Below are 115,343 nucleotides of genomic sequence, written 5' to 3'. Positions count from 1 at the left end.
GTCCTCGCTGCGCGAGGGCACCGTCCTGACCGGTGACGAACTGGCGGGCACGCCGTTCGGCCCGTCCTCCGGAGCGGCCGCCCGGGCGGTCACGGTGAACCCGCTGCGGGCCCGCGGCCGGCTGCTGGGCACCGTGACCTTCGTCTACGAGCGCGAGCCCGCCCGCGTCCCGCCGCCGCTGTTCCTGGCCGACCTCGCGCTGCGGGCCGCGCTGGCGATCGACAACGCGACGCTGTACGAGGAGCGGCGGCAGAACGTGGCGTCGCTGCAGCAGCACCTGCTGCCGGCCGTCCTGCCCACCGTGCCCGGCGTGGAACTGGCCGCCGCCTACGAGGTCGGCGACGCGGCCCTGGAGGTCGGCGGCGACTTCTACGACGCCGTCCCCGGCCGGCGCTCGCTGTCCCTCCTGGTGGGCGACGTGTGCGGCCGCGGGGCCGAGGCGGCCGCGCTCACCGGCCTGGCCCGGCACACCCTGCGCACGCTGCTGGAGGACGACCTCGCGCCCGCCGCGGCGCTGACCCGGCTCAACTGCGCGCTGCGGACCGCGAACTCGCGGAAGTTCGTCACCGGCGTGGTGCTGTCCCTGACCCCGGCCGCGGACGGCGCCTTCGAGGCCCGGATCGCCAACGCCGGCCACCCGCAGGCGCTGGTGCTGCGCGCGGACGGGACGGTCGCGCCGCTGGGCGGCACCGGCGGGCTGCTGCTCGGCGTGCTCGACGACTACCAGCTGGCCGAGTCCACCGACGTGCTGCGCCCCGGGGACACCGCGGTGCTGCTGACCGACGGGATCACCGAGTCCCGCTCGCCCGACGGCGCGTTCTTCGAGGACCGGCTCGCCGCCGCCCTCGGCGGCCTGGCCGGGCTCCCGCCGGAGGGCGTGGTCACCGGGCTGGCGCGGGCGGCGATCGGCTTCGGCCGGGGCTCGGCGGACGACATGGCGGTGCTGGCGATGCGGGTGGCGCCCGGAGTGCGACCGGGCGGCGACGGAGAAGGGAACGTGGCGTGACGGTGATGGCCGAAGGGCTCGTGCTCGTGGTCGAGGACTCCGAGGAGGACGTGGAGGCGATGTCGCGGGCCCTGGGCCGCTCGCACCCGCTGGTGCGCCTGGAGTTCGCCGAGCGGGCGGAGACCGTCCAGGAGCGGCTGCTCGACCCGGCGGCCGAGCGGCCGCGGCTGGTCCTGCTCGACCTCAACCTGCCCGGCTACGGCGGCCACGACCTGCTCGCGGCGCTGCGGGCCCGTCCGGAGCTGGCCGGGCTGCCGGTGGTGGTCTTCACCTCCTCCACCGCTCCCGCCGAGGTGGACGCCTGCTACGCGGCGGGGGCGGACAGCTACATCTTCAAGCCGCTGAACTTCGAGCTGTTCCGCACCGTCCTGGGGAACACCGTCGACTTCTGGCTAGGCGAGGTCCGGGCCGACTGACCCCGGCCGGGGCGCGGTGCCGGGGCCGGACAGCCGGGCGGCGTCGATCTCGATCCAGACCGCTTTGCCCGCCCCGCGCGGGACGGTGCCCCAGCGGTCGGCGACCTCCGCGACGATCCGCAGGCCGTGGCCGCCCGGGAGGTCCGGCCGGTGCGGGCGCTCGACCGGGGCCAGCAGCGCCGTGCGGTCGGCGACCTCGATCCGCAGCCGGTCGGTCCCCGGTTCGAGGACGATCTCCACCGGGCCGCCGCCGTGGCGCACGGCGTTCGCGACCAGCTCGCAGACCAGCAGGGCCACTTCGTCCGCCGGACCGACCCCGCCGGGGGCGGCCCCGTGCCGGCGGGCCCCGTAGTGCTCGGCGAGCACCTCGCCGACCAGCGCCCGGGACAGGGCCGCGGGCCGCGGCTCGTCCTCCAGCAGCAGCACGCACCGCGGCCGGGCCGGCCGTCCCCCCGCGTGCCCGGTGCGGACGTCCGGGGCGTCGCCACCGTCCGCCCGCTGTGCCTTCCGCCGCATCGTCTCTCCCCCCGCTCCCCCACGACTCTAAGGGAGCACCCGCCGCAGTGGCAGCGGCGGGAGGCGCGGCGTGGCGCGTTCTTCCGGTTCCCGCCGGGCCGCCCGGGGGGAACCGGAAGGGGGGCGGCCGGGCCTAGGGCGCGTATTTGGTTGTGATCATTCTGGGAAGTTGTCTTCGCGGTGCGGTCTGATCCGGTAGACCGTGTTCCGTGACGCGAGTGCAACTATCAGATGCAGAGTGGGAGTTCATCGAGCCGTACCTGCCGATCGGCGAGTACGGCCCGTACCCCGAACAACTGCGCCGGCAGTTCGAGGGCGTGGTCTGGCACTTCAAGACCGGCAGCCAGTGGCGTGAGACGCCGAGGGAGTTCGGCGCCTGGTCGACCGTCCACAACCGGTTCCGGCAATGGCGGGACGCCGGCGTCTTCGAGGCCCTGCTGGAAGGCGCGATCGCGGAGGCCGCCAAGCGGGGTGAGGTGGACCTGTCGCTGGTCAGCGTTGACTCCACCACCGTCCGGGCCCACCATGACGCCGCTGGGATACACCTGGACCCCGACACGCTCGCCGATCTGGAGAAGGCCGCCGAGGAAGCGGAGAAGGCCCGCCAAAAGGGGGCAGCTCGGAGGGACAAGACGGGCAGGGCGCCACAGACGACCCGGAGCAGGACGAGCGGCGGCGTGTCCGGCGCAGGCGAAAGCTCCGGCTGAAGGCTGCCCTGCTCGGGCGGTCCAGGGGCGGTCAGACCAGCAAGGTCCACGTCGTCGGCGAGCGTAAGTGCCGCCCGCTGGTGCTCGTTCTGACCGAGGGGCAAGCCGCCGACAGCCCGCAGTTCATCCCCGTGCTGAAGAAGATGCGGGTTCGCGGGCCGGCCGGCCGCCCCCGCACCCGACCCGACGCGGTCGCCGGAGACATGGCCTACTCGTCCCGCGGCAATCGCTCCTACCTGCGCAAACGCCACATCAAAGCGGTCATCCCGGAGAAGAGGGACCAGGCCGCCAACCGGAAGAAGAAGGGCAGCGGAGGCGGTCGTCCCGTCAGCCATGACGCCGAGCTCTACAGAGAGCGGAACACCGTCGAGCGCCTGATCAACAAGCTGAAGGCCTGGCGGGGCATCGCCACCCGGTTCGACAAGAAGCCCGAGAGTTACCTCGCCGGCCTCCAGCTTCGCGGCGCCATGATCTGGATCAAGGACCTCACCAGAGCCACCGCTTGATCACGACCAAATACGCGCCCTAGGCCGCCCCCGCGCCCGTCAGGGCCCGTACCTCCAGCTCCGCGAAGCCGTCCTCGTCCGCGCGCTCCCGGTCGGTGACGGTGCCCAGCCAGCCGGCCAGGAAGCCGAGCGGGATGGAGACCAGGCCCGGGTTCTCCAGCGGGAACCAGTGGAAGTCGACGCCGGTCAGCATGGAGGCCTTCGTGCCGGAGACCACCGGCGAGAACAGCACCAGCAGCACCGCCGGGACGAGGCCGCCGTACACCGACCAGACCGCGCCGCGGGTGGTGAACCGCTTCCAGAACAGCGAGTACAGCAGCGTCGGCAGGTTCGCCGAGGCGGCCACTGCGAAGGCCAGGCCGACCAGGAAGGCGACGTTCAGCTTCTGCGCGAACAGGCTGAGCACGATCGCCAGGCCGCCGATCACCACGGCGGAGATCCGGGCCGCGATCACCTCCTCGCGCTCGGAGACCTGCCGCTCCTCGGGGCGCCGCCAGGCCCGCGCGTACAGGTCGTGGGCGAAGGCCGCGGAGGAGGCCAGGGTGAGGCCGGCCACCACGGCGAGGATGGTGGCGAAGGCGATCGCGGAGATCACCGCGAACAGCAGCAGGCCCCAGGTGGAGTCCGGGCCGCCGCCGAGGTCCAGGGCGAGCAGCGGGACGGCCGTGTTGCCGGCCGGGTTCGCGGCCCTGACCGCCTTGGCGCCGACCACCGCGCCGGCCCCGAGGCCGAGCACGATCGCCATCAGGTAGAAGCAGCCGATCAGGCCGATCGCCCACATCGTGGAGCGCCGGGCGGCCCGCGCCGTGGGCACGGTGTAGAAGCGGCTGAGGATGTGCGGCAGGCCCGCGGTGCCGAGCACCAGCGCCAGGCCGAGGCTGAAGAAGTCGAGCCGACTGGTCGGGCTGGCACCGTACTTGAGGCCGGGCTGCAGGTACTTGTCGCCGACGCCGCTGTGCTGCGCGGCGGAGTGCATCAGCGCCCCGAGGTCGCCGTGGAAGCGGGCCAGCACCAGCACCGTGAGCAGCACCGAACCGGCCACCAGCAGGAAGGCCTTGACGATCTGGATCCAGGTGGTGGCGCGCATCCCGCCGACCGTCACGTAGACGATCATCAGGCCGCCGACGCCGACGATCGTCCAGGTCTTGGCGGCGCCGCTGTCGGTGCCGAGCAGCAGGGCGACCAGGCTGCCCGCGCCGACCATCTGCGCGATCAGGTACATCAGCGTGACGACCATCGAGGCCAGGCCGGCCGCGGCGCGCACCGGCCGCTGGCGCATCCGCAGCGCCAGCACGTCGGCCAGGGTGTAGCGGCCGGCGTTGCGGACGAGTTCGGAGACCAGCATCAGCACGACCAGCCAGGCGACCAGGAAGCCGATGCTGTAGAGCACGCCGTCGTAGCCGTAGAGCGCGATCAGGCCGGTGACGCCGAGGAAGGAGGCGGCCGACAGGTAGTCGCCGGAGAGGGCGAAGCCGTTCTGCAGCGGCGAGAAGTCGCGGCCGCCGGCGTAGAAGTCCTCCGCGGCGTGGCCGCGGCGGCCGACCCAGACGGTGATGGTCAGGGTGACGGCGACGACGACGGCGAACAGCGCCACCGCGAGGCCGTGGCTGGGGTGTGGGGTCATCGCAGTTGGTCCTGGGTGTCCCAGCGCAGTTCGAGTGCGGCTCGGTCGCGCTTGGTGCGGGCGTTGCGGGCGTAGAGCCAGGTGAGCAGGAAGGTGGAGGCGAACTGGCCGAGGCCGAGCAGCCAGGCCAGGTTGAGCGGCCCGGCGACCTGACGGCTCATCAGGCCCGGCGCGAACGCCTGGGCCGCGACGAACAGCAGGTACCAGGCCAGGAACCCGGCGCTGGCCGGGAACACGAACGAGCGGTAGCCGTGCCGGATCTCCCGGAAGGCCTCGCTGTCCTGGACGCTGCGGTAGACCTCCCGCCCGGCCCGCTCCTCCGGCGGCGCCGGCTCCGCGGTCCGCCGCCGCGCCACCGCCCGGGGCCGGGAGGCGGCCGCGGCCCACCAGTCGATTCTCTCCTGCTGTGCCACAGCCGACACCTCACCATTTCGGTCACTACGACCGAACCATGATGGAGCGTCACAAACCACACCACGAAACCCGTGCAGATACGTTCACCCGAACCAGCTACCAGGGGGTGGGCCTACGAACCGTCGGAAATTCCATGCTTGAAGGCGTACGCCACGGCCTGCGCGCGATCCCGCACCGCCGTCTTGGCGAAAAGGTTGTTGATATGCGTTTTCACCGTTGCGGGGCTGACGAACAACCTTTCCGCGATCTCCGCGTTGGACAGCCCGGCGGCGATCAGCGCCAGCACCTCGGCCTCCCGCTGGGTCAACCCGTCCGGCAGCGGCGGCCGTTGGGCCGGTCCGGGCCGAGGTCGGGGCGGGGGTGCGGCCGGTGCCGCGGGCTGCGGTGCCGACTGCGCCGCGGCGGCGACCGGCGCCCCGGGGTGCGGTGCGCCCGACAGCCGCTCCAGCAGCCGCAGTTGGACCTGCGGGGAGAGCCCGGCCGCGCCCGAGCGGACGTCGGAGACGGCGCGGGCGATCTCCTCCGCGCCGGCGTCCTTGGTGAGGAAGCCGCGCGCGCCGGCCTGCAGCGCGGAGAACAGCGAGTCGTCGTCGGCGTAGGTGGTGAGCACCACCACCTCGGTGCCGGGGTGCTCGGCGCGGATCCGGCGGGTGGCCTCCACCCCGTCGCAGCGCGGCATCCGCAGGTCCATCAGCACCACGTCGGGGGCGTGCTCGGCGACCAGCCGCAGCGCCTCCTCGCCGTCCGGCGCGGAGCCGACCACGGTGATGCCCGGCAGCAGGCCGAGCAGCATCACGATCCCCTCCCGCACCACGGTCTGGTCGTCGGCGACCACCACCCGGATCGGTCCGTCCGTCACGCCGGCACCCGCAGCAGCACGCGCCACCCTCCGTCCTCGGGGCCCGCCAGCAGTTCGCCGCCGAGCAGTTCCGCGCGTTCGCGCATCCCGAGCAGACCGTACCCGCTCCCGCTGTCGCCGAGCACCGGGTGCGCCCCGCGCGGGGCGGCGGAGTTGCGCACCCGCAGCTCCACCTCCCCCTCCCGGTAGGCGAGCCGGACCTCCACCCGGCCGCCGGGCGCGTGCTTGCGGGCGTTGGTCAGCGCCTCCTGGGCGACCCGGCGCACGGCCAGCCCGGCCTCGGCGGGCAGCGGCCGGGGCACCCCGTCCACGGTCAGCTCGGCCCCGGCCCCGGCGGCCAGCTCGGCCAGGAACTCGGCGACGGGGGCGAACTCGCCGCGCAGCGCGGACAGCGCCTGCCGGGTCCCGGCCAGGCCGTCCTGGGCCATCCGCCGGGCGGCGACCACCCGTTCGCGGACCTCGGAGCGCTCCGCCCCGGCGTCCAGCATCAGCCGGGCCGCCTCCAGGTGCACCAGCTGCGCGGAGAGGCTGTGCGCCAGCACGTCGTGGATCTCCCGGGCGATCCTGGCCCGTTCGGCGAGCGCCGCGCTCTCGGCCCGCGCGGCCTGCGCGGCCCGCTCCTGGGCGAGCAGGGCGCGCTGCGCGGAGCGGGCCTGGCTGTCCAGCCGCAGCAGGTAGCCGAGCAGGCCCATGCCGCCCGCGACGGTCAGCATCACCAGCAGCGAGTCGCCCGACCCCAGGCCGTAACCGACCAGCGCCGCACCGGCGGTGGGCAGCCCGGCGACCAGCGGCAGCCGGATCACCGCGAGCACCGCCAGCCCGCACCAGATCATCGAGGCCAGGGTGTCGGCCCCGCCCTCGTGGGCCAGTCCGGCGGTGGCCAGCAGCCCGGCGGCGCAGCCGAGCACCGGCCACAGCCGCCGGGCCCGGCAGGTGTAGTGCCAGCCGGTGAACAGGGCGGCCGCGGCGACGATCCAGCCGATCGGCGGCAGCACCCGCCAGCCGGTGTAGCGGTGCTCGGCGAAGGTGCCGAACAGCACGGCGGCCAGCATCGCGGTCCGGCCGAACAGGGAGAGCGTGGTCCGGGCCCACGAGCTGCGCTCCCGGATCGGGACGTCGCCGGCGGGCCACCGGGTCCAGCGTTCCAGTGTGCTCACCGGGAGATCCTCTCAGCAGCGGTGCCGCCGGACTCGGTCGGAGTCCGGCGGCGGGTGCGTGACGCGTCGTCAGGCGGCCAGGGCGTGCGCGCCGTCCAGCTGCCGGGCCCGCCACTGGACGGCCGCCGAGCGGACCAGCAGCAGCAGGCCGAGCGAGAGCAGCAGCACGCTGCCGGACTGGTGGACGTGCAGCGCGGCACCGACGCCGTACCAGGCGGCCCGGACCAGCAGCGCGCCGACCCAGGCGAACGCGGTGGCGCGGGTGCCCCGGCTCCACAGCGAGCCGTCCGCCTCGCGCCAGATCCGCACCGTCCAGCCCCAGACGCAGCCCATCCCGGCGGTGGTGAGCATCGAGCCCGCCACCAGCACGGCGGCCGCGGTCCGGTGGTCCGGGTCGATCAGCACCGGGTCGCGCAGCGCGACGACGGCGAGCACCAGCGGGATCAGCCAGAAGCGGCGCTCGGTGTCCAGCCGGCGGGCCCGCAGTTGCCGGCCCACCACCAGGACGATCACGGCGACGGCGATCAGGACATCGGACAGGGCGGTCATCTCAGTGCCTCCAGGCGGGGTGTTCTCGACACCACGAACGCTACGGAGGACGGGCCGCCCGGTCCTCGGAGCGCGGGTTGATCCCGCGCCCGGAACACGCGGAGGGGCTCTCCACCCCAGGGTGGAGAGCCCCTCCGGGCCGGTTCGCTCAGGCGTCGATCCGGGAGCGGTCCAGGGTGGCCGCCGAGTCGACGATGAACTCCCGCCGCGGGGCGACGTCGTTGCCCATCAGCAGGTCGAAGGTCTTCTCCGCGGACTCCAGGTCGCCCAGGTTGATCCGGCGCAGGATGCGGAACCGCGGGTCCATGGTGGTCTCGGCCAGCTGGTCGGCGTCCATCTCGCCGAGGCCCTTGTAGCGCTGGATCGGGTCCTTCCAGCGCAGCCCCTTGCCCTGGAACTGCAGCAGGGTGCGCCGCAGTTCGGCGTCGGAGTAGGTGTAGTGGTACTTCTCCTGGCCGCGCTTGGGGTTGGTCAGCTCGATCCGGTGCAGCGGCGGCACCGCGGCGAACACCCGGCCCTGCTCGACCATCGGCCGCATGTAGCGGTGGAACAGCGTCAGCAGCAGGGTGCGGATGTGCGAGCCGTCGACGTCGGCGTCGGCCATGAAGATGACCTTGCCGTAGCGGGCCTGGTCGATGTCGAACGTCCGGCCCGAGCCCGCTCCTATCACCTGGATGATCGAGGCGCACTCGGCGTTCTTGAGCATGTCGCTCACGGACGCCTTCTGGACGTTCAGGATCTTGCCGCGGATCGGCAGCAGCGCCTGGAACTCGGAGTTGCGGGCCAGCTTGGCGGTGCCGAGCGCGGAGTCGCCCTCGACGATGAACAGCTCGCTGCGGTCCACGTCGTCGCTGCGGCAGTCGGCCAGCTTGGCGGGCAGCGAGGAGGTCTCCAGCGCGGTCTTCCGGCGCTGCGCCTCCTTGTGCTGCCGGGCCGCGACCCGGGTGCGGGCGGCCGCGACGACCTTCTCCAGCACCGCCCGGGCCTGGAGCTTCTCGTCCTTCTTGGCCGAGGTCAGGAAGGCCTTGAGCTCCTTGGCGACCACGGCGGCGACGATCCGGTTGGCCGCCGAGGTGCCGAGCACCTCCTTGGTCTGGCCCTCGAACTGCGGCTCGGCCAGCCGGACCGTGATGACCGCGGTCAGGCCCTCCTGCGCGTCGTCCTTGGTGATGTCGTCCTCGGCGACCCGCAGCAGCTTGGCGGCCCGCAGCGCCTCGTTGACGGTCTTGGCGAGCTGCCGCTCGAAGCCGGTGACGTGGGTGCCGCCCTTGGGGGTGGAGATGATGTTGACGAAGGAGCGCTGGGTGGTGTCGTAGCCGGCGCCCCAGCGCAGCGCGATGTCCACCCCGAGCTCGCGGGTGACCTCGGTGGGGGTCATGTGCCCGAGCTCGTCGAGCACCGGGACGGTCTCCTTGAAGGTGCCCTCGCCGCGCAGCCGCAGCACGTCGGAGATCGGCCGGTCCGGCGCCAGGAACTCGCAGAACTCGCTGATCCCGCCGTCGTAGCGGAAGGTCTCCTCGGCGACCTGCTCGCTCTCGGTGAGCCGCTCGTCACGCACCACGATGGTCAGCCCGGGCACCAGGAAGGCGGTCTGCCGGGCCCGGCTGTGCAGCGACTCCAGCGAGAGCCTGGCGTCCTTGAGGAAGATCTGCCGGTCCGCCCAGTAGCGGATCCGGGTGCCGGTGCGGGTCTTGGCGAACTTGCCCTTCTTGGTCATGCCGCTGCCGGGCTCGAACGTCGCGTCCGGGCCCTCCCCGGCGTACGCGCCGGGGGTGCCGCGCCGGAAGCTGATCGCGTGGGTGGCGCCGGAGCGGTCCACCTCCACGTCCAGCCGGGCGGACAGCGCGTTGACCACCGAGGCGCCGACGCCGTGCAGGCCGCCGGAGGCCGCGTACGAGCCGCCGCCGAACTTGCCGCCCGCGTGCAGCTTGGTCATCACCACCTCGACGCCGGACAGCCCGGTCTTGGGCTCGACGTCCACCGGGATGCCGCGGCCGTTGTCGCGGACCTCCACCGAGCCGTCCTGGTGCAGCAGCACCTCGATCCGGTCGCAGAAGCCGCCCAGCGCCTCGTCCACCGAGTTGTCGATGATCTCCCACAGGCAGTGCATCAGGCCGCGGCTGTCGGTCGACCCGATGTACATGCCCGGACGCTTGCGGACCGCCTCGAGCCCCTCCAGGACGAGCAGATGCCGCGCGGTGTAGTCGGACCCGCCCTCACCGGTCACCAGAGAGGACGGGCCGGTCTTTTCTCCACTCACGCTCTGCACTCCTCCATGACGTTGACGGACACCCCCGCATGCTCTCAGCAACTGAGATCCGGGCCGCCGGGGCCCGCGCGCTTTGTACGCGCTGCGCGAACACGGTTCCCGCCCCGGAGGCGGTCCCCAGCCTGCCATCTCCTGCCGACACCACGGGTCCTGGCGGATCCGGGCGGCCCGGGAAGGCTGCGGAGCTGCTGCGATGCGGTCCAACGGGTTCCGGGACGGGGCTTATGCTCCAACCCAGCGGAGGATTATGCTACGCGGACCTCGCACCCCGACCCGATCGGGCGTTCGAGGTGATCGGCCGGTCACGGGAATCGGTACGCATGAACCACCGTTGCCCGGGGCACGTCCTCATCAAGACGACGGCAGAATCCTCCAAGAGAAAAGCCACGAGCGGGAACGAATTCGACCTGGTTGGATGTTGATCCTGGTACACAGCTCGTCGAGCTAGAGAAGAGGCGACGTGACTACTGTTCTGACCCCTGCGAGCCCGCTCACCGCGGCAGACCGCTGCGACCGTTGCGGCGCTCAGGCTTACCTGCGCGTCGTCCTCTCCAGCGGCGGAGAGCTGCTGTTCTGCGCCCACCACGGGCGCAAGTTCGAGCCCGAGCTCAAGAAGATCGCCGTGGAGATACACGACGAGAGCGACCGCCTCTCCGGCACCTCGGCAACGGCCGAGAAGGAGGAGCGCTGACGCTCCCACCGCTCTCCCGAGCTGCCTGAACGGCCGGGTGGCCCACCCCTCCCAGGGGCGGGCCACCCGGCCGTGGCGTTTCCCGGGGCCGCGGCCAGGGCCGGGGCCGGCGCTCGCCGCCCGCTCACAGCACGTTGTGCACGGCCTCCGCGACGGCCGCGATCCGGGTGTACACCCCGGGGTGGTCGGCCTCGGCGCAGCCCGCGCCCCAGGAGACCAGCCCGGCCAGCCGCCCCGCCACCAGCAGCGGCCCGCCGCTGTCGCCCTGGCAGGCGTCCTTGCCGCCCCGCGCCTCGCCCGCGCACACCATGCTGCGGGCGTCGTACGCGCTGTCCGAGCCGCCCGGGTAGGCCCGGCCGCAGACCTCGTCCGAGACGACCGGCACGGTGACCTCGCGCAGCGTGTTCGAGTAGCTGCCGTTGCCCCGGGTGTCGCCCCAGCCGAACACCGTGGCCGGGGTGCCCGGCGCGTACGGCTCGGTCTCGCCCTGGTTCACCGTCTCCAGCACCGGCCGGTCGCCCTGCGACTCGGTCAGGGTGATCACCGCCACGTCCCGGGTGTTCGCGGTGAAGCTGTAGCCGGGGTCGATCCACACCCCGCGCACCGCCACCTCCCGCCCGGCGGTGCCGCGCAGGTCGTCCCGTCCGACGATCACCCGCAGCCCGGGCCGCTCGGTGGGCCGGCCCGTGGTCTCGTCGTAGAAGCAGTGCGCCGCCGTGATCACCTTGGTCGGGCTGATCAGCGCCCCGCCGCAGAACTGCCCGGAGCGGGCCGACCCGAACTGCTGCCGGCTGGCCAGCGCCACCATCCACGGGTGGTCGGCGGTGCTCGTCCCGGTGCCGCCGATGATCCGCCGCTGCGCGACGGCCGGCCCGGCCGCGCCCAGCGCGACCAGCGGGGCGGGCAGGGCGGCCAGGGCGACGAGCGCGACCGCCCGGCGGCGCAGCGGCCGGGGCGCGAACGTGTCCAGGAAGGGCACCGGTTCTCCAGGGTGTTCGGCGGGGTGTGCGCGGGCCCGGCGCACCGAGCGGGCGCACGGGGAGTGCCGCTCCGTACGCGACAACCGGCCCAGCGTAGTCATCCGCTCACCCGACGTGCCCGTACTGCGCCCGCCCGCCACCCCAACGGGCGACCCCCGGACACGCGAACGGGCCCCTCCGCGGTGGCGGAGGGGCCCGTCCAGGTGACTCGGGCCGACCGGGCCGGTCAGTCCAGGTAGTCGCGCAGCACCTGGGAACGCGACGGGTGGCGGAGCTTCGACATGGTCTTCGACTCGATCTGACGGATGCGCTCGCGCGTCACGCCGTAGACCTTGCCGATCTCGTCCAGCGTCTTCGGCTGGCCGTCGGTCAGGCCGAAGCGCATGGAGACCACGCCCGCCTCGCGCTCGGACAGGGTGTCCAGCACGGAGTGCAGCTGCTCCTGGAGCAGGGTGAAGGAGACCGCGTCGGCCGGGACGACCGCCTCGGAGTCCTCGATCAGGTCACCGAACTCGCTGTCGCCGTCCTCGCCGAGCGGGGTGTGCAGCGAGATCGGCTCGCGGCCGTACTTCTGGACCTCGATGACCTTCTCGGGGGTCATGTCGAGTTCCTTGGCCAGCTCCTCCGGGGTGGGCTCGCGGCCCAGGTCCTGGAGCATCTGGCGCTGCACGCGGGCGAGCTTGTTGATGACCTCGACCATGTGCACCGGGATGCGGATGGTGCGGGCCTGGTCGGCCATGGCGCGGGTGATCGCCTGCCGGATCCACCAGGTCGCGTAGGTGGAGAACTTGTAGCCCTTGGTGTAGTCGAACTTCTCGACCGCGCGGATCAGACCGAGGTTGCCCTCCTGGATCAGGTCCAGGAAGAGCATGCCGCGGCCGGTGTAGCGCTTGGCCAGCGAGACCACCAGGCGGAGGTTGGCCTCCAGCAGGTGGTTCTTGGCGCGGCGGCCGTCCTCGGCGATGATCTCCAGCTCGCGCTTGAGCTTCGGGGCGAGCTTGTCGGCCTGGCTCAGCTTGTCCTCGGCGAACAGGCCGGCCTCGATCCGCTTGGCGAGCTCGACCTCCTGCTCGGCGTTGAGCAGCGGGACCTTGCCGATCTGCTTGAGGTAGTCCTTGACCGGGTCGGCGGTGGCACCGGCCACGGCGACCTGCTGGGCCGGGGCGTCGTCCTCGTCGTCGTCCGAGAGCACGAAGCCCTGGTCGGTCTCCTCCTCGGCCTCGCCCTCCTTGCCGTCGCCGGGCAGGGCCACGTCCTCGAGGAGCTCCTCCTCGCCGATGGCCTCCTCGTCGCCCTTGGCGCCGGGCTTGGCCGCGGAGGCGGTCTTCTTGGCCGCGGTCTTCTTGGCGGGGGCGGCGGCCTTCTTGGCCACCGCCTTCTTCGCCGGGGCGGCGGCCTTCTTGACGGCGGCCTTGGCCTCGGAGACGTCGATGGTCTCGACGACGGTGACCTCGGCGCTGGTCACCGAGGCGGTCACGGAGACGGGCGGGGCGATGTTCGCCGCGGGGGCGATCCGCACCGGGGGCTTGGTCTGGGCGACCGGCGTGCGGGTGGTGACCGCCTTGGTCGCGGTGCGCTTGGTGGTGCTCTTGGCCGCGACGCTCTTGCGCTTGGCGCCGGCCGGCTCGGCCGCGCTGACCATCAGCTCCACCCCCTCCTCAATCAGCACCTGGTTGAGGCTGCGCATGACGTTCTTCCACTTGGTGACCGGGATCTGGTCCGCCTCGAACGCGTGGCGCACGTCGTCACCGGCGATCTGCCCCTGGGCCTTGCCCCGCTCGATGAGCGCCAGCAGTGCCGCGGACTCGGCGATCTCGGGGGGAAGCGAACGGGATGTGCTGGCCGACACGAACAACCTCTCGGACGATGAGTGGACACGAACCCGCACCGACCGGCCCGACTGCTCGGGCGGGTGGACGGTGACCGGGGTCTGCAGGACGGCAGCAGCGCCGCGGACCACCACAGCCGATCGGCTGGTGGTGATATTCCGGAGCTGCTTCCGCTCCGTACACATCGCTGCCGCCCCTCAAGTGTTACGCATGCCCGTCGTGGCGCCCGTCACACCACCCGACGGCCGGTACGGGCTGCCCCGAGCGGCCTATCCGCGGGGGGCTGCGAGAGCCTGCGGGGGGCTCCGGGGGCTCCGGGCGGTGGGGGGCTCTCCGTCGAACGGGCGGGGCCGGTGGGACGGGCGAGGTCGGCGGAGCGGGTGCGACGGGTGCGGCGGGCGGAGCGGGCGGGCCCCGGTGTGCCGATGGCCCCTCGGCTGCACGGGTGCGGCAGCGGAAGGGCCATCCGGTCCGAGGGTCGGTCGGGGGGTGGACCGCTCAGTGCTCGCGCGGCGCGGGGACGGAGTGCTCGATGTCCGGGTGGACGGTGAGCAGCGCGCGGACGGCGGCCTCGGCGGCGGTGCCGTCACCGGTGCCGAGCGCGTCCACCAGCCGGGCGTGCAGGCTGACCGCCGACTCGGACGGCCGCTCGCAGGTGGTGCCGGAGCCGCCGGAGACCTGGAGCGCACCGGCCACGATCCCGGACAGGTGCTCCAGCATCCGGTTCCCGGCCATCTGCAGCACCAGCCCGTGCAGCTCGGCGTCGGCCCGGGAGTAGCTGACCAGGTCGCCCTGGCTGCCGGCCTGGCCCATGATCTCGGTCAGCTCGACCAGCCGGTGCTGGACGTCCTCCCGGCCGTGCCCGGCGGCCAGCCGCGCGGCCAGCGGCTCGATCGCCCAGCGCAGCTCGAACAGCTCGCGGCGCTGCTCGTCGCGCTGCGGGCCGAAGGCGCGCCACTCGATGATGTCGGGGTCGAGCAGGTTCCAGTCGCTCACCGGGCGGACCCGGGTGCCGACGTTCGGCCGGGCCGAGACCAGGCCCTTGGCCTCCAGCACCCGGAGCGACTCGCGCACCACGGTGCGGGAGACCTCGAAGCGCTGGCCGATCTCCTCCGGCACCAGCGGGCGGTCGGCGCCCAGGTCGCCGGAGACGATCATCTGGCCGAGCTGCTGGACCAGCTGGCCGTGCAGGCCGCGGCCGCGGCTGCTGGTGGTCTTCCGACCGACCCGGGCGAGGTCGCTCTCCGCCCCCTCCCAGCGGGGGGCGGGCGGGGTCGGGCGGTCGGCGTACGGGAAACGGTCCAACTCGGAGGCGGAGATCGACTCGGCCTGACGGGCGGCGGTCACGGTGGGGTGCGCAAGGGTACTCACGCCATCCTTTGTCGGCGATCGGCGGAGCCGCCTTGAGCATTCTCCTGAAAAGCACACGAAAGGGTGATCGACCGTGTCTGGATAATTGACTTCTTATCAGTCGTAAATGCGCATACCGGTCATCCGATGCCGTTTTCCCCGCCCGTTCCACCCGCCCCGGCTGTCACGCCGTCAGGGCCCTTCCGAGCAACGCTTCCCGACCTTCCGGCCTTCCTGGCCTTCCCGCCTTCCCGCCTTTCCGTCGGCCCGGGTCCGTCGGGTCTGTCGGGGCCGCCGGGGCCGCCGGGGCCGCCGGGGTCACAGGCTCCGGCGGCGCAGTTGGGCCAGGACCGCGGCGAGTACCAGCAGGGCGGCCGGGGCGAGCAGCGCGGCGACCACCACGCCGTCCAACGCGCCCGCGGTCCGGTCGGCGGCGCTGCGGACCAGGTCCAGCCCGTACTGGAAGGGCATCAACTCCCGCACCCAGACCGGCCAGTTGCGACCGGTGCGGTGCAGCAGCAGGCCGGAGGTGGGCTCCAGCAGGGCGGGCAGCGCGCAGGTCAGCAGGATGCCGACGACGGCGCTGCGCACCAGCGAGGTGATCAGCAGGCCGGCCCAGCCACCCGCCACCGCCAGGACCAGGAACGCCGCCAGCGGACGGCCGATCCCGCCCGTCGCGAACGGGGCCGCGGGCAGACCGGCCGGGTCGAGCAGCGTCGAGGCGTCCACCGCGGCGGGCAGCGCGAGCCGCGCCACGAGGGCGTTCAGGCCGAGGGTGACCACGGCCAGCAGGACCGCCGCCGCGCCCACCACCAGCGACTTCGCCAGCAGCGCGGACAGTCGGCGCCCCAGGGTCACCCGCGAGGCGGGCAGGCCGGGCCATCGGGTCTCGTTGCCGTAGGCGAGCGCGCCGAGCACCGCCGCCGCGAGCGCGGTCAGCGGCAGCGGCAGGACGGGCACCACCGCCGCGACCGAGCGCACCGCGTCCGCCGTCGCCAACTCCCCGGCCGGCAGCCGGATCGCGGTGAACGCCGCCACCGCCGCGTTCAGCACCACCGCGGCCGCAACCACCACCCAGGTGGCGCGCACCCCGCGCAGCCGACGCACCTCACTCGCCACCAACCGCACGGTCACTCACTCCCGTTCTCGTCGTCGGCGCCACCGGGCGCCGTCCCTCGCGCATCCGCCGCACCCGGCTCCCGCGACCGCCCCGCCGGCTCGGCCGGACGCAGCCCCGTGGACCCCGCCGACCAGGGGCGCCCCGGCATCGGACGGACGGGGGTCGGGGCCTGTGGGCGGCCGACTCCCCTGATCCGGGCGGGAGTCAGCAGCTCCGCGTCGGTCGGGTTGGCGGACAGGTGCTCAGCCTCGGCCACGTCCGGCCGCGCCACCCGGTCCCCGTCCCGGTTGCCGCCCCGCACCTCGGACACCGCCTCGACGGACCGCGTCTCCGTCACCCGTGTCTCCGTCGCCCGCGTCTCCGTCACCCGCTGCCCCACCGGGGCCGGCTCCGCGGGAGACGCCGCCGGACGGCCGAGCGCGGAGGCCCCGCGGGGCGTCCGCCTGGTCAGGTCGACGGTGGGCTCCGGCGCTGGTACCGGTGTTGACGCTGGTGCCGGTACGGCTTGGGCGGGAGGTGCGGGTGCGGGCACGGATGCGGTCCCGGTCGAAACCTGCGCCTGTACCTGCACCTTCGCCTGTTCCTGAACCTGAACCTGGGTCTGGGTCTGGGGCTGGGGCTGGACGGACGGGTCGGGCACGAGCGCGGCGGCGGCCCAGCGGCCGGCCTGGAGGTTGCGGTGGTCGATCAGGCGCTCCGGCTCCGGCCCGGCCGGGCGCCCGACGGTCGCGGGGCGGGGCGCACCGGAATCGGCGGTCGGCTGCCCGGCGGCGTCCCGAACGTCCGCCTCCCGCTCCGCGCCTTCCCGGCTGTTCTCCTCCCGGCTGTTCTCCTCCCGGCTGTTCTCCTCCGGGCGGGCCGTGCCCTGGCGGACCGTCCGGACCGACACCCGGCCCGAACGTCCCGAACCGGTGGGCAGGGCCGACGGGTAAGCGACGGGACGCCGCACCACCCGGTCGGCCAGTTCGTGCAGCAGGATGCCGTTGCGGTAGGCGAGTTCGCCGATCTCGGTGCGGTCGATGCCGCTCACGGCCAGGCCGGCACCGCCGTCCCGCCGGACTTGGCCGCCCTGGGCGACCAACAGGTCGGCGAGCCGGGCCATCTGCGGGCCCCGGACCAGGACTTCGGGATACAGCCGGGTGCGGCGGAACTCCGCCACCGGCTGGTCGGCGGCCAGCCGGCCGGTATCCAGGGTGATCACCCGGTCGGCAAGGGCGGCGGCCTCCTCGGGAGCGCGGGTGGTCGTCAGCACGGTGCCGCCGGAGAGGGCGAAGGAGCGCAGGAAGGCCCCGAACCACTCCTCGTTGCTGGGCGACAGTCCCTCGGTGGGGGCGTCCAGCAGCAGCGTCGAGGGGTTCCCGAGCAGGGCGGCGGCCAGCGCGAGGCGGCGGTGCATGCCGGGCGAGAAGGTGCCGATCCGGTGGTCGGCGACGGCGGCGAGCCGGGTCTGCTCCAGCAGGTCGTCGGCCCGGCGGGCCGGGACGCCGACCGCACCGGCCAGCATCCGCAGGTGGGCCCGGGCCCGCTGGCCCGGGTGCCCGGCCTCCGGCCGACCGGCGGGCAGCAGGACGCCGATCTCCCGCTCCGGACGCCGGATCCGCCGGTACGTCCGGCCGTCGAACAGAGTGAGGCCGTGGCCCCGTTCGAGTTCCACCATCAGCCGCAGCGCGGTCGACTTGCCCGCCCCCTCGTCCCCGAGCAGCACGGTGACCATCCCCGGACGGGCGTCGAACGTCAGGTCCAGCAGCGCGGGAGGACGCCCCCGCCGGTACGCCTTGGTCAGTCCGGTGATCTGGATCATCGCTGCCCGCTCCCTCGCCCGCCGACAGGCCGGGGTGTCCGTCTGGCCTGAGCCTGCACAGTAGGACGGGGAAGCGGTGAAACCAGGCATTACGGATGGGTCGTGGACGTTGTCGGCACCGACCTCACCCGTACAGGGGACAGCCCCGCCGCCGCGCTGACGGCTTTCTCACGGACCGTCACCACCCGTTGGCGGCAACGGTATCGGCCGCGTCTGCGGAACCGGACCGGGCCGGGTGCCGACCGGCCACCGGCCGGGACCGGATCAGGACTCGGGGCGCAGCATCGGCGGGTTGAGGACGGTGGCACCGCCGGCGGTGAACAGCTGGGCGGGGCGGCCGCCCTGACGGGTCGTGGTACCGCCGGAGGGGAGCAGGAAGCCGGGGGTGCCGGTCACCTTGCGGTGGAAGTTGCGCGGGTCGAGGACCACGCCCCACACCGCCTCGTAGACCCGGCGCAGCTCACCGACGGTGAACTCGGGCGGGCAGAAGGCCGTCGCCAGCGAGGAGTACTCGATCTTCGACCTGGCGCGCTCCACCCCGTCGGCCAGGATCTGGCCGTGGTCGAACGCGAGCAGCACCCCGTCGTTGCGCTCCGCGCCGAGCAGTTCGCTCACCGGGGCCCACCTGGCGCTGCTGGCGTCGCCGCCCGCGCGGGGCGACGGCAGGTCCGGGGCGAGGGCCAGGTACGCGACGCTCACCACCCGCATCCGCGGGTCCCGCTGCGGGTGGCCGTAGGTGGCGAGCTGCTCCAGGTGCGCACCGGCGGGGGTCTGCCCGGCCTGGAGGCTGCCCGGCAGCGACTGGGCGCGCAGCCCGGTCTCCTCCGCCAGCTCCCGGGACGCCGCCTCGGCCAGGCCCTCGTCCAGCCGCACGAAGCCGCCCGGCAGTGCCCAGTACCCCTGGAACGGGGCCTCGCCGCGCTTCACCAGCAGGGCGCACAGCTCATGGTCGCGCACCGTCAGCACCACGAGGTCAACCGTGACTGCGAACGGGGGGAAGGCCGACGGGTCATAACGCGACATGCGGCCGATCTTAGTCGTCTCTCTGACGATAATCACAGACGACAGCCGCTTTTCCCCGGGGGCAGGGCGTGCGGTGAGGTGCCCCGACGGGCGGAACGCTCAGCGAACGGGGCACTCGACCGACGGGGTGCTCGGCGAACGGGGTGCTCGGCGAACGGGGCACTCGACGGACGGGGTGCCCAACGGACGGGGTGCTCAACTGGCGGCGAGTTGCAGGAACGACGGTGCCTCCTCCACGACCGCGACGCCGATCCGGCTGACCCGGACCGAGAACGGCTCGCCGGCCACCCGCAGGCCGGTCAGTTCCAGAGCGCCCAGGGGGGCCGTGCTCGCCGGGCGGGTGGCCACCCGCCCGGACGGGACGTCGGGGCGGACGCCCGCCAGCGAGAGCACCAGGTGGACGGCCGCCGCTGCGGAGACCGCGGCCGGCCGGCAGGCCGCCGGGTGCGGGACGGGCGGGCAGTCGGCGACCTTCTGCTCTCCGGCGTACATCTCCGGCAGCCGGCCGTCGAAGTGCACGGACGCCTCCAGCAGGCCCTCCAGCAGCATTTCGGCCTCCCGCTCGAACCCCGCGTCCACCAGGCCGCTGACCGCGAGCGCGGTCTCCTGGACCCGGACCGCGCCGCTGCGGTGGCCGAGCGGGTTGAAGCGCGGGGACTTCGCGCTCAGGGTGCGCAGGCCCCAGCCGCAGTCGAGTTCCGGGGCCACCAGGCGCTGGGCCAGCAGCCTGGTCTGCTCGCGGTCGAGCAGGCCCTCGTGCAGTTCGCCCTCGGCGGCCAGGCCGAGGTCGAAGAGGTGCACCAGGGTGGAGGCGACGGCCGGTACCGGCCGGTCCGGGGCCAGCAGGGCGGCGGCCGGGCGGCCGCCGGACAGGTCGTCGATCCAGAACTGCTCGCGGAACCGCTCTCTCAACTCGGCCGCCCAGGAACGCCACTGGGCGGCGCCGGGCCGGTCGAAGGCGTCGAGCAGGTCGGCCCCCTGGAGCGCCGCACGGTGGGCCTGGGCCTGGACCTCGCACCTGGCCGGGCCGGGGCGCGCGGCGCGCTCCTCCGCCGGGCGACCGAAGTCGGCGACGAACCCGACCGGGCCGTCCGGGCCGTCCACCACCGCCGCCCGCAGCGCGCCGAGCGCCCGCTCGGCGGCCGGGAGCAGTTCGGCGACCTCGGCCCGGGGCATGCCCCAGCGCCAGGCCTCCGCCAGCACCGTGACGAACAGCAGGGTCGCCTCCGTCGCCGTGCAACTGGCGGGCAGTTCGGGGCCGCCGTGCCGCAGTGGGCCGGGGATCACGCCGTCCATGGTCTGCGCCGCCGTACCGGTCTCACCGCCGGACGGGTTCGCCCCGCCGGCCGGGCCGGGGGCGTGCCCGGGCATCGGCCCGGCGCCCTCCAGAGCCGACGTGCCGTCACCCGGGGCCGACTCGGCCAGCCGGGGCGCGGCGGCGGGGTGCGGGGCGGCCTGGTTCGGGGCGGCCTGGTGCTGGCGGCGGGCGACCGCCCGCAGGGTGCCGGCGGCGAGCCGGGTGCCGAGCGGCAGGGTCATCCTGGCCGCCCAGAGCGCGTCGGCGGCGGTGAGGCCGAAACGCCAGGGCGCGCCCGAGGCGGTGTAGAGGTCGGTCGGCCGGTCCGCGTCGGCGAGCAGCAAACCGCCCAGCGAGTCCAGGGCGCGGGCGACCAGGCGGGCGGCCCGGCGGTCGTCGGCCCGGACCTCGGGCTCGGACCAGGGCAGCGGCACGCCCGGGCCGCGCCCGGTCGGCGGCCGCGCCGTCGACGAAGTCTCCAGTTCGGCGCGGAGGTCGACCGACCAGCGGGCACCGGGCTGGACCTCCAAGTCCCAGCGCAGCACGCCCGCACCGGCCAGCACCGCGTGCGGCGAGGGCCGCGCGCTGACGGTGGCCGCCCGGCCCTGGCCGACCCAGCGCAGGCCGGAGGACTGGACCTGGCCCGGCAGGTCGGCAGAACGGCGGCCCGCGGCGATGTCGGTGAGCAGGCCGAGGTCGGTGCCGAGCGCGATCTCCAGCGGCAGCCGGGCCGGGCGGGCGCCCGTGTTGCGGACCGTCACCGTCTCCGCGCCGTCGGCGTGCCGCAGCCGTTCGACCGTCAGCGCCGGATCCGGGTCGAGGTCTCCGGGGACCCGCACCGAACCGACGAACCTGGCCGCCGCCGTGGACGTCAGGATGCCCTGGAGCGGGAGCGGCTCCATGCCGCCCAGCCGCAGTTCCATCCGGGCCAGGGTGCGCACGCCGTGCCGGAAGAAGCCGTGCAGGCCCTGGCCGCGCAGTTGGCCGTCCGGCCCGGAGGCCGCCATGCCGGGGGCGTTGACGCACAGGACGTCGTGCGCGGCGGAGGGCTGCGGTCGCGGCGGCGCAGCCTGGCCGGCGGGCCGGACCGGGCCGGCCGCGGGCGCGCCCGCCACCTGCTCCGACCTGGGCCCGGGCGCACCGCCCGGGCCGCCGGGTGGCCGGGGGCGGGGCGCGTCACGGTGCCGTACGGCGGGGTGCCACCGGGCCGGTGGGGCGGCACACCTCCGGCGGGAGTGCCGTACGGGGGCGTGGCCGCCGGGGGCATGTACGGGTGGGCGGCACCCGACGGCGTGCCGTAGGGCGGGGTGGTGCCCGGCGCGTAAGGGCCGGGCAGGGGCGTGCCGTAGGGCGGGGTGCCGGGAACCACCGGGCCGGGCCCGGCCGTTGCGGGGGCGGGGCCTGCGGGCGTGCCGTACGGGGGTGTGGTCTGGCGGGGTGGCGGAGGGCCAACCGGGCGGGCGGGTGGCGCGGAGGCGTGACCCGGGGCCGTCGGGCCGGTGGGCGGCAGCGGTTGGGGCGCTGCGTGGGGTGGCCTTGAGTCGGTCACCGGGCTCTCCTCCCCCCGACCGGCCGAGGGCTGCGGGCTCGGTCGGCCGCGAGCGTGCTCGATCGCGGACTGTGCTGCTCTGCCGCCGGAACACGCGGCTCTGACTCGGGTCGGACCGGAGCGCCGGTGCCCCGCCCCGGCCGGGGCGGTGCTCCGGCCCGGGTGCCGGGCCGTCCGGAGACCGGCCGCGCCAGGTCGAACAGCGCGTGGCCGGTGCCCCACACGGTCGGCCCGGGGGTGCCGGTTCGGATGGCGGCGTTCCGCAGAATGAACGCACCACACCTGCCCCAGGTCACGCCCGTCCGGCGGACGTCCGGTCGGAGGCGGCCGCGTACCGACGGTTCTTCGGTGCTCCGCGACCGGCACCCGGGGCGCCCGCTGTGTCGTGGCGCCGTCCGGGGTCCTCCGCACGCGGCGGACGCCCCCCGGCGGCTCCTGTCCGACGTCAGGATACGGTGCGAGGACGACGGCGGACGCACCGGTGACCCCGGTGATCGGCGCCGCAACCAGCCTGTGACCAGCTCGCACCTAGGAGTTGCATGTCCTCCCTCAGCCGCATCCCCGGAATCGTCACCATCGATCACGTCTTCCGGGTGCCGCTGGACCACAGTGCGCCCGGGGGCGAGGAGATCGAGGTCTACGCCCGCGAGGTGGTGGCCGCCGGACGCGAGCACGACGAACTGCCGTGGCTGGTGTACCTGCAGGGCGGCCCCGGTGGGAAGGCCAACCGGCCGATGGGCCGGGACGGCTGGCTGGACCGGGCGCTGGACGACTACCGGGTGCTGCTGCTGGACCAGCGCGGCACCGGGCGCTCCACCCCCGCCAACCGCCGGACCCTGGTCCGGCGCGGCGACGCCCGGCAGCAGGCCGACTACCTGGCGCACTTCCGCGCCGACTCGATCGTCCAAGACGCCGAGCTGATCCGCCGCCAGCTGCTCGGCGCCGACGGCACGTGGAGCCTGCTGGGGCAGAGCTTCGGCGGCTTCTGCACCCTGACCTACCTCTCGCTGGCCCCGGAGCACCTGCGCGAGGCCTTCGTCACCGGCGGCCTGGCCGGCCTGCGCCGCTCGGCGGACGAGGTCTACCGCGCGGCCTACCCGCGCGTCGCCCGGAAGAACGCCGGGCACTACGCGCGCTTCCCCCAGGACGTGGCGGCGGTACGGCGAATCGCGGCGCACCTGGTCGAGCGGCCCGCGACCCTCCCCGACGGCGGGACGCTGACCGTGCGGGCGTTCCAGGCGCTGGGCATCCTGCTGGGCGGCGGCTCCGGCTCCTACGTCCTGCACTACCTGCTGGAGGAAGCCTGGGTGGAGGGGCCGGACGGGCCGGAGCTCTCCGACACCTTCCTGGCCGGGGCGCAGTCGCACCTGTCCTTCGCGCAGAACCCCCTGTACGCCGTCCTGCACGAGTCGATCTACGGGCAGCGCTCGGTCGACGCCGGGGCCACCGCGTGGTCGGCGGAGCGGGTGCGCGAGGAGTTCCCCGAGTTCGACGCCGAGGCGGCGCTGGCCGGGGACGGGCCGGTGCTGTTCAGCGGCGAGATGATCCACCCCTGGATGTTCGAGACCGATCCGGCGCTGCGGCCGCTGCGCGAGACGGCGCAGCTGCTGGCGGAGCGCACCGACTGGCCCGACCTGTACGACCTGCCGCGCCTGGCGTCGAACCAGGTACCGGTGTACGCGGCGGTGTACCACGACGACATGTACGTGGACACGGCGCACTCGCTGGAGACCGCGGACGCGGTGGCCGGCACCCGGGTCTGGGTCACCAACGAGTGGGAGCACGACGGGGTGCGGACCAGCGGCCGGACGGTGCTGGACCGGCTGATCCGGATGGCGCGCGGCGAGGTCTAGCCCGGCGCCCCGGGGCCGCCGCGGGTCGAGGATTCGCATGTCAGTCTCCGATCGTGTGTCGGCTTGGGCGAGCTCGGACCTGCCGGACGCGGGTGACCGCCGGAGCGGCCCGCTGGGGGCGCGGACGGTGCCCCCGGACGGCTGCGGCTGACGGCCCGTCGGCCGGAGTCGGCCCTGTCGGCCCCGGCCCGGACCCCGGCTCGTCCGGGGACAGCTCCGGCTCCGGTGCGGGCCCGGTCCCCTGTCGGCCCGGCCCGGAACCAGCGGGAACGGAACCGGCAGGAACGGTGCTGGCGGAGGCGGGAACGGCGCCGCCGCCCGTGGCCGCTCCCCCGCCGCCGTCCGCCGGAGCTACGGGGCCCGCCGGGTCGGCGGGGGCCACCGGGGCTTCCGTCGGCGGGAGTTCGGGCGGGGGCGGGGACTGCCCGTCCCGCAGTCTGGCGGTGCGCTCGCGCCGGACCACCCGGAGCAGGGCGTCCGGGGAGACGCCGCAGTTCAGTGATTCGTAGAGGAGTTGGGCCAGGGTGTAGCCCGGTTCCAGTTCGAGCGCCCTGGCCAGCACGACCCGGGCCGTGGCGGAGTCGTCGGCCAGCCAGGACGTCCAGGCCAGCAGGGTCAGCGGCGGGGCCGCGAGGTGTTCGAACGGGTCGACGCAGCGCTGGATCAGGAACCGCCACAGCCGCTGGGCGGCGGCGAGTTCGTCCGGTTCGGCGTACTCGGCGGCGCGGTCGCGGCCGAGCTTGTCCTGCATGCCGATCAGCAGCCTGGCGGTGCGGGCGGCGTCCAGCTCGCGGGCTCCGGCCCGGAACTCGGCCATCGCCTCGGCGAGCAGCCCGGCGGTGCGCTCGACGGCGGCCGCCCGGCCGCCGGGGCCGGCCAACTCGCGGATGAAGGGCGGCCCGGCGTCCTCCAGGGCCCGGCGCTGCGTCTCGGAGCCCGGTGGACCGATCGCGGCCAGCCCGGCCACGATCGCCTTGCGGCTGCCCCGCGGAGCGAGCCCGGCGAAGGCGGCCGCCGCGGCGAGCGGGCTCGGCTGGTGGGCCGCCCGGACCGGGGTGCCCTCCGGCGGGCAGCAGTCGACCCCGGTGCACAGGAAGGACCACCAGCGGCCGGCCGAGACGCACAGCGACTCCTTGACGGCCACCTGCTCGGCCTGGAAGGCCCGGGCGAGCGCGGCGGCCAGCGGGCGGAGCCCGGTCAGTACGGCGTGCCCGTCCTCCGGTGCGGCGGCGCTCCCGGCGGGATCCCGGCACAGGTACAGCAGGACTTGGACGGGGCGGCGGTCGCGCTGCTCGGACAGCTCGACCAGCAGCCGGGCGGATTCCTCCGCGGTCCGTTCCCAGTCGGCGGGGTCCTCCGGGATGTCGATCCGGATCACACCGCCCTGGTCGAGCGCGGAGCCCTGCAGGCCCACCGCGACGATGCTGTCGTCGGGGAAGAAGCCCAGCAGGTACGGGAGCATCTCCGCCATGTCGGCGGGGCCGCGCAGCCGGACCGGGAGGTGGCCGGGATGCGGGGCGGGGGTGGTGGCACGGTCGTCTGCGGTCATGGCGGAAGCTTGGACCGGATCGCGCCGGGCCGCGGAGAATTCGTCCGACCCTGTGGATAAATCGGGGGGTTCAGCATCTCCTCCCCCGAATGGCCTACGTTTCACGGTTCTCACGGCGATTTGAGGGCCTATCAACGGATGAACGCCACTCTGTCCACAGGCCGCCATTCGCGGTCCGTCCGTGCCGCACGGTATCCATGACCCCATGCAGACGCGCGAACTCCACCCGACCACTCCCGCCGACCGCGACGCCGTCCGGGCCGCCGCGGAAGCCGTGCTGCGCGACCTGGCCGGCCCCGGCGCCGCCCTGCGCGAGGACCAGTGGCGGGCCATCGAGGCACTGGTGGTGGACAGCCGCCGGGCCCTGGTGGTCCAGCGCACCGGCTGGGGCAAGTCCGCCGTCTACTTCATCGCCACGGCGCTGCTGCGCGCCCGCGGCGCCGGCCCGACGGTGATCGTCTCCCCGCTGCTCGCCCTGATGCGCAACCAGGTCGACTCGGCCGCCCGGGCGGGCATCCGTGCCCGGACGATCAACTCGGCCAACCCCGAGGAGTGGTCGGAGATCCAGCAGGAGGTCGCCGACGGCCTGGTCGACGTCCTCCTGGTCAGCCCGGAGCGGCTGAACAACCCCGACTTCCGCGACCACGTGCTGCCCAAGCTCGCCGCCTCCACCGGTCTGCTGGTGGTGGACGAGGCGCACTGCATCTCCGACTGGGGGCACGACTTCCGACCCGACTACCGGCGGCTGCGTACCATGCTCGCCGAGCTCTCCCCCGGCGTCCCGGTGCTGGCGACCACGGCGACCGCGAACGCCCGGGTCACCGCGGACGTCGCGGAGCAGCTCGGCACCGGCGCGGGCGACGCACAGGCCCTGGTGCTGCGCGGACCGCTGGACCGGGAGAGCCTCAGCCTGGCCGTGCTGCCGCTGTCCGACCCGGCGCACCGGCTGGCCTGGCTCGCCGACCACCTGCCCGACCTGCCCGGCTCCGGCATCGTGTACACCCTCACGGTGGCCGCCGCCGAGGAGGTCACCGAGTTCCTGCGCGGACGCGGCTACCAGGTCGCCTCCTACTCCGGGCGGACCGAGGACGCGGAGCGCCGGGAGGCGGAGGCGGCGCTGCTGGAGAACCGGGTCAAGGCGCTGGTCGCCACCTCCGCGCTGGGCATGGGCTTCGACAAGCCGGACCTCGGCTTCGTGGTGCACCTCGGCTCGCCCAGCTCCCCGATCGCCTACTACCAGCAGGTCGGCCGGGCCGGCCGCGGCGTCGACCGGGCCGAGGTCCTGCTGCTGCCGGGCCGGGAGGACGAGGCGATCTGGCGGTACTTCGCCTCGATCGGCTTCCCCGCCGAGGAGCAGGTCCGCCGCACGCTGGACGCGCTGTCCGGGGCGGGCCGCCCGCTCTCCACCGCCGCCCTGGAGACCTCGGTCGACCTCCGCCGCACCCGGCTGGAGACGATGCTCAAGGTGCTCGACGTGGACGGCGCGGTGCGCCGGGTGCGCGGCGGCTGGGAGTCCACCGGGGAGCCCTGGCAGTACGACGCCGCGCGGTACGCCAAGGTCGCCCGGGCCCGCGAGGCCGAGCAGCAGGCGATGCGGGAGTACGTGGCCACCGAGGGCTGCCGGATGGAGTTCCTGCGCCGCCAGCTCGACGACCCCGAGGCGGCACCGTGCGGCCGGTGCGACCGCTGTTCCCCGCCCCGGCACTCCGCCGAGGTCTCCGCCGAATCGCTGGACGCCGCCCGGGCCGCGCTCGGCCGCCCCGGCGTCTCCTTCGAGACCAGGCGGATGTGGCCCACCGGCATGGAGTCCCTGGGCGTCCCGCTCAAGGGCCGGATCGCCCCGGCCCAGCAGGCCGAGCCGGGGCGCGCCCTGGGCCGGCTGTCCGACATCGGTTGGGGCGGCCGCCTGCGCTCGCTGCTGGACGAGCGCTCCCCGGACGGGCCGCTGCCGCGCGAGGTGCTGGACGCGATGGTCGGGGTGGTCGCGGACTGGGCCAAGGGCCCCGGCGGCTGGGCCGGGCCGGCCGGCCCGGAGGGCGAGCGGCTCGCCCGTCCGGTCGGGGTGGTCGCGCTCGATTCCTCCACCCGCTCCCACCTGGTGTCCGACCTGGCCGGCGGGCTGGCCTCGATCGGCCGGATGCCCCTGCTCGGCCGGGTCGAGTACGCCACCGGGGAGCCGCCGCACGGCCCGCGCAGCAACAGCGCCCAGCGGCTGCGCTCGGTCGCCGGGGCGCTCACCCTCTCGCCCGGCCTGGCCGAGACGCTGGCCGCCGCGCCGGGTCCGGTCCTGCTGGTCGACGACCTGGTGGATTCGGGCTGGACACTGACGGTCGCCGCCCGCCTGCTCCGCCAGGCCGGAGCCACCGCCGTGCTCCCGCTCGTCCTCGCCGTCCGGGGCTGAGGCCAGCCCGGGCAACCAGAACCCAGAAGCCGGAAGGCAGGAAGCCGGAAGGCAGGAAGCCGGAAGGCAGGAAGCCGGAAGGCAGGAAGCCGGAAGGCAGGAAGCCGGAAGGCAGGAAGCCGGAAGGCAGGAAGCCGGAAGGCAGGAAGCCGGAACGGGCCCCGGGAGCAGGGCACAGGGCTCGGAGGGCGGCAAGCCGAGAAGGGCGGGCGGAGGAGCGCGGGCGGGGCGTGGCGGGCGGTGAGTGGCCGGAAGTCTCGGGCGTCGGCCGCCCGGCCGGGCGGCGTGGGCGGGCACACGCCCGGGTGCGGAAGGGGCGTACACCGGAACGTTTCAGGCCGTACACCCTCCGCTCACCGTCAGGTCAGCCGAATGGCCCTGTCGGGGGCGTGGAACATATCAGGCAGAAGCAGGGATTTCGGGCCGCGTTCGTCATTTCATCATTGCCGCTCGGAGTGCTCTCCACCGAGAATTGGAAGGTATCCAGTGCCCGGTCCGTCGGACCTCGGCCTTCGGCGTACGCTCGCGCGCCCCAGGGGGCGCGGGCTCGGGAAGGAGGATCGTGATCAACGGCATCGACCGAGGTCCTTCCCGCTGTGACGGCCACCGGACCGTCACCCTGCCGGAGTGGAAGGGCTACGACGTGCCCCTCCTTCGGGCACCCCGCGAGTTCGTCACCGAACTGCACCAGCGGCACCTCCCGCAGCCGGGCACCACGGTGGTCGCGGTGTTGAACGCCGAGCACCGAGTGGTGGCGTCCGCCTCGTTCGGCGTCCGGCCGCAGTTCAGCGACGGGTGGGACCACCGCAACGCGCTGCTCGGCCATCTGCGGCGGATCACTCCGCACGACCTGAAGCGCCACAGCCCCAGCCGCACCGCCGTCCTGCTGCGCTGCCGCGAGGGCGGCCCGGACTGGATCGAGCAGGACGGTGCCTGGATGTGGGCGCTGCGTGCCGCCGCCGAACTGCACGGGCTGCGCTGCGGCTCGTACCTGACGCTCACCCCGGCCGGCTGGCAGTCCCTCGGCGACGGCCGGCGCGGGCGCAACCCGCACTCCGGGTCGTGGACGCTCGGTCCGATCCACACCGTCACCGAACTGCCGCCGCGCATCCCGCACGACGCCTCCGCCGCACCGGTCGAGGTGCCGCGGTCCGAGGCACCGCCGCCCGGAGCACAACGGCCCGAGGCGCCACCGGCCCAGCAGCCGCCGATCGCCCCGGTCACCTCGCTGAGCGCGGTCCGCGCGCTGGAGGGCACCCACGACGACCGACCCGTCCGCCGCACCGCCGCCCGCTGACCGGACAGCCCGGCCGCGCAGGACGGCACAACGCACAGCGCACGAAGGCGGGAAACAGCGGGAGGGAGACAGCGGGCCGGAAGCGCGAAGCCCGGAACGGACGCACGGACACAGCGGGTGGCCACGGAACGCGGCCGACGGCCCGCACCGCTCCCCGGCGTCAGACGCCGGACGCCGGGCGTCAGGCCGGTCCGCGGTGCCGGGCGGCACCGCGGACGGCCCGCCGGTCAGGCGAACAGCGGGGCGACGGTGTCCGTCTCGCCGCAGACCACCAGGAGCTTCGCGGCCCGCTCCAGCGCCTTGCGCGCCGCGGCGGCCACCTGCTCCGAGCGGCCCTCGTTGACCACCAGGACCACCACGTCCCGGCGGAGCTGGCGCGCCGTGTCGGCGTCGGCGTAGAACACGTCCCCGCCGTCGGCGAGCTGCGACCAGTAGCGGTCCTCGCCGAAGCTGAGCTCGTGCTGCTGCCAGGGGTGCGCCGCACCGACCGTCAGGACCAGCACGTCGCCGGGGCGGCGGCCGGACTCCAGCAGTGCGTCGACCGCCTCGTCGGCACGGTCGATCGCCTCGGCTGCGGCGGCGGGCAGGAGTTGGACTTCCGGCCGACCGGGGCGCGGCGCGGGGCCGGGCTTGGGACGGGCCGGGGGCCGCGGGCCGGGGACCGGACGGTCGGCACGGGGCGGAGCGGGTCGCGGCGGGCCGGGGCGGGGGCCCGGGACCTGAGCGGCGACGGCGGTGGAGGAAGGCATACGGGGGGCAGGTGCGTCCGACTTGTGGGGAAGGGGAACGCCGGGGCCCGGGATCGTCTCGTGAATCTCCGGCTCCTCGGGGAAGACAGGCATACCCGGATTCCTATCAAATGCCGGTCGGATGCGCACGGGCACCCCACCACTTGGAAGTCTGGCGCACTGTGCGCACGGTGGCGAGGACGCCCGGGTGACGAGTGGACAAACTCTGACGAACCGTCAGGAAACGGTGCCGTCGGGGGTCGGGAACGGCCCGTGGGGCGGGTTCGGCGCGGTCGGGAAATCCTCAGAAACCCAGGGAGAGTTGCTCGCCGGAGTCGGCCGGGGTGCGCTGCCGCTTGAGGTGGCTCCAGCGCGGCAGGGCGTCCAGGTAGGACCAGGACAGCCGGTGGTGCTCGGTGGGGCCGAGCTCCTCCAGTGCGGCGCGGTGCGTCGGCGAGGGGTAGCCGGCGTTCTCCCCGAAGGCGAACGCCGGGTGGTCGGCGCCGAGTTCGGCCATCAACGCGTCCCGGCGGACCTTGGCCAGCACCGAGGCGGCGGACACGCAGACGCAGGACTGGTCGCCCTTGATCACCGTGCGGACCTTCCAGGGGCCGCCCAGGTAGTCGTGCTTGCCGTCCAGGATCACCGCGTCGGGCCGCACCGGCAGCTCCTCCAGCGCGCGCAGGGCGGCCAGCCGGAGCGCGGCGGTCATCCCGAGGTCGTCGCACTCGCGGGCCGAGGCGGAGCCGATCGCGTACGCCGTCACCCACCCCTCCAGGACCGGGGCGAGCGCGTTGCGGCGCCGCTCGGTGAGCAGCTTGGAGTCGGTCAGCCCCTCCGGCGGGCGGCGCAGGCCGGTGACGGCGGCGCCGACCATGACCGGCCCGGCCCAGGCGCCCCGGCCGACCTCGTCCAGCCCGGCCACCACGCGGGCGCCGGACTGGCGCAGGGAGCGCTCCACACTGTGGGTCGGCGGGTCGTACGGCATCGGGAGGGTTCCGTTCACTGGAGCGGGCGGACACGCGGGGAGACGGGCGGGCAGCGGCGGACCGGAACGGGACACCACACCGGGCGCACCGGGCCTCCCCGCCCCCATCAGCGTACGCCGCCGCGCCGACGCCCCCGCCGCCGTTACGGCCGGACCATCGGCAGCAGGACCAGCTCCAGCAGGTCGACGCCGAACGCCTCGTCGACCACCCCGCCGCAGAGCTTGGCGCGGTAGAGCAGCATGGCCGGGAGCACGTCGGCGACCGCTGGCACCGCCGCGCCCGGGCGGACGTCGCCGCGGGCCTCGCCGCGGCGGAGGATGCCGAGGACCACCTCGGTGGTCGGTGCGATCACCCGGTCCTGCAGGAAGCCCTTGAAGGAGTCGGCGCGCTCCTGGTCGAGCTCGCCCATCAGGGCGTGGACGGCGGCACCGATCGGCGAGTCCACCACCCGGACGTAGGCCTCGATGACGTGCCACAGCTCGGCCCGGACGGAGCCGAGGTCGGGGACGTCGGTGACGGGCGGCAGCGCGGCCGCCAGCGCGTCCACCACCAGGTCGCCCTTGGAGTTCCAGCGTCGGTAGAGCGCGGCCTTGCCGGTCTGGGCCGCCCCGGCCACGCCCTCCATGGTCATCCGGGCGAAGCCGCCGGAGGTCAGCTGGTCGAGCGCCGCCTCGAAGATCGCCGCCTCCAGGGCCTTCCCGCGCCGGCGCTGCGGGACCGCCGCCCCGGCCGCGCCGCCCGCCGCTCCCGGGCCGCCCGCCATCCCCTCGGGGGCGTCGGCCGGCCGGTGCCGCAGCGGACGGTCCGGGCGATCCGGCTGATCCGGCTGATCCATCGTCATCCACCCTAAAAGACGGTTGCGTTCACTATCGGTGCGGGCCTATGGTCTACACAGTGAACGCGGGCGTTCACTGTTCGCATCGGCGAGCACACTTTATCGAAGAGCGGCAACGGCCAGCAGGGGGCACATCAGTGGCTATCTCCGACATGCTCAGCGCATCCGCTCCACCCGGCTCCGGGCGGGGCCGGAGCCGGAACATCACCCTCACCGTCATCGCGGCCACCCAGCTCATGGTGGTGCTGGACGCGACCATCGTGAACATCGCGCTCCCCCACATCCAGGACGCGCTGAAGTTCTCGACCACCGACCTGTCCTGGGTGATCAACGCCTACACGCTGACCTTCGGCGGCCTGCTGCTGCTCGGCGGGCGGGCAGGTGACATCCTCGGCCGCCGCCGGGTGTTCGTCGTCGGCGTGCTGCTGTTCGGGCTGGCCTCGCTGCTCGGCGGCTTCGCGCAGAACGGCGGCATGCTGCTCGCGGCCCGCGCGCTGCAGGGCATCGGCGGGGCGATCTGTTCACCGACGGCCTTCGCCCTGATCGCGACCAACTTCGAGGAGGGGCCGGAGCGGAACCGCGCGTTCGGCGTCTTCTCGGCGGTGGCCGGCTCCGGCGCGGCGATCGGCCTGCTGGCCGGCGGCGTGCTCACCGAGTACCTGAACTGGCGCTGGGTGTTCTTCGTGAACGTGCCGATCGCCGCGTTGATCGCCCTCGCGGCGCCGAAGTACATCGACGAGTCCGAGCGCCGGGCCGGCACCTTCGACCTGCCGGGCGCGCTCACCTCGACGCTCGGCCTGGTCGGCCTGGTCTACGGGTTCATCCACGCGGCCGACCCGGCGGCGGGCTGGGGCGACGGCGTGACCATCGCCTCCTTCGCGGTCGGCGCCGCGCTGCTGCTCGCCTTCGTGCTGATCGAGCGGCGCACCGCCCAACCCATCACCCCGCTGGGCCTGTTGCGGAACCGGAACCGCACCGGCGGCCTGATCATGATGCTCTGCCTGGCCGCCGCCATGTTCGGCATCTTCTTCTACGTCACGCTCTTCGTGCAGCGGGTCCTCGGGTACAGCGCGTTGAAGGCCGGGGTGGCCTTCCTGCCGATCAGCGTGGCGATCATCGTCGCGGCCCAGATCGCCTCCGCCTTCCAAGCCCGGCTGGGCCCCAAGCCCTTCATGGTCACCGGCTCGGTCCTGGTCACCGCCGGCCTGGGCTGGCTGACGCGGACGGACGTGCACAGCAGCTACGCGGCGGCCGTGCTCGGCCCCACGGTCACCTTCGGCTTCGGCATGGGCCTGATCTTCGTCCCGGTGATGCTGATGGCGGTGTCCGGGGTGGCGGCGCACGAGACCGGGGCCGCTTCAGGGCTGCTCAACTCGGTGCAGCAGATCGGCGGCTCGGTCGGCCTGTCGATCCTCACCACGGTGTTCGCCAAGGCGGCGACCAGCGAGGGCACCCGCCAGCAGGCGGACTTCGCGGCCCACGCCTCCCCGGCCGACCTGCAGTACGCCCGGGAACACCAGTCCTTCCCGCCCGGCAGCTCCTGGGCCGACCAGGTGCTGGCGTACGCGGTGTCGCACGCCTTCGTGGTCGGCGTGGCCTTCGCCGCGGTGGCCCTGCTCTCCGCGCTGTTCGTGGTCAAGGCCCGGGCGGGCGACCTGCCCTCCGAAGCACCTGCGGGGGTGGCGCTCTGACGGTCCACCGGCCCCAGCGGCCCCAGCAGCCCGGGACGACGGGCCACCCGAACCAGTCGCCCGAACGAGCCGTCGGAGCAGGCCGCCGGAACGAGCCGCCGGGGCGGTCCGGACCACGATCGCGTGGTCCGGACCGCCCCGGCGGGGGACTCGGTGTACTCGGCTCAGGGCACTCAGTAGGTGCCGTACAGCGAGTACACCAGGTTGTCCTTCACCGCGGTGCCGAAGCTCGCGGGGAAGGTCCCGAACGGGACGGACGCGCTGCTGTAGGCGCCCGAGCCGGCCGGGCCCGAGCTGTAGTGCATGTTGTTGACGGTGGAGCTGGTGCCGTTCGAGTTGTAGATCACCCAGTACGTGGTGTTGGCCGCCAGCGTGTAGGTGATCGGCGCGCTGTTCCAGGCGTTGGCGCTCAGCGTGCCGACCGAGCTGGTGGCCAGCAGGGCGTCCGGCGAGCCGGCGTTGTCACTGTAGATCGCGATCTGGAACTGGTTGTTGGGCGCCGCGCTGATCTGCCCGGTGTGCACGTTGAGCGAGGTCAGGGCGATGGCGGAGGCCCCGGTGGTGATCTTGGAGCCGTTGAGGTGGTTGGAGTCGGTGTCGTCGAGCTGGTTGCCGACGGCGTTGTTGCCGATGGTCTGCGGCGGTGCGCCGGCGGTGGTGAAGGCCGCGGTGTAGGCCGCGGCCTGGGTGTTGCCCGCCAGGTCCTTCACGTTGGCGACGCTCAGCGTGTAGCCGGTGCTGAGCGAGAGCGCGGCGCTCGGGGTGAAGGTGACGGTGTTGGTGGCCGCGTCCAGGGAGACGGTGCCGGGCACCGCGGTGGAGCCGGCGGTGGTCTTCAGGGTGACGTTGGTGCCGTTGACGGTGCTCGCCTGGACGGGCTCGCTGAAGGAGGCCTTGACCGGGGCGGTGGCGGAGACGCCGGTGGCGCCGTTGGCCGGCACCGAACCGGTGACGGTCGGCGCGGTGGTGTCGGTGCCGTACGTCGCGGTGTAGGAGCCGACGTTGCCGTCGAAGAAGGCGTACGCGATGCCGTGGATGGTCTCGATGCGGTAGTTGACGGTGGTGGTGCCCTGCTTGATGCCGGTGAGCGTGCCGGACGCCGAGTTGACCGGGACCATCGCGCGCAGGCCGTTGGCGCCGCCGGTGATGCTGAAGCTGAGCGTGTTGCTGCTCCAGGCCATGCCGGAGAACGCGGAGCCGTTGCGGGCGTCCAGCCAGGTCAGCAGCTGGCGGCCGGAGACGATCGGGGCGCCGTGCGCCTTGGCCGAGGCGATGACCTGGTCGGAGGCGGTGGAGGCGGCGTAGTCGGTGTGGATGTTGGCGGTCAGGACGGTGTAGTAGCCCTTGGAGTTGTAGGCGTTGTCCAGCAGCGTGTTGACGGTGGAGGGCATGGACTGCCCGGACTCGTCGGTGAGCTGGGTGGTGGCCTGGTACTCGTTGATGGTGCTGCCGTCGCTGTCCGCGTACTTCATCGGCAGGCCGGTGCCGTTGAAGTAGCCGGGCCGGTCCTGCACGAAGCTGGCCGGGTAGTAGTAGTAGTCGGTGTCCAGCCGGATGCCGTTGGCGAGCTTGGTCTTGGCCTGGGTCGCCCAGTCGTCCCACTCGACGCAGTGGGTGCGGGTGCTGTCCGGGTTGGGCAGCGAGGGGTACTTGGCCTTCCAGGCGCCGATCTGGGTGGTGTAGATGTTCTGCAGGTCGGCCGGGGTGCCCCACGGAGTGCAGTTGGTGGTGACGTGCACGCCGATCTCGAAGCCCTGGTCGGAGTAGGCCTTGGCCTGGGCGTCGGTGATCGGGTCGTCGGTGTAGATGTACGACGAGGCGCGCACGCACTCCCAGTTGGCCACGTTGCAACCGACCGGGCTCTGCGCGACGTAGCCGTCGAAGCGCCCGCTGGTGCCGCCGATGCCGTGGTCGTCACCGGTCATCACCACGACGGCCTTGACGTCCCGCGGGAAGTACCAGAACTTCGGCAGCGGCTTCTTGCTCGCGTCCATGGTGGTGATCAGGTTGGCGAGCAGGCGCTGCTGCTCGTCGGCGATCGGGATCTGCGCCTTGTCGAGGTTATTCCAGTTGAGCTGTCCGCCGGTGCCGAAGAACATCTCGCTGGCCTGGATGCCGTCGACGTTGTCGCGCTGCTGACCGCCCCAGGCGGCGTTGCCCTGGCGGGTCTGCACGACGGACTTGGCGAGGTCGAAGGTGAACGCGGCGGCCTGGCCGGTGCCGACGGTGCGCAGCGTGACGGCCGGGTTGGTGGTGGCCACCGCGGTGTCGCTGTACAGGGTGGCGACGGCGGTGGCGCCGTTGAGGGCGTACTTGTCCGCGGTGCCGTGGAAGCCGATGGTGTCGGAGGTCAGTCCGGCGCCGGGCGCCGCGGTGGTGTTGATCTTCAGGTAGCTGTCGGCCAGCGTGTCGGTGGTCGTGGTGAGGCCGAGCAGCCCGGCGAGCTGCTTGTCGGGCCGCATCGCGACGAGCCGTCCGCCGCCGTTCACCCAGGTGCTGAACATGGTGGTCTGGGCGGCGGTCAGCTGGTTCTCCGCCAGCAGCACCACGTCGTACGAGTTGAGCATGGTCGCGGTGACGGTGCTCAGGTCGGCGGTCTTGTAGTAGTTCAGGCCCTCGGACTTGAGGATCTCGCCGTAGTAGGTGGTGTACGGGTTGGCCGAGTTGGTGACCAGCAGGATCGGGCCCTCGTTGCCGGGCCCGCTGCCGGGCGTGCCGCCACCGCCGCCGGACGGGGTGTAGGTGGCGTAGATCGAGTAGTTGAGGTTGCCGGTGGAGACGGCGCCGAAGCTGCTGGGCCAGGTCCCGAAGGCGGTGCCGCCGGTGGAGTAGCCGCTCTGGCCGCCGGTGGCGTAGTTCAGGTTGTTGACCGCCGCGGAGACGCCGTTGGAGTTGTACGCCAGCCAGTAGGGCGTGTTCGGCGCGAGCGTGGCGGCGACCGGCAGGGTGTTCCAGGTGTGCGCGGTGAGCGTGCCGGAGGCGGAGGAGCCGAGCAGCGGGCCGGGCTTGCCGGCCACGTCGCCGTACACCGCGACCTGGTACTGGTCGTTGGGCGTGGCACCGACGGCGCCGACGTACACGCTGACGCTGTTGACGGTGCCGCCGTTGGAGCCCGTCACGAAGCGGGACGTGTTGATGTAGTTCGAGTCACCGGAGTCGGTGGCGGTACCGGTGGTGTTGTTGCCGAGGACGGCGGTGGTGTCCGCGTGCGCCGCGGGTGCCACCATCAGTCCGCTCGCCGCGAGCAGGCCCACCAGCAGCCCGGCGATTCGTTTTCTGAGCCTCACGCCAACCCCCCAAGGTCGGATGACCGGATGAACGACAGAAGTGCCGCCCTCCGTCCTACCGGCTCCGACCCCGGCGCGTCCGCAGAACCCTCACATCACAACCACGACTTCCAGCCATGTAGGAGTCGAACGCTCCGCATCCGATCAGTCTGTCTGCACACGTTCAAGGGCAGCCCGCAGCCCGAACGGCCAACGGGCCGAACGGGCGGACGGGCGAGGCGGACAGGCGGACAGGCGGATGGCCGAACGGTCGGACGGTCGGACGGTCGGACGGCCGGACGGCCGGGTCAGCCCTTCACCGACCCGGCCAGCAGCCCGCGGACGAAGTACCGCTGCAGGGCGAAGAACACCGCCAGCGGGACGATCATCGACAGGAAGGCCCCCGCGCTGAGCAGTTCCCAGTGGCTGCTGTCCGAACCGGACAGCTGGGCCAGCCGGGAGGTGATCGGCGCGACGGTCGGGTTGCCGCCCGCGAAGGTCAGCGCCACCAGCAGGTCGTTCCACACCCACAGGAACTGGAAGATGGCGAACGAGGCCAGCGCCGGAGCGCTCAGCGGCAGCACGATCGACCGGAAGATCTTGAAGTGCGAGGCCCCGTCCACCACCGCCGCCTCCATCAGGTCGCGCGGCAGCTGGGCGATGAAGTTGTGCAGCAGGAAGATCGCCAGCGGCAGCGCGAACATGGTGTGCGTCAGCCAGACCGGCAGGTAGGTGTCCTTCAGGTTGAGCGCCGGGATCACCGTCACCGACCCGAGGTGCGCGCCGCCGGAGAACAGCCGCAGCAGCGGCACCAGCGACATCTGCAGCGGCACCACCTGCAGCGCGAAGATCACGAAGAAGAGCGTGTCGCTGCCCTTGAACCGCACCCAGGCCAGCGCGTAGGCCGCCATCGCGGCCAGCACCAGCGGGAAGACCGTGGCCGGGACGGCGATGGCGATCGAGTTGACCAGGTACGGCATCAGGCCGCCGGAGGTGCCGAACGAGTTCTCGAACAGCACCGAGCGGTAGTTCTCCAGCCCGAAGTCGGGGTGGACGAACGCCTCCCACCAGCCGGAGGAGACCACGTCCTGCTTGGGCCGCAGCGAGGTGACCAGCAGGCCGACGGTCGGGATGGTCCACAGCACGGTGACGGCGATCACCAGGGCACTGGCCAGCGGGGAGCTGAACGCCCGGCGGACGGCCTTGGCCGGCGGCAGGTCCGGACGGGACGCCCCGCCCCGCCCCGGCGCCTTTCCGGAACCGGCCCCGGAGCCGGAAGCGGACCCCGCCCCGGAGGCGGACCCCGCCCCGGAAGCGGACTCCGAACCGGAGGCGGACCCCGAACCGGAGCCGGAAGCCTTGTCGAGGGTGGGCTCGGCGCTCATCGGGTCGCACGCTCCTTGCGCAGCAGGGCGATGTTGTAGACCACCAGGGGTGCCACCGCGAGGAAGAGGATCACCGCGAGGGCGCTGCCGCGGCCGGTGTTGTACTGCTCGAAGCTCTGCGAGTACATCTCGTTGGCCAGCACCTGGGTGCCGAAGTTGCCGCCCGTCATGGTGCGGACGATGTCGAAGGCCTTCAGTGTGATGATCATGATGGTGGTGAGCACCACCACCAGCGTGGTGCGGATCATCGGCACGGTGACGTGCACGAACAGCCGCACCCCCGAGGCGCCGTCGAGCCGGGCGGCCTCGGTGATCTCGTCCGGGATGGCCTTGATCGCGGCGGACAGCACCACCATGGCGAAGCCGGTCTGCACCCAGACCATGACGCCCATCAGCAGGAAGTTGTTCAGCGGCTGGGACAGGATCCAGTTGGGCGGGTCGTCCCAGCCGACCGCGACCGCGAGCTGGCTGAGCAGGCCGACCTGGTTCTGGCCGGCTCCGCGCGACTCGTACACCAGCTTGAAGATGATCGAGGCGGCCACCAGCGAGACCGCCATCGGCATGAAGATCAGCGACTTGTAGACCGACTGCCCGCGCAGCCGGTCGACCAGCAGGGCCAGCAGCAGGCCGAGCCCGGTGGCCGCGATCGGGGCGATCACCAGCCACAGCAGGGTGTTCAGCAGCACGTCGTGGATCTGCGAACTGGTCGCCGCCCAGCCGTAGTTCTTCCCGCCGACGAACTTCGCCGCGTCGGCGTCGTAGAAGCTCAGGTAGACGGTGCGCAGCAGCGGCACCACCAGGCCGATGAGCAGCAGGACGGCCGCGGGGCCGAGCATCAGCGCGACCGCCAGCGGCCGGGAGAAGCGTCCGGTGGCGCGGCCCGCCGCGAAGAACACCGCGAGCAGCAGACCGAGGAAGCCCAGTACGGCGCCCGCGGTGTTGCCGAACTTGATCGCCGCGTCCTGCCACAGCGAATCGGCGAGGTGGAGCGCCGGCCCGGCGAGCCGGGTGTCGGTGGGCATGCGGAGGGTCCTTCCTCGGGGCACGGGAAGGGCAGCGCGGGCGGGCCCGCGCTGCCCGGTGGCGTCCGGTTACTGCGGCCAGGCCGCGTCGATGTCGCCCGCGGTCTTCTGGATCGACTGGCCCTCGGCGAACCAGGCGGTCAGCGCCTTCCACTCGGCGCCGGAGCCGACGGCGGCGGGCATCAGGTCGGAGGCGTCGAACCGGAAGGTGGCCGCGGGGTCGGTCAGCGACTCGGCGGAGAGCTTGTCGATCGGGTCGGTGTACAGGCTCTTGTCCACGCCCTGGTTGGCGGAGACCCAGCCCGGGGAGGTCTTGACCCGGCTGCTGGCCCACTCCGAGGTGGACAGGTAGTTCTGCACGGCCTGCACCTCGGGCCGGTCGGAGAACGCGGCCAGGAACTCGCCGCCGCCCTCGACCGGGCTCTTGACGTCCGGGTTCACCGCGGGCATGTGGAAGGCGAAGACGTCGCCGTCCGGCCCGATGTTGGTGCCCTGCGGCCACTGCGCGCGGTAGAAGGACGCCTGCTGGAGCATCGCGCACTTGTTGCTGAGGATCGGGGTGCCGGCGTCCTGGAAGGTGGTGGTGGCGATCGTCTTGACGTCGCCGAAGCCGGCGTTGACCCAGGCCGGGTTCTGCATCCAGTCGGCGACGGTCTTCATCGCGGTGGTGATCTTCTCGTCGGAGAACTTCACCTTGTGGCTGATCCACTGGTCGTAGACGTCGCCGCCGTAGGAGCCGAGGACGACCTCCTCCAGCCAGTCGGTGGCCGGCCAGCCGGTCGCGGTGCCGGAGCCGATGCCGCCGCACCAGGGCTTCGTCTGGCCGCCGGCCCGGGCGATCTTGTCGCTGAGCGCGATCAGTTCGGCCCAGGTCTTCGGGACCTCGTAGCCGGCGGCCTTGAACGCCTTGGGCGAGTACCAGACCAGCGACTTCATGTTGGCGCTCATCGGCGCCGCGTAGAAGGTGCCGTTGACCGAGCCGTACTCCTTCCAGACCGGCGACCACTTGTTCTCGTTCTCGACGGTCTGCTGCGGCGGCTTGACCACCTTGCCGGACTTGACCATCTGGGCCAGCAGGCCGGGCTGCGGGATGATCGCCAGGTCGGGGGCGTTGCCGCCGGCCACCCGGACCGGGAGCTGCGACTCGAAGTCGTTGGAGCCCTCGTAGACGATCTTGATGCCCGTACAGGTGGTGAACTCGGCCCAGGACTTCTCCAGCGAGTCCGACTCCGGGGAGAGGATCGAGGCGTACATCGACACCTTGGTGCCGGAGTGGCCCGCGTACGCCTGGTACTTGGCGCAGTCACCCGTCAAGGCGGCGGCCGAGCCGCCCCCGCCGCCACCTCCGTCGGAGGAGCTGTTGGAGCAGGCGGCTGTCAACGCCAGTGCCAGAACGGCCGGTACGGCGAGCAGCCGACGGCGTCCAGTGGTCACGGGGGTGGTCAATGCGGTCCTCCTTGCCAGGGCATGGACATGCCAGCCGTGAGACAGAACAACACTGCGCTGTACCGGAGATGTGGATCTGTACCCAGCGATCGCTGGCTCAAAGACGTTAACTCACCGGTACCCCCAGGCCAAGGAGCGCGTTCGACCTTCATCGGGCAGCGCCCCAGTTGTGACCACTCCGTGCTATGAGGCCGCCCGCAGGCCGCCCACCAGCGAAGCTTCCGTCGCGCGCTCCAGTTCGGCCAGGTCGACGCCCTGGTCGCGCAGCACCCGGACCGCCGTTCCGCCGCCCTCGCGGAGCAGGCCGAGCAGCAGGTGGCCGGTCTCGATCCGGCGGGCCCGCTGCCCGGTGGCCGCGCGCAGGGTCAGCACCATCACCCGGCGGCCGCGGTCGGTGAACCGGGGGCCGCCCCGGCGGGGGCGGCGGGCGGGCGGCGGGCCGTCCAGCGCGCCCGGCCCGAACTCGGACTCGACGGCCGCGCGGACCGCCGCCAGGTCGATGCCGATCGCGGCCAGCGCGGCGGCGTCGCGCTCCGGCTCGTGACCGCCCAGGGCGCGGAGCACCGCGTGCCGCCCGCCCGCCAGGTCGAGGCCCCACCGGCCGAGCAACCGGGCGGCCGGGTCCTGCGGCTGGGCGAGCAGGCCGAGCAGCAGGTGCTCGGCGCCCAGGTGGTCGTGGCGCATCCGGCGCGCCTCCCCGCCGGCCAGCGCGACCGCCCGGCGGGCCTCCGTCGCGAAGCGTTCGAACACCTTCAGTCCCCTCCCTGTCCGGCCGCCCGTCGGGCGTGCTTCTTGTGCACGGCCTGCCGGGTGACCCCCAGGCAGACCGCGATCTCGTGCCAGGACCAGCCCTTGCGGCGGGCGTTGCCGACCTGGAGGTCCTCCAGCCGGTCGGCCAGGTCGCGCAGGGCCCGGACGGCCCGCAGGCCGGTGGCCGGGTCGCCGCTGCTCGCGTCGGCCGCGAGCCGTGTCGTCTCGCTCATGCCGTCAACATAGGTTGACACCACGGACGGTGTCAACCATGGTTGACGCACGGGCGGGGGCGGATCAGGCCGGGTACCGCTCCGCCAGGAACTGGGCGAAGGTGGTCCGCCCCGCCGGGTGCGCCGACAACGGGTGCGCCGACAACGGGTGCGCCGACACCAGGGTGCCGCCCGCCCGCAGCGCCCGCCCCGTCCCGCCCGGCAGCGGTGCCCGCAGCACCGGGCGCCGTCGGCCCCGGGCCCGCAGGAAGTCCGCCGCCAGCGCCTCCACCGGACGCACCTGGGGCCCGCCGAAGTCGTCCGCCCGCCCGGCCGGGCCCGCCTCGACCAGCTCCGCCACCCGCTCCGCGACGTCCCGCACGTCCACCGGCTGGAACGACACCCCGCGCGGCACCAGCAGCACCGGCGCCCTCGACAGGCCGTCCAGCACCCGCGCCACCAGGTCGTGGAACTGGGTGGCCCGCAGCACCGTCCACCCCAGGCCGGACTCCACCACCAGCCGCTCGCACTCCGCCTTCGTCCGGTAGAGGCCCAGCGGCACCCGGTCCACCCCGACGATCGACACGTACAGCAGGTGCGGGGCCCCGGCGGCCCGGGCCGCCTCCACCAGGCGGCGGGTGGCCGCGACGTCCCGCCGGCCGTTGGTGGTCGCGCAGTGCACCACCGTCCCGGCGCCGGACAGCGCCGCCTCCACCCCGCGGCCGGTCACCAGGTCGCCCACCGCCCAGCCGTGCTCCCCCGGCGTGTGCGCCTGCCGGCTCAGCACCCGCACCGGGCAGCCGCGCGACAGCAGCCGGCGCACCACCACGCGCCCCAGGGTCCCGGTACCGCCCGTCACGAGTATCGGCCGCATCGCGCTCACCCCTCAGCTGTGCCAGTACCCCCAGCCTGCCCGCCACCGGCCGCCCCGGCAGCCCGGCCCACGCACCCGGGGGAACGCCGCCCGCCGCGGGGCCGGATCAGAGGTCCTCCGGCCACGGGTAGCCGAGCAGCTCCGCGCTCCGGGCGCTGCCGCCGCAGATCCGGGCCCAGGTCCGCGGGTCGGTCGCGGCGATCCGCTCCAGCAGCTCGGCGGCCAGCACCTCCGGGCCTCCGGCCGGGACGGTCAGTTCGGCCATGAACTGCAGTTGGGGCAGGTCGTAGCGGCCGTCGGGCACGGGCGGGTGGTGGAAGAGCAGGTCGATCCGGTCGGGCGCCCGGCGCTCCGTCCACACCGCCTGGAACTCGCACTCCCAGGCGGCCAGCAGCTCCGGGCGGCGGACCAGCTCCGCCTCCAGCAGACGGCCGACGCTGCGGGCGGGAGAGGCCGCGACCCCGGCGCCCGCCCGCTCGACCTCGGCCAGGTACTGCCCGGCGTCGAACCGGTACCCGGGCAGGTCCAGGCCCGCGAAGCCCGGGTTGCGCCAGCCCTCCCAGCACACCGCGCCGCCCTCCCGGCGCACCGTCACGTACAGCGCGCCGCAGCAGGTCTCCTCACCGCAGCCGCCCCGGCGCAGCCGGACTTCCCGGGGCTCCGGGCCCGGCAGCAGCGGACTGTGCGCCCCGAGCAGCGCGTCCGGCTCCGGGCCGGTCGTCCGGTAGTCGAAGCCGACCGCCAGCAGGTCGACCCCGTCGACCAGCAGCCGCAGTTCGGCCGGGTCGCGGCCCGGCACCTCGTCGATCCGCAGTTCCAGCCGGTTGTCCGTGGTCGGTTCCATCCGGACATGGTGTCGCACACGGCGCGGGGCGCCCACCGAATCGCGGTGGGCGCCCCGGACGTCGGGCGTGCGGCGGTGCGTCAGCTGCAGCCGCTGGTGGAGCCGCAGCCCTCGCAGAGGTAGCAGCTGCCCGCGCGGCGCATCTTGGTGCCGCAGGAGAAGCAGAGCGGGGCGTCGGCGTTCAGGCCGAGGCGGATCTCGGCGAGTTCGGTCGAGTTGTGGGCGGCCGGGGCGGCCTTGGGCTGCTCGACCGGCGGGAGGGCCACGTGCGGCTTCTCCGGGGTGAGCGGCGCGGACTGGGCCAGCGACTCGATGTCGACGTCGTCCTCGGTCGGCTCGTAGGAGCCGGTCTCCAGGTGCCGGGTGCGCTCCTCGACGGAGTGGATGCCCAGCGCGGAGCGGGTCTCGAAGGGCAGGAAGTCCAGCGCCAGGCGGCGGAAGATGTAGTCCACGATGGACTGCGCCATCCGCACGTCCGGGTCGTCGGTCAGGCCGGCCGGCTCGAAGCGCATGTTGGTGAACTTGGCGACGTACGTCTCCAGCGGGACGCCGTACTGCAGGCCGACCGAGACGGCGATGGAGAAGGCGTCCATCATGCCCGCGAGGGTCGAGCCCTGCTTGGACATCTTCAGGAAGACCTCGCCGAGGCCGTCGTCCGGGTAGGAGTTGGCGGTCATGTAGCCCTCGGCGCCGCCGACCGTGAAGGAGGTGGTGATGCCGGGGCGGCCCTTGGGCAGGCGCTTGCGGGTCGGCCGGTACTCGACGACCTTCTCGACGGCCTTCTCGGCGACCGGGGCCGCGACGACGGCCGCGGCCGGGGTCTTGGTCTTGGCCGAGAGCGGCTGGCCGACCTTGCAGTTGTCGCGGTAGATCGCCAGCGCCTTGACGCCGAGCTTCCACGCCTCGAAGTAGATCTCCTCGACCTCCTCGACGGTGGCGTTCTCCGGCATGTTGACCGTCTTGGAGATGGCGCCGGAGATCCACGGCTGGATCGCGGCCATCATCCGGACGTGGCCCATCGGGGAGATCGACCGCTCGCCCATGGCGCAGTCGAACACCTCGTAGTGGGCGGCCTTCAGGCCGGGCGCGTCGATGACGTTCCCGTGCTCGGCGATGTGCGCGACGATCGCCTCGACCTGCTCGTCCTGGTAGCCCAGGCGCTTGAGGGCGCGCGGGACGGTGCCGTTGACGATCTGCATCGAGCCGCCGCCGACCAGCTTCTTGAACTTGACCAGCGCGAGGTCGGGTTCGACGCCGGTGGTGTCGCAGTCCATCATCAGGCCGATGGTGCCGGTCGGGGCGAGCACCGAGGCCTGCGCGTTGCGGAAGCCGTTCCGCCCGCCGAGGCGGACCACGTCGGCCCAGGTCTCGTTGGCGACCGACCACACCGGGGCGTCCAGGTCGTCCAGCGGGGCGACGGCGGCCGAGGCGTCCGCGTGCTGCTGCATGACCCGCCGGTGCGGGGCGGCGTTGCGGGCGTAGCCGTCGTACGGGCCGACCACGGCGGCGAGTTCGGCGGAGCGGCGGTAGGCGGTGCCGGTCATCAGCGAGGTGATGGCGCCGGCCAGCGCGCGGCCGCCCGCCGAGTCGTAGGCGTGGCCGGTGGCCATCAGCAGGGCGCCGAGGTTGGCGTAGCCGATGCCGAGCTGGCGGTAGGCGCGGGTGGTCTCGCCGATCTTCTCGGTCGGGAAGTCGGCGAAGCAGATCGAGATGTCCATCGCGGTGATGACCAGCTCGACCACCTTGGCGAAGTTGGCCGCGTCGAAGCTGTCGTCGTCGCGGAGGAACTTCATCAGGTTCAGCGAGGCCAGGTTGCAGCTGGAGTTGTCCAGGTGCATGTACTCGGAGCACGGGTTGGAGGCGTTGATCCGGCCGGACTCGGGGCAGGTGTGCCAGTGGTTGATCACCGAGTCGTACTGGATGCCCGGGTCGGCGCAGGCCCAGGCGGCCTCGGCCATCTTGCGGAACAGGCCCTTGGCGTCGACGGTCTCGATGACCTCGCCGGTCATCCGGCCGCGCAGGCCGAAGGTGGTGCCGTTCTCCACCGCGGTCATGAACTCGTCGTTCACCCGGACCGAGTTGTTGGCGTTCTGGTACTGGACGGAGGTGATGTCGTCGCCGCCCAGGTCCATGTCGAACCCGGCGTCGCGCAGGGCGCGGATCTTCTCCTCCTCCTTCACCTTGGTCTCGATGAAGGCCTCGACGTCCGGGTGGTCGACGTCCAGGACGACCATCTTGGCGGCCCGGCGGGTCGCGCCGCCGGACTTGATGGTGCCGGCCGAGGCGTCGGCGCCGCGCATGAAGGAGACCGGGCCGGAGGCGTTGCCGCCGGAGGAGAGCAGCTCCTTGGAGGAGCGGATCCGGGACAGGTTCAGGCCCGCGCCGGAACCGCCCTTGAAGATCATGCCCTCCTCCTTGTACCAGTCGAGGATCGACTCCATGGAGTCGTCGACGGACAGGATGAAGCAGGCCGAGACCTGCTGCGGCTGCTGGGTGCCGACGTTGAACCAGACCGGCGAGTTGAAGCTGAACACCTGGTGGAGGAGGGCGTGGGTCAGCTCGTGCTCGAACACCTCGGCGTCGTCCGGCGAGGCGAAGTAGCCGTGCTTCTCGCCCGCGGCGCGGTAGGTGAGCACCACCCGGTCGATGATCTGCTTCAGGCTCCACTCGCGCTGCGGGGTGCCGACCGCGCCGCGGAAGTACTTGCTGGTGACGATGTTGACCGCGTTGACCGACCAGAAGTCGGGGAACTCGACGCCGCGCTGCTCGAAGTTGATCGACCCGTCGCGCCAGTTGGTCATCACCACGTCGCGGCGCTCCCAGGTGACCGCGTCGTACGGGTGGACCCCAGGGGTGGTGTAGATGCGCTCCAGCCGCAGCCCGGCCTTGGGGCCCTTGGCCCCCTTGCCGGCCTTGTCCGACTTCGACCCTCGTGCGGACCCGCTCGTGGTGTCTGTCACTGCTCTTGCTCCTCCTCCTGGGCAAACGCCCGAAGTGCCCGAAAAAGTCCGGGCACGACTGGTTCGTTCCGTCCGCACGCGGGCAGGGGCGAACCCCACCACGGCGCACGGGGTGCTGCGATGACTGCTGGGACTGCGTGAAACGGACTGCGCACAACAAACTGCGTGAAACGGACTGCGTGAAATGAACGGCGAACGGACTGCGGGGGAAACGGGGAGAGCGGGCCGGCGCGGGCGCTAGGGCACGGGCACCGGCTCGGGGACCGCGGGCCGCTCCGAGCGCAGCTCCGCGATCGCGGCCTCGAAGTCCTCGAGGTTGTCGAACGCGCGGTAGACGGAGGCGAACCGCAGGTACGCCACCACGTCCAGTTCCTTCAGGGGGCCGAGTATGGCCAATCCGACGTCGTGCGTCGAGAGTTCGGCGCTGCCGCTGGCCCGGACGCACTCCTCGACCCGCTGGCCGAGCTGGGCCAGCGCGTCCTCGGTGACCGGGCGGCCCTGGCAGGCCTTGCGGACGCCGGAGATCACCTTCTCGCGGGAGAAGGGCTCGGTGACGCCGCTGCGCTTGATCACCATCAGGGTGGCGGTCTCGACGGTGGTGAACCGCCGACCGCAGTCGGGGCACTGCCGGCGGCGGCGGATCGAGCTCCCGTCGTCGCTGGCCCGACTGTCCACGACTCTGCTGTCCGGATGCCGGCAGAAGGGGCAGTGCACCTGGAACTCCCTCCCTGCGACCCGACGGCGAACAACTCGCCACACTCTACCCGAACACAACACCTGTGCCCGATCGAGGAGACTAGCCACTAGATCTAGTGGCTGGCGCGTCGCCACGCCGAGTGAACGGGCGGTTTCGGGGACAGGCCGCGGGGTGACGCCATAGACTGTTCGAGTCGAACAAGCAATCGACTTACACCCGGAGTCTTGATCAAGTCAGCCGACCTCGAATAAATTCACTCGAACGTGTGTTTGGCGCAACCTTTCGATAGAGGGGCCAGTTGAGCTGGGCAGATGGAGCACCAGCCCGACGAGAGGGTCGCCGCGATGTCCACCCACAGCGCCACCGGCGTCATGCACACCGCCGAAGCCAAGACCGCCATCCCGGTGCAGGAGCGTTCCGCGCGCACCACTGACCAGGAGAGCATGGACCAGACCATGAGCCGTAGTCAGCCGATCGAGGAAACCGCGCTCGGCGCGCCCGCCCCCGTCGTCCGCTCCCTCCCCGGCCGGCCGCCCGGCATCCGCACCGACGAGGCGGGTCTGACCGAGCGTCAGCGCCGCGTGATCGAGGTCATCCGGGACTCCGTCCAGCGTCGCGGCTACCCGCCGTCCATGCGCGAGATCGGCCAGGCCGTCGGCCTCTCCTCCACCTCCTCGGTGGCGCACCAGCTGATGGCGCTCGAACGGAAGGGCTTCCTGCGCCGCGACCCGCACCGGCCGCGCGCCTACGAGGTCCGCGGCGTCGAGGTGGCCCGCCCGGCCGCGGCGGAGACCTCCGGCCGGCCGTCCACCTCGTACGTCCCGCTGGTCGGGCGGATCGCGGCCGGCGGCCCGATCCTGGCCGAGCAGACCGTGGAGGACGTCTTCCCGCTGCCGCGCCAGCTGGTCGGCGAGGGCGAGCTGTTCGCGCTCACCGTCAAGGGCGACTCGATGATCGAGGCCGCGATCTGCGACGGCGACTGGGTGACCGTCCGCAAGCAGCCGGTCGCCGAGAACGGGGACATCGTCGCCGCGATGATCGACGGCGAGGCGACGGTGAAGCGGCTGAAGCGCGAGGACGGGAAGATCTGGCTGATGCCGCACAACGCGGCGTACGAGCCGATCCCGGGCGACAACGCGACGATCCTCGGCAAGGTGGTGGCGGTGCTGCGCCGCCTCTGAGCGGACGCGACGGCGGGAGTCCGGCCGCGGACGGGTGCCCGTCCGCGGCCGGACTTCCGGCGTCGCCGCCCGGTGGGCCGGGCTTCCCCTCTGCCGCCCTCCGGTCGAAAAGCCGTGCGCGGGCCCGGAGTTGCGTGATGTGATCGGTGTACGGTCGGCTCGACGAGCCGGGCCGCCCCCACCGGACGCGCCCGGCCCTGCGCCGCGGCCCGCACACCCCGAGGAACCGCGCCATGAGCGACCTGTCGACCCGTCTCGCCCCGGACCAGCTGAGCGGCGTGTACCTGCGGCTGGTCGCGGAGGAGTCGGTCCCCGAGGAGGCCCGGCGGCAGTTCGGGTACCTGCGGCGGCTGGCCACCGACCTGCTGGTGGGGTGCGTGCTGGACGGCCCGGAGAGCGTCCGGCTGCTCGACGACCGGGACGTGGTGGGCCTCGGCTGGGGGGAGCTCTCGGCCGCGGGCCGGGCCAACCTGCTCGCCGAGCCGGTGGACCACCACACCGTCGACCGGCCGGGCGGCGCGGTCCTGCATCTGCTGGGCCACCCGGAGTCGGTGTTCGCGGCCAGCAAGCTGCTGGTGTTCGAGGAGGCGGTCCGGGCCGCGGGCGGGCCCGAGCTGCCGGACGAGGGCGTGCTGCTGGTCGTCCCGAACCGGCACAACCTGGTGTTCCACCCGCTCGCCGACGGGCACGTCGCGGAGGCGGTCAACTCGCTGGCGATGTTCGGGCAGGGCGCGTACGAGGACGGCCCGGGGCGCCTGTCGCCGCGGGTGTTCTGGTGGCGGGCGGGCACCCTCACCTCGATCACGCGGCTCGACCCGGAGACCCGGACGGCCAGCGTCGTCCCGCCGGAGGAACTGATGGAGATCATGCGCCGCCTGGTCGGCGCGGCCGGCTGAACCGGCGGGCCGACCGGCCCGGGCCCGCCTGCGCGGGCCCGGGCCGGTGCCGTCAGCGCGGCTTGACCGGCGGGGCCGAGGCGTCGATCGCGGCGAGCGAGCGGCGGACCTGGTTGCGGTCGGTGGTGTACCAGAAGTCCGGCATGGAGGAGCGGAAGAAGCCGCCGTAGCGGGCGGTGGCCAGCCGCGGGTCGAGGACCGCGACGATGCCCTTGTCGTCGGCGGCCCGGACCAGGCGGCCCGCGCCCTGGGCCATCAGCAGCGCGGCGTGGGTGGCGGCGACCGCCATGAAGCCGTTGCCGCCGTGCGCCTCGACGTCCTTCTGCCGGGCGCTCATCAGCGGGTCGTCGGGGCGCGGGAAGGGGATCCGGTCCATCACGACGAGCTGGCAGGCGGAGCCCGGCACGTCGACGCCCTGCCAGAGCGAGAGGGTGCCGAACAGGCACGTCCCGGCGTCGGCCGCGAAGGCCTTGATGAGTTCGCCGAGGGTGTCCTCGCCCTGGAGCAGGATCGGCACGTCGAGGCGCTCGCGGAGCTTCTCGGCGGCGGTCTGGGCGGCCCGCATCGAGGAGAACAGGCCCAGCGTGCGCCCGCCGGCCGCGCCGATCAGCTCGGTCAGCTCGTCGAGCATCTCGGGCCGGTCCGGCTCCCGGCCGGGCGGCGGGAGGTGCTTGGCGACGTAGAGGATGCCCTGCTTGGGGTAGCTGAACGGGGAGCCGACGTCGAGGCCGCGCCAGTACGGCGGGGCGTCCTCCCCGGTCTCGGCGGCGGGGCCGTCGGGGGTGCGGTGGTCGGGGAGCCTGGTCTCGCCGGGCAGGCCCAGCGAGGCGGCGACGCCGTTGAAGTCGCCGCCGAGCTTGAGCGTGGCGGAGGTCAGCACGACCGAGCGGTCCCGGTACAGGTTCTCCCGCAGCAGGCCGGAGACGGACAGCGGGGCGACCCGCAGCGAGGCGGCGCCCAGGCCGTAGCGGTCGGAGCGCTCGATCCAGATCACGTCGTACTCGGAGCCGGTGAGCAGCCGGTCCGCCGTCTCGTGCAGCGTCTCGGCGGAGGCCATCGCCTGCTTGCGGACGGCGTCCTCGTCGGTGAGGCCCTTGTCGCGGGTCTCGCCGAGCGAGGTGATGACCTGGCGGCAGGCGTCCCGGATGCCGGCCACCGCGTAGCCGAGGTACTCGGGGAGCTCGTCGACCTGCCCGGGCTGGGCGGTCTCCATCAGGCCGTGGAAGTTCTCGGCGGCGGCCTGGAGGGCGTCGACGGCCTTCTCGTTGGCGAGCTTGGCGGCCCGCTTGACGGCCCGGTTGACCGCGTTGACGGTGAGCTCGGCGGTGGCCGCGCCGGTGACCCGGTTCACCAGCTCGTGCGCCTCGTCGATGATCAGCAGGCCGTGCTCGGGCAGCACGGGGGCGCCCTCGATCGCGTCGATCGCGAGCATCGCGTGGTTGGTGACCACCACGTCGGCCAGCTTGGCGCGCTCGCGGGCCTGTTCGGCGAAGCACTCCTCGCCGTAGGCGCAGCGGGAGGCGCCCAGGCACTCCTTGGAGGTGACGGCGAGCTGCGCCCAGGCGCGGTCCGAGACGCCGGGGGTGAGGTCGTCGCGGTCGCCGGTCTCGGTCTCCTCGGCCCACTCGCGCAGCCGCAGCACGTCCTGTCCGAGCTTGCCGGCGGGGCCGCCGAGCGCGTCGACCGGGTCGAACAGGCCCTCGCCCTCGTCGCTCGGGGTGCCCTCGTTGGCCCGGTGCAGGCACAGGTAGTTGGAGCGGCCCTTGAGCATGGCGAACAGCGGGCGGCGGCGCAGCACCGGGTGCAGCGCCTCGACGGTGCGCGGCAGGTCCCGTTCGACGAGCTGGCGCTGCAGGGCGAGCGTCGCGGTGGCGACGACCACCCGGTCGCCGTGGGCGAGCGCGGGCACCAGGTAGGCGAGGGACTTTCCGGTGCCGGTGCCGGCCTGGACGAGCAGGTGCTCGCCCTCGTCGACGGCGGCGGAGACGGCTTCGGCCATCCGGACCTGCCCGGGGCGCTCCACGCCGCCGACGGCGGCGACCGCGGCGTGCAGCAGTTCGGGGAGTCGGGAGGCGGGGACCGGCGCGGGGGGCTCGGCCGTCTCCGGGCCGCCGGGCAGGGGTGCGGTGGTGTCGTTCGTCATGACGCCCCCCAGCCTACGGGGCGGGACTGACAACCCGGGACGCCTGGACGGGCAGCCGGACGGCGGCGTGCAGCGGGTTGTCGACCTGGCCGTGCACGGCGGCGTGCGGGCGGTCCGGCCGGTCCCGGTAGCCGTCCAGCAGCAGCCGGTTGCGGTTCAGGCAGAGCCGGTCGATCCGGGGCGCGAACAGGTCGAACAGCTTGTGGCGGTCGGCGAGTTCGGGGAAGCGCCGCTGGCAGGCCAGGATCTCGGCGCGCAGCAGCTCCCAGAACTCGTCCTCGGGCAGGCCGAGTTGGTCCTCCAGCAGCGGGGCGAGGTAGCGGTAGACGCCGATGAACAGGCCGGAGTGCAGGAACTGGCAGAGGTAGTCCGGGTCCTCCCGGTTGAGCACCCCGGCGATGTCGGCGGGCAGGTCGGCGAGTTCGGCCAGCGGCTGGTCGCTGAGGTTGACGTCGTCGACGAAGTCCTTGACCGCGAGCCGGACGGGGACGTCGTCCCGGTCGAAGAGCACGATGGCGTTCTCGCCGTGCGGGGAGAACACCAGGCCGTAGCGGTACAGGAAGTGCAGCAGCGGCGGCAGCATCGCGGCGAACAGCCGGCCCACCCACGCGCGCGGGGCCAGCCCGGAGCGGGTGACGAGCTCGGCGGCCAGCGCCCGCCCGTCGGAGCCGGTCTGCAGCAGCGCGGCCAGGGTGCGGGCCCGCTCGCCGGGCTCCAGGTAGCGGCCGAGCGGTTCGCGCCAGATCGCGCCGAGCAGCTCCTTGTACTGGTAGGGCGCGTCGGGCAGGTCCCGGTACAGCGGGTGCTCGACGGTGACGGAGGCGATCTCGCCGAGCAGCACGACCCGGCACTCGTCGCGCAGGTACGGGTCGGTGTCGCGCAGCCGGTGGATCCAGGCGGTGACGGCGGGCGCGGCGAGGGCGCGCTCGGTGGGCAGGCCGCGCCAGACCAGGGTGTTGAGGATGGCCAGCGGCAGCTTGACGGTGCAGCGGTCGGGGCGGCTGAGGTTGAAGAAGGAGCGGATCGACTGCTGGGGCAGCCGCAGGTCGCCGTCGCTGGGCAGCGGGATGATCCGGCCGTCGGCGATCCACGGCGCGAACAGGCCGACGACGGTCTCGTCCCACTGCCAGGGGTGCACCGGGAGCAGCCGGAACTCGTGGGCGCGCTCGCCGAGCTGGTCGCGGAAGGCGGGGTCGAGCTCGGTGTCGTAGACGGTCGGGTCGCCGCGGAAGACGGCCAGGCTCTCGTGCACGGCGAGCCAGGGCAGGGTGCGGGGCTGTCGGGCCTCCGGGGTCCAGCCGGCCGCGTCGCTGGCGGAGAAGCCGATCCGGCCCTTGTTGGCGACGATCCACGGGTGGCCGGTCTGCCGGCCCTCCAGGGCGACGTGGTCGAGGTCGGCGAGTTCGGCCGCGGTGAGCGCGGTGGCCCGCAGGTGGGCGTCGGCGAGCAGGGTGGCGGTGAGTTCGCGGACCAGGTGGCCGGTGGTGTCGCCGCCCAGGCCGAGCTCGTGCCGGGCCTGCTGGAGGAAGCGCAGCGGGTCGTCGCCGCCCTCGACGGACGCCGGGTCGACCCGCCAGCCGCCGTACGCGCCGCGGCGGGCGGCGAAGCGGTAGTCGGCGTCGGGCAGCCGCAGCAGGTAGCGGCCGTCCGGCTCGGCGCGCGGGTGCAGCAGTTCCTCGTAGGAGAACTCGCCGAGCAGTTTGGCGAGCATGTCGCGTCCGGCGGCCCGCCAGTGCTCGGCGGTGAGCTGGGGCGGCAGGTGGAGTGCGGGGTCAGCGGCTGGCTGCGGCACGCTCGGTTCCTTCCTGGGGTCGTGGGAGCGGCGCCGGGGCGGACGGCGCGGGGGCCGGGGCGGCGGGCGGGAGGAACGTCGTCCAGGCGGTGCGGTCGGGCAGCGGGTGGAGCGTCTTGCCCGCGACGGCGTTGAGGATCACGGCGGCGCGGTGCGCGCCGAGCCCGAGGTCCGGGGTGCCGACACCGTGAGTGTGCAGCTCGGCGTTCTGGACGTACAGACCGCCGGTGAGTTCCGGCCGGGTGGCGACCCGGTGGTCGAGGTCGACCCGGTAGCGGCCCTGCTCGTCCCAGTCGATCAGGTCGGCGATCGGGTCGAGCGCGGCGGGGCGCACCGCCCGGTAGCCGGTGGCGAGCACCACGGCGTCGGTGCGGACCAGGTGGCGGCGGCCGGAGTCGCCGTGCCGGCAGTGCAGTTCGATCCCGCCGCAGGGGCCCTGGCCGGCCTCGGTGACGGCGGTGCCGGGGAGGATCTCGACGGGTTCGGCGTCGATCGGGCGGCCGATGGTGCGCTCGTACAGGTGGTCGTGGATCTCGGCGATGGTCTCGGCGCTGGCGGCCTTGTGCAGTTGCCACTGGGCGGGGACGAGGGCGTCCCGGACGTCGGCGGGCAGGCCGTGGAAGTAGCGGGTGTAGTCGGGGGTGAACTGCTCCAGGCCGAGCTTGGAGTACTCCATCGGGGCGATCGCCCGGCTGCGGGTGAGCCAGCGCAGCCGGGTGCCGTCGCCGGCCCGGTGGCGCAGCAGGTCGAGGAAGACCTCGGCGCCGGACTGGCCGGATCCGACCACCGTGACGTCCCGCGCGCCGGCCAGCGACCGGCGCCCGGTCAGGTAGTCGGCGGAGTGCAGGACGGCGGGGTGGCGGCGCAGCGGGGCGAAGGCCTCGGGGCGGGCGGGCTCGGTGCCGGTGCCGAGCACCAGGTGGCGGGCGCGGTGCGTCCGGCCGGCGGCGTGCACCAGGTAGAGCCGCTCCTCGGCGTCCCAGTGGACGGCGGTGACGGGGCTGTCGAAGCGGCAGTTGGGGAGCCGGTGGGCGGCCCACCGGCAGTAGTCCTCGTACTCGCGGCGGGGCAGCTGGAAGCGCTCGCTGAAGTAGAACGGGAACAGCCGCTGCCGCTCGCGCAGGTAGTTGAGGAACGACCAGGGGTTGGTGGGGTCGACCAGGGTGACCAGGTCGGCCAGGAACGGGACCTGCATCCGGGCGCCGTCGACGAGCATGCCGGGGTGCCAGCGGAACTCGGGCCGGGCGTCGAGGAACAGCGCGTCGACGCTCTCGGCCCGGTCGGCGAGCGCGGCCAGCGAGAGGTTGAACGGGCCGATGCCGACGCCGATCAGGTCGTGCGGTTCGGGCTGCCGGCCTGCCGTGTCGTCGTGGGGAGTCATGTCGTCCTAGGTAGCGGCGGGGGTGTCGGCGCGCCGGCGGATCATCAGGGCGGCGCGTTTGTCGGGCAGGTCGAGGTCGGCGACGCGGGTGAAGCCGGCCCGGGCGAAGGCCCGGACGGAGGGCGTGTTGCGGACGTCGGGTTCGGCGAGCACCCGGGTGCAGCGGGGTTCGCGCCGCAGCAGCCGGGTGGCGGTCGCGCCGAGCAGCGGGGCGGCCAGGCCCCGGCCGCGGGCGGCGGGGGCCAGCAGCAGGTGCACGCCCAGGTCGTGCGGGCGGGCGGGGTAGTGCGCGGCCAGCGGGTCGAGGTCGGCCCGGTACAGCTCGAAGTAGCCGGTGGGCGCGCCGTCGAGCAGGGCCAGGACGGGGCGGCTGCGGCCGTCGCCGTCGAGTTGCGCGGCGAGGTGGGCGGCGGTGGTGCCGGGCGGGCCGGCCAGGGCCCACCAGCGGTCGGTGTCGGGGTCGTTCATCCAGCCGGTGAGCAGGTCCAGGTCCGCGGTCGGGTCCACGGTGCGCAGGACGAGCTCACCGGCCGCGGTGGGTATCGCCCCGGTCTCCGGGATCACGCCCGGGCCACCGGGTTGTCGATCTCCACGTACACCGACTGGGTCTCCACCGGGCCGACCAGTTCGTCCAGGCCGTGCAGCCGGGTGAGCAGGTTGGCCTTGCAGCGCAGGGTGGGGGCGTCGAGCAGGTGGGCGGGCAGCGCGGAGCCGGTGGCGGTGGCGGCGGGGCCGGCCAGGAAGCGGCGCAGCGCGGCCAGCAGCAGGTGCTCGTCGGCGAGGCCCTGGGAGCCGAGGGCGCCGATCAGGCCGAGCACGTGGTTGATGCCGAGGTAGTAGGCGAAGCGCTCGTCGGCGACCGCGTCGGGCACGAAGGTGTCGCTGTGCGCGCCGAGCGCGGGCAGCAGGGCGTGCAGCCGGTCGGCGTGCGAGGTGCGGAAGTAGTAGCCCTGGTTGTCGCGGTAGCGGCCGCCGACGGGCCAGCCGAGGGCGTCCAGCAGGACCAGGCTGTTCTGCTGGTGCGCCTCCAGGGCGATGCCGGCCCGTCCGTCCAGCCAGAGCACCGGCAGGACGACGGCGTCCAGGTAGCGCAGGAACCACTCGGTGGCGACGGTCGGCCCGGGACGGCCGGTGCGGGCGGCCAGTTCGCCGATGATGTCGGCGAGTTGGGAGCCGGGCCGGCCGAGGCCGACGGGCTGTTCGGCGACCAGTCCGGCCACGCACAGGGCCCGGTCGGCGGGCCCGAACGGCATCTGCCGCAGCACGGTGTCCAGGCCGTTGGGGTCGGCGAGGGCGGGGTGGTCGACGCCGATCCAGGCCGGGTCGCGGACGATGTCGAAGCCGGGGTGGGCGGCCTTCCAGCGGGCGGACAGGCCGGCCTCCAGCAGCCGGTGCACCTCGGCGCCGCGGTGCAGTTCCTTGCGCAGGTTCTCCCGGCGGGAGTTGGTGATCCGCAGGCCGAGCGAGAGCTTGAGCATCCACGGGGTGCCGGGGCGGCAGACGGTGCGCACCGAGCTGGTGGGGTGCCAGGGCTCGCCGTGCTGGCCGAGGTCGGTGAGCAGGCCCTGCTCCAGCAGTTCGGCGACGGCCGGGCGCAGCGCCAGCTCCCGGGCCTGCCAGGGGTGCAGCGGCAGGGCGGCCGTCCCGGCGGGCAGCGGGCCGCCGTACAGGCCGGCGGTGAGCTGCTCGGCGGGGGTGCCGGTGGCGGAGTCGCCGGCCAGCAGCGAGCGGTGCGCGGCCCACCAGTGCAGCCGGAAGCTGCCGCGCAGTTCCGGGGAGTACGCGGCGGACTGGGCGGGGCCGAGGCCGTCGCGGCTCTTCGGGGTGGGGTGCAGCGGGTGGCCGAGCAGCAGCGCCTGCTCGGCGCGCAGGAACGGGTCGGCGGGGGCCGTGGAGATCGCCCGGCGGTGGGCGAGGATCTCGGCGGTGCGGCCCACCGAGTCGGCCACCCGGGCGGTCAGGTCGGCGAGTTGGCCGGGTTCGGGGCGGCCGGTGGCGCCGGCCACCAGGGCGGCGACGGTGACCGCGTCGACCGGGTGCTCGGCGTCGCCGGTGGAGACGGTGGCGGGGCCGAACCGGTGCCAGCCGCAGGCCGACCAGTGCCGCACCGGCGCGGACAGCTGGGCGGCGCCGCCGAGCACCGGGATGCGCAGCAGGCCGCCGTCGGGGCGCTCGGCCGCGGTCTCCCGGGCCCAGCAGCGCAACAGGCTCTCGGTGGCGGCGTGTTCGGCGGCGACGGCCGGGTCGGGGTCGAGCAGCGGGTCCGGGTCGGGGTGCCCGGCCGCGGGCCGGACGGCCGGGGGAACGCCGGTGAGGGTGCTGGCCAAATCCGCTCCTTGAGCCGGGTGACTGCCTTCCGGTAAGGGTTACCTATCCCCCGGGGCCGGGCACAAGATCGGCTCACTCGTTCCGGTGAGTTTCGACCGATCACTCACTCCCAGGTGTGAGCGGACGGCACCCTGGCGGGCCGTCACCATCACGGTTCGGTGACCGGACGTCAACAGGAGGGCACCACCCCGGCACTGCGCCGTACCCGGATGAAAGACTGTTCCCCCGGGGGAGGGTTCGTTCTTCGTTCGGGGGGTCGATGGTGAGGGCACGGAGGTGGGTGGCCGCGCTGTCCGCGGTCACCGTCCTGGTCGGCGGTGCGGGCGCCTGCACCTCGGGCGGCGGGGGCGGCGGGGGTGACGGGAGTCCCCGCGACTTCGCCGAGTTGAAGCGCTGGGGGTTCGCCGAGTGGGACCGCTGGGCGCAGCGGCACGGGTTCCACAACCAGGTGGTGCCCGGCCTGTGGAGCGCCGAGGAGATGGGCCAGGCGCCGCCCCAGCAGCCCGCTCCGGCGCCGGAGGGCACGTCCCCCGCGCCGCCGTCCGGTGACACGTCATCGTCCGGGTCCGCGACGCCGTCCGGTGTCACGTCACCGATCACGCCGTCCGGTGACACGTCACCGTCCGCGCCATCCACACCAGCCGCGCCGTCCGCGTCGTCCGCACCGTCCGCGCAGCCCGCACCGCCGCCGGTGGCCGCGCAGCCGGTGCCGCGGCCGTACACCAGCTACCCGGCGTCCGGGAAGGTGTTCATGACCGCGCCGGGCGGCGGCACCGGCCAGTGCTCGGCCACCGTGGTCGCCGACCCGGAGCACCCGGGCAAGAGCAACCTGGTGTGGACGGCCGCGCACTGCGTGCACGAGGGCAAGGGCGGCGACTGGTACAAGAACCTGGTGTTCGTACCGGCGTACAACAGCTCCGGCGCGGCCGGTGACCACCGGAAGGCGACGCTGGCCGAGGTCGCCCCGCTCGGGCAGTGGTGGGCGGACCGGGTGATCACCTCGCCGCTGTGGACCACCGAGGGCACCAAGGGCGGGGACGCCGCGAACCAGTACGACTTCGCGGTGGTCAAGGTGCGCGGCCCGGCGGGCGAGACCCGTTCGCTGGAGGAGGTCATCGGCACCGCCGTCCCGGTGTGGTTCGACGCCCCGCGCGAGCAGTTGGCGATCCAGGCCTGGGGGTACCCGGCCGTGGCGCCGTTCGACGGACAGGAGCTGGAGCGCTGCGACTCCGGCCGTCCGGGCTCGCGCAGCTTCGACCCGGCCCGGCCGCCGATGCTGGTGATCGGCTGCACCATGACGGCCGGCGCCTCGGGCGGCGGCTGGTTCGCCGACGGCCCGGACGGCCGCCAGCGGCTGGTCAGCAACACCTCGATCGGCACCTCGGCGCACACCGCGCTCAACGGCCCCTACCTGGAGGACGTGGCCCGTCAGGCGCTCGCCTACATCTCCCGGAAGTGACCGCACCTCGGGGGGCGGCCTTCCGCCGCCCCCGTTCCGTTTCGACACACCGACCACGGGGGGAACACCCAATGACCGACCTGCACCGATCGGCGCGCCGGGCCCGGAGCGCGGCCGCGGCCGCCCTGGTGGCGGTGCTCGCCGTCAGCACCGCCGCCTGTGGCAAGAGCCCCGACCCGAGCCCGGTCCCGACCGCCGCGAAGCCCTCGTCGACCTCCTCGAAGGCCTCCATCGACATCGCGGACGTGCAGAAGTTCATCTCCGAGGTACCGAGCTGGGGCGCCGACGACTGGAAGAAGTGGGCGACCCAGAACGGCTTCAAGCCGGAGGACCTCCAGGCGATCAAGCGCTACTGGGACACCAAGAAGCCCACCGACCGGGGCACCGGCGAGTCGGTCAAGCCTGACAAGCAGGCCCCGTCCTACCGGGACATGACGCCCCCGGCCGCCATACCGGCCAAGCCCCAGCAGCACCCGTACAGCGCGGACACCGCGGTGGTCGGCAAGATCTTCTTCCTGAACGAGACGGGCGAGGAGCACCACTGCTCGGGCACCGTGGTCGCCGACCCGTCGCACCCGGGCAAGAGCAACCTGGTGTGGACGGCCGCGCACTGCGTGCACAGCGGCAAGGGCGGCGACTACTTCCAGAAGCTGATGTTCGTCCCGGCGTACAACCGCTCCGGCGCGGTCAGCAACGGCAGGACGGTCGACTCCTGGGACAAGGTCGCCCCGCTGGGCCGCTGGGCGATCGACTCGCCGCTGGTGATGCCGCAGTGGACCCAGGAGGGCACCCACGTGGGCAACCAGGCCAGCCAGTTCGACTTCGCGGTGATCCGGATGACCCCGATCGAGGGCAGCCGCTCGCTGGAGGAGGCGGTCGGCGGCGCCGTGCCGATCTGGTTCAACGCCAAGCAGGACGAGATCACCGCGCCGAAGGCGTACGGCTACCCGGTCGACCCGCCGTTCGACGGCCAGGAGTTGGAGCACTGCGACTCCGCCGTCAAGCTCACCCCGTTCTCCTTCCAGGCCTCCCGCCCGCCGATGCTCGGCATCGGCTGCACGATGACCGGTGGTTCCTCCGGCGGCGGCTGGTTCACCACGCAGAACGGCAAGCGGGTGCTGTTCTCCAACGTCTCGATCGGGGCCGAGGACGCCGGCTGGCAGGCCGGGCCGACCCTCGGGCCCGAGGCCAAGAAGATGTTCGAGGCGTTCATCGCGAAGTGACCGCCCCCGCCGGGTGACCGGCAGCGGCACGGGAACGGGAACAGGAACGGGCGGCGCACCCGGAGGTGCGCCGCCCGCCCGTCGGGGTCGGTGCCGCTCGCCGTCAGGCCGTGACGACCGCGTACTTCTCCAGCTCGCCGGCCAGCACCGCCGCCACCTTGGCGTGCAGCAGGGTGCCGTCCGCCGTGTGCTCGGTGGAGATCAGCTCGCCCTCCGCGTGGACCTTGGAGACCAGGTCGCCGCGGGTGTAGGGGACCAGGACCTTGATCTCCACCGCGGGGCGGGGCAGTTCCTGGTCGATCAGGGCGAGCAGTTCGTCGATGCCCTGGCCGCTGCGGGCCGACACCACGAGGGCGTGCGGCTCGCGGCGCAGCAGGCGCTGGAGGACCAGCGGGTCCGCCGCGTCGGCCTTGTTGATCACCACGATCTCCGGCACGTTCTGCGCGTCGACCGAGACGATCACCTCGCGGACGGCGGCGAGCTGGGTCTCCGGCTCGGGGTGCGAGCCGTCCACCACGTGCAGGATGAGGTCGGCGTCGGCGACCTCCTCCATGGTGGAGCGGAACGCCTCGACCAGGTGGTGCGGCAGGTGCCGGACGAAGCCGACCGTGTCGGCCAGGGTGTAGAGCCGGCCGCTCGGGGTCTGGGCCCGGCGGACCGTCGGGTCCAGGGTGGCGAACAGGGCGTTCTCCACCAGGACGCCGGCTCCGGTGAGCCGGTTGAGCAGCGAGGACTTGCCCGCGTTGGTGTACCCGGCGATGGCCACCGACGGGACGTGGTTGCGCCGCCGCTCCTGCCGCTTGGTGTCGCGGCCCTTCTTCATGTCGGCGATCTCCCGGCGGAGCTTCGCCATCTTCTCGCGGATCCGCCGCCGGTCGGTCTCGATCTTGGTCTCACCGGGACCGCGGGTGGCCATGCCGCCGCCCGAGGTGCCGGAGCCACCGCCACCCATCTGCCGGGACAGCGACTGGCCCCAGCCGCGCAGGCGCGGAAGCATGTACTGCATCTGCGCGAGCGAGACCTGCGCCTTGCCCTCCCGGGACTTGGCGTGCTGGGCGAAGATGTCCAGGATCAGGGCGGTGCGGTCGACCACCTTGACCTTGACCACGTCTTCGAGGTGGATCAGCTGGCCGGGGGTCAGCTCGCCGTCGCAGACCACGGTGTCGGCGCCGCTGGAGGCGACGATGTCGCGCAGCTCCTTGGCCTTGCCGGAGCCGATGTAGGTGGCCGCGTCGGGCTTGTCACGGCGCTGGATCACGCCGTCCAGGACTTCGGAGCCGGCCGTCTCGGCGAGGGCGGCGAGCTCGGCCATCGAGTTCTCCGCCTCCTCCAGCGTGCCGTCCGTCCACACGCCGACGAGCACCACGCGCTCCAGGCGGAGCTGGCGGTACTCGACTTCGGTGACGTCCTGCAGTTCGGTGGAGAGGCCGGCGACGCGGCGGAGCGCGGCGCGCTCGGTGCGGTCGTACTGCTCTCCGTCGTAGTTGCCGAGGCCCTCGTCGATCGCCGCGAGGTCCTCGTCCATCAGGGCTTCCGCCTTGAGGTCGGCGAGCCGGTTGGACTCGCTCGATCGGGTGCGGCTGTCGAACGTGGAGGTCATTTCATCCTTGGGTTGATCGGATCGTGCTCTCGGACAACACGGCGGAGCCGCCGTGAATTCCCCACGATGGTTGCACGCCCGCCGTGCCCGAGTCATCCCTTTTACCAGCCGCCCCGCCGGTGCCGGCAGCGGCCCCCGCCTCGTCGGAAGCGGTCTCCGGGCCGCCCGGCCGGTAGACGTCGTACACGCCGGAGACCCGGAGCACCGCCCGCATCACCGCGGGCAGCGCCGCGGCGTCGGGCAGTTCCAGGGTGTAGCTGTGCCGCACCCGCAGCTGGCGGGGCGGCTCGACCTCGGCGGAGAAGATCGACACGCCCTCGCCGGAGATCGCCGCGGTCAGGTCGGCGAGCAGCCGGGGGCGGTTGAGCGCCTCGGCGTGCAGGGTGGCCCGGTAGCCCCACTGCGGGGCGCCGCCGGGCAGCCAGCGGACCTCGGCCGCGTGGCGGCCGCCGTGCAGCATCCGGGTGCCGGTGGGGCAGCCCGCCCGGTGCACCGCGACGGCCCCGCCGCGCAGCACGATGCCGGTCACCTCGTCGGGCGGGACGGGCGTGCAGCAGCGGGCCAGCCGGACGGCGGCGCCGGGCAGCTCCGGGACTTCGGCGGGGGCGGCGGCGGGCGGCGCGGGCGGCGCGGCGGGGGGGGCGCTGCCGGCGGCGGGCTGCTCGGGCAGGTCGGGGACGGCCGGGCGGACGGCCAGCCGGCGTTCGACGGCGAGCCGGGCGCCGGGGGTGCGGACGTACTCCAGCCACTGCGGGTCGGGGCCGCTGTCCTCGCCGTCGGGGGCGAGCAGCAGGCCGAGCATGTCGCCGTCGCGCAGTTCGGTGGAGAGCGCGGTGAGCCGGCCGTTGACCCGGGCGCCGATACATCGGTGGCCGGTCTCCTCGCCGAGCAGGTACGCGGCGTCCAGGCAGCTGGAGCCGGCCGGCAGGTGCAGGGTGGCGCCGTCCTCGGTGACGGCGGTGATCTCCCGGTCGTCGCGCAGGTCGGCGGTGAGCGCGGACCAGAAGGCGTCCGGGTCGGGGGTGCCCTGCTGCCAGTCCAGCAGCCGGGCCAGCCAGCCGGGGCGGGCCGGGTCGGTGCGGTCCTCGGGGTCGTCGGCGGCGCCCTGCCGGTCGGCGGTGCGCGGGTCGCCGAGGGCGACCACGCCGGTCTCGGCGACCTCGTGCATCCGCCGGGTGCGGACCAGGACCTCGACCACCTCGCCGCCGGGCAGCGCGACCGCGGTGTGCAGCGACTGGTACAGGTTGAACTTGGGGGCGGCGACGAAGTCCTTGAACTCGCCGGGCAGCGGCGTCCAGCAGGTGTGCAGTTCGCCGAGCACGGCGTAGCAGTCGGCGTTCTCCTCGACCACCACCAGCAGCCGCCCGAAGTCGGCGGGCCGCAGCCCGGCGCCGTCCGGCCCGGCCCCGCGCTTGATCATCACCCGGTGCAGCGAGACCAGGTGCCGGGGGCGGACGGTGACGGCGGAGGGGATGCCGGCCTCGGCGAGCTGGCGGCCGAGCTCGGCGGCGAACGGGGCGAGCACGCCGTCCGCCCAGCCGCCGGCCACCGCGCCGGTGTGCTCGTACTCCTCGGGGTGCAGGGTGGCGAAGACGATGTCCTCCAGCTCCGCCTTCACCACCTGGATGCCGAGCCGTTCGGCGAGCGGGATCAGCACGTCCCGGGTGACCTTGGCGATCCGCACCTGGCTGGCCGGCTTCATGTGCCGGATGGTGCGCATGTTGTGCAGCCGGTCGGCGAGCTTGATCACCATCACCCGGACGTCGTCCCCGGTGGCGACCAGCATCTTGCGGAAGGTCTCGGGCTCGGCGGCGGCCCCGAAGTCGACCTTCTCCAGTTTGGTGACGCCGTCGACCAGGTACGCCACCTCGGGCCCGAAGTCCTCGGCGACCTGCTCCAGCGTCACCTCGGTGTCCTCGACGGTGTCGTGCAGCAGCGAGGCGACCAGCGTGGTGGTGTCCGCGCCGAGCTGGGCGATGATCATCGTGACGGCCAGCGGGTGGGTGATGTACGGCTCGCCGCTCTTGCGGGTCTGCCCCCGGTGGCTCTCCTCGGCGAGGCGGTACGCCCTGGTCAGCAGGGGTACGTCGGCCTGCGGGTGGTGCACCCGGTGGGCCTGGACGATCGGCTCGATGGCATCGGGGACGGGCGTCCGCCCGGTGGCGAGCAGCGCTGCCCGGCCGGCCCGGCCGAGCGCCGCACGGCTGAACCGGCTCGCCTGCTGCTTGGACGGCGAACCCGCCAACTCGGAGCGGATGGTCATCTGCACCTCCGGCAGCAACACCGGAGCGACGGCCGACCCGGTGGTCCATGCTACCGAGCAGAGCACGTTGCGCGAGCCCCCGCTTCCCCTCTGTCACCCGGATCACCCGAACGGGCGGATTAACCGGAGAGTGCGGTGGGAAGCGGGAGCTGACGCTCCCTCGCCCTGACCTGCCGTCAGGGAAACGGCCCGCCGTCGGGGAGACGGCCCGCCGTCAGACCAGCACGCCCTCCGCGACGATCACCGCGGGGCCGGTCATCTCGATCCGGCCGTCCGGGAACTCCTCGATCACCAGCCGCCCGCCGGGCAGGTCCACCGTGTAGCGCGCGGCCTCGCCGGTGACCGCCGGGTCGGCGCCGTCGCGCCGGATCGCCGCCACCGCGACGGCGCAGGCGCCGGTGCCGCAGGAGCGGGTCTCGCCGGAGCCGCGCTCGTGCACCCGCATCGCCACGTGCCGCTCGCCGCGGTCCACCACGAACTCCACGTTCACGCCCTGCGGGTAGGCGCCCGCGGGGGCGGTGGCCGGGGCGTCGAGCAGGGTGCCCGCGTGCGCCAGGTCCTCGACGAAGGCGACGGCGTGCGGGTTGCCCATGTTGACGTTCAGCGCGGGCCAGCTGCGCCCGTCCACGGTGACGGTGATGCCGTCCGGGCCGGGGAACACCGCGCGGCCCATGTCCACGGTGATCTCGCCCGGGGTGCCGTCCGGGGCGTCCTCGGCGATCCGCACCTGCTTGACCCCGCCGCGGGTGGCCACCGCCAGCGTGCCCGGCTTCGCGTGCCCGGCGTGCACCAGGTAGCGGGCGAACACCCGCACCCCGTTGCCGCACATCTCGGCGATCGAGCCGTCCGCGTTGCGGTAGTCCATGAACCACTCGGCCTGCCCGGCCATCCCCGCCGCGGCGAGCTCGGCCGCCGCGCGGACCACCCGCAGCACGCCGTCCGCGCCGATCCCGGCCCGCCGGTCGCACAGGGCGGCGACGTCGGCCGCCGACAGCTCGGTCAGACCGTCCGGGTCCGGGACGATCACGAAGTCGTTCTGGGTGCCGTGCCCCTTGAGGAAGGCCGTTCCGCTGGTTCCGCTGCGCTCGCTCACACCGCCGATGGTAACGGGGGACGCCCGGCCCGGAGCGCGGGCGGACGGCTGGTGAGACGGGGCCGGACGGCCGGCGGGACGGCGGCCGGGCGGCCGGTGCGGCAGGCGCCGGGCGGTCTCCCGCGGGCGGCCCTAGCCGCGCAGGTGGACGACCCGCCAGAGGGCGAGCGCGACGGCCGCCGCGGCCAGCAGGGTGTACAGCACGATGGCCTTCCAGCCGGCCCGCTCGGTGCTGCCCCGGCGCGGCACGCCCGGCCACTTGTAGCCGGCCCGGCGGGCGGCCATCGCGCCCCAGCCGACCGAGGCGGCGGTGATCAGCAGGCCGAGCATCCCGATCATCGCGGTCGCGCCCTCGCTGCCGAAGGCCAGCGGGAAGGCGAACATCAGCGAGCCGAACATCAGCGTCGCGGCGATCGGCAGGATCTGCCACCAGCGCAGCCGGCGGCGCGGCCGGATGTCCCGCTCGTGGACCACGCCCGGCGCGGCCGCCAGGTCGTCGATCGCGGGCAGCGCCACCGCGTACGAGGTGGTGGGGACGGCGAGCTCGGGGAGCGTCTCGGACCCGTCGGAGACGTCGCCGAGCAGCTCATCGGTTTCGGGGCCGGTACCCGTTGACACGCGGCCTCCCCTGACGGCTCGACACGAGCTCCGGGGCTCGCGGGCGGTGAGGCCGGCCCGCGTGCCGGGCCTCGGTGCTACCGATGATGGCACGTACCAACACCTCGACAGGGCGTCGCACGGCTTGATCGGGTGATCCGATGCCAGGACGTGATCCCGCCGTGACCGCCGGTACCTCCTGCACCTGCGTCTGCCGGTGCAGACGCCGCGAGCCTGGCCGGAACGGGTCGCCGGGCAGCCGGAATCCGCCGGTCAGCCCGTCCCGCCCGGCCCCTGCGAACGGTGGATCAGTTCCAGTGCCCGGCCCAGCAGCTCGACCGGATCGGCGCCCTCGGGCCGCTCCAGCCAGTGGATCCGGTCGTCCCGGCGGAACCAGGACTCCTGGCGCCGGGCGAACCGGCGGGTCGCCCGGACGGTCTCCGCCCGGGCCTCGTCCTCGGTGCACTCCCCCGCGAAGAACGCCAGCACCTGCTGGTAGCCGAGCGCCCGGCTCGCGGTCAGCCCCTCGCGCAGCCCGGCCTTCTCCAGCTCGCGCACCTCGTCCAGCAGCCCGGCCTCCCACATCCGGTCCACCCGCAGCTCGATCCGCCGGTCCAGTTCGGGGCGCGGCACCAGGACGCCGAGCTGCACCGCCCCGTACACCGCGCGCTGGGTGGGCAGGCTGGCCGTGAACGGGCGCCCGGTGATCTCGATGACCTCCAGCGCCCGGACCACCCGCCGCCCGTTGCTGGGCAGGATCGCCTCCGCCGCCGCCGGGTCCAGCCCGGCCAACCGCCGGTGCAGCGCGCCGGGGCCGACCCGCTCCAGCTCCTCCTCCAGCCGGGCCCGCACCGCCGGGTCGGTGCCGGGGAACTCCATCTCGTCCACCGCCGCCCGCACGTACAGGCCCGACCCGCCGACCAGCACCGGCACCTGCCCCGCCGCCAGCTGCCGGTCCATCTCCGCCCGCGCCAGGCGCTGGTACTCGGCCACCGAGGCGGTCTCGGTCACCTCCCACACGTCCAGCAGGTGGTGCGGGACGCCGCCCCGCTCCGGCACGGTCAGCTTGGCGGTGCCGATGTCCATGCCCCGGTACAGCTGCATCGAGTCGGTGTTCACCACCTCCCCGCCGAGCTCGCGGGCGATCGCCACCGCCAGGTCGGACTTGCCGGCCGCCGTCGGGCCGACCACCGAGACCACCAGGGGCAGGCCGCCGGGGCCCGGGGGGCGCGCAGGAGAGGAGGAAGAAGAGGAACCGCTCACCCCACCAGTCTCGCAAAAGCCGGGCACCTCCCGTGTCACAGCCTCGTTGTCCGGGGAGGATCAGCTATGTCTGGTGCGGGAATGACCCGAAATGCAAGGAGTGCACCCATGGGCCTGATGGACAACCTCAAGGGCAAGGCCGAGGAACTGAAGGAGAAGGCCAGCGAGCTGGCCGGGAAGCACGGCGACAAGATCGACGGCATGGTGGACAAGGCCGGTGAGACGATCGACAAGGCCACCAAGCACAAGTACTCCGACAAGATCGTGAAGGGCACCTCCGCGACCAAGCACGCCCGGGACGACTTCGCGGCCAAGCCCCAGGGCGACCTGCCGCCGACCGCGGGCGGCCCGACCCCGCCGACCGGCCCGACCCCGCCGGTTCCGCCCGCCAACGGCTGAGCCGGCGCGTCAGCGCCAGGAGGCCACCAGGTAGCCGACGCCGTACGGGGCGTCCTCGTAGCGCAGTTCACCGCTGAGCGCGGCGCCCTCCGCGGCGCCCGCCAGCACCTGCCACGGGGCGCGCCCGTCGGCCATCAGCTCCGCCGACAGCTCCGCGTCCAGCCCGGCCAGCGCCGCCGCGTCCGCGGCCGCCAGCGCGCGCGCCACCGCGCGGTCGTGCCCCTCGGCCCGCTCGTCCAGGTACCCGGGCGCCTTCACCGAGCGCCGGGCGCTGCCGTCGCCGAGCACCAACAGGCCCACCCGGTCCGCGAGTTCGGCCAGCCCCCGGCCCAGGCCGAGCAGCCGCTCGGCCCCGGTGTCCGGCCGCACCGCGACGGCGTGCGTCGGCACCCGGACGCCCGCCTCCTCCAGCAGCCACGCCCCCACCGTCAGCGCGGGCGACAGCTCCGGGCCGTCCACCCCGCCCAGCGGCAGCCGCACCGCCTTCGGCACCCCGTAGCGCCGGAACGACCCCGCCCCGCCCTCCGTCCACACCCCGGCCCGCTCGCCCGTCCCGACCACCACCACCAGGTCGGCCCCGGCCAGCTCCCCCACCGCCGCCAGGCACGCCCCCCGCAGCTCCGCCGCCTCACCGGCGGCCCCCGCGGCCACCTCCGGCACGAGCAACGGCGGGCAGGGGCACACGGCGGCGGCAGCAAGCATGTCGATCACTCTACGCGGAGCGCACCGACAGCAGCCGCGAAGCCCGACCCTGCGGAACCGGGGCGCAGGGAACCGCGCGGCCGCCCGGGCACGCACCGCCGGATCGCGAAGCAGGACGGGAGCCTGCACCGTCCCGCGGTCCTGCGGACGTCCACCTCCCGCTTCGCGCGGTTCCGCACGCCCCTGCCGGGGCGCGGGGAACCGCGCCTAGCAGCCGCAGCCGTCGCCGCCGGGCGCCGCCGCGGTCTGCTGGGGCGCGCCGATCGTCGGCAGGCCCAGCATCACGCCCGCGGGCTTCGCGGCCGGCGCCGCCTGCCGCTTCTCCCACGCGTCGCCCGCCCGGGTGCGGCGCACGCCCAGCGCGGGGCCCTCCGCGAGGAGGTGGTGCGGGGCGGCGTAGGTGATCTCGACGGTGACCATGTCGCCGGGGCGGACGCCGCCCTCGGGCCGCGTGCTGTGCACCAGCCGGTTGTCGGGCGCGCGCCCGGAGAGCCGGTCGGTGCGGTCGTCCTTCTTGCCCTCGCCCTCGGCGACCAGGATCTCCAGCGTGCGGCCGACCTGCTTCTTGTTCTCCTCCCAGGAGATCTCCTCCTGGAGGGCGATCAGCCGGTCGTAGCGCTCCTGCACCACGGCCTTCGGCACCTGGTCCGCCATCTCGGCGGCGGGCGTGCCGGGCCGCTTGGAGTACTGGAAGGTGAACGCGTTGGCGAACCGGGCCTCGCGGACCACGTGCAGGGTCTGCTCGAAGTCCTCGTCGGTCTCGCCGGGGAAGCCGACGATGATGTCGGTGGAGATCGCGGCGTCGGGCATCGCGGCCCGGACCTTCTCGATGATGCCGAGGAAGCGTTCCTGCCGGTAGGAGCGGCGCATGGCGCGCAGCACGGTGTCCGAGCCGGACTGCAGCGGCATGTGCAGCTGGTGCATCACGTTGGGCGTCTCGGCCATCGCGGCGATCACGTCGTCGGTGAAGTCCTTGGGGTGCGGCGAGGTGAAGCGGACCCGCTCCAGGCCCTCGACCTGGCCGCAGGCGCGCAGCAGCTTGCCGAACGCCTCCCGGTCGCCGAGGTCGGAGCCGTACGCGTTGACGTTCTGCCCGAGCAGGGTGACCTCGACGACGCCCTCGGCGACCAGCGCCTCGACCTCGGCGAGGACGTCGCCGGGGCGGCGGTCCTCCTCCTTGCCGCGCAGGGCGGGGACGATGCAGAAGGTGCAGGTGTTGTTGCAGCCGACCGAGATCGCGACCCAGGCCGCGTACGCGGACTCGCGCCGGGTGGGCAGGGTGGAGGGGAAGGTCTCCAGCGACTCCAGGATCTCGACCTGGGCCTTGCGCTCGACGGCGGCGCGCTCCAGCAGCGCGGGCAGGTGGCCGATGTTGTGGGTGCCGAAGACCACGTCGACCCAGGGGGCCTTGCGGACGATGGTCTCGCGGTCCTTCTGGGCGAGGCAGCCGCCGACGGCGATCTGCATGCCGCGGTTGGCCTGCTTGGCGGGGGCGAGCCGGCCGAGGTTGCCGTACAGCTTGTTGTCGGCGTTCTCGCGGACGGCGCAGGTGTTGAAGACCACCAGGTCGGGGTCGCCGTCGCCGGCGGCCTTGGCGTAACCGGCCTCCTCCAGCAGCCCGGACAGCCGCTCGGAGTCGTGGACGTTCATCTGGCAGCCGTACGTGACGACCTTGTAAGTTCGCAAGCTCTCCTCCATACCCACAGAGCCAAGGGTACGGGCAGCGGGGAGGGCCTCCCGCCGGGCGGTGGGGGCTGGCAGTATCCACGGCATGGCTGCTGCGAACCTCCCCTCCCGTCCGGGTGCCGCGCTGCGCCGGGCGCTGCGCCACCGGCTGCTGCGGGTCTGCGCGGTGCTGCTGCTGGTGGCCGCGGGCGCGGGCGGCTGGTGGGCGTCCTCGGCGTCCTCGGCCTCGGGCCCGCGCGGCCGGGTGGCGTTCGCGACCGGGGTGGTCGGCGGGGTGTACGACCGCTACGGGGTGCTGCTGCAGCAGTACCTGGGCCAGCACATGCCCGGGCTGCGGGTGCAGCTGGACAACTCCGTGGGCTCGCTGGACAACCTGGAGCGGGTGGTGGCGGGCCGGGACGACTTCGCCATCGCCACGGCGGACGCGGTGGCCACGTTCGACGGCCCGGGCAAGCCGCGGCTGCGGGCGATCGCCCGGCTGTACGACGACTACATGCAGCTGGTGGTGCCGGCCGACTCGCCGGTGCACTCGGTGGCCGACCTGCGCGGGCTGCGGGTCGGGGTGGGGCAGGAGAAGTCGGGGGTGAACCTGGTGACCCGGCGGCTGCTGGAGGCGGCGGGCCTGGACCCGGACCGGGACGTGCGGTCGGCGCAGGTGGGCGTCGTCCAGGCCGCGGAGGGGCTGCAGAAGAAGGACCTGGACGCGTTCTTCTGGTCGGGCGGCCTGCCGACGGCCGCGCTGTCCGACCTGTCGGAGCGCACGCCGATCCGGATCGTGCCGATGGGCGACCTGTCCGACCCGCTGCACCAGCTGGCCGGCCCGGGGATGGACGCGTACCGGGCGGCGACCATCCCGGCGGACGCCTACCCGGACGTGCAGCCGGAGCGGGTGGCGGTGCCCACGGTGGCGGTGCCCAACCTGCTGGTGACCCGGGCGGACGTGGACCCGGCGCTGGTGGAGGCGCTGACCCGGGCGGTGATCGACAGCCGGGACGACATCGGCCGGCAGGTGCACGCCGCGCAGCTGGTGGACCTGCGCACCGCGGTGTACACCGATCCGCTGCCGCTGCACGTCGGCGCCGAGCGCTACTACCTGTCGATCAAACCCTGAGCCGACCGGGCCCCGAGCCGGTCACAGACCCCGGGCCGACCGGCCCCGCCCTCAGCCGCGGCGCCGGGGCACCACCAGCCGGACGGTGAGCCCGTTCGGCTCGGCGGGCGCGAACTCCAGTGCGCCGCCGCCGGCCAGCAGCAGGGTGCGGGCGATGGACAGGCCCAGGCCCGAGCCGTCGATGTTCTGGTGCCGGGAGGAGCGCCAGAACCGGTCGCCGACCCGGGCCAGCTCCTCCTCGGTGAGGCCGGGGCCGGCGTCGGTGACGGTGGCGGTGACCTCGGCCTTGCCGATCAGCAGGCCGACCCGGACGGTGCTGCCGGCCGGGGTGAACTTCAGCGCGTTGTCCAGCACGGCGTCCAGCGCGCTGCCGAAGCCGATCGGATCGGCCCAGGCGTGCGCCATCGGCGGCCCCTCCCAGTGCAGCAGGACGCCGCCCCGCTCGGCCATCGGCTGCCAGGCGTCGACCCGGGTGCGGACGAGTTCGGCCAGGTCGACCGGTTCGGGCTCGGGCCGGGAGCCCTCGGCGGTGGCCAGGCCGAGCAGGTCGTCCAGCACCCGGGCCAGCCGGGCGCCCTCCTCGCGGACGGCGGCGATCTCCTCCTCGTGGCCCTCGGGCAGCTCCAGGCCGATCAGCTCGACCCGCAGCAGCAGCGCGGCGAGCGGGTTGCGCAGCTGGTGGGAGGCGTCGGCGACGAACGCCCGCTGCTGGTCGATGGCGAGCACCACGTGGTCCGCCATGTCGTTGAACGAGCGGGCCAGCCGCCGCAGTTCGGGCGGTCCGCCGCTGGGGGCGACCCGGGCGCCGAGCCGTCCGGTGGCGATGTCGTGGGTGGCCCGGTCCAGGGTGCGGACCGGGCGCAGCACCCAGCCGGTGAGCCGGACGGCGAGCAGGATGGCGACGATCATGGCGAGCGCCTCGCCGCCGGCCAGCACCATCCAGCGGTGCAGGATGCGCGAGCGCAGGCCGCCGGTGGGCGACTCGGTGAGCACCACGGCGACCACGTCGCCGTCGCGGACCACCGGCAGGGCGACGGCGAGGGTGCGGTCGGGCGTCCACGGCCAGACCTGCGGCGGGTTGTGGCTGCGGCGACCGGCCAGGGCCTCCTGGTAGGCCTGCCGGCCGGGGCCGGCGGCGGGCGGCCGCCAGCCCTCGGGGGCGGCGGCGACCGCGCTGCCGTCGCGCTGGAAGACGCCGATCCGGACGCCGTACAGCTCGTGGTAGCGCTCGGCCTCGCTGGTGAGGGCGTGCAGCCGGCCGTTGTCGCCGGGGCCGGGCTGCGGGTCGCCCTTGACCGCGCTGGCGCTGGGGCGGCCCTGGGTGGGCAGGTCCTGGGCGAAGCGGGCGGCGTCGTCGATCCGGTCGACGACCACCTTGGACTGCTCGGAGGCGGCGATCAGGTAGGCCAGGGGCACCCCGAGGGCGGCCAGCACGCAGGCCATCAGGGCGATCAGGATGCCGAGCAGGCGGTTGCGCACGGACGGTCAGCGCTCCGCCGGGCCGCTGCCGGGGGCGGTGCCGTCGCCGCTCTCCGGCTGGTCGGGGGTCAGCCGGTAGCCGACGCCGCGGACGGCCTCGACCAGGCCGGGCAGGCCGAGCTTGGTGCGCAGCGAGCCGATGTGCACCTCCAGGGTGCGGCCGTTGCCCTCCCAGCCGGAGCGCCAGACCTCACTGAAGATCTGCTCGCGCCGGTAGACCACGCCGGGGCTCTGGGCGAGCAGCGCCAGCAGGTCGAACTCCTTGCGGGTGAGCGGGACGTCGCGGCCCTCGACGCTGACCCGGCGGCGCTCGCGGTCGATCTCGATGCCGCGGGAGGCGAGCGGTCCGGCCGGTTCGGGGCCGTGCTCCTCGGTGGGCCTGGGGGTGCCGCGGCGGGCCACCGCGTGGATCCGGGCCAGCAGCTCGCCCATGTCGTAGGGCTTGACCACGTAGTCGTCGGCGCCGAGGTTGAGGCCGTGGATGCGGGAGCGGATGTCGGCCCGCGCGGTCACCATGATCACCGGTACGCCGCTGCCGGCCCGGATGCGGCTGCACACCTCGAAGCCGTCCCGGTCGGGCAGCCCGAGGTCGAGCAGCACCACCCGGTACGGGTCGCTGCCGTCCGGGACGAGCGCGTCCAGGGCCTCGTGGCCGCTGCGGGCGTGCCGGACCTGGAAGCCGTGCCGGCTCAGCACCGCGACCAGGGCGGCGGCCACGCGGTCGTCGTCCTCGACCAGGAGCAGGCGCATCGGGTCCCCTTTCCGGCGGCGTTCGTTCGGGCTGGCTCCGCGGCGCGGTCCCCGGGACCGGGCCATCCTGGCATCCATGCCCATTCGGCGTCACCCGGTCAACCGGGTCGCCCGGTCCGTTACCCAGCCGGTATCCGCTACCCCTCGACTACCCGGCGTAGCCGAACCGTGATCCTCAAGTTCAGCTCAGATCGGCTGACGAGGGGTCGTGTACCTGTCTAAAGTCGCCCCAGTCCGGGGGCCGAGGGCTCCGCCGGCTCCGGCCTCCGGACATCAGACGGACCATCACCGGCTGCGCGGCCCCCGCGAGTTGGCCCGGGTCCGGAGGACGAGGGAGCGAGCCGCGATGACCGAGAACAGCGCCGACCCGCAGCAGGCGGAGGGCGGCCGGACCACCCCGCTGGTGTCCATGCGCGGGGTGAACAAGCACTTCGGCGCGCTGCACGTGCTGCAGGACATCGACCTGGAGATCGCGCAGGGCGAGGTCGTGGTGCTGATCGGCCCGTCCGGCTCCGGCAAGTCCACGCTGTGCCGCACCATCAACCGGCTGGAGACCATCGACTCCGGCACGATCGAGGTGGACGGCCGCCCGCTGCCCGCCGAGGGCCGCGAGCTGGCCCGGCTGCGCGCCCAGGTCGGCATGGTGTTCCAGTCCTTCAACCTGTTCGCGCACAAGACGGTGCTGCAGAACGTGGTGCTGGCCCAGGTGAAGGTCGGCCGGGTGCCGAAGGACGAGGCCGAGCGGACCGCCCGCGAGCTGCTGGACCGGGTCGGCGTCGGCGCGCAGGCCGACAAGTTCCCCGCCCAGCTGTCCGGCGGCCAGCAGCAGCGGGTGGCGATCGCCCGCGCGCTGGCGATGGACCCCAAGGTGATGCTGTTCGACGAACCCACCTCGGCCCTCGACCCGGAGATGGTCAACGAGGTGCTGGAGGTGATGCGTTCGCTCGCCGCCAGGGGGATGACCATGGTCGTGGTGACCCACGAGATGGGCTTCGCCCGCTCGGCCGCCAACCGCGTCCTGTTCATGGCGGACGGCCGGATCGTCGAGCAGAACACCCCCGAGGCGTTCTTCACCGCGCCGCGCAGCGACCGCGCGAAGGACTTCCTCTCGAAGATCCTGCACCACTGAGCCACACCGTGATCTAGCGTCAGTTCGCATTTGCCCGGAGCCAGCGATGGCCCCTACCGAGGAGAGAACGACCGCATGAAGGCCCGTCGTACCGTAGCCGCCGCCCTGTCCGTGCTCGCCCTGACGGCGGTCGCCGCCTGCGGCAAGGACGGATCGCCCAGCTCGGACAGCGCCAAGAGCGGCTCGGCCGCCCCGCAGCTGCCGACCTACCAGGTGAACGCCGACGCCAAGCTGGACGGCTCGCCGGTGTGGACCGAAGCCAAGAAGAACGGCAAGCTGCGCATCGGCGCCAAGTCCGACCAGCCGTTCCTCGGCTTCGAGGACGTGCAGACCGGCAAGCGCAACGGCTTCGACATCGAGATCGCCAAGATGGTCGCCGCCGACCTCGGCTTCTCGGCCGACCAGATCGAGTTCACCACGATCAACTCCAGCGCCCGCGAGACCTCGCTGTCCGGCGGCCAGGTCGACTACTACGTCGGCACCTACTCGATCAACGACAAGCGCAAGGCCCAGATCGACTTCGCCGGCCCGTACTACATCGCCGGCCAGTCGCTGCTGGTGACCAAGGACAACACCGACATCACCGACAAGACCACCATCAAGGGCAAGTCGGTCTGCACCGTCACCGGTTCCACCTCGGTCGACAACATCAAGAGCTTCGAGCCCAAGATCACCACCTTCGACAGCTACTCGCTCTGCGTGGAGAAGCTGCTCACCAAGGAGGTCGACGCGGTCACCACCGACGACGCGATCCTCAAGGGCTACGCCGCGAAGAACCAGGGCAAGCTCAAGGTCGTCGGCGAGCCGTTCTCCAAGGAGCGCTACGGCATCGGCCTGAAGAAGGGCGACGCGGTGCTGCAGAAGGCGATCAACGACGCCCTCAAGAAGCACGAGGAGAACGGCGACTGGAAGAAGGCGTACGACGCCACCCTGGGCCTGTCCGGCTCCGACGCGCCGGCGATCCCCGACCTGGACCCGACCACCGCCGCCTGACGCCCGCCCCACCGATACCGAGAAAGGAGGGCCGCCGGCATGGGCATACCGTTCGAGGACGGCAACTTCTCGCTGTTCGCCCGCGGGTTCCTGGGGACGCTCGAACTGAGCGCGCTCAGCGCCCTGTTCGCCCTGCTGCTGGGCTTCGTGCTGGCGGCCTTCCGCGTCTCGCCGGTCCCGGTGCTGCGGGCCTTCGGCACCGCCTGGGTGACGATCTTCCGCAACACCCCGCTGACCCTGATGTTCTTCGCGGTGACCTTCGTGCTGCCGCGGCTGGACGTGCACATCAGCAGCTTCACCGCGGCGGTGGCCGCGCTCAGCATCTACACCGGCAGCTTCGTCTGCGAGGTGCTGCGCGCGGGCATCAACACCGTGCCGCTGGGCCAGGCCGAGGCCGCCCGCTCGCTGGGCATGGGCTTCGGCCAGACGCTGGGCCTGGTGGTGCTGCCGCAGGCCGCCCGGTCGGTGCTCGCGCCGATGGGCTCGGTGTTCATCGCGCTGCCCCGCAACTCGGCCGTCGCCGGCGCGTTCAACGTGTTCGAGCTGTTCGGCGTCCAGAAGACCCTGACCGAGAAGGGCTACGCCATCTTCGCCATCTTCTTCTGGGTCGCCCTGGCCTACCTGGTGATCAGCTTCTCGGTCGGCGCGGTCTTCTCCGCCCTGGAGCGGCGCACGGCGGTGGCCCGATGAGCGCCCGCACCGCCTCCGTCCTGTACGACGTCCCGGGCCCGCGGGCCCGGCGGCGGTACCTGCTGGCCGGCGTGCTCGGCGCGCTGGGCATCGCCGGGCTGCTCTGGTGGGTCGTGGCCACGCTGGCCGACCAGGGCCAGTTCGACGGCGCGCTGTGGGAGTCCTTCGAGTACAACACCGTCCAGCAGCGCATCCTCGACGGCGTGCTGGCCACCCTGAAGGCCTTCGGCCTGGCCGCGGTCGGCTCGTTGGTGCTCGGCGTCCTGCTCGCCGCCGGCCGGCTCTCCGACCACCGGCCGGTGCGCGCGGTGTCCACCGCGGTGGTCCAGTTCTTCCGGGCCATGCCGCTGGTGATCATGATCTTCGCGCTGTACCAGGCGGTGTTCACCTCCGAACCGATGTGGGGCCTGGTCCTCGGCCTGGTGCTGTACAACGGCGCCGTGCAGGCCGAGATCATCCGCTCCGGCATCAACGCCGTCCCGCGCGGCCAGGGCGAGGCCGCGTACGCGCTGGGCCTGCGCAAGACCCAGGTGATGAGCCTGGTGCTCGTCCCGCAGTCGGTCCGGGCGATGCTGCCCGCGATCATCGGCCAGTTGGTCGTCACGCTCAAGGACACCTCGCTCGGCTACATCATCACGTACCCGGAGCTGCTGTTCGTCGGCAAGTGGATCGCCTCCAACTCCGACGGCTACCCGTACATCCCGGTCGTCCTGGTGATCACCCCGATCTACATCGCGATGTGCCTCGCGCTCAGCGGCCTGGCCCGCTGGATCGAGTCCCGCGGCCGCCGCGGCGCGAACCGGCGCGGCACATCCGCTGCTTGACGGACACCCAGGTGATCTGTTGCATTGCTCTTCGTGACACCACCTGGGACCTCCCACCCGGCATATGACGCACCGGCGGCCGAAGCCGCCCGCCCGAAGGCCCCGGCATGGACGCGGTGATCATCGTCGGGGCCGGGCCGGTCGGCCTCGCCCTGGCGCTCGCCCTGGCCCGCAACGAAGTCCCCAGCACCGTCCTGGACGAGGGCACCGGCGTCAGCGCCGAGAGCCCCCGCACCGTCGTGCTCGGCGGCGACACCGCCGCCTTCCTGGCCCGGATCGGCTACACCAGGGTCGTCTCCGACGCGGCCCGCTGGGACGCCTTCACCATCTGGCGCCGCCGCGCCGAGGTGCTGCGCCTGCCGCTGGACGGCGAGCCCGTCCTGCACCTCGCCCAGCACCGCCTGCAGCGCGGCCTGCGCGACGCCGTCGCCGCCACCCCGCTGATCCGGCTGCTGCCGCGCCACCAGGTGGTCGAACTCGCCCAGGACCGCGACGGGGTGACGGTGCGCACCACCTCCGCCGGCCAGGACGCCTGGTGGCGCGGCAGCCACCTGGTCGGCTGCGACGGCGCCCGCTCCACCGTCCGCAAGCTGCTCAAGGTCCGCTTCCCCGGCCGTCCCGCCGTCGACCGGCACGCCGTCGCCACCGTCCGGGTCGACCTGCCCTTCCCCGGCGAGGCCCGGCTGCACCGCGAACCCCCGTGGCGCGGCGACCGCGAGGCCTCCGCCCGCCCGCTGCCCGACGGCCTGTGGCGGCTCGACTGGCGGCTGCCCCCCGGCCGCCCCCAGCCCACCGAGCCGGTCGACCCGCACGCCACCTGGCCCGGCATCGTCACCGGCGACACCCTGCTCACCCGGGTCACCTCGGCGCTCACCGGCTGGTGCGGCGAACTCCCGCCCCACCAACTGCTCGCCGCCGCCGACCACACCTACCAGCAGCGGCTGGCCGCCCGCTTCCGCACCGGCCGCGGCTTCCTGGCCGGCGACGCCGCCCACCTGCACGGCGCGCTCGGCATGCAGAACCTCGCCGACGGCCTGCGCGACGCCGACAACCTGGCCTGGCGGCTCGCCCTCGCCTGGCACCTGCCGCCCGGCGGCGACCGCGCCGACCGCGCCCTGCTCGACGGCTACGAGGCCGAGCGCCGCGGCGCGGTCGGCGCCCGGCTGCGCGCCGTCGACCAGAGCATGCCGCTGCTGCGACCGCTGCGCGGCTGGGCCGAGACCCGGCGCTCGCTGCTGTCCGGCTCCTTCCGCAAGCACGCCCCGCTGCTCGCCGACGGCCAGCTCGGCACCGGCCGCTTCGGCGGCGCCCCCGCCTACCCGGCCGCGCCCTCCGGCGTCGTCCACCGCGTCCCCGAGCAGCGCGGCTCCGGCCGCGGCACCTCGCTCACCGAGCAGCTCCCGGCGACCGCCCCCGGCGTCCTGGTCCCCGACCTCCCGGTGGTCACCGCCGACGGCACCGCGGACACCCTCCGGGCCCGGCTCGGCGGCCCCTTCCTGCTGCTCCTGGTGGCGCCCGGCACCACCGTCTGGTCCGCCGAGCACTGGCTCGGCGCCGGTCTGATGCCCCGCCTCGCCGAACTCGCCGCCGCCCTCCCCGTCCCCGCCGAGGTCCTGGTCACCGACGGCTACCCGGGCGCCGCCCCGCACACCGTGCTGCTGGTCCGCCCCGACGGCCACCTGCTCGGCACCACCCCCGGCCTCCACCCCGAGACCCTGCACGCCCTCACCGCCCCGCTCACCCCCAAGCCGGGCCTGGAACAGCAGGACGCCAAGGGCTGACCGCGCCCGGGGCAGGACCGCGCCCCCGGCGGCCGACCGCCCGCCGGGGGCGCCCCGCCCGCTCCGCTACCGGGCGACCTCGGTCGCCCGCGACTCCCGCACCACCGTGATCCGGATCTGCCCCGGGTAGGTCAGTTCCTCCCGCACCTGCCGGGCGACCTCCCGGGCGATCTCCTGGGCCCGCAGGTCGTCGACGGCCTCGGGCTGCACCATGACCCGGACCTCCCGCCCGGCCTGCATCGCGTACACCTTGGTGACCCCCTCGTGCGCCCGGGCGATCTCCTCCAGCCGCTCCAGCCGGCGCACGTACGCCTCCACCGACTCCTTGCGCGCGCCCGGCCGCCCGGCCGAGCAGGCGTCGGCAGCCTGGGTGAGCACGGCCTCCACCGTCTTCGCCTCGATCTCGCCGTGGTGGGCCGCTATCGCGTGCACCACCTCCTCGGCCTCGCCGTGCCGGCGGGCCAACTCCGCGCCGATCGCGGCGTGGCTGCCCGGCACCCGGTGGCTGAGCGCCTTGCCGATGTCGTGCAGCAGCGCGGCCCGCCGCACCGGCTCGGGGTCGACCCCGAGCTCGGCGGCCATCATCCCGGCCAGGTGCGCCGACTCCACCAGGTGCCCGAGCACGTTCTGCCCGTACGAGGTGCGGTAGCGCAACGTGCCCAGCGTGCGGACCAGTTCGGGCGACATCTCGCCGCCCGCGCCGATCCCGACGGTCAGCAGCGCGTCCTCCCCGGCCCGCACGCACAGCCGCTCGACCTCGGCCCGGCTGCGCTCGTGCGCCTCCTCGATCCGCGCGGGGTGGATCCGCCCGTCGACCAGCAGCGCCTCCAGGGTGAGCCGGGCGCTCTCCCGCCGGACGGGGTCGAAGCAGGAGAGCTGCACCAGCCCGGGGGTGTCGTCGACGATCAGGTTGACGCCGGTGACGGCCTCGAAGGCGCGGATGTTGCGGCCCTCCCGGCCGATCACCCGGCCCTTCATGTCCTCGCTGGGCAGCCGCAGGGTGGTGACCACGGTGTCCGCGGTGTGCTCGGCGGCCAGGCGCTGGATGGACGCGGCGATGATCTCCCGGGCCCGGCCCTCGCCCTCGGTGACCGCCCGCCGTTCGATCTCCCGGACGGTCAGCGCGGCCTCCCGGCGGGCCTCCGACTCGGCGGCCCGGACGATCTCCTCACGGGCCTGCGCGGCGGTCAGCCCGGCGGTGCGCTCCAGCAGCACGCGGTTCTCCACGGCCTGGTCGGCGAGTTCGCCGCGCACCCGCTCGGAGTCGGCGGCGCGGGCGGCGAGTTCGTCCTCGTGCAGGTGCAGGCGGTGCAGCTCGGAGGTCAACCGCTCCTCGCGGCGGTCGAGTTCGGCCCGGCGCTGGCGGAGCATCAGGAAGCCGCCGGCCAGCACCAGCACCAGGGCGCCGATCAGCACTCCGGCCGCCAGCAGCAGGGAGGAACCCGTTTCGGTGCCCTGAGCGATGCCCATCCGGCCACTCCCCGTCCTGCTCACGCTGCCGCTGAGGCGACCTCCGCGATCGTCCTGCCACTGAGTGTGAGGCTAGGCCGAGGTTACGAAACGGTCAAGATGCGATCGAGAATTGGCTCCGACGATCTGATCACCGGTCATCCCATCGCACCATCCTCAAGCCCCGGCCGGGCGGGGCCCGCGCTCAGTCCTCCCCCTCCTCCGGCCAGTCCTCCGCCGTCTCGCCCTCGGCGTCCAGCGCCTCGCGCACCACCCGGAACGCCAGGCCCTCGGCGTAGCCGCGCCGGGCCAGCACCCCGACCAGCCGCCTGGTCCGCACGCCCCGCTCCAGCCCGGCGGTGGAGCGCAGCTTGCGCGCCACCAGCGCCCGGGCGGCCTCGGTCTCGTCGTCGGCGTCCACCTGCAGCAGGGCCCGCTCGGCGGTCTCCCCGGTGACGCCCTTGGTGCGCAACTCCTGGGCCAGTGCCCGCCGGGACAGCCCGCGCACCGCGTGCCGGGACTCCACCCAGGCTTCGGCGAAGGCGGCGTCGTCGATCAGGCCGACCTCCTCCAGCCGGTCCAGCACCTGCGCGGCGACCTCGTCCGGGATCTCCTTGCGGCGCAGCGCGTCGGCCAGCTGCTTGCGGGACTTGGCGGCCCCGGTGAGCAGCCGCAGGCAGACGTCCCGGGCGCGCTCCGCCGGATCGCCCTCCGGCACCGCGGCCCGCCCGCGCCGCGGCTGCCGGGCCTCCCGCGGCCCGTCCGCCTCATCGACCCGCTCCGTCCGCTCCGTCCGTTCGGGCCGCTCGGCCTTCGTCCGCCGCCGGGCGCGTGGCCGCTCCGCCGTCGGCGGCGGCGTCTCGGCAGCTCCCCAGCGCGCTGCGCCGTCGGCGGCGGCCGCCGGGCAGCTCGGACGCCCGGACCAGCCCGGGCAGTTCGGCCGCCGCGGGCTCCTCCGCCGCGGCCCGCGCCGGGCGCGCCGCCCGCGCGGTGCCCGCCACCGGCTGCGCGGGCTCCGCCGCCGCCGCGAACCAGTCCGGCGGGCCGACCGGCTCCGGCTCGGGGCCGGGCTCCTCGGCCGCGGCCGCGAACCAGTCCGGCGGGCCGTACTCGTTCTCGTCCTCGTGCCCGGAAACGCCCGCACCGGGCTCGTCCTCGGACGGGCCCGGTGTCGGGTGGTGGGTCTGGTGCGGTGTCAACGGATCAGCTCTTGGCGGCGGCCGCCGTCTTCTTGGCCGCGGCCTTCGCGGGGGCCGCGGCGGCCGGGATCTCCACGGCGGGGGCGACCTCGCCCTCGGCCTCGGGGGGCTTCGGGCCGATGCCCAGCTTGCCCTTGATCTTGGCCTCGATCTCGTCCGCCAGCTGCGGGTTGTCCTTCAGGAAGTTGCGGGCGTTCTCCTTGCCCTGGCCCAGCTGGTCGCCCTCGTAGGTGTACCAGGCGCCGGACTTGCGGATGAAGCCGTGCTCTACGCCCATGTCGATCAGGCCGCCCTCGCGGCTGATGCCGACGCCGTAGAGGATGTCGAACTCGGCCTGCTTGAACGGCGCGGCGACCTTGTTCTTGACGACCTTGACGCGGGTGCGGTTGCCGACCGCCTCGGTGCCGTCCTTCAGGGTCTCGATGCGCCGGATGTCGAGGCGGACCGAGGCGTAGAACTTGAGCGCGCGGCCACCGGTGGTGGTCTCCGGCGAACCGAACATCACGCCGATCTTCTCGCGCAGCTGGTTGATGAAGATCGCGGTGGTGTTCGACTGGTTCAGCGCACCGGCGATCTTCCGCAGCGCCTGGCTCATCAGGCGGGCCTGGAGGCCGACGTGCGAGTCGCCCATCTCGCCCTCGATCTCGGCGCGCGGCACCAGCGCGGCCACCGAGTCGATGATCACCAGGTCGATCGCGCCGGAGCGGATCAGCATGTCGGTGATCTCCAGCGCCTGCTCGCCGGTGTCCGGCTGGCTGATCAGCAGGGCGTCGGTGTCCACGCCGAGCTTCTTGGCGTACTCGGGGTCGAGCGCGTGCTCGGCGTCGACGAAGGCGACCATGCCGCCGGCCTTCTGGGCGTTGGCGGCCAGGTGCAGGGTCAGGGTGGTCTTGCCGGAGGACTCCGGGCCGTAGATCTCGACCACGCGGCCGCGCGGGATGCCGCCCACGCCGAGCGCCACGTCGAGGGCGGTGGACCCGGTGGAGATCACCTCGACCGGTTCGTTCGCCTTCTCGCCGAGGCGCATCACCGAGCCTTTGCCGAACTGCCGCTCGATCTGGGCGAGTGCGACCTCCAGGGCCTTCTTGCGATCCGTTCCTGCCATGGCTTCCACCCTCGGGTTCTGTCCTGTGCGCTTCATCGTCACCGACGCTAGCGCGTCCCACCGACAATCGGCCCCGGACGGGCTCGGCCTGTGGAAAACTCCGCGCCGAAGAGTACAAAGAACATACGTTCGATTCCAGTCTCGCACCTCAGCCGCCCCGTCTCCCGCACCGCCGCGCCGCACCGGCTCAGCGGGCGCTGCCCATGCCCCGGTCGGCCTCGGCCCCGTCCAGCAGCAGGGTGGTCTCCTCGATCCGGCGGAACCGGCCGTCCGCCGCCAGCTCGGCGAACACGTAGACCTCCATGCGCACGGTGGAGCCGTCGGCCTTGACCAGGTGCGCGGTGTGCCGGTCCGCGTAGCGGTCGCCGTCGCGCAACTCCTCGTGGACCTCGAACCGGCCCCCGGCGACGACGCCGCGCAGGTGGGCGATGTGGTCGACGAACTGCGCGCGGTCGGCCCACTCGCCGTCGGTGCGCTGGCGGTAGTCGGGGGCGAAGTGGCGGTCGGCGGCCTCGGCGACGGTGAGGTCGCGGTCGAGCAGGAGGTCGGTGAGCGCGGCCTCGATGCCGGTGCGGGTCATGGCGGGGTCCTTCCGTCAATACGGATCAAAATGCGTGCGCGGCGCACGCTTCTTCCGGAACTCTAGCCCAGATGCGTGCGCCGCGCACGCATCTGGGCCGAAAAAACGTGCGCCGCGCACGCTAATCTGGCGGGCATGGAGACCGAGACGGGCACCGCCATCGCCGAAGCACTCGGCGTCCTGCTCCGCCGCACCACCCGGGTCCGGCTGCACCGGCAGCTGACCGAGGGCCTCGGGCCGGCCCTGGACGAGCTGACCTACCCGGTCCTCAGCGCGCTGGCCCGCACCGGGCCGCACAGCGCCGCCGACCTGGCGCCCGAGATCGGACTGGACCGCTCCGGCACCACCCGCCGGGCCTCCCGCCTGGAGGAGGCGGGCCTGATCCGCCGCGAGCCGGACCCGGCCGACCGCCGCGCCCACCTGCTGGTACTGACCCCGCAGGGCGAACAGGCCGTCGCGGAACTCCGCCGCCGCCTGACCGACCGCATCACCGAGGGCCTCGCCGACTGGCCGCCGGGCGAGGCCGAGGACTTCGCCCGCCACCTGCGCCGCTTCACCACCGAGGGCCCCTTCGCCTGACCCGCCCGGCACCCCGCCGGGCCGCGGGCCCCGGCCCAACAGCCCGCCCCCGGGCCCCACTTCAGCACCCCCGGGGCCCGGCCACGCCCCGACACCCACCCCGGCCCGGGCCCCCGCGCCGCCACCCTCCGGAGCCCGGCTCCCCACCCCCGCCCCGCCCGGACGAGGCCGCGCCTCAACACCGCCCGCCTCAACACCGCCCGGCTCCACGTCGGCCGGCTCCACGTCCGCCGCGCCGCCGGCCCCGCTCAGCTCCCGCCCGGCCGCAGGTCGCCCCCGGGCCGCAGGTCGACGCCGTGCCGGTGGGCGTCCGCCGCGACGACCCGGGTGGCCAGTCCGGCCAGCAGGCGCCGCTCGTCCCCGGTCAGCGCCGCCGCGAAGGCGTCGATCCGCCCGGCGAACTCCGCCGCGACCCGCTCCGCGAGCTCCCGCCCCGCGGGGGTCGCGGAGACCCGGTAGGAGCGGCGGTCGGTGGCGCTGGCCTCGCGGACCACCAGGCCGCGGCGCTGCGCCCGGTCGACCAGGCCGGTGACCGAGGACTTGTCCAGACCCAGCAGCCGGCCCAGTTCCCGCATGGCGGGCGCGCGGTCGCGGAGCACGCCGAGCAGCCGGACCTGGATCATCGACAGGTCCTGCCGGGCCGCGATCTCGGCCAGGGCGCCGTGGACGAGGAAGGTGAGCTGGGCCAGCCCGTCGACCAGGCCGAGGTCCGCCACAGCGGCAGGGTCAGAAGCAGGAGCGGAGGCAGGCCGGGCGCCCTCGGAGGAAGTCATGGGCCCGATCATAGTTGAAAAGGTTTGCGCCACGTACTACTTTTGGTACGTGGCACAAACCAATCCCTGGAGGAACCCCGTGGAGATCCGCGCCGCCGTCGTCGACTCGTTCGACCGCCCGCCCCGCTACCGCCCCTTCGACCTCCCGGCGCCGACCGACGAGGACCACGCACTGGTCGACGTCCTCGCCGTGGGCCTGCACCCCCGGGTGCGCACCGGCGCGTCCGGGCGGCACTACACCAGCACCGGGCGGCTCCCGATGGTCCCCGGCGTCGACGGCGTCGGCCGCCGCGCGGACGGCACCGCGGTGTACTTCGTCGCCGACGACGACCTGGTCGGCCCGATGGCCACCCGCACCGTCATCGACACCCGCCGCAGCATCCCGCTGCCCGGGGGCACGGACCCGGTGCGGATCGCGGCCGCGATGAACCCCGCGATGTCGTCCTGGGTGGCACTGCGCCGCCGCGTTCCGCTCCGGCCGGGGCAGTCGGTCCTGGTGCTGGGCGCGACCGGCAACGCCGGGCGGATGGCGGTCCAGGTCGCCCGGCGCCTCGGGGCCGGCCGGGTGGTGGGCGCCGGCCGCGATCCGGAGCGGCTGGCGGCCCTGCCCGGCCTGGGGGCGGACGCGGCCGTCGCGCTCACCGCCGACGCCGACGCCACCGCAGCGGCCCTGGCGGAGGCCGCCGCCGAGGTGGACGTGGTGCTCGACTACCTGTGGGGCGAGCCGGCCGCCGCCGCGATGTCGGCCCTGCTGCGGGCCAGGTCGGACCGGAGCCGGACGCTGGACTGGGTGCAGATCGGCTCGGTGGCGGGCCCCTCGCTCGACCTGCCCTCGGTCCTGCTGCGCTCGGCCGACCTGCGCCTCCAGGGCAACGGCCAGGGCGCCGTCTCCACCCGGGCCTACCTGGCCGAACTGCCCTCCCTGATCGAGGAGATCGACCAGGGCCGGCTCACCGTCCCCGCCCGGACCGCGCCGCTCGCCGACGTGGAGACGGTGTGGACCGCCCCCGAGGCCCCGGGCGTGCGCACCGTCCTGCTGCCCTGACCGCCGCCGGGCCCCCGCGGCGGGCGGGGCCCTGCCGTGCCCGAGTCCGTGGTCCGGAGCGCGGAGCCGCTCACTCGCCGGGCGGGTCCTCTCGCCGCCCACGGCCCGCCCCGCCACCGTCCGCCCCGCCACCGTCGGAGCCGCCCGAACGCCGACCGCCGCCGTTCCCGCCACCATTCCCGCCGCGGCCCCCGTCGCCCGTCCCGCCGGAGACCATCCGCCGCAGCCGGCGCACGGTGTGCCGCCGCCGTTCGCGGCGCTCCTCGCCGCGGTCGATCCGCGGGTCGTCCTCGACCTCGTAGCGGCGCACGTACGTCCCGACGAAGCCCTGCAGCGTCGCGGCGACCGGGATGGCGATCAGCGCGCCGACCGCGCCGAGCAGGGCGGCGCCCGCGATCACCGCGCCGAACGCGACGGCGGGGTGCACGTCCACGGTCTTCGCGGTGATCCGCGGGTGCAGCAGGTAGTTCTCGATCTGCTGGTAGACGGTGACGAAGACCAGCACCCACAGCGCGTCCACCGGCCGCACGGTCAGTCCGACCAGCACCGGCAGCGCGCCCGCCAGGTAGGTGCCGATGGTGGGCACGAACTGCGACATGACGCCGACCCAGACGGCCAGCGCCGCCGCGTACGGCAGGTCGATGAAGGCGAAGAACGCCCAGTGCCCGAGGGTGGAGATCAGCGCGAGCAGCGCCCGGGAGTACAGGTAGCCGCCGGTCTTGGCGAGCGCGATCTCCCAGGCCCGCAGCACCTCGCCCTGCTTGGACGGCGGCAGCAGCGAGCAGACGGTGCGCCGCACCCGGGGGCCCTCGGCGGTGAAGTAGAAGGTGAACAGGCCGACGGTGAAGGCCTGGAACAGCCCGCCGATGACGGTGCCGGTGACGCCCCAGACGTTGTCGGCGGCCTGCTGGGCGTACTTCTCGATGGTGCCGGAGTCCTGGAGCACCTGGTGCTGGAGCTGGTCGAGCGACAGCTCGGTGTGGAAGGTGTGGTTGATCCAGTTGATCAGGTCCTGGAGCAGCTGCGGCAGCTTCCCGGCGATCTGGGTGATCTGGTCGACCAGCAGGGTGCCGAGCGAGGCCAGGAAGCCGGCCACCGCGAGGGCCAGGCCGATGAAGACCAGGAAGGTGCCGAGGCCGCGGCGCACCCCGCGGGCGGCCATCCGGTCGACGGCGGGCTCCATCGCCAGCGAGAGGAAGAACGCCACCAGCAGCATCACGAACAGGTCGATCAGCTGGTGGAAGGCCCAGTCGGCGAGCTGGAACAGCCCGAGGCCGACCAGCGCCAGCAGTATCGCCCTGGGCAGCCAGCGGGGCATCGCGCCGCCGCCGAGCTCGGCCCGGCGCAGCAGTCGGGCGGCCGCCGTCTCCGCGCCCCCGGCGTCCGGGCCCCCGGCGTCCGGGCCCCCGGCGTCCGCGGCCGCCACCGCGTCGGCGGCCCGGGCCGTGGTGCCGGGCGCGGTGTCGGGGGTCGGGTCGGGGGTCTCTGCGCTGCTCGCCACCGGGACAGTCTCACCCACACCGGGGCGGATAACCTCACCTCAGTTGCGGCGACACCCCCTGCGTGACGCAGACCACCCGCCAGACGTCCTTGGCCTCCCAGCCCGCGTCCAGCGCCTGCCGGACGGTGCGGCCGCCGAGTTCGCCCATCACGTGGTCCTGGGCGAAGGACTCCGCGTACCCCTCGCCGAAGTGCTCGTACATCCGTCGCCAGAACTCGGTCAGCCTCATGCGCCCCAGTATCGGCCACCGGGGGGCGCCGCCCGGACGTCAGCCGGCGGGCAGGGTGAGGATCCCGGCGCCGTAGTAGTCGCGGCTCTGGCAGCCGAACGGGAGGGTGCGCACGCAGGTGTCGGCGGCGGCCCTGGAGAGGGCGTCGGTGATCTGCCCGGGCCCCCAGTCGGGGTGCCGGGCGGCGACGACGGCGACGGCGCCGGTGACGTGCGCGGCGGACATCGAGGTGCCGGCCAGCGCGGCGTACCGGCCGCCGGGCCAGTCGGAGACGACCGCGCCCTGGGTGCCGCCGTCGGGGTCGCCGCCGGGGGCGGCGATGGAGACCTTGCCGCGCCCGTAGTTGCTGTACGCGGAGGGCAGGCCGTCGCGGTCGACGGCGGTGACGGTGACCACGCCGGGCAGTTCGCCGGGCAGCCGGATGCACTCGGTGCCCAGCTGCCGGTCCTCCGGCGGGCCGGTGGTGCGGTCGTTGGGGCTGCGCTGGTCGGTGCGCCCGGCGTTGAGGTCCTGGCCGTCGTTGCCGGCCGAGGCGACCACCACGGCGCCCTTGTGCTGGGCGTAGGCGACGGCCCGGCCGACGGCGGCGGCCAGCGCGGCCTGGTCGGCGTCCTCGGGGCAGTTGTACTTCCACGGGTCGGCGAAGTAGCTGTCGTTGATCGCGCGGGCGCCGTGGTCGGCGGCCCAGAGCATGCCGCAGACGATGTTCTCGGCGTAGTACTGGCCGAGCGGCCCGAGCAGCCGGACGGCGGCGATCCGCACGCCGGGGGCGACGCCGGTGACGCCGTGGCCGTCGCGGGCGGCGCCGACGATGCCGGCCACGTGGGTGCCGTGGCCGCTCTCGTTGATCGCGTCGTCGGGGCGCCAGGCGCCGCTGCGGGAGTCGGGGCGGCCGTCGGCGCAGGACGCGGAGGCGGCCGGGTCGACGGCGGCCCGCAGGTCGGGGTGGGTGTCGTCGACGCCGGAGTCCAGCACCGCGACGGTGACCTTGGACAGCTGCTGGGCGGTGGGCAGGACGGCGGCCCCGTCGGTGGACGGCACGCCCTGGTGCTCGGCGACCGGCGGGCGCAGCAGGGCGGCGGTGCTCCCCGCGGGGCGGTCGAGCGCGCCGATCATGGCGAGGTTCCAGTCGGAGCGCTCGCCGGGGTCGGGCACGGTGGCGGTGGAGTCGTCGGCGCCCTCGGCGGTGTCGTCGGCGGGCGCCGCGGCGGCGCCCCGGCCGCCCGCCCAGGTGCCGCTGCCGCGGCCGGTGTCGAGTTCGGCGCCGGCCAGCGGCCGGGGCGGCGAGGGCACCGGGACGGTGCGGGTGGCTCCGACGGCGGCTATCCCGGGGCGCCCGCGCAGCTTCTCGGCGAACTGCGGCCCGGCGTAGGCGAGCACCGCGCCGATCTGCGGGTAGTCCTGGACGACCTTGCCGCCCAGCGCCCGGGCCTGGTCGGCGGCGTGCTCGGCCCCCCGGGCGTCGGTGCGCTCGTCCAGCACCAGGTAGCTGAGGTAGGTGCCGCCGTTCCCGGTCACGTACGGGACGGCGCCGCCGAGCAGCAGTCCGGTGAGCAGCGTCGCGCCGAGCACCCGGACGCTGCGGCGCCGGCGGGTGGCGGGGGTGCTGCCGGGGGCCTGGCTCACCTGCTCCATCGCACGCTCTCCGCTCGTCAGGCAGGGCAGGACTCCGGGAATCGAGTCCGGTTCCTCACGATATGAGCGATTTGTACGATTTGCTGCACGGGATTGGGTCAGACGGTGACCGTTCCGTGACCTGTCAGCGTGTCGGGGCACCATGGGGTCATGGCCACCTCCGACGCTGATCCGCTGCAGGGTTTCGCCCCGGCCACCCGGGCCTGGTTCACCGGGGCGTTCGCCGCGCCCACCGAGGCGCAGTCCCGGGCCTGGTCCGCGATCGGGCTGGGGACGGACGTGCTGGTGGTCGCCCCGACCGGCTCCGGCAAGACGCTGGCGGCCTTCCTCTCGGCGCTGGACCGGCTGGCCGCCGAGCCGCCCCCGGCCGACCCGAAGCGCCGCTGCCGGGTGCTCTACGTCTCCCCGCTGAAGGCCCTCGCGGTCGACGTCGAGCGCAACCTGCGCGCCCCGCTGGCCGGCCTGCGGCAGGCGTCCGTCCGGCTGGGCCTGTCGGAGCCCGAGGTGCGGGTCGGCGTCCGCTCGGGCGACACCCCGGCCGCCGACCGCCGGAAGTTCGCCACCCACCCGCCGGACATCCTGATCACCACCCCCGAGTCGCTGTTCCTGCTGCTCACCTCCGCCGCCCGGGACGCCCTGCGCGGCGTCGACACGGTGATCCTGGACGAGGTGCACGCGGTGGCCGGCACCAAGCGCGGCGCGCACCTGGCGCTCAGCCTGGAGCGGCTGGACGAACTGCTGGAGCGCCCGGCCCGCCGGATCGGCCTGTCGGCGACCGTCCGCCCGGTCGAGGAGGTGGCGCGCTACCTCAGCCCGCAGCGCGGCGCGGCGATCGTCCGGCCCGGCGGCGACAAGCGCTTCGACCTGTCCGTGGTGGTCCCCGTCCCGGACCTGGCGGACCTGCCCGCCGCCCCCGCCGAGGAGGACGACCCGCAGCGGCAGGGCTCCATCTGGCCGCACGTCGAGGAGCGGATCGTCGACCTGGTGCAGGCGCACCGCTCGACCATCGTGTTCGCCAACTCCCGCCGGCTGGCCGAGCGGCTGTGCAACCGGCTGAACGAGATCGCCCACGAGCGGGCCACCGGCGCCCCGCTGCCCGCCGCGCACTCCCCCGCCGAGCTGATGGGCGGCTCGGGCGCCGCCGCGGGCGCCCCGCCGCTGCTGGCCAGGGCGCACCACGGCTCGGTCTCCAAGGAGCAGCGGGCGCTGGTGGAGGAGGAGTTGAAGGCCGGCCGGCTGCCCGCCGTGGTGGCCACCTCCAGCCTGGAGCTGGGCATCGACATGGGCTCCGTCGACCTGGTGGTGCAGGTCGAATCCCCGCCCTCGGTCGCCTCCGGCCTGCAGCGGGTCGGCCGGGCCGGCCACCAGGTCGGCGCCGTCTCGCGGGGCGTGTTCTTCCCCAAGTACCGCGGCGACCTGGTGCAGTCCGCCGTGGTCACCGAGCGGATGCGCACCGGCCGGATCGAGGCCCTGCGCGTCCCGCGCAACCCGCTGGACGTGCTGGCCCAGCAGCTGGTCGCGATCACCGCGCTGGACGTCCGGGACGTCGACGAGTTGCTCGCCCTGTGCCGCCGCGCCGCCCCGTTCGCCACCCTCCCGCAGTCCGCGTTCGACGGCGTGCTCGACATGCTGGCCGGCCGCTACCCGTCCGACGCCTTCGCCGAGCTGCGCCCCCGCCTGGTCTGGGACCGCGTCGCCGGCACCGTCACCGGCCGCCCCGGCGCCCAGCGGCTGGCCGTCACCTCCGGCGGCACCATCCCCGACCGCGGCCTGTTCGGCGTCTTCATCGCGGGGGCGGACCCCAAGAAGGGCGGCGGGAGGGTCGGCGAGCTCGACGAGGAGATGGTCTACGAGTCCCGGGTGGGGGACGTCTTCACCCTGGGCACCACCTCCTGGCGGATCCAGGAGATCACCCACGACAAGGTGCTGGTCACCCCCGCCCCCGGCGTCCCGGGCCGGCTCCCGTTCTGGAAGGGCGACACCCTCGGCCGCCCGCTCGAACTCGGCCGCGCCGTGGGCGCGTTCGTCCGCGAGATCGGCGCTCTGGAGCCCGCCGCTGCCACCGCGCGCCTGCACGCCGCCGGGCTGGACGACTGGGCGGCCGCCAACCTGCTCAGCTACCTCGCCGAGCAGCGCGCGGCCTGCGGCCACCTGCCCGACGACCGCACCATCGTGGTCGAGCGCTTCCGCGACGAGCTCGGCGACTGGCGGATCGTCGTGCACTCCCCCTTCGGCGCCCAGGTGCACGCCCCGTGGGCGCTGGCCATCGGCGCCCGGCTGCGCGAGAAGCACGGCCTGGACCCGCAGGTGATGCACGCCGACGACGGCATCGTGCTCCGGCTGCCGGACGCCGACCTGCTGGCCGACTTCCCCGCCGCGCTCCCCTCCGCGATCCCCTCCGCCGCCACCGCCCCGCCCGCCGACGAGGCCCCGGTCGGCGCCGACGCCGCGGTCTTCGACGCCGCCGAGATCGAGCAGCTGGTCACCGACCAGGTCGGCGGCTCGGCCCTGTTCGCCGCCCGCTTCCGCGAGTGCGCCGGCCGCGCCCTGCTGCTGCCCCGGCGCAGCCCGGGCAAGCGCACCCCGCTGTGGCAGCAGCGCCAGCGCGCCTCCCAACTGCTGGAGGTGGCCGCCGAGTACGGCTCCTTCCCGATCGTCCTGGAGGCCGTCCGCGAGTGCCTGCAGGACGTGTTCGACGTGCCGGGCCTGGTCGAGCTGATGGGAGACCTGGAGTCCCGCGCGGTGCGCCTGGTCGAGGTCACCACCCCCGAACCGTCCCCGTTCGCCCGCTCCCTGCTGTTCGGCTACGTCGCCCAGTTCCTGTACGAGGGCGACTCCCCGATCGCCGAGCGCCGGGCCGCCGCCCTCGCGCTGGACTCCCGGCTGCTGTCCGAGCTGCTCGGCCAGGCCGAGCTGCGCGAACTGCTCGACCCGCAGGTCCTCGCCGAGCTGGAGGCCGAACTCCGGCGGCTCACCCCCGAGCGCCGGATCAGGGACGCCGAGGGCGTCGCGGACGCGCTGCGGCTGCTCGGCCCGCTCTCCGAGGCCGAACTGTCCGCGCGCGGCGCCGAACCGCTGTGGGCGCTGGAGCTGGAGTCCGCCCGCCGGGCGATCCAGGTCCGGATCGGCGGCGTGCTGCGCTGGGCCGCGATCGAGGACGCCGGGCGGCTGCGCGACGCCCTGGGCACCCCGCTGCCGGTCGGCGTCCCCGAGGCGTTCACCGAGCCGGTCAAGGACCCGCTGGGCGACCTGCTGGCCCGGCACGCCCGCACCCACGGCCCGTTCACCGCCCAGGACGCCGCCGACCGCTTCGGCCTCGGCAGCGCCGTCGTCACCGGCACCCTGCACCGGCTCACCGCCGCCGGCCGCCTGGTCCAGGGCGCGTTCCGGCCCGACGGCTCCTCCACCGTCCCGGAGTGGTGCGACGCCGAGGTGCTGCGCCGGCTGCGCCGCCGCTCGCTGGCCGCCCTGCGGCAGGAGGTGGAGGCCGTCCCGCCGAAGGCGCTGGCCGCGTTCCTCCCGCAGTGGCAGCACCTGGCCGGGCACCGCCTGCGCGGCGCCGACGGCCTCTACCGGGTGGTCGAGCAGCTCCAGGGCACCGCGCTGCCCGCCTCCGCCCTGGAGAAGCTCGTGCTGCCCGCCCGGCTGTCCGACTACTCCCCCGCCCTGCTGGACGAGCTGATGGCGGCCGGCGAGATCGGCTGGTCCGGCGCGGGCGCGCTGCCCGGCAAGGACGGCTGGATCAGCCTGCACCTGCCGGAGAACGCGCACCTGCTGCGCCCCGAGCCGCTGCCGCTCACCCCGGGCCCGGTGCACACCGCCCTGCTGGAGGCGCTGTCCGGCGGCTACGGCGCGTTCTTCCGCCAGCTCGCCGAGCGCGTCCCGGACACCCCGGACGCCGAGATCGCCGACGCCCTGTGGGACTTGGTCTGGGCCGGGTACGTCACCAACGACACGCTGGCCCCGCTGCGCGGCCTGCTCGGCTCCGGCCGCACCGCCGGCTCCACCGCGCACCGCGCCCCGCGCGCCACCCCGCGCGGTCGCTACGGCGGCGCGGCCCGGGGCCTGGCCCGCCCGTCCTCCCGCACCGGCCCGCCGACCGCGGCCGGCCGCTGGTCGCTGCTGCCCGCGCTCGACGGCGGGCGACGGCGCGGGCCGCGGCCCGGGCGCAGGCCCTGCTGGACCGGCACGGCGTGCTGACCAGGGGCACGGTGGCCGCCGAGCGCGTCCCGGGCGGCTTCGCGGGCGTCTACCGGGTGCTGTCGGCGTTCGAGGAGCGCGGCCGGGCCCGCCGGGGGTACTTCGTCGAGGGCCTCGGCGGCGCCCAGTTCGCCATGGACGGCGCCGCGGACCGGCTGCGCTCGGTCAGCTCCCGGCTGGAGCGGGCGGGCGGCGAGGAGTGGTCCGCCCCGGGGGCCGCGCAGGGCCCGCAGGCCCTGGTGCTGGCCGCCGCCGACCCCGCCAACGCGTACGGCGCGGCCCTGCCCTGGCCCGAGCCGCCGTCCGACACCGCGGCCGCGCACCGCCCCGGCCGCAAGGCCGGTTCACTGGTCGCCCTGGCCGACGGCGAGCTGGTGCTCTACCTGGAGCGCGGCGGCAAGTCCCTGCTCGCCTGGGCCGAGGAGGGCCCGGCGCTGTCCGCGGCGCTGTCCGCGCTGGCCGGTCCGCTCACCATCGAGCGCGTCAACGGCCACCCGGCCCTCACCAGCCCCCTGGGCCCCCTGCTGGAGACGGCCGGTTTCCACCCCACCCCGAAGGGCTACCGGCTGCGGTAGCCGGGCGCCGCTTCACCCGTCCGAGGGAGCCCGCACCGCCCCGGGCGGGCCCGGCGGCTCCGGCACCGCCCGGCGCCGCGCGGCCGGCTCCGGCGGCGCGGTCCGGACGTGCACCGGGACCAGTCCCATCCCCCACCACCCGGCCGCGAGCATGCCGAGAGCGGCACCGCCGTGCATGGCGGTGCCGCTCACCAGCAGCAGTATCAGGCCCAGGCCGACCAGTGCCGTCGCACCGAACAGCAGCGCACTGCGCGCACTCCGCATCGTGGCCCTCCTTCGCCCGGCGTCCCGCGGTGCGGGACGGTCGAGGTCCGGTCAGGCCGCCACCACGTCCATCGCCGCCTTGGGCGCGATGGAACCGGACCGGTCGACACCGGGGGCCGGCAGCGGAACCGGTTCGAGCACCGGCCTCAGCAGATCACCCTCCGAGAGGGTGGCCATCGCCGCAAGTTCGGCGAGCGACAGTTCGTCGCTGACCTCCCGCATGACCTCCGACATCCGCACGTCGAGTGCGTCGCAGATGGCGGAGAGCAGCTCGGAGGACGCCTCCTTCTGACCCCGCTCGACCTCGGAGAGGTACCCGAGCGAAACCCTGGCGGCTGCCGACACCTCGCGGAGTGTGCGGCCCTGGCGCTGGCGCTGCCGACGCAGCACATCGCCAAGCAGGCGACGGAGCAGAATCATCGGTGCCTCCCTCCTCGGACTGCGGATCGAGATGTCACGACCCCACCGTACCGCCTTGCCAGCATCCCGTGCCGGGACCGGGGTCGTGTTCACTCTGGGCTGCAAGGCGCCCCCTCCCTGTATCTTCCCCTCCGGAGCCGTCGAACCACCCGTGACGGGCAGATGTCCGGCTCCGGACGCGCGGTCGACGCCGGGTCGACGTGATTCCCGCCCGGCCGGCTTCCGTCCGGCCGGAGCATCCGGTGTAACACGATCCACCGTCGGGTGCGGCGGGTTCACGGGTTTTCGGGCGCCGGGCCGGGGCTTTGCGCGAGGCTCAGCCCCCGTCGGCCGCCAGCCGCCGGAGCAGCAGCCCCAGCGCGGCCTCCACCGACTCCCGGCGGATCGTGTCACGCCCACCCGACAACCGGAGCGGGAGTGCTTCTGTTCCCGCCGGACCGGCGAGCGCGACGTACACGGTGCCGACCGGCCGCCCGTCCTGCGGGTCGGGTCCGGCCACGCCGGTGGTGGCCAGCGCCCAGTCGGCGCCGAGCAGGCGGCGCACCCCCTCGGCCATCTGCCGGGCCACCACCGGGTGGACCGGGCCGTGCACGTCGAGCAGGCCCTCGTCGACGCCGAGCACGGCGGCCTTGAGCTCGGTGGCGTACGCGGTGACCGAGCCCCGGAAGGCCGCGGAGGCGCCGGGGACGTCCACCAGGGCGGCGGCCAGCAGGCCGCCGGTGAGCGACTCGGCGACGGCCAGGGTGGCGCCGCGGGCCCGCAGCGCCGCCAGCGCCCGGGCGGCGGCGCCCCCGTCCCGGCCCGCCGCGGCCTCACTCACCGCGGCGCTCCCTGGCGATGCCCTCGCGGCGCAGCCGGACGGCCTGCAGCACGTAGTCGAGGCCGGTGGCGAGGGTGAGGAGCACCGCGACGCCCATCACCACGGCCCGGGCGGTGGCCAGCGGCCCGGTGAGCACCAGGACGTACATGCCGACCGCGGTGCCCTGGGCGAGCGTCTTGGCCTTGCCGCCGCGGCTGGCCGGGATGACCGCGTAGCGGATCACCCAGAACCGCATCAGGGTGATGCCCAGCTCGCGGGCCAGGATGACCGCGGTGACCCACCAGGGCAGGTCGCCGAGCAGCGACAGGCCGATCAGGCCGGTGCCCATGATCGCCTTGTCGGCGATCGGGTCGGCGATCCGGCCGAAGTCGGTGACCAGGCCCTTGCGGCGGGCCAGCGCGCCGTCGAACACGTCGGTGATCATCGCGATGGCGAAGGCCGCCCAGGCGAAGGCCCGCCACTCGGGGTCGTGCCCGCCGCCGGCGAACAGCAGCGCGGCGAAGACCGGGACGAGCACCAGCCGGAACATGGTCAGCACGTTGGCGATGTTCCACACGCCGGGCTGCGGCGGGACGGCCGCCGGGGTCGGCCGGGTCGCGGCCGGGGCCCCCGGCCCCTTGGTCATACGTCGGCTCCGGCGAGCTCCGCGGCCGCGACCTCGACCTCGGCGTCGGCGTCGTCAGCGGCCTCGGCGACCAGGTCGACGCCCTCGGTGCCGATCACGACGGCCCGGTAGAACCGGCCGACCACCGCGTCCTCGACGCCGAGCAGGGTGGTCAGGCCGTCGGTCTCCGGGGCCTGGTGGGCGGCGCGGCCCTCCACCACCCCGTCCTCGACCGACTCCACCAGCACGGTGACCTCGCTGCCGATCCGCTGCTCGGCGCGCTGCGCGGTGAGCTCCTCGGCGAGCTTGGAGAGCCGGGCGACCCGGTCGTCGACCACGTCCTGGTCGAGCTTGCCGTCGTAGCCGGCCGCCTCGGTGCCGTCCTCGTCGGAGTACCCGAACACGCCGATGGCGTCGAGCCCGGCGTGGGTGATGAACCGTTCCAGCTCCGCGTAGTCCTCCTCGCTCTCGCCGGGGAAGCCCACGATGAAGTTGGAGCGGGCGCCGGCCTCCGGGGCCTTGGCCCGGATCGACTCCAGCAGGCCGAGGAACTGCTCGGTGGAGCCGAAGCGGCGCATCCGGCGCAGCACGGCGGGCGCGGAGTGCTGGAAGGACAGGTCGAAGTAGGGCACCACCTTGTCGGTGCCGGTCATCACGTCGATCAGGCCGGGGCGCATCTCGGCGGGCTGCAGGTAGCTGACCCGGACCCGCTCGATGCCCTCGACGGCGGCGATCTCGGTGAGCAGGGTCTCCAGCAGGCGGATGTCGCCGAGGTCCTTGCCGTAGGAGGTGTTGTTCTCGGAGACCAGGACGACCTCGCGCACGCCCTGCCCGGCCAGCCAGACCGCCTCGCCGAGGACGTCGGAGGGGCGGCGGGAGATGAACGAGCCGCGGAAGGCCGGGATGGCGCAGAACGAGCAGCGGCGGTCGCAGCCGGAGGCGAGCTTGATCGAGGCGACCGGGTTGTCGTCCAGGCGCTTGCGCAGGGTGCGCGGGCCGGAGGCGGGGGCCAGCCCCTCGGGGAGGTCCTCGGGGGCGCCGTGGCCGGGCAGCGCGACCTCGGCGGCGGCGGCCTGCCGTTCGACCGGGGTGAGCGGGAGCAGCTTGCGGCGGTCGCGGGGGGTGTGGGCCTCGACGTGGCCGCCGGAGAGGATGGTGTTCAGGCGGCTGGAGATGTCGGCGTAGTCGTCGAAGCCGAGCACGCCGTCGGCCTCGGGGAGGGCGTCGGCGAGCTCCTTGCCGTAGCGCTCGGCCATGCAGCCGACCGCGACCACGGCCTGGGTGCGGCCGTGGCCCTTGAGGTCGTTGGCCTCCAGCAGGGCGTCGACGGAGTCCTTCTTGGCGGCCTCGACGAACCCGCAGGTGTTGACGACGGCGACGTCGGCCTCGCTGGCGTCGTCCACCAGTCGCCAGCCGTCGGCCTCCAGTCGCCCGGCGAGTTCCTCGGAGTCGACCTCGTTGCGGGCGCATCCGAGCGTGACCAGGGCGACAGTGCGGGTTTCAGGCATGACGCCAAGATTAACGCGCGCCCCCCGGTGGAGTTCCCCCCGGAGGGCGCGCGCGTTGCCACGGCGGGCGGATCGTCCCGGTTCAGCCCGCCTGCGGGTCGCCGGGGGTGTAGGTGAGGTGCACGACCTGCCCGTCCTGTCCGGCCGGGCCGAGGTCCTTGCCGTTGACGAACAGGTGCACGGCGCCGGCGTTGCCGATCACCAGGGTGATCTTCTTGGCGTCGGTGAAGGTCTGGTCCTGGCCGGCTTCCAGGTTGTTGGAGTACAGCGACTTGCCGTTGCCGTCCTTGGCGGTGACCCAGCTCTTGTCCTGCCCGGCGACCAGCTTGACGGTGACCTTGTCGGCGGGCGCGGCGGCGATCGCGGCGACGCTGCTCTCGGGGGCCGGCGGCTGCGCGGACGGGGAGGTGGTGGCCGGGGCGGAGACGCCGGAGGGCAGCGGGGCGCTGGCCGCGCCGGGCTGGTCGCCGCCGGAGGACGAGGAGCCGACCAGGTTGTAGCCGATCAGCGCGACCACGGCGAGGATCGCGACGACCATCGCGGCGGTCCAGTTCGGCCGGTTGTGGTCGCGGACCTTGATCGGGCCGGGGTCGACCAGCTGGCCGGCCGGCCGGGCGGGGGCCCCGCCGTGCTCGGCGTCGTAGCGGGCGACCAGCGCCTCGCCGTCCAGGCCGACCTCGCGGGCCAGCAGCCGCAGGTGGCCGCGGGCGTAGAAGGCGCCGCCGCAGCGCTCGAAGTCGTCGGACTCGATGGCGTGCACGATCGGCACCCGGATCCTGGTGCGGGTGCTGACCTGGTCGACCGTCAGGCCGGCGTCGATCCGGGCCCTGGAGAGCAGCCGCCCGATGCTCGGCCCGCCGGTGGCACGGCTCGACTCCTCGGCGGCGGCGGGCGCGGAGGAGTCGGGGGCGGAGCTGCGGGGGGACTTGCCGATGGTCACTGGGCACGCCTTTCGAGCGGAGGCCACCTGCTGAGGCACCAGTCTAGGGGTGGAGACGGAACGTTTCTCAACCGGAGGGGGCCCGAACGTGCCACAGTCTCGCAACAGAAGTTGACGGGCGGTCACGGCGGCTTCCGGCCGCGCGACCGCCCACCGCCTACCCCCGGAGGGCCAGCAGCACACCATCCAGTTCGTCCGGCTTGACCAGCACGTCCCGGGCCTTGGACCCCTCGCTGGGGCCGACGATGCCGCGGGACTCCATCAGGTCCATCAGCCGGCCGGCCTTGGCGAAGCCGACCCGCAGCTTGCGCTGGAGCATCGAGGTCGACCCGAACTGGGTGGTGACCACCAGCTCGGCGGCCTGGATCAGCAGGTCGAGGTCGTCGCCGATCTCCTCGTCGATCTCCTTCTTGGGGCCGCCGCCGACCACCACGTCGTCCCGGTAGCTGGCGGTCAGCTGGTCCTTGCAGTGCTGGACGACCTTGGCGATCTCCGACTCGGTGACGAACGCGCCCTGCATCCGGACCGGCTTGGAGGCACCCATCGGCAGGAACAGCGCGTCGCCCTTGCCGATCAGCTTCTCGGCGCCGGGCTGGTCGAGGATGACCCGGGAGTCGGCCATCGCCGAGGTGGCGAAGGCCAGCCGGGACGGCACGTTGGCCTTGATCAGGCCGGTGACCACGTCCACCGAGGGGCGCTGGGTGGCCAGCACCAGGTGGATGCCGGCGGCCCGGGCGAGCTGGGTGATCCGGACCACCGAGTCCTCGACGTCGCGCGGGGCGACCATCATCAGGTCGGCCAGCTCGTCGACGATCACCAGCAGGTACGGGTAGGGGGTCAGCTCGCGCTCGCTGCCCAGCGGGGGCTGCACGGTGCCGGCCCGGACGGCGGCGTTGAAGTCGTCGACGTGCCGGAAGCCGTAGGCCGCCAGGTCGTCGTAGCGCATGTCCATCTCGCGCACCACCCACTGGAGGGCCTCGGCGGCCTTCTTCGGGTTGGTGATGATCGGCGTGATCAGGTGCGGGATGCCCTCGTACGCGGTCAGCTCGACCCGCTTGGGGTCGACCAGCACCATCCGGACCTCGTCGGGGGTGGCGCGCACCAGCACCGAGGTGATCAGGCAGTTGATGCAGGAGGACTTGCCCGCGCCGGTGGCGCCGGCCACCAGGACGTGCGGCATCTTCGCCAGGTTGGCCATCACGGTGTGGCCCTCGACGTCCTTGCCCATGCCGACCACCATCGGGTGGGTGTCCTCGGCGGCGGTGCGCGAGCGCAGCAGGTCGCCGAGGGTGACCATCTCCCGGTCCCGGTTGGGGATCTCCACGCCGACCGCGGACTTGCCGGGGATCGGCGAGATGATCCGCACGTCGGGGGTGGCCACCGCGTAGGCGATGTTCTTGGCCAGCGCGGTGATCCGCTCGACCTTCACGGCGGGGCCGAGCTCGACCTCGTAGCGGGTCACCGTCGGGCCGCGGGTGAAGCCGGTGACCTTCGCGTCGACCTTGAACTCGGTGAACACGCCGCTGAGCTGGGCCACCACGTCGTCGTTGATCTGGGAGCGGGCCTTGGCCGGGGCGCCGCGCTCCAGCAGGTCGAGGGCGGGCAGCGCGTAGGTGACGTCCCCGGAGAGCTGGAGCTGCTCCATCCGGACCGGGGCCTCGCCGTGACCCGCGGGGGCGCCCGGGGCGCGGGCGGCGGGCACCTCGGGCGTCCAGGGCTCCTCCGGCGGCGCGGTGTTGTCCTTGACCTCGCCGAGCATGCTGGCCACCGCGGGCGAGCCGGGCACGCCGTACAGCAGCGCGCCGTCCAGGTCGGCGGCGACGCCGGCCGCCAGGTCGCGGGTCTGGTACGGGTCCTTCTCCAGCGGGAGCGGCTCGGTGGGCTCCGTGCCGTCGGCGGGTTCGTCGGCGCCCTTGCGGCGGCGGCGCCGGCGGCGGGCGGAGAGCTCGTCGCTCTCGACGGTGATCGGCAGCGCGTCCGGGTCGGCGTCCTCGGGCGGGGCGGTGGAGTACTCCCGCTCCCCGGTGACCGGGTCGACGCCGGCCTCGTCCTCCTCACCGGGCAGCGGCTCGACCACGCCCAGCCGCACGCCCAGCTGCCGCAGCCGCTCGGGAATCCGGTTGACCGGGGTGGCGGTGACCACCAGCAGGCCGAAGAACGCCAGCAGCAGCAGCAGCGGGACGGCCAGCGGCGGGCCGGCCGCGGCCATCATCGGGGTGGACGCGGCCCAGCCGATCAGGCCGCCGGCCTGCCGGATCCTGGTCGCGCCGGCGCCCATCGCGGGGCCGCCGCAGCCGATGTGCACCAGGCCCAGCACGCCGACCACCAGGGTGCTCAGGCCGATCGCGATCCGGCCGTTGGCCTCGGGCACCTCGGGGTGGCGCATCAGCCGGACGGCGAGGGCGCCGAACAGGAACGGCACCAGCACGTCGAGCCGGCCGAACAGGCCGGAGACCACGCTGGTGGCGGCCCCGCCGAGCCAGCCCTGCGGGCTGAACCACGTCCCCGCGGCGGTCACCAGGGCCAGCGCCAGCAGCAGCAGCGCCACGCCGTCCTTGCGGTGCTCGGGGTGCAGGTTGCGGGCGCCGTGGCCGAAGCCGCGGAACACCGCGCCCACCGAGTGCGCCAGGCCCAGCCAGAGGGCCCGGACGGCCCGGAAGAGTATCGGCCGCTTCGGCGGGGGCGCCGCCGGGGGCGGCGGCGCCTTGGGCGCGGCTTTCCTGGCCGGGACGGCCTTCTTCGCCGGGGCCTTCTTGGCGGGCGGCTTGGGCGCGGCCCCCTTCGCGGGCGCCTTCTTGGCCGGCGCGCTCCTGGCCGGCCCGGGCTTGCCGGTGCGGGCGGCGGCGCTTCCGGGCGTTCGTGTGGCCATGGGGGGCAGCCTACCGGCGCGCCCCGGCCCCGGACATGTGCGGTCGCCCTTCGGCGGGTTGTGTCGCAGACGCGCCGTCAGCCGCCCGGGAATCACCCGGACGGATGACGCCGACGGTCCGTCAGCCGGAGCCCGGGCGCAGCGCGTCGAGCGCCCCGCGCAGGCCGGCGATCTTCCGCTCCAGGTGGGCGGCGGTCGCCGCGGCGGGGCCGTCGGAGCCCGCCTCCAGTTGCTTGGTGAGCGCCTCGGCCTGCTCCTCGACGGCGGCCAGCCGGGCCGACAGCTCGCCCAGCAGCGCCCCGCCGATGGCCGGCTCCGCCCCCGCCTCCAGCTGCAGGCGCAGCAGCGCGGCCTGCTCCTTGAGCTGGGTGTTCTTCTGGTACAGGTCGACGAAGACGGAGACCTTGGCCCGCAGCACCCACGGGTCGAAGGGCTTGGAGATGTAGTCGACCGCACCGGCCGCGTAGCCGCGGAAGGTGTGGTGCGGACCGTGGTTGATCGCGGTCAGGAAGATGATCGGGATGTCCCTGGTCCGCTCCCGGCGCTTGATGTGCGCCGCGGTCTCGAACCCGTCCATGCCGGGCATCTGGACGTCCAGCAGGATCACCGCGAAGTCGTCGGTGAGCAGAGCTTTGAGCGCCTCCTCGCCGGAGGCGGCGCGCACCAGGGTCTGGTCGAGCGCGGAGAGGATCGCCTCCAGGGCGAGCAGGTTCTCCGGACGGTCGTCGACCAGGAGGATCTTCGCCTTCTGCACCAGGACCCGCCCTCCTGCCGGTTGTTTCCCGAGGGCCGGCACCTTCGTACCGCCCATCACTGCCCCGGTCATGCTAGCCGTACCCCCTTGCCCGCCACAGGCCCGGTGCCGGGCGTCACCGTCCGGTCACTGTTGGCAACGAGCGGTGACCCTACCGGGTTCCCGCCCGCGGGGGCCAGCCGGGAGGGGCCCCCGCGGGTGGCGGTCACCTGACGGGCAGGTGCTGGCGCATCACCGCCAGCAGGTGGTCGGTCTCCACCGGCTTGGTGATGTGGTCGGTGGCGCCCGCCTGGAGGCTCTTCTCGCGGTCGCCCTTCATCGCCTTGGCGGTCAGCGCGATGATCGGCAGGCCGGAGAACCGGGGCATCCGGCGGATCTGCTCGGTGGTCGCGTAGCCGTCCAGCTCGGGCATCATGATGTCCATCAGCACCAGGGCGACGTCCTCGTGCTGTTCGAGCATCTCGATGCCCTCGCGGCCGTTCTCGGCGTACAGCACGGTCAGGCCGTACTGCTCCAGCACGCTGGTGAGGGCGAAGACGTTGCGGATGTCGTCGTCGACGATCAGGACGCGCTCGCCGTCGAAGCGGGGCGGGGTGCCGGCCGCGGCGCGGACGGGCTCGCCCTGGCGCGGGACGGTCTCCTCGGCGGGCGCGCCGCGCGGGGTGTCGGCGGGGCGGCGGCGCTCCGCGGTGGAGCGGCGGCGCTCCTCGACCAGGCCGCGGGCCTCCTGGGTCCACTGCTCGGCGGGCGTGCGGGGGGCTTCGAGGGCGCGCGGGGCGCCCCCGCGCTCCAGGGTGACCGGTTCGGGTCCCTCGCTGCGCAGCGGCAGGTAGAGGGTGAAGACCGAGCCCCGGCGGATCTCGCTCTCGACGTGGATCTCGCCGCCGAGCAGCCGGGCGATCTCCCGGCTGATCGACAGGCCCAGGCCGGTGCCGCCGTACTTGCGGCTGGTGCCGCCGTCGGCCTGCTTGAACGCCTCGAAGATCTCCCGGAGCTTGTCACCGGGGATACCGATGCCGGTGTCGGAGACCGAGAAGGCGATCAGCGGCTCGTCCGGGTCGGTCATGGTGCCGGACTCCAGCAGCTGCTCGCGCACGTGCTGCGGGATCTCCTGGCCGGCCACCGGGCGGATCATCAGCTCGACCGCGCCGGCGTCGGTGAACTTCACGGCGTTGGACAGCAGGTTGCGCAGCACCTGCTGGAGGCGCTGCTCGTCGGTGTGCAGGGTGACCGGCAGGGCCGGGGAGACCCGGACCGCGAAGTCCAGGTTCTTGTCGGCGGCCAGCGGCCGGAACGCGGCCTCCACGTAGTCGACCAGCTGGACGAGCGCGATCCGGGCCGGGCGGACGTCCATCTTGCCGGCCTCGACCTTGGACAGGTCGAGGATGTCGTTGATCAGCTGGAGCAGGTCGCTGCCCGCGCCGTGGATGGTCTCGGCGAACTCGACCTGCTTGGCGGAGAGGTTGCCCTCGTTGTTGTCGGAGAGCAGCTTGGCCAGGATCAGCAGCGAGTTGAGCGGGGTGCGCAGCTCGTGCGACATGTTGGCGAGGAACTCGCTCTTGTAGCGGGAGGCCTGCGAGAGCTGCTCGGCGCGCTCCTCCAGGATCTGCCGGGCCTCCTCGATCTCGATGTTCTTGATCTCGATGTCGCGGTTCTGCTGGGCGAGCTGCTCGGCCTTCTCCTGGAGCTCCTCGTTGGTGCGCTCCAGCTCCTCCTGGCGGGCCTCCAGCTCGGCGGAGCGCATCGAGAGCTCGGCGGTCAGCCGCTGGGACTCCAGCAGCAGGCCCTCGGTCTTGGTGTTGACCGAGATGGTGTTGACGGTGACGCCGATCTGGTCGGCGATCTGGTTGAGGAAGTCCAGCGCGACGGTGGTGAAGCTGGAGAAGGTGGCGAGTTCGATCACGCCGAGCAGCCGGCCCTCGAACAGCACCGGCATCACCACCACGTGCGCCGGGGAGGACTCGCCGAGGCCGGAGGAGATCTTCAGGTAGCCGGGCGGGGTCTCCTTGAGCACGATCGGCCGCTTCTCCACGGCGGCCTGCCCGATCAGGCCCTCGCCGAGCCGGAAGGTGGTGGGCATGGTGCGCCGGTGGTAGCCGTAGGAGCCGATCAGGCGCAGCACCACGTCGTTCTCGTCGTCGTCCTCGGTGACGAGTTCGGCGGCCCGGCCGGCGGGCTGGGCGAGGAAGAAGGCGCCGTGCTGGGCGGAGACCACCGGGGTGAGCTCGCTCATGATCAGCGAGGCGACGGCGGACAGGTCGCGGCGGCCCTGCAGCAGGCCGGACATCCGGGCCAGGTTGGACTTGAGCCAGTCCTGCTCCTTGTTGGTCCGGGTGGTCTCGCGCAGGTTGGCGATCATCTGGTTGATGTTGTCCTTGAGCTCGTCGAGCTCGCCGGACGCGTCCACGTTGATCCGGGGCGACAGGTCGCCGCGGGTGACGGCGGTGGCGACCTGGGCGATCGCGCGCACCTGCCGGGTCAGGTTGTTGGCGAGCTCGTTCACCGACTCGGTGAGGTCCTGCCAGGTACCGGCCACGCCGGGGACGCGGGCCTGGCCGCCGAGCCGCCCGTCGGTGCCCACCTCGCGGGCGACCCGGGTGACCTCGTCGGCGAACGCGGAGAGCTGGTCGACCATAGTGTTGATGCTGGTCTTGAGCTCCAGGATCTCGCCCCGGGCGTCGACGTCGATCTTCTGCGAGAGGTCGCCGCGGGCGACGGCGGTGATGACGAGCGCGATGTTGCGGACCTGGCCGGTGAGGTTGTTGGCCATCAGGTTGACGTTCTCGGTCAGGTCCTTCCAGATCCCGGCGACGCCGGGCACGCTGGCCTGGCCGCCCAGGATGCCGTCGGTGCCCACCTCGCGCGCGACGCGGGTGACTTCGACGGCGAAGGCCGACAGCTGGTCGACCATGGTGTTGAGGGTGTCGGCGAGCGCGGCGACCTCGCCGGCCGCGTCGATGGCGATCTTCTTGGACAGGTCGCCGCGGGCCACCGCGGAGGCGACCTCGGCGATGTTGCGGACCTGGCTGGTCAGGTTGGACGCCATCAGGTTGACGTTGTCGGTCAGGTCGCGCCAGATGCCGGAGACGCCGGAGACCCGGGCCTGACCGCCCAGGATGCCGTCGGTGCCGACCTCGCGGGCCACCCGGGTCACCTCGTCGGCGAACGCGGACAGCTGCTCGACCATGGTGTTGACGGTGGTGACGAGTTCGCGGATCTCGCCCTTCGCGTCGACGGTGATCTTCTTGGAGACGTCGCCGCGTGCCACCGCGGTGGTCACCTCGGCGATCGAACGCACCTGGCTGGTCAGGTTGTTGGCCATCAGGTTCACCGAGTTGGTGAGGTCCTTCCAGGTGCCGGAGACCCCGGGCACGCTGGCCTGGCCGCCGAGGATGCCCTCGGTGCCGACGTCCCGGGCGACCCGGGTGACCTCGTCCGCGAACGCCGAGAGCTGGTCGACCATGGTGTTGATGGTGTTCTTCAGCTCCAGGATCTCGCCCCGGGCATCGACCTGGATCTTCTGCGACAGGTCGCCCTTGGCGACCGCGGTGGTGACCTGGGCGATGCCGCGGACCTGGCTGGTCAGGTTGTTCGCCATCGAGTTGACGTTCTCGGTGAGGTCCTTCCAGACCCCGGCCACGCCCGGCACCTGGGCCTGCCCGCCGAGGATGCCGTCGGTGCCCACCTCGCGGGAGACCCGGGTGACCTGCTCGGCGAACCCGGACAGCTGGTCGACCATGGTGTTGATGGTGTTCTTCAGCTCCAGGATCTCGCCCCGGGCGTCGACCTCGATCTTGCGCGAGAGGTCGCCCTTGGCGACCGCGGTGGTCACCTCGGCGATGTTGCGCACCTGCGCGGTCAGGTTGGCCGCCATGAAGTTCACCGAGTCGGTGAGGTCGCGCCACACGCCGGCCACGCCCGACACCTGCGCCTGGCCGCCGAGGCGGCCCTCGGTGCCCACGTCCCGGGCCACCGTGGTGACCTGCGCGGCGAACGAGTTGAGCTGGTCCACCATGGTGTTGACGGTGTTCTTCAGCTCCAGCATCTCGCCGTCGACGTCCACGGTGACCTTGCGCGACAGGTCGCCGCGGGCCACCGCGGTGGTCACCTCGGCGATGTTGCGCACCTGCGCGGTCAGCCGCCCGGCCATGGTGTTGACCGAGTCCGACAGGTCCTTCCAGGAGCCGGAGACGCTGCGCACCCGGGCCTGGCCGCCGAGCTTGCCCTCGGTGCCGACCTCGATCGCCACCCGGGTCACCTCGTCGGTGAACTCGGAGAGCTGGTCGACCAGGCCGTTGACGGTCCGGCCGACCTTCAGGAACTCGCCGCGCAGCGGGTAGCTCGCCCCGGTGGTGTGCAGCGAGCGCAGCTCCATGCTCTGCGTCAGGTCGCCCTCGGCGATCGAGGACAGCACCCGGCCGACCTCGGCCATCGGCCGGGCCAGGTCGTCGATCAGCGCGTTGCAGTTGTCGACGGCCGCCATCCAGGCGCCCTCGCCGATGCCGCTCTCCAGCCGCTCGGACAGCCGGCCCTCGCGGCCCACCGCCCGCCGCACCCGGGCCAGCTCGCCGGTCAGGTGCTGGTTGCGCTCGGCGACCTCGTTGAACACCGCGGCGATCTCCGCCAGCAGGCCGTCACCGGGGAAGGTCAGCCGGCGGCGGAAGTTGCCGTCGCGCATCGCGGTCAGCGCGGTCAGCAGCTTGCGCAGCTCCGCGGGCTCCGCGCCGCGCCCCTGCCCCGGGCGCCGCCCGCCGCCGGCCCGCGACGGCGGCACCGGGCGGGCGCCGCGCGCAGCGGCGGTCGTCGTACCGGACACGTCCTTGGTCGCCGAACTCAACGGGGCCCTCCCAGGTCCTGACTCGGTTCACCGCCGCGGGAGGAGAGGCGTCCGGCCGTCGCTCCCGCGCCGTCCCGTTCGACCGTACTGCGGCGGTGACGGCACGCGGACCCCCCAGTGTGACAGCACTGGCATCCAGTGTCGGACCGGTTGCGGAGGGTTTTCCCGGCGACCAGGGAAAGTGGTGAACGAAATCACTCCCAGGGACCTGTTTCGGCGCCCGGGGCCCACGGGGTACCAACCGGAAAGTAGGGTGGAGGGCCGCACCGGGCCCGGGCGGCGCCGTCCGGCGTCCGTCGCACCGCCCGGGCACCGTCCGAACCGCCCGAAACCGTCCGCCCCAGCCGTCCGTCGGACCAGCAGCAGCAGAGGAGACGTGGCCGTGGTCACCGCGCGCGCAGCCGCCACCTTCGAACCGGTCGACCGGTCGGCCGCCGCGGCCCGCGGCTTCGTCCGGGACGCCCTGCTCGGGTGGGGCGTGCCGGAGGTGGTGGACGACGCCGTGGTGCTGGTCAGCGAGCTGGTCACCAACGCGGTGGTGCACGCCGGGACGGCCGCCGAGGTGGCCTGCCTGCGCGAGGAGGACACCGTCCGGATCGAGGTCAGCGACCGGCACCCCGAGCGCGGCCTGCCCTCCTTCGCCAACGTGACGATGAACTCCGAGCGGTACGCCGACCCGGACGGCGAGGGCGGCCGCGGCCTGCTGATGTGCTCGGCGCTGTCCAGCAGTTGGGGCGTGGAGTACGCGGCCGGCCGCAAGACCGTGTGGTTCCGCCTGGCGCTGCCCGAGCAGCACCCCGGCACCCGGTACGCGCTGCCCAGCCTGCCCGGCGGCGAACTCCCGACCGCGGACGGGCCGGTGCGGGTCGCCGTGGTCCAGCTCGACGACCACGGCCGGGTGCGGCACTGGAACGCCGACGCCGAGTCGCTCTTCCACCGGCCCCCGGACGCCGTGTTCGGCCGCCCCTGGGCCGAACTGGCCGTCTGGCCGCAGACCCCCGGCCTCGGCCTCGGCGACACCCTGCGCCTGGCCCGCTGGGAGGGCTCGTACGCGGTGCGCGGCGGCGACGGCGCGGTGCAGGAGGTCTACGGCACGCACGTGCGGCTGCGCGACAGCGCGGGCACCCCGACCGTGCTGTGCCTGCTGGTGCGGGAGGCCGACCGCGCGGTGCTGCGCACCCCCGGCACCCCGGGCGCCGCCGTGGAGGGCGCCACCACCGCCGTCGAACCGCTGGACCTGCTGGTCGGCCCGGTCTCCCCCGACGACCTGTCCAGCCTGCTGCAGCGGATCGTCGAGCGCGCCCGCGACCTGCTCGACGCCGACGCCTCCTACCTGCTGCTCACCAGCGAGGACGAGACCGAGTTCGAGCTGCGCGCCGCGACCGGCCTGGCCGGCCCGTCCCGCCGCTTCTCCCGGCTGCCGGTCGACGGCGGCGCGGGCCGCTTCGACTCGGCCCGGCTGCCCGCCGTCCACGAGGACCTGTCGGTCCGCCCGACCGGCGCCGCCCCGCTGCTGGACGGCACCGAGCTGCGCTCGCTGATCACCGTCCCGCTCAAGGTCGAGGGCCGGCTGACCGGCTCGCTCGGGGTGGCCGCGGCCGCCCCCGGCCGCTACGACAACGAGGACGCGCTGCGCCTGCAGTTCGCCGCCGACCGGATCGCGCTGGCCCTGGAGAGCGCCCGCCTCGGCGAGCTGGAGCGGCTGCGCCGCGGCTCGCTGTCCTTCCTGGTGGAGGCCTCCGACCTGCTCGCGGGCACCCTGGAGCACGAGCAGACGCTCGCCCTGATGGCGCAGATGGCCGTCCCCACGCTCTCCTCCTGGTGCGCCGTCTACACCACGCCGGACCAGGCGACGGACGCCGAACTCGCCTTCGTGCTGCACGAGGACGAGGACCGGATCGACGCGCTGCGCGCCCTGCTCGACAAGTCGCCCGTCCCGGCGGCGGAGCCCAGCCCGGGCGCCCGCCCGTGGAGCGCGCCCGCCGAGACCGCCCGGGCGATCGGGCACCCGGTGGGCGCGGAGCTCGGCGAGACGGTGGTGCTGCCGCTGTCCGCCCGCAACCGGGTGATCGGCCTGCTGGTGCTCGGCACCCGGCGCGGCGTCCGGTTCCGCCAGGAGATCCTGGAGCTCGGCGAGGACCTCTCCCGCCGGGCCGCCCTGGCGCTGGACAACTCGCGCCTGTACTCCGAGCGCACCGCCACCAGCCAGGCCTTCCAGCGCGCCCTGCTGCCGCCCGAGCTGCCGAAGATCCCGGGCGTCGAGGTGGAGGTCTTCTACCAGGCCGCGGGCGAGGGCAACGAGGTCGGCGGCGACTTCTACGACCTGTTCCCGATCCGCGAGGGCACCTACGGCTTCGCGATCGGCGACGTCTGCGGCACCGGCCCGGAGGCCGCCTCGGTCACCGGCCTGGCCCGCCACTCGCTGCGCCTGCTGGCCCGCGAGGGCCTGAGCGCCCCGCAGGTGCTCACCCGGCTGAACGCGGCGATCCTCGACGAGGGCAGCCGGGCCCGCTTCCTGACCCTGCTGTACGGCGAACTGACGCCCCGCGAGGACGGTTCGACCGTGCTGTCGCTGGTCTGCGCCGGCCACCCGCTGCCGCTGCGGCTGCGCACCGACGGGCAGGTCGACCAGGCCGCCTCGCCGCAGCCGCTGCTCGGCGTGATGGACGAACTGGAGCTGACCGCCGAGGAGTTGGTGCTCGCCCCGGGCGAGGTGCTGCTGTGCGTGACGGACGGCGTGACCGAGCGCCGGGAGGGCCGCCGGATGCTCGGCGACGACGGCCTGGCCGAGGTGCTGACCGGCTGCGCGGGCCTGACCGCGGGCGCGGTCGCGGCCCGGGTGCAGCGGGCGGTGGAGCGCTTCGCACCCGAGCCGCCGTCCGACGACATGGCGATCCTGACCCTGCGGATCCCGACCCAGCGCCAGGGCTGACCGGGCGCGGGGCCGGCCCGCTGTCACGACCGGACCGGCCCCGCACCCGAACTAGTCACGGTTTGCTCACACTTGCTCATCCTGCGTGATTCACAAGCGTACAAAACGCGGGAGCCGGGTACATCGTAAGCACCGGGGGCTTCCACCCCGGAGGGCACGACCGGCGGCTCGGCCGCCGGTTCTCTCACTCGCCGCAGCCGCCGCACCCTCTCTTCGGTGCGCCCACGACCCGGCACCCGGCACCACCTTCACCCACCCACTTTTCACCGTGATCCCGCCATGCCCTGGCGCGGAGTGAAAGGAGCCTCCGGTGAGCAACGAAGCCCCCGGGGCGAACGCCCGATCCGCTGACGCGGGTCCGCTCGGTTACCTGGCCCTCGGTCTGACTCTGCTGGCGTACGGCCTGCTCGGCACGGGTGTCCTCAGCGGCACCTCGGCCGGCGGCGCCTCCTCGCTGGCCCACCTGGTCGGCGGTGTGACGCTGTTCGTCGCCGGCCTCTGGCAGTTCCGCGGCGGCGACCGCTTCAGCGGCACCGCGTTCACCGCCCTGGGCGCCTTCTGGGCGACCTGGGCCGCCGCCGGCCCGGCCGGCAAGAACACCGCGGGCCTGTTCCTGCTGCTGTGGGCGCTGCTGGCGCTCACCCTGACGGCCGCCTCCTGGGGCGCCGGCCTGCTCACCCGCGCGGTGTACGGCCTGCTGACCGTCTCCCTGGTGCTCAGCGCCATCGGGGCGTTCGGCGACGCCTCCGGCTGGGGCAAGGTCGGCGGCTGGGTCGCCGCCGCGGCCGGCCTGGCCGCCTGGTACTCGGCCACCGCCGAGCTGACCGGCGGCCGCTGGGGCCGGGTGGCCTTCCCGGTCCGGTAACCACCCGCCACCGCAGCGCAGTTCACGCACCACCGCTCGTCCCGGAGCCCGGACGCCACCCCCACGGCGCCCGGGCTCCGGCATGTCCGCAGGTCAACTCCGGATTGCGATCATTGACTTGACAGGAATGACGGCCCTTCAGTTCTATAGTGCTAGGAACCTAGATAAATGAGGTTGCGGTGATCGAGTTCCACATCGAGCCCCGGTCCGGCGTCGCCCCCTACCTGCAACTGGTCCACCAGGTGCGGCAGGCACTGCGGCTGGGCCTGCTGTCCGAGGGGGACCGGCTGCCCAAGGTCAAGGAGGTCGCGGCCAAGGTCGCGATCAACCCCAACACCGTGCTCAAGGCGTACCGCCAGCTGGAGAACGAGGGGCTCGTCTCCCCCAAGCCCGGCGTCGGCACCTTCGTCAGCGGCACCCTCGGCGCCCCCGCGGTATCCGAACACGAGCCGCTGCGGCGGGAGTTGAGCCGCTGGCTGGCCGCCGCCCGGGCCGCCGGGCTGGACGAGGAGTCCATCGAGGCGCTGTTCCGCCAGACCGTCCGAAGTCCCCCCGAAGAGGAGCGATGACCGCGATCGTCGAAGCCCGGGCGCTGCACAAGCGCTACGGCCGCCGCCCGGCCCTCACCGACTGCACGCTGAGCGTCCCGGCCGGGAGCGTCGTCGGCCTGGTCGGCCCGAACGGCGCCGGGAAGTCCACCCTGCTCCAGCTCGCCTGCGGCCTGCTCACCCCCACCGCGGGCACCATCGAGGTGTTCGGCGCCCCGCCCGGCCAGCTCGCCCGGGTCGGCTTCGTCGCCCAGGACACCCCGCTCTACCCGGCGCTCACCGTCGCCGACCACCTGCGGCTGGGCGCCCGGCTCAACCCCCGCTGGGACGCCGCCCTCGCCGAGCGCCGCGTCCGGCAGGCCGGGCTCGACCCCGCCCAGAAGGCCGGCCGCCTCTCCGGCGGCCAGCGCGCCCGGCTCGCCCTCGCCCTGGCCGTCGCCAAACGGCCCGAACTCCTGCTGCTGGACGAGCCGGTGGCCGCCCTCGACCCGCTGGCCCGGCGCGCGTTCCTGCAGGGCCTGATGGAGTTCGTCGCCGAGGCCGAACCGCAGGCCACCGTGGTGCTCTCCTCCCACCTGCTCTCCGACCTGGAACGGGTCTGCGACCACCTGATCGTGCTCGCCGACTCCCGGGTCCGCGCCCAGGGCGGCATCGACGACCTGCTCGCCACCCACTTCCGGCTCACCACCGCCCGCCGCGCCGCCGACACCCTGCCCGCCGCCCTGCACGTCCTGCGCGCCGAGCACACCGAACGGCAGAGCACCTTCACCGTCCGCGCCGAGGCCCCCGTCGACGACCCGTCCTGGGTGATGGAACCGCTCGGCCTGGAGGACCTCGTCCTGCACCACATGTCCGCCGCCGCGGCCCCCGAGGACGCCGCCGACCCCCGCCCCACCCCGGAGCCGCAACGATGACCTGGCTGACCTGGCGCCAGCAGCGCGCCCAGTTCCTCACCGCCGCCGCCGCACTCGTCCTCGCCGCCGCCTACCTGCTGGTGGACGGCGTCCGGCTGCGGCACGGGATGCACGGCCTACCCGCCGACTGCGGCCCGAACCGGTGCTTCGACCTGGAACGGCTGATCAGCAGCAGGCGCAACACCTGGCTCGCCGCCGACGCGCTCGTGCTGCTCGCACCCGCGCTGATCGGCGCCTTCTGGGGCGCCCCGCTGATCGCCCGCGAACTGGAGACCGGCACCCACCGGATGGTCTGGAGCCAGAGCGTCCCCCGCGGCCGCTGGCTGGCCGCCAAGCTGCTGCTCACCACCGCCGCCGCGGTCCTGGTCACCGGACTGCTCAGCCTGCTGACGACCTGGTACGCCGCCCCGTTCGACCGCTTCGACCACAACCGCTTCCAGCCGCTGCTGTTCGACCTCCGCGGCCTCGTCCCGCTCGGCTACGCCGCCTTCGCGGTCGCGCTCGGCGCCTGCGTCGGCCTGTTCCTGCGCCGCACCCTCGCCGCGGCGGCCGTCACCCTGGCCCTCTTCGCCGCCGTCCAGGTCCTGGTGCCGCTGGCCGTCCGCCCGCACCTGCAGCAGCCCGTCCACGAACTGGCCGCCCTGAACAAGGGCCCGGCGGCCTCCCGGAGCTCCCTCGTCGGCTTCGAGACCCCGGACGGCCGCCTCGGCCCCGACTCCCGGATACTCGCCGGCTTCGACGTCCCCGACGGCTGGGTGCTCTCCGGACGCACCCCGCTGCCCGTCCGCGACGCCACCGGCCGTACCCTCACCCTCGGCACCCAGCCCTGCCCGAGCTCCGACCGGCTCCCCCCGGACAGCGCCTGCCTGGCCGGAGCCGACCTGTACGTCGCCGTCGACTACCAGCCGGCCGACCGCTACTGGACCTTCCAGCTCGCCGAGACCGGCCTCTACCTCGCCCTCGCCGCGGCCCTCGCCGCCCTCACCTCCTGGGGCCTGCGCCGCCGCCTCGGCTGACCGGCCGGGTGGACGGGAGGGGCGGTCGGAGCCGGACCGCTCCGACCGCCCCTCCCGTCCACCCGGCACCTCCCGCATTCCCCTGCCCCGTTCACCTCCGGTTGCTACTGTCTGCGTGCGGAGGGGGGCGCATGGGTCAGTGGCTGGTGGGCACGGAGTGCCTCGCGAGGTGCCGTTTCGCGCTCTCGCCCCTGGTCGAGACGGTCGCCGCGGTCGGCGTCCTCGCCGAGATCCGCCCCGAACCGTGGCGCCGCGGCTGGCTCGCCGCCCACCAACCCGCCTTCCGGGCCCACCTCGCGACCACCCCGGACCCCGCCCGCTGGCTCACCGCTCGCCACCCCGCCGACTGGCCCGCCGAACTGCGCCTGCCCGTGCCCGACCCGGACGCCGACCCCCGCCTGCTCGACCTCACCGCCGCCGACCTGCCCCCCGCCCTCGCGGAACTCCTCGACTGGACGTGGCAGCACGTCGTCCGCCCCGAGTGGCCCGCCCGCCTGCGCGCCCTCCGCACCGACCTCACCACCCGCCGGGAACGCGCCGAACGGCACGGCTGGCCCGCCGCCCTCCCCCAGCTAGGCCCGCAGCACCGCTGGCTCCCCGACGGCCGCCTCCGCCTCACCGCCCCCGAGCTCCCCCCGTCCCCGCACCCCGCCCCCGAGCTGCTGTTCGTCCCGACCAGCGCCCGCCACGGCTGGCTCTGCCCGGACGAGTCGCGCGCCCGCATCGCCGTCGTCTACCCGACCTCCGCCGCCCCCGTCCCCGGCCTCGGCCGGCGCACCCCGCCCGCCAGCCTGGGCCGACTGCTCGGCAGCGCCCGCGCCGCGCTCCTGACCGGCCTCGACCACCCCCGCGACACCACCCAGCTCGCCGCCCTCACCGGCCTCGGCCCGGCCGCCGTCGACGACCACCTCGCCGTCCTGCTGGACGCCCGTCTGGTCGCCGGCACCACCACCCCCGGCCGCTACTACCGCACCGCGCTCGCCGAGGCCCTGCTCTCCGCCCAGCCCGGCTGACCGGCCGCCCCGGCCCGGCCGCTGAACTTCCCCTCAGCCCTGCCGCACCGCGCTGCGCTCCCGCTCCCCCGACTCCTCCGCCACGGCCGGCGCCCCGCCGTCCTTCTGCCGCCACCCCGACACCGCCGCCTGCACCAGGTACACGGTCAGCAGGATCGCCACCGCGACCAGCCCGTCCGCCCAGAAGTGGTTCGCCGTCACCACCACCACCCACACCGTCACCACCGGGTGCAGCACCACCAGCCAGCGCCACGGCCCGCGCGCCACCGATACCACCGCCACCGCCACGATCACGCACCACGCCACGTGCACCGAGGGCATCGCCGACAACTGGTCCGCCACCACCCCCGCCACCGCGCTGCCGTACACCGACTGCCCGTACTGCTCCGCCAGGTCGACGAACCCGTTCCCCGGCAGCATCCGCGGCGGCGCCACCGGAACGAACTGCACCAGCAGGCACACCGCGGTGGTCGCCACCACCGTCGTCCGCACCCGCGCGTACTGCGCCCGGTGCCGCAGGAACAACCACAGCAGCACCACCAGCATCACGCCGAAGTGCATGGTCGCGTAGTAGTAGTTCGCCCCCTGCACCAGCCACGGGTGCCCCACCACCGCCCGCTGCCAGGACACCTCGTCCGGCAGCCCGAGCTCCCCCTCCGTCCGGTGGATCCACTCCGCCCGCTCCAGCGCGTGGTCCGTGCCCAGCAGCGACAGGTGCCCCACCACCTGCCACAGCGCGAACAACGCCAGTAGCGTCCCCGCCTCCCGCAGCACGTCCGCCGCCGCCCGCCGCCGCCCCTCCCCGCCGGCCCGCCGAGCCGCTCCCCGCCTGACGGTGAACGCCGCAGCGTACAGCGCCGCGGAGGCGCCGGCCGAGGTTTGCCACGTCAACGTCAGGTTCTGCATTGGCGCAGGCTACCCGTCCGCCCCCGGAAACGCGAGAAAGCCCCCTGACTTCCCGTCAGGGGGCTTTCTCCCAATGATTGTTCGGCGGCGTCCTACTCTCCCACAGGGTCCCCCCTGCAGTACCATCGGCGCTGTGAGGCTTAGCTTCCGGGTTCGGAATGTAACCGGGCGTTTCCCTCACGCTATGACCACCGAAACACGGTGAAACCGTGCACCGCCCACCCCGTACGGGGGTGGGGGTCGTTGTTTCAGAACAACACAGTGGACGCGAGCAACTGAGGACAAGCCCTCGGCCTATTAGTACCGGTCAACTCCACCCCTCACAGGGCTTCCATATCCGGCCTATCAACCCAGTCGTCTACTGGGAGCCTTACCCTCTCAAGGAGGTGGGAGTGCTCATCTCGAAGCAGGCTTCCCGCTTAGATGCTTTCAGCGGTTATCCCTCCCGAACGTAGCCAACCAGCCATGCCCTTGGCAGGACAACTGGCACACCAGAGGTTCGTCCGTCCCGGTCCTCTCGTACTAGGGACAGCCCTTCTCAACACTCCTACGCGCACAGCGGATAGGGACCGAACTGTCTCACGACGTTCTAAACCCAGCTCGCGTACCGCTTTAATGGGCGAACAGCCCAACCCTTGGGACCTACTCCAGCCCCAGGATGCGACGAGCCGACATCGAGGTGCCAAACCATCCCGTCGATATGGACTCTTGGGGAAGATCAGCCTGTTATCCCCGGGGTACCTTTTATCCGTTGAGCGACGGCGCTTCCACAAGCCACCGCCGGATCACTAGTCCCTACTTTCGTACCTGCTCGACCCGTCAGTCTCACAGTCAAGCTCCCTTGTGCACTTACACTCAACACCTGATTGCCAACCAGGCTGAGGGAACCTTTGGGCGCCTCCGTTACCCTTTAGGAGGCAACCGCCCCAGTTAAACTACCCACCAGACACTGTCCCTGATCCGGATCACGGACCCAGGTTAGACATCCAGCACGACCAGAGTGGTATTTCAACGTCGACTCCACCCGAACTGGCGTCCGGGTCTCACAGTCTCCCACCTATCCTACACAAGCCGAACCGAACACCAATATCAAGCTATAGTAAAGGTCCCGGGGTCTTTCCGTCCTGCTGCGCGAAACGAGCATCTTTACTCGTAATGCAATTTCACCGGGCCTGTGGTTGAGACAGTCGAGAAGTCGTTACGCCATTCGTGCAGGTCGGAACTTACCCGACAAGGAATTTCGCTACCTTAGGATGGTTATAGTTACCACCGCCGTTTACTGGCGCTTAAGTTCTCAGCTTCGCCCGACCGAAGTCGGACTAACCGGTCCCCTTAACGTTCCAGCACCGGGCAGGCGTCAGTCCGTATACATCGCCTTACGGCTTCGCACGGACCTGTGTTTTTAGTAAACAGTCGCTTCTCGCTGGTCTCTGCGGCCACCACCAGCTCGGGGAGAAAATCCCGTCACCAGCAATGGCCCCCCTTCTCCCGAAGTTACGGGGGCATTTTGCCGAGTTCCTTAACCACAGTTCACCCGAACGCCTCGGTATTCTCTACCTGACCACCTGAGTCGGTTTGGGGTACGGGCCGCCATGAAACTCGCTAGAGGCTTTTCTCGACAGCATAGGATCATCCACTTCACCACAATCGGCTCGGCATCAGGTCTCAGACTATGTGCTGCGCGGATTTGCCTACGCAACGTCCTACACCCTTACCCCGGGACTACCACCGCCCGGGCTGGACTACCTTCCTGCGTCACCCCATCGCTCACCTACTACAGGCTCGGACCGGCGGCTCCACCACGTCCCATCGTCCGAAGACTCCGGGCCGGCTTCACGGCCTTAGCATCACCTGGTTCGACGTTGGCGCTTCAAAGCGGGTACGGGAATATCAACCCGTTGTCCATCGACTACGCCTGTCGGCCTCGCCTTAGGTCCCGACTTACCCTGGGCAGATCAGCTTGACCCAGGAACCCTTGGTCAATCGGCGCAAGAGTTTCCCACTCTTGTATCGCTACTCATGCCTGCATTCTCACTCG

General features: G+C 73.7%; 87 protein-coding genes, 2 rRNA genes and 2 pseudogenes (2 of these 91 cut by a window edge). 28 read left to right on the top strand and 63 right to left on the bottom strand.

Annotation, left to right across the window (positions count from 1 at the left end):
- Window positions 1-1,006: the 3' portion of a PP2C family protein-serine/threonine phosphatase gene (locus tag HUT16_RS25140; protein WP_176190326.1), read on the top strand. Its footprint begins 845 nt before the window's first position; the window shows 1,006 of its 1,851 coding nt (coding positions 846-1,851); the start codon falls outside the window, past its left edge; the stop codon is at window positions 1,004-1,006.
- Between the two features lie 5 nt (window positions 1,007-1,011).
- The gene (locus HUT16_RS25135; RefSeq protein ID WP_176190325.1) at window positions 1,012-1,422 is read left to right on the top strand and encodes a response regulator; all 411 of its coding nucleotides are present in this window, start codon (window positions 1,012-1,014) and stop codon (window positions 1,420-1,422) included.
- Here the strand turns inward: HUT16_RS25135 and HUT16_RS25130 are convergent.
- Window positions 1,399-1,938 carry an ATP-binding protein gene (locus tag HUT16_RS25130; RefSeq protein WP_176190324.1) on the bottom strand — a complete coding sequence of 180 codons (540 nt, stop codon included), beginning with the start codon at window positions 1,936-1,938 and terminating at the stop codon, window positions 1,399-1,401. The genes HUT16_RS25135 and HUT16_RS25130 overlap by 24 nt on opposite strands.
- Window positions 1,939-2,147: 209 nt before the next feature.
- Here HUT16_RS25130 and HUT16_RS25125 point away from each other — a divergent pair.
- Window positions 2,148-3,151: pseudogene (locus tag HUT16_RS25125) on the top strand (IS5 family transposase).
- Between the two features lie 19 nt (window positions 3,152-3,170).
- Here HUT16_RS25125 and HUT16_RS25120 read toward each other — a convergent pair.
- From HUT16_RS25120 to HUT16_RS25095, 6 genes are all read right to left on the bottom strand, one after another.
- Window positions 3,171-4,775, bottom strand: a complete 1,605-nt coding sequence (locus tag HUT16_RS25120; RefSeq protein ID WP_176190323.1) for a cation acetate symporter — start codon at window positions 4,773-4,775, stop codon at window positions 3,171-3,173.
- Window positions 4,772-5,188, bottom strand: coding sequence for a DUF485 domain-containing protein (locus HUT16_RS25115; protein ID WP_176190322.1), 417 nt, complete (start codon window positions 5,186-5,188; stop codon window positions 4,772-4,774). Before HUT16_RS25115 ends, HUT16_RS25120 begins: the two co-directional genes overlap by 4 nt.
- Before the next feature lie 113 nt (window positions 5,189-5,301).
- Window positions 5,302-6,048: a response regulator transcription factor gene (locus HUT16_RS25110; RefSeq protein WP_176190321.1), complete on the bottom strand. Its 747-nt coding sequence runs from the start codon at window positions 6,046-6,048 to the stop codon at window positions 5,302-5,304.
- Window positions 6,045-7,205 carry a sensor histidine kinase gene (locus HUT16_RS25105; RefSeq protein ID WP_254897980.1) on the bottom strand — a complete coding sequence of 387 codons (1,161 nt, stop codon included), beginning with the start codon at window positions 7,203-7,205 and terminating at the stop codon, window positions 6,045-6,047. Before HUT16_RS25105 ends, HUT16_RS25110 begins: the two co-directional genes overlap by 4 nt.
- Before the next feature lie 69 nt (window positions 7,206-7,274).
- Window positions 7,275-7,754 (bottom strand): CcdC protein domain-containing protein, encoded by a 480-nt coding sequence (locus HUT16_RS25100; RefSeq protein ID WP_176190320.1) that lies wholly within the window; start codon window positions 7,752-7,754, stop codon window positions 7,275-7,277.
- A 148-nt stretch (window positions 7,755-7,902) separates the two neighbouring features.
- Window positions 7,903-10,014 (bottom strand): type IIA DNA topoisomerase subunit B, encoded by a 2,112-nt coding sequence (locus HUT16_RS25095; protein WP_176190319.1) that lies wholly within the window; start codon window positions 10,012-10,014, stop codon window positions 7,903-7,905.
- Window positions 10,015-10,483: 469 nt separating this feature from the next.
- Between HUT16_RS25095 and HUT16_RS25090 the strand changes: the two genes are divergently transcribed.
- Complete coding sequence (locus HUT16_RS25090; RefSeq protein WP_176190318.1) at window positions 10,484-10,714, top strand: hypothetical protein; 231 nt, start codon at window positions 10,484-10,486, stop codon at window positions 10,712-10,714.
- Window positions 10,715-10,838: 124 nt separating this feature from the next.
- Here the strand turns inward: HUT16_RS25090 and HUT16_RS25085 are convergent, their stop codons facing one another.
- The 7 genes from HUT16_RS25085 to HUT16_RS25055 all read right to left on the bottom strand — a co-directional run bounded on the left by HUT16_RS25085 (window position 10,839) and on the right by HUT16_RS25055 (window position 21,229).
- The gene (locus HUT16_RS25085; RefSeq protein WP_176190317.1) at window positions 10,839-11,693 is read right to left on the bottom strand and encodes a trypsin-like serine protease; all 855 of its coding nucleotides are present in this window, start codon (window positions 11,691-11,693) and stop codon (window positions 10,839-10,841) included.
- Window positions 11,694-11,920: 227 nt separating this feature from the next.
- Entirely contained in the window at window positions 11,921-13,549 is a 1,629-nt protein-coding gene (locus HUT16_RS25080) for an RNA polymerase sigma factor (protein ID WP_176190316.1), read from the bottom strand.
- Window positions 13,550-14,021: 472 nt separating this feature from the next.
- Window positions 14,022-14,894, bottom strand: a complete 873-nt coding sequence (locus HUT16_RS25075) for a FadR/GntR family transcriptional regulator (RefSeq protein ID WP_176190315.1) — start codon at window positions 14,892-14,894, stop codon at window positions 14,022-14,024.
- A gap of 297 nt (window positions 14,895-15,191) precedes the next feature.
- The gene (locus HUT16_RS25070) at window positions 15,192-15,992 is read right to left on the bottom strand and encodes a hypothetical protein (protein ID WP_176190314.1); all 801 of its coding nucleotides are present in this window, start codon (window positions 15,990-15,992) and stop codon (window positions 15,192-15,194) included.
- Between the two features lie 11 nt (window positions 15,993-16,003).
- The gene (locus HUT16_RS25065; protein ID WP_176190313.1) at window positions 16,004-17,794 is read right to left on the bottom strand and encodes an ATP-binding cassette domain-containing protein; all 1,791 of its coding nucleotides are present in this window, start codon (window positions 17,792-17,794) and stop codon (window positions 16,004-16,006) included.
- A gap of 264 nt (window positions 17,795-18,058) precedes the next feature.
- Entirely contained in the window at window positions 18,059-18,817 is a 759-nt protein-coding gene (locus HUT16_RS25060; protein WP_176190312.1) for an NUDIX domain-containing protein, read from the bottom strand.
- A gap of 195 nt (window positions 18,818-19,012) precedes the next feature.
- Window positions 19,013-21,229 carry a glycogen debranching N-terminal domain-containing protein gene (locus HUT16_RS25055; protein ID WP_176190311.1) on the bottom strand — a complete coding sequence of 739 codons (2,217 nt, stop codon included), beginning with the start codon at window positions 21,227-21,229 and terminating at the stop codon, window positions 19,013-19,015.
- Between the two features lie 973 nt (window positions 21,230-22,202).
- Between HUT16_RS25055 and HUT16_RS25050 the strand changes: the two genes are divergently transcribed.
- On the top strand, window positions 22,203-23,516 hold the full coding sequence (locus HUT16_RS25050) for an alpha/beta fold hydrolase (protein ID WP_176190310.1): 1,314 nt from the start codon (window positions 22,203-22,205) through the stop codon (window positions 23,514-23,516).
- 40 nt (window positions 23,517-23,556) lie between these two features.
- Here the strand turns inward: HUT16_RS25050 and HUT16_RS25045 are convergent, their stop codons facing one another.
- Window positions 23,557-25,065 carry a DUF4192 domain-containing protein gene (locus HUT16_RS25045; protein WP_176190309.1) on the bottom strand — a complete coding sequence of 503 codons (1,509 nt, stop codon included), beginning with the start codon at window positions 25,063-25,065 and terminating at the stop codon, window positions 23,557-23,559.
- Between the two features lie 205 nt (window positions 25,066-25,270).
- Here HUT16_RS25045 and HUT16_RS25040 point away from each other — a divergent pair, with 205 nt between their 5' ends.
- A complete protein-coding gene (locus tag HUT16_RS25040) occupies window positions 25,271-27,466 on the top strand; it encodes a RecQ family ATP-dependent DNA helicase (RefSeq protein WP_176190308.1) in 2,196 nt (731 codons plus the stop codon).
- Between the two features lie 562 nt (window positions 27,467-28,028).
- Window positions 28,029-28,763 carry a hypothetical protein gene (locus tag HUT16_RS25035; RefSeq protein WP_176190307.1) on the top strand — a complete coding sequence of 245 codons (735 nt, stop codon included), beginning with the start codon at window positions 28,029-28,031 and terminating at the stop codon, window positions 28,761-28,763.
- Window positions 28,764-28,990: 227 nt separating this feature from the next.
- On the opposite strand, the gene HUT16_RS25030 is transcribed toward HUT16_RS25035, so the two are convergent.
- The 3 genes from HUT16_RS25030 to HUT16_RS25020 all read right to left on the bottom strand — a co-directional run bounded on the left by HUT16_RS25030 (window position 28,991) and on the right by HUT16_RS25020 (window position 31,315).
- Window positions 28,991-29,512: a hypothetical protein gene (locus HUT16_RS25030; protein ID WP_368662711.1), complete on the bottom strand. Its 522-nt coding sequence runs from the start codon at window positions 29,510-29,512 to the stop codon at window positions 28,991-28,993.
- A gap of 283 nt (window positions 29,513-29,795) precedes the next feature.
- A complete protein-coding gene (locus HUT16_RS25025) occupies window positions 29,796-30,479 on the bottom strand; it encodes a ribonuclease HII (protein ID WP_176190305.1) in 684 nt (227 codons plus the stop codon).
- Between the two features lie 143 nt (window positions 30,480-30,622).
- Window positions 30,623-31,315 carry a TetR/AcrR family transcriptional regulator gene (locus HUT16_RS25020; protein WP_176190304.1) on the bottom strand — a complete coding sequence of 231 codons (693 nt, stop codon included), beginning with the start codon at window positions 31,313-31,315 and terminating at the stop codon, window positions 30,623-30,625.
- A gap of 152 nt (window positions 31,316-31,467) precedes the next feature.
- Here HUT16_RS25020 and HUT16_RS25015 point away from each other — a divergent pair, with 152 nt between their 5' ends.
- Window positions 31,468-33,006 carry an MFS transporter gene (locus tag HUT16_RS25015; protein ID WP_176192862.1) on the top strand — a complete coding sequence of 513 codons (1,539 nt, stop codon included), beginning with the start codon at window positions 31,468-31,470 and terminating at the stop codon, window positions 33,004-33,006.
- A 173-nt stretch (window positions 33,007-33,179) separates the two neighbouring features.
- Here the strand turns inward: HUT16_RS25015 and HUT16_RS25010 are convergent, their stop codons facing one another.
- The 10 genes from HUT16_RS25010 to nrdR all read right to left on the bottom strand — a co-directional run bounded on the left by HUT16_RS25010 (window position 33,180) and on the right by nrdR (window position 46,479).
- Complete coding sequence (locus HUT16_RS25010) at window positions 33,180-36,293, bottom strand: Ig-like domain-containing protein (RefSeq protein WP_176190303.1); 3,114 nt, start codon at window positions 36,291-36,293, stop codon at window positions 33,180-33,182.
- 287 nt (window positions 36,294-36,580) lie between these two features.
- Window positions 36,581-37,657 carry a carbohydrate ABC transporter permease gene (locus HUT16_RS25005; protein WP_254897979.1) on the bottom strand — a complete coding sequence of 359 codons (1,077 nt, stop codon included), beginning with the start codon at window positions 37,655-37,657 and terminating at the stop codon, window positions 36,581-36,583.
- On the bottom strand, window positions 37,654-38,679 hold the full coding sequence (locus tag HUT16_RS25000) for a carbohydrate ABC transporter permease (RefSeq protein WP_176190302.1): 1,026 nt from the start codon (window positions 38,677-38,679) through the stop codon (window positions 37,654-37,656). Before HUT16_RS25000 ends, HUT16_RS25005 begins: the two co-directional genes overlap by 4 nt.
- A 69-nt stretch (window positions 38,680-38,748) precedes the next feature.
- Window positions 38,749-40,125 (bottom strand): ABC transporter substrate-binding protein, encoded by a 1,377-nt coding sequence (locus HUT16_RS24995; RefSeq protein WP_176190301.1) that lies wholly within the window; start codon window positions 40,123-40,125, stop codon window positions 38,749-38,751.
- Between the two features lie 183 nt (window positions 40,126-40,308).
- On the bottom strand, window positions 40,309-40,875 hold the full coding sequence (locus HUT16_RS24990) for a Clp protease N-terminal domain-containing protein (protein WP_176190300.1): 567 nt from the start codon (window positions 40,873-40,875) through the stop codon (window positions 40,309-40,311).
- A gap of 2 nt (window positions 40,876-40,877) precedes the next feature.
- Entirely contained in the window at window positions 40,878-41,108 is a 231-nt protein-coding gene (locus HUT16_RS24985; protein WP_033253887.1) for a hypothetical protein, read from the bottom strand.
- 64 nt (window positions 41,109-41,172) lie between these two features.
- Complete coding sequence (locus tag HUT16_RS24980; protein ID WP_176190299.1) at window positions 41,173-41,961, bottom strand: SDR family oxidoreductase; 789 nt, start codon at window positions 41,959-41,961, stop codon at window positions 41,173-41,175.
- Between the two features lie 106 nt (window positions 41,962-42,067).
- Entirely contained in the window at window positions 42,068-42,805 is a 738-nt protein-coding gene (locus tag HUT16_RS24975) for a hypothetical protein (protein WP_176190298.1), read from the bottom strand.
- 80 nt (window positions 42,806-42,885) lie between these two features.
- Window positions 42,886-45,765: a vitamin B12-dependent ribonucleotide reductase gene (locus tag HUT16_RS24970; RefSeq protein ID WP_176190297.1), complete on the bottom strand. Its 2,880-nt coding sequence runs from the start codon at window positions 45,763-45,765 to the stop codon at window positions 42,886-42,888.
- Between the two features lie 237 nt (window positions 45,766-46,002).
- A complete protein-coding gene (nrdR, locus tag HUT16_RS24965) occupies window positions 46,003-46,479 on the bottom strand; it encodes a transcriptional regulator NrdR (RefSeq protein WP_176190296.1) in 477 nt (158 codons plus the stop codon).
- 438 nt (window positions 46,480-46,917) lie between these two features.
- On the opposite strand from nrdR, the gene lexA reads away from it, so the two are divergent.
- Both lexA and HUT16_RS24955 read left to right on the top strand, forming a co-directional pair.
- On the top strand, window positions 46,918-47,643 hold the full coding sequence (lexA, locus tag HUT16_RS24960) for a transcriptional repressor LexA (protein WP_217712183.1): 726 nt from the start codon (window positions 46,918-46,920) through the stop codon (window positions 47,641-47,643).
- 233 nt (window positions 47,644-47,876) lie between these two features.
- Entirely contained in the window at window positions 47,877-48,539 is a 663-nt protein-coding gene (locus HUT16_RS24955) for a hypothetical protein (protein WP_176190295.1), read from the top strand.
- Window positions 48,540-48,591: 52 nt separating this feature from the next.
- Here HUT16_RS24955 and HUT16_RS24950 read toward each other — a convergent pair whose 3' ends face one another.
- The 5 genes from HUT16_RS24950 to HUT16_RS24930 form a co-directional block, all read right to left on the bottom strand.
- On the bottom strand, window positions 48,592-50,682 hold the full coding sequence (locus tag HUT16_RS24950; protein WP_254897977.1) for an ATP-dependent DNA helicase: 2,091 nt from the start codon (window positions 50,680-50,682) through the stop codon (window positions 48,592-48,594).
- 13 nt (window positions 50,683-50,695) lie between these two features.
- Window positions 50,696-52,393 carry an IucA/IucC family siderophore biosynthesis protein gene (locus HUT16_RS24945; protein WP_254898360.1) on the bottom strand — a complete coding sequence of 566 codons (1,698 nt, stop codon included), beginning with the start codon at window positions 52,391-52,393 and terminating at the stop codon, window positions 50,696-50,698.
- Window positions 52,394-52,454: 61 nt separating this feature from the next.
- Window positions 52,455-53,855, bottom strand: coding sequence for a lysine N(6)-hydroxylase/L-ornithine N(5)-oxygenase family protein (locus HUT16_RS24940; protein ID WP_176190293.1), 1,401 nt, complete (start codon window positions 53,853-53,855; stop codon window positions 52,455-52,457).
- Window positions 53,856-53,861: 6 nt separating this feature from the next.
- Window positions 53,862-54,524, bottom strand: coding sequence for a GNAT family N-acetyltransferase (locus HUT16_RS24935; RefSeq protein ID WP_254898359.1), 663 nt, complete (start codon window positions 54,522-54,524; stop codon window positions 53,862-53,864).
- Entirely contained in the window at window positions 54,416-56,182 is a 1,767-nt protein-coding gene (locus tag HUT16_RS24930) for an IucA/IucC family siderophore biosynthesis protein (RefSeq protein ID WP_176190291.1), read from the bottom strand. Before HUT16_RS24930 ends, HUT16_RS24935 begins: the two co-directional genes overlap by 109 nt.
- Before the next feature lie 281 nt (window positions 56,183-56,463).
- On the opposite strand from HUT16_RS24930, the gene HUT16_RS24925 reads away from it, so the two are divergent.
- Entirely contained in the window at window positions 56,464-57,642 is a 1,179-nt protein-coding gene (locus HUT16_RS24925; RefSeq protein ID WP_176190290.1) for a serine protease, read from the top strand.
- Window positions 57,643-57,713: 71 nt separating this feature from the next.
- A complete protein-coding gene (locus tag HUT16_RS24920) occupies window positions 57,714-58,865 on the top strand; it encodes a serine protease (RefSeq protein ID WP_176190289.1) in 1,152 nt (383 codons plus the stop codon).
- Between the two features lie 103 nt (window positions 58,866-58,968).
- Here the strand turns inward: HUT16_RS24920 and hflX are convergent, their stop codons facing one another.
- The 5 genes from hflX to miaA form a co-directional block, all read right to left on the bottom strand.
- Window positions 58,969-60,465, bottom strand: a complete 1,497-nt coding sequence (hflX, locus tag HUT16_RS24915) for a GTPase HflX (RefSeq protein ID WP_176190288.1) — start codon at window positions 60,463-60,465, stop codon at window positions 58,969-58,971.
- Window position 60,466: 1 nt separating this feature from the next.
- Window positions 60,467-62,728 carry a bifunctional (p)ppGpp synthetase/guanosine-3',5'-bis(diphosphate) 3'-pyrophosphohydrolase gene (locus HUT16_RS24910; RefSeq protein WP_176190287.1) on the bottom strand — a complete coding sequence of 754 codons (2,262 nt, stop codon included), beginning with the start codon at window positions 62,726-62,728 and terminating at the stop codon, window positions 60,467-60,469.
- Window positions 62,729-62,942: 214 nt separating this feature from the next.
- Entirely contained in the window at window positions 62,943-63,821 is an 879-nt protein-coding gene (gene dapF, locus HUT16_RS24905; RefSeq protein ID WP_176190286.1) for a diaminopimelate epimerase, read from the bottom strand.
- A 132-nt stretch (window positions 63,822-63,953) separates the two neighbouring features.
- Entirely contained in the window at window positions 63,954-64,439 is a 486-nt protein-coding gene (locus HUT16_RS24900) for a hypothetical protein (RefSeq protein ID WP_176190285.1), read from the bottom strand.
- Between the two features lie 252 nt (window positions 64,440-64,691).
- A complete protein-coding gene (gene miaA, locus HUT16_RS24895; RefSeq protein WP_176192858.1) occupies window positions 64,692-65,627 on the bottom strand; it encodes a tRNA (adenosine(37)-N6)-dimethylallyltransferase MiaA in 936 nt (311 codons plus the stop codon).
- Window positions 65,628-65,789: 162 nt separating this feature from the next.
- Between miaA and HUT16_RS24890 the strand changes: the two genes are divergently transcribed.
- The gene (locus tag HUT16_RS24890; protein ID WP_176190284.1) at window positions 65,790-66,080 is read left to right on the top strand and encodes an antitoxin; all 291 of its coding nucleotides are present in this window, start codon (window positions 65,790-65,792) and stop codon (window positions 66,078-66,080) included.
- 9 nt (window positions 66,081-66,089) lie between these two features.
- Here the strand turns inward: HUT16_RS24890 and HUT16_RS24885 are convergent, their stop codons facing one another.
- Together HUT16_RS24885 and miaB are read right to left on the bottom strand one after the other, a co-directional pair.
- Window positions 66,090-66,782 carry a hypothetical protein gene (locus HUT16_RS24885; RefSeq protein ID WP_176190283.1) on the bottom strand — a complete coding sequence of 231 codons (693 nt, stop codon included), beginning with the start codon at window positions 66,780-66,782 and terminating at the stop codon, window positions 66,090-66,092.
- A 207-nt stretch (window positions 66,783-66,989) separates the two neighbouring features.
- Entirely contained in the window at window positions 66,990-68,480 is a 1,491-nt protein-coding gene (gene miaB / locus HUT16_RS24880) for a tRNA (N6-isopentenyl adenosine(37)-C2)-methylthiotransferase MiaB (protein WP_176190282.1), read from the bottom strand.
- Between the two features lie 73 nt (window positions 68,481-68,553).
- On the opposite strand from miaB, the gene HUT16_RS24875 reads away from it, so the two are divergent.
- Complete coding sequence (locus tag HUT16_RS24875) at window positions 68,554-69,579, top strand: TAXI family TRAP transporter solute-binding subunit (RefSeq protein WP_176190281.1); 1,026 nt, start codon at window positions 68,554-68,556, stop codon at window positions 69,577-69,579.
- A 51-nt stretch (window positions 69,580-69,630) separates the two neighbouring features.
- Here HUT16_RS24875 and HUT16_RS24870 read toward each other — a convergent pair whose 3' ends face one another.
- Both HUT16_RS24870 and HUT16_RS24865 read right to left on the bottom strand, forming a co-directional pair.
- Window positions 69,631-71,058: a HAMP domain-containing sensor histidine kinase gene (locus HUT16_RS24870; protein ID WP_176190280.1), complete on the bottom strand. Its 1,428-nt coding sequence runs from the start codon at window positions 71,056-71,058 to the stop codon at window positions 69,631-69,633.
- A 6-nt stretch (window positions 71,059-71,064) separates the two neighbouring features.
- Window positions 71,065-71,808, bottom strand: coding sequence for a response regulator transcription factor (locus HUT16_RS24865; RefSeq protein WP_176190279.1), 744 nt, complete (start codon window positions 71,806-71,808; stop codon window positions 71,065-71,067).
- A gap of 400 nt (window positions 71,809-72,208) precedes the next feature.
- On the opposite strand from HUT16_RS24865, the gene HUT16_RS24860 reads away from it, so the two are divergent.
- The 5 genes from HUT16_RS24860 (at window position 72,209) to HUT16_RS24840 (ending at window position 77,225) form a co-directional block, all read left to right on the top strand.
- Window positions 72,209-72,937 carry an amino acid ABC transporter ATP-binding protein gene (locus HUT16_RS24860; RefSeq protein WP_176192857.1) on the top strand — a complete coding sequence of 243 codons (729 nt, stop codon included), beginning with the start codon at window positions 72,209-72,211 and terminating at the stop codon, window positions 72,935-72,937.
- 75 nt (window positions 72,938-73,012) lie between these two features.
- Entirely contained in the window at window positions 73,013-73,930 is a 918-nt protein-coding gene (locus HUT16_RS24855; protein WP_176190278.1) for a glutamate ABC transporter substrate-binding protein, read from the top strand.
- A gap of 39 nt (window positions 73,931-73,969) precedes the next feature.
- Complete coding sequence (locus HUT16_RS24850; RefSeq protein ID WP_176190277.1) at window positions 73,970-74,620, top strand: amino acid ABC transporter permease; 651 nt, start codon at window positions 73,970-73,972, stop codon at window positions 74,618-74,620.
- Window positions 74,617-75,444 carry an amino acid ABC transporter permease gene (locus tag HUT16_RS24845; protein ID WP_176190276.1) on the top strand — a complete coding sequence of 276 codons (828 nt, stop codon included), beginning with the start codon at window positions 74,617-74,619 and terminating at the stop codon, window positions 75,442-75,444. The genes HUT16_RS24850 and HUT16_RS24845 overlap by 4 nt, the downstream gene beginning before the upstream one ends.
- Window positions 75,445-75,551: 107 nt before the next feature.
- On the top strand, window positions 75,552-77,225 hold the full coding sequence (locus HUT16_RS24840) for an FAD-dependent monooxygenase (protein ID WP_176190275.1): 1,674 nt from the start codon (window positions 75,552-75,554) through the stop codon (window positions 77,223-77,225).
- Window positions 77,226-77,291: 66 nt separating this feature from the next.
- Here the strand turns inward: HUT16_RS24840 and rny are convergent, their stop codons facing one another.
- From rny to HUT16_RS24815, 5 genes are all read right to left on the bottom strand, one after another.
- Window positions 77,292-78,695, bottom strand: a complete 1,404-nt coding sequence (gene rny / locus HUT16_RS24835; protein ID WP_254897976.1) for a ribonuclease Y — start codon at window positions 78,693-78,695, stop codon at window positions 77,292-77,294.
- A 184-nt stretch (window positions 78,696-78,879) separates the two neighbouring features.
- Window positions 78,880-79,392 (bottom strand): regulatory protein RecX, encoded by a 513-nt coding sequence (locus HUT16_RS24830; protein ID WP_176190273.1) that lies wholly within the window; start codon window positions 79,390-79,392, stop codon window positions 78,880-78,882.
- A 49-nt stretch (window positions 79,393-79,441) separates the two neighbouring features.
- Window positions 79,442-79,873 carry a hypothetical protein gene (locus tag HUT16_RS24825; protein WP_176190272.1) on the bottom strand — a complete coding sequence of 144 codons (432 nt, stop codon included), beginning with the start codon at window positions 79,871-79,873 and terminating at the stop codon, window positions 79,442-79,444.
- 4 nt (window positions 79,874-79,877) lie between these two features.
- On the bottom strand, window positions 79,878-80,978 hold the full coding sequence (recA, locus tag HUT16_RS24820; protein ID WP_176190271.1) for a recombinase RecA: 1,101 nt from the start codon (window positions 80,976-80,978) through the stop codon (window positions 79,878-79,880).
- A gap of 187 nt (window positions 80,979-81,165) precedes the next feature.
- Entirely contained in the window at window positions 81,166-81,558 is a 393-nt protein-coding gene (locus HUT16_RS24815; protein WP_176190270.1) for a nuclear transport factor 2 family protein, read from the bottom strand.
- Window positions 81,559-81,693: 135 nt separating this feature from the next.
- Here HUT16_RS24815 and HUT16_RS24810 point away from each other — a divergent pair, with 135 nt between their 5' ends.
- Window positions 81,694-82,137, top strand: coding sequence for a MarR family winged helix-turn-helix transcriptional regulator (locus HUT16_RS24810; protein WP_176190269.1), 444 nt, complete (start codon window positions 81,694-81,696; stop codon window positions 82,135-82,137).
- A 248-nt stretch (window positions 82,138-82,385) separates the two neighbouring features.
- Here the strand turns inward: HUT16_RS24810 and HUT16_RS24805 are convergent, their stop codons facing one another.
- A complete protein-coding gene (locus HUT16_RS24805) occupies window positions 82,386-82,853 on the bottom strand; it encodes a MarR family winged helix-turn-helix transcriptional regulator (protein ID WP_254897975.1) in 468 nt (155 codons plus the stop codon).
- Window positions 82,854-82,989: 136 nt separating this feature from the next.
- On the opposite strand from HUT16_RS24805, the gene HUT16_RS24800 reads away from it, so the two are divergent.
- On the top strand, window positions 82,990-83,955 hold the full coding sequence (locus HUT16_RS24800) for a zinc-binding alcohol dehydrogenase family protein (protein ID WP_254897974.1): 966 nt from the start codon (window positions 82,990-82,992) through the stop codon (window positions 83,953-83,955).
- A 70-nt stretch (window positions 83,956-84,025) separates the two neighbouring features.
- Here HUT16_RS24800 and HUT16_RS24795 read toward each other — a convergent pair whose 3' ends face one another.
- From HUT16_RS24795 to HUT16_RS24785, 3 genes are read right to left on the bottom strand one after another with little or no spacing between them, the layout of a single operon-like run.
- Entirely contained in the window at window positions 84,026-85,456 is a 1,431-nt protein-coding gene (locus HUT16_RS24795) for an AI-2E family transporter (protein WP_176190266.1), read from the bottom strand.
- 34 nt (window positions 85,457-85,490) lie between these two features.
- Window positions 85,491-85,685: a DUF3046 domain-containing protein gene (locus tag HUT16_RS24790; RefSeq protein ID WP_176190265.1), complete on the bottom strand. Its 195-nt coding sequence runs from the start codon at window positions 85,683-85,685 to the stop codon at window positions 85,491-85,493.
- A gap of 39 nt (window positions 85,686-85,724) precedes the next feature.
- On the bottom strand, window positions 85,725-87,320 hold the full coding sequence (locus HUT16_RS24785; protein WP_176190264.1) for a S8 family serine peptidase: 1,596 nt from the start codon (window positions 87,318-87,320) through the stop codon (window positions 85,725-85,727).
- Between the two features lie 150 nt (window positions 87,321-87,470).
- Between HUT16_RS24785 and HUT16_RS24780 the strand changes: the two are divergent.
- Window positions 87,471-92,095, top strand: a pseudogene (locus tag HUT16_RS24780) (ATP-dependent helicase).
- Window positions 92,096-92,107: 12 nt separating this feature from the next.
- Here HUT16_RS24780 and HUT16_RS24775 read toward each other — a convergent pair.
- The 9 genes from HUT16_RS24775 to HUT16_RS24735 form a co-directional block, all read right to left on the bottom strand.
- Complete coding sequence (locus HUT16_RS24775; protein WP_176190263.1) at window positions 92,108-92,359, bottom strand: hypothetical protein; 252 nt, start codon at window positions 92,357-92,359, stop codon at window positions 92,108-92,110.
- Window positions 92,360-92,410: 51 nt separating this feature from the next.
- Window positions 92,411-92,779, bottom strand: coding sequence for a helix-turn-helix domain-containing protein (locus HUT16_RS24770; RefSeq protein WP_014138422.1), 369 nt, complete (start codon window positions 92,777-92,779; stop codon window positions 92,411-92,413).
- A gap of 316 nt (window positions 92,780-93,095) precedes the next feature.
- Window positions 93,096-93,551 carry a CinA family protein gene (locus tag HUT16_RS24765; RefSeq protein ID WP_176192856.1) on the bottom strand — a complete coding sequence of 152 codons (456 nt, stop codon included), beginning with the start codon at window positions 93,549-93,551 and terminating at the stop codon, window positions 93,096-93,098.
- Between the two features lie 40 nt (window positions 93,552-93,591).
- Entirely contained in the window at window positions 93,592-94,224 is a 633-nt protein-coding gene (pgsA, locus tag HUT16_RS24760) for a CDP-diacylglycerol--glycerol-3-phosphate 3-phosphatidyltransferase (RefSeq protein ID WP_176190262.1), read from the bottom strand.
- Window positions 94,221-95,711, bottom strand: coding sequence for a 30S ribosomal protein S12 methylthiotransferase RimO (gene rimO / locus HUT16_RS24755; protein ID WP_176190261.1), 1,491 nt, complete (start codon window positions 95,709-95,711; stop codon window positions 94,221-94,223). The genes pgsA and rimO overlap by 4 nt, the downstream gene beginning before the upstream one ends.
- An 82-nt stretch (window positions 95,712-95,793) precedes the next feature.
- Entirely contained in the window at window positions 95,794-96,651 is an 858-nt protein-coding gene (locus HUT16_RS24750; protein ID WP_254897973.1) for a RodZ domain-containing protein, read from the bottom strand.
- 157 nt (window positions 96,652-96,808) lie between these two features.
- A complete protein-coding gene (locus tag HUT16_RS24745; RefSeq protein WP_176190259.1) occupies window positions 96,809-99,520 on the bottom strand; it encodes a DNA translocase FtsK in 2,712 nt (903 codons plus the stop codon).
- A gap of 121 nt (window positions 99,521-99,641) precedes the next feature.
- A complete protein-coding gene (locus tag HUT16_RS24740) occupies window positions 99,642-100,277 on the bottom strand; it encodes a two-component system response regulator (RefSeq protein WP_176192855.1) in 636 nt (211 codons plus the stop codon).
- A gap of 202 nt (window positions 100,278-100,479) precedes the next feature.
- Entirely contained in the window at window positions 100,480-104,952 is a 4,473-nt protein-coding gene (locus tag HUT16_RS24735; RefSeq protein WP_176192854.1) for a HAMP domain-containing protein, read from the bottom strand.
- Window positions 104,953-105,493: 541 nt separating this feature from the next.
- Here HUT16_RS24735 and HUT16_RS24730 point away from each other — a divergent pair.
- From HUT16_RS24730 to HUT16_RS39330, 6 genes are all read left to right on the top strand, one after another.
- Window positions 105,494-108,043, top strand: a complete 2,550-nt coding sequence (locus HUT16_RS24730; RefSeq protein WP_176190258.1) for a SpoIIE family protein phosphatase — start codon at window positions 105,494-105,496, stop codon at window positions 108,041-108,043.
- A 310-nt stretch (window positions 108,044-108,353) separates the two neighbouring features.
- Complete coding sequence (locus HUT16_RS24725; RefSeq protein ID WP_176190257.1) at window positions 108,354-108,908, top strand: acetate uptake transporter; 555 nt, start codon at window positions 108,354-108,356, stop codon at window positions 108,906-108,908.
- Between the two features lie 179 nt (window positions 108,909-109,087).
- Window positions 109,088-109,477 carry a GntR family transcriptional regulator gene (locus HUT16_RS24720; protein ID WP_176190256.1) on the top strand — a complete coding sequence of 130 codons (390 nt, stop codon included), beginning with the start codon at window positions 109,088-109,090 and terminating at the stop codon, window positions 109,475-109,477.
- Window positions 109,474-110,370 carry an ABC transporter ATP-binding protein gene (locus HUT16_RS24715; RefSeq protein WP_176190255.1) on the top strand — a complete coding sequence of 299 codons (897 nt, stop codon included), beginning with the start codon at window positions 109,474-109,476 and terminating at the stop codon, window positions 110,368-110,370. The genes HUT16_RS24720 and HUT16_RS24715 overlap by 4 nt, the downstream gene beginning before the upstream one ends.
- Window positions 110,367-111,386: an ABC transporter permease subunit gene (locus HUT16_RS24710; RefSeq protein ID WP_176190254.1), complete on the top strand. Its 1,020-nt coding sequence runs from the start codon at window positions 110,367-110,369 to the stop codon at window positions 111,384-111,386. Before HUT16_RS24715 ends, HUT16_RS24710 begins: the two co-directional genes overlap by 4 nt.
- Before the next feature lie 131 nt (window positions 111,387-111,517).
- The gene (locus tag HUT16_RS39330; RefSeq protein ID WP_176190253.1) at window positions 111,518-112,399 is read left to right on the top strand and encodes an ArsR family transcriptional regulator; all 882 of its coding nucleotides are present in this window, start codon (window positions 111,518-111,520) and stop codon (window positions 112,397-112,399) included.
- Between the two features lie 33 nt (window positions 112,400-112,432).
- Here HUT16_RS39330 and HUT16_RS24700 read toward each other — a convergent pair whose 3' ends face one another.
- The 3 genes from HUT16_RS24700 to HUT16_RS24690 form a co-directional block, all read right to left on the bottom strand.
- Window positions 112,433-113,305, bottom strand: a complete 873-nt coding sequence (locus HUT16_RS24700; RefSeq protein WP_303392098.1) for a phosphatase PAP2 family protein — start codon at window positions 113,303-113,305, stop codon at window positions 112,433-112,435.
- Between the two features lie 79 nt (window positions 113,306-113,384).
- Window positions 113,385-113,501 (bottom strand): 5S ribosomal RNA (gene rrf / locus HUT16_RS24695).
- Window positions 113,502-113,582: 81 nt separating this feature from the next.
- Window positions 113,583-115,343 (bottom strand): 23S ribosomal RNA (locus tag HUT16_RS24690) (it continues 1,345 nt past the right edge of the window).

The sequence above is a fragment of the Kitasatospora sp. NA04385 genome, from assembly GCF_013364235.1.
GTDB lineage: Bacteria > Actinomycetota > Actinomycetes > Streptomycetales > Streptomycetaceae > Kitasatospora.
Note: the sequence above shows the minus strand (reverse complement) of the source record. Positions and strands in the feature narration are given on the sequence as shown.

Coding starts and splice junctions, on each gene's coding strand:
- HUT16_RS25135 (WP_176190325.1), top strand. CDS start 1,012: ATGGCCGAAGGGCTCGTGCTCGTGGTCGAGGACTCCGAGGAGGACGTG.
- HUT16_RS25130 (WP_176190324.1), bottom strand. CDS start 1,938: ATGCGGCGGAAGGCACAGCGGGCGGACGGTGGCGACGCCCCGGACGTC.
- HUT16_RS25120 (WP_176190323.1), bottom strand. CDS start 4,775: ATGACCCCACACCCCAGCCACGGCCTCGCGGTGGCGCTGTTCGCCGTC.
- HUT16_RS25100 (WP_176190320.1), bottom strand. CDS start 7,754: ATGACCGCCCTGTCCGATGTCCTGATCGCCGTCGCCGTGATCGTCCTG.
- HUT16_RS25065 (WP_176190313.1), bottom strand. CDS start 17,794: ATGATCCAGATCACCGGACTGACCAAGGCGTACCGGCGGGGGCGTCCT.
- HUT16_RS25060 (WP_176190312.1), bottom strand. CDS start 18,817: ATGTCGCGTTATGACCCGTCGGCCTTCCCCCCGTTCGCAGTCACGGTT.
- HUT16_RS25050 (WP_176190310.1), top strand. CDS start 22,203: ATGTCCTCCCTCAGCCGCATCCCCGGAATCGTCACCATCGATCACGTC.
- HUT16_RS25045 (WP_176190309.1), bottom strand. CDS start 25,065: ATGACCGCAGACGACCGTGCCACCACCCCCGCCCCGCATCCCGGCCAC.
- HUT16_RS25040 (WP_176190308.1), top strand. CDS start 25,271: ATGCAGACGCGCGAACTCCACCCGACCACTCCCGCCGACCGCGACGCC.
- HUT16_RS25030 (WP_368662711.1), bottom strand. CDS start 29,512: ATGCCTTCCTCCACCGCCGTCGCCGCTCAGGTCCCGGGCCCCCGCCCC.
- HUT16_RS25025 (WP_176190305.1), bottom strand. CDS start 30,479: ATGCCGTACGACCCGCCGACCCACAGTGTGGAGCGCTCCCTGCGCCAG.
- HUT16_RS25020 (WP_176190304.1), bottom strand. CDS start 31,315: ATGGATCAGCCGGATCAGCCGGATCGCCCGGACCGTCCGCTGCGGCAC.
- HUT16_RS25015 (WP_176192862.1), top strand. CDS start 31,468: ATGCTCAGCGCATCCGCTCCACCCGGCTCCGGGCGGGGCCGGAGCCGG.
- HUT16_RS25005 (WP_254897979.1), bottom strand. CDS start 37,657: ATGAGCGCCGAGCCCACCCTCGACAAGGCTTCCGGCTCCGGTTCGGGG.
- HUT16_RS25000 (WP_176190302.1), bottom strand. CDS start 38,679: ATGCCCACCGACACCCGGCTCGCCGGGCCGGCGCTCCACCTCGCCGAT.
- HUT16_RS24985 (WP_033253887.1), bottom strand. CDS start 41,108: ATGAGCGAGACGACACGGCTCGCGGCCGACGCGAGCAGCGGCGACCCG.
- HUT16_RS24980 (WP_176190299.1), bottom strand. CDS start 41,961: ATGCGGCCGATACTCGTGACGGGCGGTACCGGGACCCTGGGGCGCGTG.
- HUT16_RS24975 (WP_176190298.1), bottom strand. CDS start 42,805: ATGGAACCGACCACGGACAACCGGCTGGAACTGCGGATCGACGAGGTG.
- lexA (WP_217712183.1), top strand. CDS start 46,918: ATGAGCCGTAGTCAGCCGATCGAGGAAACCGCGCTCGGCGCGCCCGCC.
- HUT16_RS24955 (WP_176190295.1), top strand. CDS start 47,877: ATGAGCGACCTGTCGACCCGTCTCGCCCCGGACCAGCTGAGCGGCGTG.
- HUT16_RS24950 (WP_254897977.1), bottom strand. CDS start 50,682: ATGACGAACGACACCACCGCACCCCTGCCCGGCGGCCCGGAGACGGCC.
- HUT16_RS24945 (WP_254898360.1), bottom strand. CDS start 52,393: ATGCTCGCCAAACTGCTCGGCGAGTTCTCCTACGAGGAACTGCTGCAC.
- HUT16_RS24940 (WP_176190293.1), bottom strand. CDS start 53,855: ATGACTCCCCACGACGACACGGCAGGCCGGCAGCCCGAACCGCACGAC.
- HUT16_RS24920 (WP_176190289.1), top strand. CDS start 57,714: ATGACCGACCTGCACCGATCGGCGCGCCGGGCCCGGAGCGCGGCCGCG.
- hflX (WP_176190288.1), bottom strand. CDS start 60,465: ATGACCTCCACGTTCGACAGCCGCACCCGATCGAGCGAGTCCAACCGG.
- HUT16_RS24910 (WP_176190287.1), bottom strand. CDS start 62,728: ATGACCATCCGCTCCGAGTTGGCGGGTTCGCCGTCCAAGCAGCAGGCG.
- HUT16_RS24890 (WP_176190284.1), top strand. CDS start 65,790: ATGGGCCTGATGGACAACCTCAAGGGCAAGGCCGAGGAACTGAAGGAG.
- HUT16_RS24885 (WP_176190283.1), bottom strand. CDS start 66,782: ATGCTTGCTGCCGCCGCCGTGTGCCCCTGCCCGCCGTTGCTCGTGCCG.
- miaB (WP_176190282.1), bottom strand. CDS start 68,480: ATGGAGGAGAGCTTGCGAACTTACAAGGTCGTCACGTACGGCTGCCAG.
- HUT16_RS24875 (WP_176190281.1), top strand. CDS start 68,554: ATGGCTGCTGCGAACCTCCCCTCCCGTCCGGGTGCCGCGCTGCGCCGG.
- HUT16_RS24865 (WP_176190279.1), bottom strand. CDS start 71,808: ATGCGCCTGCTCCTGGTCGAGGACGACGACCGCGTGGCCGCCGCCCTG.
- HUT16_RS24855 (WP_176190278.1), top strand. CDS start 73,013: ATGAAGGCCCGTCGTACCGTAGCCGCCGCCCTGTCCGTGCTCGCCCTG.
- HUT16_RS24850 (WP_176190277.1), top strand. CDS start 73,970: ATGGGCATACCGTTCGAGGACGGCAACTTCTCGCTGTTCGCCCGCGGG.
- HUT16_RS24845 (WP_176190276.1), top strand. CDS start 74,617: ATGAGCGCCCGCACCGCCTCCGTCCTGTACGACGTCCCGGGCCCGCGG.
- HUT16_RS24840 (WP_176190275.1), top strand. CDS start 75,552: ATGGACGCGGTGATCATCGTCGGGGCCGGGCCGGTCGGCCTCGCCCTG.
- rny (WP_254897976.1), bottom strand. CDS start 78,695: ATGGGCATCGCTCAGGGCACCGAAACGGGTTCCTCCCTGCTGCTGGCG.
- recA (WP_176190271.1), bottom strand. CDS start 80,978: ATGGCAGGAACGGATCGCAAGAAGGCCCTGGAGGTCGCACTCGCCCAG.
- HUT16_RS24815 (WP_176190270.1), bottom strand. CDS start 81,558: ATGACCCGCACCGGCATCGAGGCCGCGCTCACCGACCTCCTGCTCGAC.
- HUT16_RS24810 (WP_176190269.1), top strand. CDS start 81,694: ATGGAGACCGAGACGGGCACCGCCATCGCCGAAGCACTCGGCGTCCTG.
- HUT16_RS24790 (WP_176190265.1), bottom strand. CDS start 85,685: ATGAGGCTGACCGAGTTCTGGCGACGGATGTACGAGCACTTCGGCGAG.
- HUT16_RS24785 (WP_176190264.1), bottom strand. CDS start 87,320: ATGGAGCAGGTGAGCCAGGCCCCCGGCAGCACCCCCGCCACCCGCCGG.
- HUT16_RS24775 (WP_176190263.1), bottom strand. CDS start 92,359: ATGCGGAGTGCGCGCAGTGCGCTGCTGTTCGGTGCGACGGCACTGGTC.
- HUT16_RS24770 (WP_014138422.1), bottom strand. CDS start 92,779: ATGATTCTGCTCCGTCGCCTGCTTGGCGATGTGCTGCGTCGGCAGCGC.
- pgsA (WP_176190262.1), bottom strand. CDS start 94,224: ATGACCAAGGGGCCGGGGGCCCCGGCCGCGACCCGGCCGACCCCGGCG.
- rimO (WP_176190261.1), bottom strand. CDS start 95,711: ATGCCTGAAACCCGCACTGTCGCCCTGGTCACGCTCGGATGCGCCCGC.
- HUT16_RS24745 (WP_176190259.1), bottom strand. CDS start 99,520: ATGGCCACACGAACGCCCGGAAGCGCCGCCGCCCGCACCGGCAAGCCC.
- HUT16_RS24735 (WP_176192854.1), bottom strand. CDS start 104,952: ATGCGCGACGGCAACTTCCGCCGCCGGCTGACCTTCCCCGGTGACGGC.
- HUT16_RS24715 (WP_176190255.1), top strand. CDS start 109,474: ATGACCGCGATCGTCGAAGCCCGGGCGCTGCACAAGCGCTACGGCCGC.
- HUT16_RS24710 (WP_176190254.1), top strand. CDS start 110,367: ATGACCTGGCTGACCTGGCGCCAGCAGCGCGCCCAGTTCCTCACCGCC.
- HUT16_RS39330 (WP_176190253.1), top strand. CDS start 111,518: ATGGGTCAGTGGCTGGTGGGCACGGAGTGCCTCGCGAGGTGCCGTTTC.
- HUT16_RS24700 (WP_303392098.1), bottom strand. CDS start 113,305: ATGCAGAACCTGACGTTGACGTGGCAAACCTCGGCCGGCGCCTCCGCG.